The organism is Leucobacter faecis (genome assembly GCF_054456635.2).
The window spans coordinates 113218-227581 of sequence record NZ_JBTJEP020000002.1 but is presented as its reverse complement, the minus strand read 5'-3'; the positions used below and the strand labels follow the sequence as shown (position 1 = coordinate 227581).

Sequence of the window (114364 nt, the reverse complement as noted above, 5' to 3'; positions counted from 1 at the left end):
GCCGCCTGAGCCGTCGCCTGGGCCAGACGGGCCAGCGCAGGCGCTCAGGGCGCCTGCGCCTACGAGGGCGGCTCCCAGCGCGCCGCCGCGCAGTAGCTGACGTCGGCCGAGCTGTGCCTGGCGCATGCGGCTGACGATTTCGAGGACGATGGGGTCTTGCGAACGGGGCGACATGTTTCCTCCCTTGGAAACCACGAACTTCACTGTTGTCAATCATCATGACACATTCGCTGATCGAAGGGGGAGTAAATCGCACCGCGACGAGTGTCGCAGGGGTTGCTACGCGCCCACCACGCGGTCGCGCAGCTGGTGCACGAGGCCGGGGTCGGCAACAAACATGAACGGCTCACCCGGGGCCGTGCCATCTGGGGCGCCCAAGATTTGCAGACCAGCCTCGGTGGCAATGAGGGCGCCTGCGGCATAGTCCCACGGTTGCAAGCCGAGCTCGTAGTAGGCGTCGATTCGGCCGCAAGCGACCATGCACAGGTCGCCCGCAGCAGATCCCATGCGGCGAATATCGCGCACGGTGGGAATGAGGCGCGCAGCCATCTCAGCCTGGGTCTCGCGGCGCTCTACCGTGTATCCAAAGCCCGTCGCCACGAGCGAGGTGGCTAGGTCGGTGTTACCGGTGGGGGTGATGGGTGCGCCGTTCAAGCGTGCCCCACCGCCAGTGTAAGCCTCGAACATTTCGTCGCTGTTGGGGTTATATACGGCGCCAGCGATGGAGCGGCGTCCGTCGGCGTACGCGGTATCGTCGGGCACGGTCGCGGCGATGCTCACGGTGTAGTAGGGAATGTTGTACAGGTAGTTGACGGTGCCATCAATGGGATCGATGACCCAGGTGATGCCACTCGTGCCAGGGACCCCGGTACCCTCCTCGCCGAGTACGCCATCGTCGGGGCGGGCTGCGCGCAGCGCCTCGGTGATGAGTTGTTCAGCTTCTCGGTCTGCCTCGGTGGCAATATCGACCGCACTTGACTTGGCCGCCGCAACGCTCACACCGCGGTGGCGCAGTGCAACAATGCGGGCGCCCGCGACTCGTGCAACGTCTGAAGCGATTTGGGCAAGGGTAGCGGGGGAGTGTTGAGCCGAGGTCATGCATCGAGCCTAGCTCGCGAGTGTGTGAAAAGGTGCTCGCAGGTGCTAAGATAACAAGGTTGCCGTTTAACGGCCGCGGATTAAGAGAGCCCCAGCATTCAGCTGACGGCGCCGCGCAGCAATTGAAAGGGGTCCCTATGGCACTGGAATCAGCAGTCAAGAAGGCCATCATGGAAGAGTTCGCGACCAAGCCCGGTGACACCGGTTCCCCCGAGGTTCAGGTGGCAATGCTCACGCGTCGCATCAAGGACCTGACCGAGCACCTCAAGGATCACAAGCACGATCACCACTCGCGCCGTGGCCTGCTGCTGCTCGTGGGTCAGCGTCGCCGCCTGCTGTCGTACCTGCAGCGTCTCGACATTGCACGTTACCGTTCGCTCATCGAGCGCCTCGGCCTGCGTCGCTAAGTTTTTCGATCCTTCACGGATTGCTCAAGCGCCCGTCACCTTTCGGTGGCGGGCGCTTTTTGCTGCTGGATCCTGCGATTCGCAAGCTCACGCAGGATGACACGTGAGGCCACGGCAAGATGGCGGTGGAGGTGTGCGCGACGTTCCCCTGGTCATGCTGCGCGACGTTCCTCTGGTCATGCTGCGCGACGTTCCTCTGGTCATGCTGCGCGACGTTCCCCTGGTCATGCTGCGCGACGTTCCCCTGGTCATGCTGCGCGACGAAGGAGTCGCAGTATCCAAGCGCAGCCTGCCGGTAAACGAGTGATGGCCCCCTCGCAACTGCGAGGGGGCCATCACGATTCAGATCAGATTAGATCTTCGACGAAGCGTCCTTCAGAACGCTACGCAGGATGCCACCGATCTCAGCGAACTCCGACGGACCAATGGTCAGCGGGGGAGCAAGCTGGATGACGGGGTCTCCACGGTCGTCGGCGCGGCAGTACAGGCCGGCGTCCCACAGAGCGGGCGACAGGTAATCGCGCAGGAGTCGGTCTGACTCCTCCTCGTTGAACGTCTCCTTGGTCGCCTTGTCCTTGACAAGCTCGATGCCGAAGAAGTAGCCCTCGCCGCGCACGTCACCGACAACGTCGATGTCGAGCAGCTTCTCGAGCTCGGCGCGGAACAGCGGGCTGTTCTCGCGCACGCGGCCGTTGAGGTCCTCTTCCTCGAAAATGTCGAGGTTCGCGAGGGCCGCAGCAGCTGCCGCCGGGTGACCAGCGAAGGTGAAGCCGTGGTAGAAGGTGTTCTCGACCGAGTTGAAGGGCTCCGACACCTTGTCCGAGACGATCATGGCGCCGAGGGGCACGTAGCCCGAGGTGATGCCCTTCGCCGAGGTGATGATGTCGGGCTCGTAGCCGAGCGCCTTCGAAGCGAAGAAATCGCCCACGCGGCCGTATGCACAGATGACCTCGTCAGATACGAGCAGAACGTCGTACTTGTCGCAGATCTCGCGCACACGCTTGAAGTAACCGGGGGGAGGCGGGAAGCAGCCACCCGAGTTCTGTACGGGCTCGAGGAAGACAGCCGCAACGGTGTCTTCGCCCTCAAAGAGGATCGCCTCTTCGATGCGGTTAGCGGCCCACTGGCCGAACGCCTCGATGTCGTTTGAGGGTGCGCCCATCTCTTCTGCACGGTAGAAGTTCGTGTTGGGCACGCGGTGACCACCGGGGGTCAGCGGCTCGTAGAACTTCTTCATGTCAGGGATACCGGTGATCGCCAGAGCGCCCTGAGGGGTGCCGTGGTACGCGACCGAACGCGAGATCACCTTGTGCTTCATGGGCTTGCCCTGGATCTTCCAGTAGTGCTTGGCAAGCTTGAACGCCGACTCAACAGCCTCGCCACCACCAGTGGTGAAGAAGACCTTGTTCATCTGGCCGGGAGCGTAGGTCGAGAGGCGCTCCGACAGCTCAATTGCTGCGGGGTGCGCGTACGACCAGATCGGCATGAAGTCGAGCTGCTTCATCTGCTTGGCAGCTGCCTCGACGATGCGATCGCGGCCGTGGCCAGCGTTCACAACGAACAGGCCTGCGAGTCCGTCGATGTACTGCTTGCCAGCAGCGTCGTAGATGTGGTGGCCCTCGGCGCGCGTGATGACGGGGATGCCGTCGTTGAGCACCTTGCGGTTGGTGAAGTGCGGCCACATGTGCTTCTTGGCCGAAGCCTGAAGCGCGGGAGTGTCGACCGCGGCAGTCGGATCAAATGACATGGTTATCGTGTTCCCCAGTCGTATTTCTGTTTGGTGAGTTGGAGGTAAAGGAAGCTCTCTGTTGAAGAGACCCCTTCGATTCCGCGAATCTTCTCGTTGAGAAGCTCGATGAGTCCCTGGTCGTCTTCACACACAACCTCGGCGATGATGTCAAAGGACCCCGCGCTGAGCACGACATAACTGATCTCTGGCATCTCGGCGAGACGGTCTGCGACGATTCGGGTATCCCCTGAAACGCGAATGCCCAGCATGGCTTGTCTACTGAAGCCGAGCCGCATGGGATCGGTGACAGCGACAATCTGCATAACTCCGGCATCCGTGAGCTTTTGGACCCGTTGACGGACGGCGGCCTCGCTGAGGCCGACCGCCTTACCGATCTCTGCGTACGATCGACGCCCATCGCGCTGTAGCTGCTCGATGATGGCCTTCGATGTGTCATCGAGGGCTGCCGATGTGCGTTTGGTGCTCACGCTACTGATTCTTGCAGTGAAACACTAAAAAAGCAAAGGAATCCGAAGATTCACTATCTCTTTTAAGTAGATTTCATCGTTCCTGCCCTCCGGATCGGGTGGATCGTGCCGTATGTAACTGTTTCGTGAAGAATCATCGCCGCTCCGAGAATTGTTTTGCATCATGTCACGCGATGTGACATATTCAATTCACGAATCGGCAACGCTGCCGATCGCGCGAAATGCGGATTTCGCCTGTGAGAACCAAGGGAGATATCTCATGAACCGTCCGCTTCCCGAAGACCCGATTGTACGCAATATTGTGCAGATGATTCGCGGCGCTCAGATGAACCGACGGCAGCTGCTGCGCGGTGTGGCTGCTGCAGGCGCCGGTGTCGGCGCGCTGGGCCTCGCCTCGTGCGCCGGAGGCGGTGGCGCTGGCGGAGATGGCATCATCTGGGGTAACTGGACCTACTACCTCGACTACGACTCCGATACCGACACTAACCCCTCGCTTGTCGCTTTCACCGACGAGTCGGGGATCCCGGTTCAGTACATCGAAGACATTGATGACAACAACACGTTCTACGGCAAGATCAAAGATCAGTTGAAGCTTGGCCAGTTCACCGGGTATGACGTGATCACGTTCACCGACTGGATGAACGCGCGCATCATCGAGGCCAACCAGGTGCAGGAGTTTGACTACGCAAACCTGCCCAACGTGAAGAAGAACCTCGTCGATAGCCAGTGGGATGCGCTCGACGTTGACCCCGGCCGCAAGTTCTCGGTGCCGTGGCAGCTGCCTGCATCGGGCTGGGTGTGGAACACGAAGGAGGTGCCGAAGGGAATCAAGACCCTCGACGACTTCTTGCGCCCCGAGCTCAAAGGCAAGGTGGGTGTCCTCTCTGAGATGCGCGACACGATGGGCATGATTCTTGCGGGCCTCGGGTATGACCCCGCCGGTGAGTGGGGCGACAAGGAATTTGACGAGGCGCTCGCATGGCTCGACGACGGCATCAAGAGCGGTCAAATCAAAAACATTAAGGGCAACTCGTACACGCAAGACCTGCAGCGCGGTGACACGCTCGCAGCGATGGCCTGGACGGGTGACGTCATTATGCTCAACGCCGAGAACGACAACCAGTGGACCATGGAGGTGCCCGAGTCGGGCGGCATGATCGCGGCAGACTCGTTCACCGTGCCCAACGGTACGTCGAAGGAAAACAAGGCCAAGGTCGAAGAGATGATCGACTACTACTACGACCCTGTCGTGATGGCGCAGGTCGCTGACTACGCGACGTTTGTGCCTCCGGTGAAGGGCACGCAAGAGGCGATGCGCGAGCTGAACCCCGAGAATGCCGATAACCCGCTCATCTTCCCGAGCGACAAAGACTGGGAGCACCTGCTCACCTTCCGCACACTGTCACCCGAGGACGACAAGAAGTACTCGACCGAATTTCAGAACGTACTGGGGCTCTAAGCATGGCAAACCTCAACTCCTTCGCCGAGGCGGGAGCCGACCTCGAACTCGTCGGCATTCAAAAACGCTTCCCTGGCTTTACAGCCATCGAGCACGTCGATCTCACGATCCCAGCCGGATCTTTTTTCGCGCTGCTGGGTCCCTCAGGCTGCGGCAAAACTACGACCCTGCGGCTTGTCGCCGGGCTTGAGGATCCCACCGAGGGCCGGATCCTGCTCGGCGGCAAGGACGTTACTGAGCTGAAGCCGCACAAGCGGCCCGTCAACACGGTGTTTCAGTCGTACGCGCTGTTTCCGCACATGACGATTCTTGAGAACGTCGCGTTTGGGCTGCGGCGCCGCAAGATCGGATCACCCGTTGCAAAGGCGCACGAGGCACTCAAGCTCGTAGAGCTCGATCACGTCGCCGACCGTAAACCCGCACAGTTGTCGGGCGGGCAGCAGCAGCGCGTTGCCCTGGCACGCGCCGTTGTCAACAGGCCAGCGCTGCTGCTGCTTGATGAGCCGCTGGGCGCGCTCGATCTGAAGCTGCGCCGTCAGATGCAGCACGAGTTGAAGCAAATTCAGCAGGAGGTTGGGCTCACGTTCCTCCACGTCACCCACGACCAAGAAGAAGCCATGACTATGGCCGACACGGTCGCGGTGATGAATAAGGGACGCATCGAGCAGATGGGGGCGCCCGAAGAGTTGTACGAGCTACCCAAGACGGTGTTCGTCGCAAACTTCCTGGGGCAGTCCAACCTGTTCTCGGTAACGGTCGCGGGTGGCACAGATGCGGTGCTACACACCGACTTGAACGGCAACCGCATTTCGCTGCTGCGCTCGCGCAGTGAGCGCGATACGGGTGAGATTACCGTGGGTGTGCGGCCCGAGAAGCTGCGGCTGCACCGCGAAGCCCCGGTAGCAGAGGCGGGCGTCAACATAGTTGGCCCCGGCCGCATTACCGACGTGTCGTTCATTGGTGTGAGCACGCAGTACTCGGTAGAAGTGCCCGGTGCTGGCGACGTGCAAGTGTTCGCTCAAAATGTTGAGGCAGGCCCGGCCGCGCGCGAGGGCGACGAAGTCTGGCTGAGCTGGCTGGCCGAGCACACATTTGGACTTGCAGACGACCGCCTCGAGACGGGTGCGCTCACCGCAGACTTCTCGACGCGGGCGATCGCGACCCAAGCCGCGCTCGCCGAGTAAAGGAGCCTCAGATGGCAATGACAGCCTTCTCGGCGAACGCAAAAACGGTAGATCAGGCTCCCCGCAAGGGCGGGCGTATCGCGCTGGCGCTGCTCGCGCCGGGCATCGCCTACATGCTGCTGTTTTTCGTCGCGCCGTTTATTCAACTTATTCTGACGTCGCTGCAGGCGCCAGACGCGAGCGGTGGTATTGGGCAGTACGTCGCCGCCGCGCAGTTTTCGAACTACTGGGTCGCGATTCAGGAGTACTGGCCGCAGATTGTACGCTCGTTTGTCTACGCTCTCACGGCTACCATCATTGGACTGTTGATCAGCTACCCGCTCGCCTACCTCATTGGCGTAAAGGTGCGTTCGAAGCCGATGTTGCAGGGGATTTTGTTGATCCTCGTCGTGGCCCCGTTTTTTATCAGTTTCCTGCTGCGCACCCTGGCATGGAAGTCGCTCTTGCCGAGTGAGCTTGTCGGCACGCATTTCTCGGTCATTCTGGGTCTTGTCTACAACTTCATTCCCTTTATGGTGCTGCCGATGTTTGCGTCGTTGCAGGCGCTCGATCTGCGGCTCGTCGAGGCCGGCACCGACCTCTACGCATCACCGATGACCGTGTTTCGCAAGGTGACGCTGCCGCTGTCGCTTCCTGGTGTGGTTTCGGGCACGCTGCTGAGCTTCATCCCGATGGCTGGCGACTACGTCAGTGCGTCGCGCGAGTTCTTGGGTGGCACCGAAACGACGATGGTCGGTAACGTCATCGAATCGAACTTCCTGCAAACCCAGAACTACCCGATGGCGGCCTCGCTGTCGATCGTGCTGATGGCGATCATTCTCGTCATTGTCGCGACCTATGTGAAGAAGAGTGGGGCGGAGGATCTGCTGTGAAATCGTTTAGCCTCGGTAAGGCATTTGTGCCGGTGGTCAGCGCGATCACCCTGATCTTTCTACTCACCCCGATTGTGCACGTGATCGTGTTTTCGTTTAATAATGCGGGTCGCAGCAATATTTTGTGGAAGGGCTTCACCCTCGACAACTGGCGTAACCCGTGTGGCGCCCCTCAGGTGTGCACGGCATTTGGCAACAGTATTCTTGTCGGCGTCGTTGCCACGGTGGCCGCCACAGTGTTGGGCACGCTGATCGCCCTCGCGCTCGTGCGTTACCAGTTCAAATTCCGCTCGACCATCAGCCTGCTGCTGTTCACTCCGATGGCCACCCCAGAGGTAGTGCTCGGTGCCGGCCTGGCGTCACAGTTTCTGCTCGCCGGTGTCGAAAAAGGTATCGGCACGATCATCCTGGCCCACACGATGTTCTGTATTTCGTATGTTGTGGTTGCCGTGAAGGCGCGCGTGGCGAGCCTCAACCCGGCGATTGAAGAAGCGGGGCGCGACCTCTACGCCCCGCCCGGCCAGGTGTTCTGGCGCATCACGCTGCCCATGTTGATGCCCGGCATTATTGGCGCTGCGCTACTCAGCTTCGCCCTGTCGTTCGATGACTTCATCATTACGAACTTCAACTCGGGCACCTCAACGACGTTCCCCAAGTTCATCTACGTGTCAGCGCTTAAGGGCGTACCCGCGCAGGCGAACGTGCTCGCGTCGATCGTGTTTATTGGTGCGCTCGTGCTGGTAATTCTTGTGCAGGTGCTCAACATCAACAAACAAAAGCGGCTGGCACGCCAGTAGCAGCGCAGCTGCACCGCGGTAGCCGGTAACTTGCGGCGCATAAGAGGGGGCGGGAGCATTCCCGCCCCCTCTTGTGCGTGCGTTCTTCGGCCTGCGGCACTGATCCGGCACCCGAAATGAACATTGTTCGGTTATTGCGTGTCGCTTTGCGTAGGCCTGTGACATCGCGGCAAGATTGGGGGTTGACAGCGCGAGGGAGCGATGCGGCTCCCTGCGCGATCACGAGGATCGTGAAGGAGAATCGATGTCAAAAACGGCTGTAGCCGGGGTGGCAAAGGGCGCCACCCTCAAACGCAACCTGGGGCTCTGGGCGATCGTCGGCCTGGGGCTCGGATACATGACACCCACGGTCGTGTTCGACACGTTCGGCATGGTGGCGCGCGACACCAACAACGTCGTGCCCATGGCATATCTTGTTGCGCTCGTGGTGATGGTGTTCACTGCGATTAGCTACGGCAAGATGGCCGGTGCGATTCCGAGCGCGGGCTCCGCCTACACCTACGTACGCGAGTCCATGCACCCCAATGTTGGGTTTATGGTCGGCTGGACCGCGCTCATCGACTACATGCTGCTGCCAATGGTCAACTGCCTCATTATTCGCAGCTACCTCGAAGCGATCTTCCCGAACGTGCCCGGCTGGATCTGGGTGGTCGGCTACTGCCTGCTCACAACATCGGTGATCTACCTCACGATGCGCGGCACCTCAAACCTCAACGGTATTCTGCTCGTGTTCTCGCTCGTCGTGATGGTCGTCTTCATCGTCATGGTGTGGGCGCAGCTCGCGGGTGGTGAGGGCGTCGGTACCCTCGCATCGATGGATCCCTTCTTCCACGACGGCGTCACCGCGGGGGCGGTGCTCATGGGGGCGACGATCGTCTGCTTCTCGTTTATCGGATTCGACGCGGTCACGATGTACGTCGAAGAAGCCCGCAGCCCCAAACTGGTGCCGCGCGCCCTGCTGCTCACGGTTGTGCTGGGCGGCGCGATCTTCCTCATCGCTGGCTACTTTGCGCAGCTGCGCTTTCCCGCCTGGGAGGAGTTCGCCCCGGGCGGCGACATGCAGTTCATCGAAGACTCGACGCTGCCGCTCATGGGTGAGGCCGTCGGTGGCCCAGTGCTCATGGCGGTGCTCACCGCCGCGGGGTTTGCCGCGACGCTCGCTTCGGGCCTTGCCTCGCACGCTTCGGTTTCGCGCATGCTGCTCGTGATGGGTCGCAACAACGTACTGCCCAAGAAGGCGTTTGGGTTCATTAACCCCAAAACGCACACGCCCACGTTCAATATTGTGCTCACCGGTGTCGTCTGCATGCTCGCGATCGCGTTCACGCTCGAGATGATCGCGGCGTTCATCAACTACGGCGCGCTCATCGCGTTCTCGTTCGTCAACCTCTCGGTGATCGCCTGGTTTGCGATCAAGCAGGGTCGCCGCAAGACGCCCGGCGACATCTTCAAGTTCATCGTGATGCCCGTCATCGGCTTCGGCATGACCATCATCTTGTGGGTCAACCTGCACCTTGACGCCCTTATCGGCGGCGTGGCCTGGACCGTGATCGGGTTCTTCTACCTGCTCTACCTCACGAAGGGATTCAAGAAGAAGGTCGCCGCCTTCGACGAGGATCAGCCGGTCACCGGCTTCAATAAGATACCCGAGGGCATCGAATAGCCCACGCTGCTATGCCCACGGGGCGATCTCGCTCCGGATCCCCGATGCCACCCCGCCCGCTCACGGGCGGGGTTTGGTGTTCAAGCGATAGAATCAATGCATCATGCTCGATATCGATTTCAGTGCACGCATCCGCGCGATCCGCTCCACCTACGCCGACATTGCGGCGGTGACCGACCTGGCGAAGCTCGATCGAGAGATCGCCGAGCTCGAAGAGCAGGCGGTCGCGCCCGGCCTGTGGGACGATCCTGCCGCGGCGCAGAAGGTCACGAGTGGCCTGTCGCACCGCCAGGCGCGCGTCAAGAAGCTGCGCGGCGTGGAAAGTCGCATCGACGATCTTGAGGTGCTCGCAGAGCTTGCGCAAGAGATGGAAGACCCCGACTCTGAGCAAGAGGTGATGGCCGAGCTGGCGTCGCTTGAAGAAGCCATGCAAGACCTCGAAGTGCAGACGATGCTCGGCGGCGAGTACGACGAGCGCGCGGCGGTCGTCACCATTCGCTCGGGGGCGGGCGGCGATGACGCCACAGATTTTGCCGAAATGCTGCTGCGCATGTACCTGCGCTGGGCCGAGGACCACGACGTGCCGGCGAAGGTGCTGGACACCTCGTACGCCGAGGGCGCTGGCATCAAGTCTGCGACGTTCGAATTGAACGCGCCGTACGCGTTTGGCAAGCTCTCTGTTGAAGCGGGCACGCACCGCCTCGCGCGCATCAGTCCGTTCGGCTCCGCCGATAAGCGTCAGACCAGCTTCGCTGGCGTCGAAGTGATCCCGCTGCTCGAAGAGGCCACCGAGGTTGAGATTCCCGAGACCGACATTCGCGTCGACGTGTACCGCTCGAGCGGCCCCGGCGGCCAGTCAGTGAACACCACCGACTCGGCGGTGCGTATTACTCACATTCCCACGGGCATTGTGATCTCGATGCAGAACGAAAAGTCACAGATTCAGAACCGCGCGGCTGCGATGCGGCTGCTGCAAACTCGCCTGCTGCTGTTGCAGAAGGAGCAAGAGGCAGCGAAAAAGAAGGAGCTGGCTGGTTCGGTGACGGCAAGCTGGGGCGACCAGATTCGCTCATATTTCCTGTATGGCCAACAGCTCGTGAAGGACCTGCGCACGGGCTTTGAGTCCTCGCAGCCTGACGCCGTATTTGACGGCGAAATTGACGGGTTTATCGCGGCTGGTATTCGCTGGCGCTCGCTCGCAAAGAACGACTAAAGGCAGCGCGCCTGCGCTTAGTTGTCAGCCCGGGGGCATAGGGTCGACCTGTCATGATTCTCTTCGAAAACGTCACCAAGAAATACCGGGGCACCCAGAAACCCGCGCTCGACGGTATCGACCTCCGTGTCGACCGTGGCGAGTTCGTGTTCATCGTGGGCGCCTCCGGGTCGGGCAAATCAAGCTGCCTTCGGCTGATCCTGCGTGAAGATCAGCCGTCGAACGGCAAGATTCACGTGCTGGGGCAAGACCTCAGCAAGATTTCATCGCGTAAGGTGCCCTATTTTCGGCGCAACCTGGGCACGGTGTTTCAAGACTTCAGGTTGCTGCAGAACAAGACGGTCTACGACAACGTCGCGTTCACGCTGCAGGTGATCGGTAAGTCGCGCGGCTTTATTCAAGAGGCGGTGCCCGACACGCTCGAGATGGTCGGGCTCGCCAATAAGGCGAAGCGGTTTCCGCACGAGCTGTCGGGCGGCGAACAGCAACGCGTCGCGATTGCGCGCGCGATCGTCAACAAACCCGCCATCTTGCTGGCAGATGAGCCGACGGGCAACCTTGACCCGGCCACGAGCCTCGGCATTATGCAGCTGCTGCGCGCCATCAACGCTTCGGGTACGACCGTGGTGATGGCGACACACGAGGCCACGTTTGTGGACATTATGCAGCAGCGTGTGGTCGAGCTCTCGAACGGTATCGTCGTGCGTGACGAGGTTGGCGGCGGCTACGGTGAGACCGCCTCAATTCCCGTGACCGACCTGTCAGAGGAGGGTATGCAGGTGCTGCGCACCACCGAGGCTGTGGTGCGTGCGGCGCTCGCGCCTGAAGAAATGGCGCCCGCCGAAGTGGCGCCCGAGGCCGTCGCTGCCCCTGCCCCCGAGAGTGAAGACCTCGCTGCAGCGCAGGTCTATGCACATCAGGATCCGGATCACGAAGAGCCCGGGCCCGAGGCCATTGCAGCGTCGCCCGCTGCGTCAGAAGACTTGGTGCCCGGAGTGTCGACGACCGACGCGGCTGCGGCTGCGCAGCCGGTCGAAGCTTCGGTGTACCAGGAGCCTGCGCCGTTTGGCGATCCAGACGACGACATGGACGACGACTTCACCGACACGCGCGACGCGGGGCCGCAGGGTAAGCGAATTCCGAGCTTCCTCGACCCAGACCGGCCAATCGACGCGGTGCGCATGTCAGAAACGGGTAGTCTCGCCGAGCACCTTGGGCTGAAACACAGTAACGATGACCAGACAGATGTGGGGCCTGTGCGATGAGAATTGGGCTCGTACTCGGCGAGGTCGCAAGCGGCCTGCGCCGCAACCTTTCAGTGGTGATCTCTGTGATCCTGGTCACGTTTGTGTCGCTCACGTTTGTGGGTGCCGCGATCTTGATGCAGCTGCAGATTCAGCAGATGAAGACGTTCTGGTTTGACCGGGCGCAGGTCGCGGTTTACCTGTGCACGGACTACGACGAGAGCGCCACCTGTGCAGGTAAAGATGCGGGGGAGGAGGAGATCGACGCCGTCGAGGCGGCTCTGGCATCAGACACGCTCGCACCGTACGTTGACGACTACTTCTTCGTGACGCACGAGCAGGCGTTTGAGGAGTTCCAAGAGCAGTTCAAGGGCAACCCGATCCTCGACATCACGCGGCCCGAACAGCTCAACCAGACGTTCTGGGTGAAGCTCAAGGACCCGTCGCGCTCTGAGATTATTCAAGAGACGTTTGCGGGCATTCCCGGTGTGCAGAGCGTGTCTGACCAGCGCAGCCTGCTCGATCGCATCTTCTTGTTCCTCGGGGTCGCAAGCTACACCGCCATCGCGATTGCTGGGCTCATGCTCGTCGCCGCGATGCTGCTCATCTCAACGACGATCAGGCTCTCTGCCTACTCGCGCCGCCGCGAGATCGGCATTATGCGGCTGGTCGGCGCGTCGAACAGGTTCATTCAAACACCGTTCATTCTCGAGGGCATCATCGCCGCCCTCATCGGCGCGGTGCTTGCAGGGGCCGCGTCGGTCGCAATCGTCAAGTTCTTCGTACAGGGGTTCTTGGTAGCCGAGGTGCCGTTCACCAGTTACATCACGGTCGAGCAGGCGCTCGTTGTGCCGCCGATTCTGCTCGCCCTCGGCGCGCTCCTGTCGGCAATCGCCGCGAAGATTGCGATCGCAAGATACCTGCGCGTCTAGTGTGCCAGGCCGCGATAGGCTGGTGAGCTAGCGCCGGATCCCGGGGTGCGATGCATCGCACCCCCGGGATCCGGATCATGCGGCAGACGCCGCAACCAAGACCCGCGAGGAAGGACGTGACCGTGCCCAAGGAGACCGGTGAGAAGCTGATCGCTTCGAACAAGAAGGCTCGGCATGAGTACCACATCATCGACACCTATGAGGCGGGGATGGTGCTCACCGGTAGCGAGGTGAAGTCGCTGCGTATGGGGCGCGCGTCGCTCGTTGACGGCTACGTCTTTATTGATCGCGGTGAGGCGTGGCTCGACACCGCCTACATTCCCGAGTATTTAAACGGTTCGTGGACCAACCATGCGCCCAGGCGTAAGCGCAAGCTGTTGCTGCACAGGCAGCAGATTGACAAGCTCTACCAAAAGACGCGTGAGGGCGGCATGACGATCGTGCCTCTGCGACTGTACTTTTTGAACGGTCGAGTCAAAGTAGAGATTGCGCTTGCCAAGGGCAAGAAGGAGTACGACAAGCGGCAGGTGCTGCGCGAGCGGCAAGACACCCGTGAGGCTGAGCGAGCAATGCGCCAGCGTAACCGCACGGGGGAGTGACGCGCGATTTTATCGCCTGCCCGGCGTGTACGCATTCAAAAGTGTTAGCATGGAGACACCGGCCAGTGGCCGGCCCCACAACTCCATAGCGCGCAATGTGAATGCTCCTGGCTGTACCCGCTTTGCGGGGCAGATTTCGGGGCCGATCGGTTTCGACACGTCGATTTGAGACTGTGAGAAGCGGGTCGAGGACGCGAAGTTATCTCGTAAACGCCCTTCGCAAAACAATAGGTGCAACTTCTAAGCGCACCGACTTCGCTCTCGCTGCCTAAGCACGAGACCGAGTCCGTCAGGCCGGGTTCGCCTCCGCCCCGGTTTCTGGCGTCATTTAGGAGGCTTGCTGGCACGTCGCGTCTCAGGGCGTGCCGGGACTTTTTCTGAGGCTGGGCTCGTCGCACTAGCTGTTCGTGGCAAAGAGCGGAGCCGAGTAGAACGATTTCACGAACTACACCCGTAGAAGGCATGGAATCATCGAAGTGGACCGGGGTTCAATTCCCCGCGGCTCCACCGGAGTTCACACTGCGCGCTGTGGCGTTGCTTGTAGGCTGAAGCACTATGAAGCGCGTTGTCGTTGTGGTGTTAGAGGGCGCGAAGCCGCTCGACGTTGGGATCCCGGCGCAGGTGTTCGCCACCCGCGCGAGCATGCCGTACTCAGTCGAAGTGTGCGGGGTGCACCCGGGGCTTATTGCAGGCGGTGACGGCCTCTCGTACCATGTCGAGCACGGCCTTGAAGCGCTTGCAGATGCCGATCTCGTCTTTATACCGGGGTATCGTCGGCCCAACACGGAGCTTGCGCCGCCAGAGCTGTTGGCCGCATTGCGGGCCGCTCATGCGCGCGGGGCGCGCATTGCGGCTATCTCTACCGGCGCGTTTGCGCTCGCTGCTACGGGGCTGCTCAACGGGCGACGGGCGACGACTCACTGGCACTACTCGCACGCGCTGGCAGAGCAGTTTCCAGAAGTGCGGGTCGACGAGCGTGTGTTGTTTGTTGACGAGGGTTCGGTGCTCACGTCGGCGGGGGCTGCGTCAGGTATCGACCTGTGCTTGCATATCTTGCGCCAGGAGGCTGGCATGGCGGCGGCGAACCATGCGGCCAGGCGGCTCGTGGCCGCACCGTACCGCAGCGGTGGTCAGGCGCAGTATGTGCCGCAGAGCGTGCCAGAACCGCACGGGGAGCGGTTCACGCGCACCCGGCAGTGGGCGCTCGAGCGTCTGGGGGAGCCGCTGTCGATCGAGGCGCTCGCCGAGAACGCGGTGGTGTCGCCGCGCACATTTGCGCGGCGGTTCCGTGACGAAACGGGATACACACCCATGCAGTGGGTGATGCGGGCGCGGGTCGACCGTGCGCGCGAGCTCCTCGAAGAGACTGAACTCGGCGTTGATGCGATCTCGGCGATGGTGGGGCTCGGCACCGCGACGAATCTGCGGCGGTACTTTCGGCGGGTGCTGGGCACAACACCATCAGAGTACCGACGGGTATTTTCGCGCGAATCGGCTGCCGTTCACCGGGGAGATGCGGGCGTTTTGAGCTAATCAACCCGCATGTCGGGCGTGTTGGCAGTATTCGTTTGAACTGTGGCATTGCTGCCACTGTTCGCGGGGCATTCGATCGACGATGCTGGAGATAGTTAAAGATGTCTCGCGTTGAAAGGGAACAGTTTCATGACTGGTCGAGTGGCTATTAATGGGTTCGGGCGAATCGGGCGCGGTGTGCTGCGTGCAATGCTCGAGCAGGGGAGCGACCTCGAGGTTGTCGCGATTAACGACCTGACCGATCCGGCCACGCTGGCTCACCTGCTGGCGCGTGACAGCGTTTACGGCAAGCTGTCTGAGACTGTTTCGGTCGACGGTGACGAGCTGGTGGTCGGTGACCGGCGCATCAAGATCCTCGCTGAGCGCGACCCCGCAAAGCTGCCCTGGGGTGAGCTGGGCGTCGACGTCGTGCTCGAGTCGACGGGGTTCTTCACCTCGAAGGAGGGTGCACACAAGCACATCGAGGCGGGCGCCAAGAAGGTGCTGGTGTCGGCTCCTGCTGGCGGCGCAGACCTGACGGTTGTCGTCGGCGTCAACGATGACCTGTATGACGCGGCCGAGCACACCATCGTGTCAAACGCATCGTGCACGACGAATGCGCTTGCGCCGCTTGCAAAGGTGCTTGACGACCTCGCTGGTATCGAGCACGGCTTCATGACTACCGTGCACGCCTACACGGGTGACCAGCGTCTCGTCGACGCACCCCACGGTGATCTGCGCCGTGCCCGCGCGGCGGCGCTCAATGTGGTGCCGAGCTCGACCGGTGCTGCGAAGGCGATTGGGCTGGTGCTGCCCAGCCTCGACGGCAAGCTCTCGGGCGACGCGCTGCGGGTGCCGGTGCCGGTGGGGTCGATCGTGGAGCTCAACGCTACGGTCTCGCGCGAGGTGTCGCGTGACGAAGTACTCGCGGCCTACCGTGCCGCTGCTGATGGCCCGCTGGCGGGAGTGCTTGAGTACTCGGAGGAACCGCTCGTGTCGAGCGATATCGTCGGCAACACACACTCATCGATCTTCGACTCAGAGCTGACTCGCGCCGAGGGTAAGCACGTAAAGGTCGTCGCCTGGTACGACAACGAGTGGGGCTTCTCGAACCGTGCGGTGCAGGTGCTCACGCGCCTGGCTGCCTAGCTCGTCAGAAAGGGGCGTCTCGCGGTCTTCCGCGAGGCGCCCCTTTCGCGTCGCCGCCGTGCGGGTGCCCACTATGGGGAGCTCGCGTCAAATATGCGCGACTACTTCCGCTTATGAGTAGGACTTAAGCGGAACTAGTCGCGCATATTTTCGGGTATCGGGCCGTACTTCGATCGCCACGTTGGCTGACGTGGGGGTCAGTGCTTTAGGCCGCGGGCCGTCGCAGCCGAGCCGCGAGCGCGGCAATCGCACGCCAGCCGAGCAGAAACACGGCGAGCGTCCCTGTCGCGACCAACACGAACGGTAGTGCCGTTCCTGAGCCGGTGGCGAGACGCAGCAGCATGCCGATGGCGACGGTGCCGAGCCACACGGGTACACCCGTGCGCACGATCGCGAGCGGTCGGCGGAAGGCGAGAGTCATCAGCCACATGATGGCGAGGCCCGCCAGAAACGGCCAGGCCGTCTGCCCGAGCCCCAGCAGGCTCGCATCCCGTGCGTGCTCCGAGCGTCCGAGGGCTGCAAACAGTACAACCAGTGCGATGTCGCAAGCGGCAGCGAACGTGATGGTGAGAAGTGCGGGGCGCCCGGGGCGCGCAGCGGGTGTCTTGGCCATGGTGCTCCCTTTTTACGCGCGTGCGTTCTTGATCGTTGTGAGTACCGCCTCGTGCACCGCACCGTTTGTGGCGAGTGAGCTGCCGTTCCACGCGCTTTCGGCGCCGTTGATGTCGGTGAAGCGCCCGCCCGCTTCGCGTACGATCGGCACGAGCGCGCTCAGGTCGTACGGCTTCACGTCAAACTCGGCGACGATGTCCACCAGGCCCTCTGCGAGCAGCATGTATGACCACATGTCTCCGTACGCGCGATCGCGCCACACCGTGCGGCTGAGCGCGATGAGGGGTTCAAGGTATCCCTCCTCGTCCCACTGGGCGATGCTCTGAAAGCTGAGTGAGGCGTGCTCGAGATCTTTGACACCCGAGACGCGCAACCGGCGCGGCGCATCGCCCCGCTGCTGCCCCCAAGCGCCGCTGCCCAGCTCTGCCCACCAGCGCGCTTCAAACGCCGGCGCCGAGACCACTCCAACCGTCGGCACTTCGTCCACCTCAAGTGAGATGAGCGCCGCCCAGTTGGGTACGCCACGCAAAAAATTTGAGGTGCCATCGATCGGGTCGATGACCCACCGGCGCGAGCCCCGGTCGCTGCGTCCTGACTCTTCGCCAAAGAAGCTATCGTTCGGACGTTCCTCCTCGATCCGGCGCCGGATCGCGGCCTCGACTGCCTGATCTGCGTCGGTGACGAACGTGCGATCTGGTTTGGTTTCGATCGTAAGATCTGCGGCACGAAACCGGGGGAGGGCGATCGAGTCAGCGAGATCGGCGAGCTCGAGTGCAAATTTGAGATCTTCAGAGTGGGTGAAGTGCTGGGCAGTCATCGGCCATGCTTTCCATTAGCGAAGAGTGAAATAACTCGTGGATACGCGAAAGGCCCGACTGTAACAGTCGGGCCTTTCTCATTCTGTACACCCCCCGGGACTCGAACCCGGAACCCATTGATTAAGAGTCAATTGCTCTACCATTGAGCTAGAGGTGCTTACCGCTGCTGGGCTGTGTGAAACTCTGTGTTTCTCTCTGCCGCGGCAACAAGAATTACTTTAGCACGGCCCTGCGCGGGCTAAAAACTTGACGCATTCGCCCGGGCGTGGCGGGCGGTAACTTCGTTACGAGAACTGGCGTGAGCGGGGTTTGCGTACGAGGAAGCAGGCCGCGACAGCGACCGCCATGATCGAAGCAACCATCACTGCCAAGCGTGCGGTATCGGCGTCGCCGGGGTGTGTGAAGCTCAACTCCGTCACAAGCAGAGACACGGTGAACCCCACGCCGGCGAGCGCGCCCACCCCAATCAGCTCGCGCCACTTCACTGCCGCGTCTAGCTCGGCGCGAGTAAAGCGGGTGAGTAGCCACGTAGTAAGCGCAATGCCAACCGGTTTGCCGACCACGAGCCCAAGCATCACGCCCACGGCGATCGGGTCGAACGGAAAGTTCGATTCTCCGCCGACGGCAACGCCCGCGGCAAAGAATGCAAACAGGGGAACGGCGATGCCCGTCGAGAGCGGGCTGAATCGGTGCTCAAACGCTTGGGCAAGGTCGGTGTTGCGGCGGCCAGAGACAGGAACAATGAATGCCAGTACGACGCCGGCGATGGTGGCGTGAATGCCCGAAGCGTGAAACAGTGCCCAGACAACAATGCCGAGCGGCAACATGACGAGCCAGGGGATCCACGTGCTGCGCGCGAGGCGTGCCGGGAATCGGTGCGCGAAGAATGCGTACAGTGCGAGCGGTACGAGCGAGAGCGCGAGTGGCAGCAGGTTGATCTCGGCGGTGTAGAAGATGGCAATGATGGTGATTGCGATGAGATCGTCGACAACGGCGAGCGTGAGTAGAAACACGCGCAGTGCGGGCGGAATGCGCGGTGCAAGGAGCCCGAGTACGGCCACCGCAAAGGCGATATCGGTCGCGGTGGGAATGGCCCAGCCGTGTGCGCCGGGGCCACCCGAATTCACCGTTGTATAAATGAGCGCGGGTACGATCACGCCACCAAAGGCGGCCACGACGGGCACCACGGCTGTCGAGAACTTGCTCAGTGCACCAAATGCAAACTCACGCTTGAGTTCGAGGCCCACCATAAAGAAGAAGATTGCGAGCAAACCGTCTGCCGACCACTGGCCAAGCGACAGATTGAGGTGCAGCGCCTCGGGCCCCACTCGGGTGTCACGCAGAGCAAAGTAGCCGTCTGCCAGCGGGCTGTTTGCCGCCAAGAAGCCGATCAGCGCCGCGACCATGATGATCACACCGCCCACGAGTTCAGCGCGCAGCAGTCTGCTTACGCGGGCGGCTTCTCGTTTATTGACGAGCGCCAGAATGCGGCGTGTGCGGCCGCGATTGCTGGGAGCTGTGGGGGAGTGGTGGGGGTGTGACATAGGGCACCTTCGCGTTTTACGGGTTGCTGAGCGACTTCGTCGACCAGACTTCCCGACACACCAGTGAACAGCATAACGGGTATGTCGCGATAGATGCTTGGTGAAAAGTGAGTGCTATTCGCGTTCGAGTTCGCGATCTTGCTCTTGCATGGCGACGCTCGCGATCGCGAGCGTGAGGCCCGCGGCCCACGTTCCCCAGACAAGCAGCCGGCGCCAGTCGCGCGGCATGGCGGAGGTTCTCTTGGCGGCGCCAATTGCGCCGAGAGCGGCGCCGATGACGGCTGGGCTGGTCACAAACTTGCCGATCTGCACGGATCCTCCTGGGGGCTCGTCATCCATACGCGAAGATGCGCGTGCGATCAGCCTACCCGCTAGATCATGTCGGGCACTCGAACTGCGCGGTGTGCGATACCCTGGTCTCAAGGCCCGATTGTGGGCGTGGTTTTGTTATGGGCGTTCGAGAGCGCCCACCTGAACTTAAGGAGAGGCCAGAACATGGCGAAAGAGAACACCCAGGCGCTGTTCGAGGAGAGCTCGCGCGGCGCGGTGAGCGCGATCACAGCCGTGTTCTTCGTGCTGTCCTTCGTGCTGTCCATGGGCGGCATTGTGTTGATGAGCTACGGCTTCAACGTCACGCTTGGTTCAGTGACCGAGCTTGCGATGTTCGCGGGTGGCCTCGCCGCTACGACGATCGGCTTCGCGCTTCCCTTTACGGTGCTGCCCAAGATTGGCAAGTAACGCACTGAAGTAACAGCGCGTAACACGCGACACGATGCCGGGGCCCTTCTGGGGCTTCGGCATCAGTCATTTCTGCGGGCCTCGCCGGTACGTGATCGGGGCGGCATCGCTAAGGGCATAGACTGGCGACATGGCAGAGATTGACATGAAGCCGCGAAGTCGCGACGTCACAGATGGAATCGAAAAGGCTGCAGCGCGAGGCATGCTTCGCGCGGTAGGTATGGGCGACGAGGACTGGGATAAGCCGCAAATCGGTATTGCCAGCTCCTGGAACGAGATCACCCCGTGTAACCTCAGCCTCAACCGCCTCGCGCAGGGTGCCAAAGAAGGCGTGCACGCGGGCGGTGGCTATCCCATGCAGTTTGGCACCGTCTCGGTGTCTGACGGCATCTCGATGGGGCACGAGGGTATGCACTTCTCGCTCGTGTCGCGCGAGGTTATCGCCGATTCGGTCGAGACCGTCATGATGGCTGAGCGCCTCGACGGCTCGGTGCTGCTCGCCGGTTGCGACAAGTCGCTCCCCGGCATGCTGATGGCCGCGGCTCGCCTCGACCTCGCATCGGTATTTCTCTACGCCGGATCAATTGCGCCGGGCTGGGTGAAGCTTTCCGATGGTACCGAGAAGCAGGTCACTATTATCGACGCGTTTGAGGCCGTGGGTGCCTGCGTCGCCGGCACGCTCAGCGAAGAAGATCTGAAGCGGGTCGAGTGCGCAATTGCTCCCGGTGAGGGAGCGTGCGGTGGCATGTACACCGCGAACACCATGGCGTGCGTGGCCGAGGCACTCGGCATGAGCTTGCCCGGATCGGCGGCCCCGCCCAGCGCTGATCGCCGCCGCGACTACTACTCGCACCGCGCGGGTGAAGCCGTCGTGAACCTGCTGCGCAAGGGCATCACCTCGCGTGACATCCTCACAAAAAAGGCGTTTGAAAACGCGATCACCGTTGCGATGGTGCTTGGCGGTTCGACCAACGCAGTGCTGCACCTGCTGGCGATCGCACGCGAAGCCGAAGTTGAGCTCACGCTCGACGACTTCACGCGTATCGGCGCGGTCACGCCGCACCTCGCCGACATGAAGCCCTTCGGTCAGTATGTTGCCGAGGACTTTGACCGTGTGGGCGGCATGCCCGTGATCATGAAGGCGCTGCTTGACGCGGGCCTGTTGCACGGTGACGCGCTGACCGTGACCGGCAAGACCCTTGCCGAGAACATTGCCGAGCTTGATCCGGCACCGATCGATGGCAAGGTGATTCGCAAGCTGGACGACCCGCTGCACGCCAACGGCGGTCTCACTATTCTGAGCGGTTCGCTGGCGCCCGAAGGTGCTGTCGTGAAGACGGCAGGCTTCGACCTTGAGCAGTTTGAGGGGCCCGCGCGCGTGTTTGAGCGTGAACGCGCCGCGATGGACGCGCTCGAGGCGGGCGAAATTAACAAGGGCGATATCGTCGTCATTCGCTACGAAGGCCCCAAGGGTGGCCCAGGTATGCGCGAGATGCTGGCCATCACCGCGGCCATCAAGGGCGCGGGGCTCGGAAAAGATGTACTACTATTGACGGACGGACGATTCTCAGGCGGCACAACCGGCCTGTGCATCGGCCATATTGCACCGGAATCCGCTGATGGCGGTCCGATTGCACTGGTGCGTGACGGTGACCTGATTCGGGTTGACATCACCCAACGAACGCTCGACTTGCTGGTAGACCCCGCTGAGCTTGAGGCCCGCAAAGAAACTTGGGCCCCGCTTCCCCCGCGATACACGCGCGGCGTTCTCGCTAAGTACGCCAAGCTCGTGCATTCCGCGTCAGAGGGCGCCATTACGGGCTAGTCCTCTCGGTGTTGCGGACGCATGACACTCATGTGACCGCAACACTGTACGCGCGCAAGCCACTTCCAGACGAAAGAAAGCAATGACCTCGGATTCGAGTGCAACTCCACCCATACCCGACGCGCGCGGTGAACGCATGAACGGTGCTCAGGCTGTCGTACGCAGCCTCGAAGCTCTCGGCGTCACCGATGTCTTCGGTCTTCCTGGCGGCGCAGTGCTGCCGCTGTACGACGCGCTCATGGACGCAGCCAAGCTGCGCCACGTGCTCGTGCGTCACGAACAGGGCAGCGGCCACGCTGCCGAGGGTTTCGCGAGCTCCAGCAACCGTGTAGGCGTGTGCATCGCCACCTCGGGCCCCGGCGCCACGAACCTCGTCACCGCCATCGCCGATGCCTACATGGACTCGGTGCCGATGCTTGCGATCACCGGTCAGGTGTTCTCGCACCTCATGGGCACCGACGCCTTCCAAGAGGCCGACATCGTGGGCATCACGATGCCGATCACCAAGCATTCCTTCCTCGTAAAGAAGGCCGAAGACATTCCTGGCGCCATCGCGGCGGCCTACCACCTGGCCTCTTCAGGGCGCCCCGGCCCCGTGCTCGTGGACATCACGAAGGACGCGCAGGAGGGCATGCTCGACTTTGTGTGGGATCCCCGCGTGGATCTCGCGGGCTACCGCCCCATCACAAAGGCGAACAGCAAGCAGATTCAAGCCGCGGCAGAGCTCATTGCACAGGCCGAGCGGCCCGTGTTTTACGTGGGTGGCGGCGTTGTGCGCGCAGGGGCTGCAGACGAGCTGAAGCAGCTCGTTGAGCTCGTGGGTGCGCCTGTGGTGACCACGCTCATGGCGCGCGGTGTGTTCCCAGACTCACACCCGCAGCACATGGGTATGCCGGGCATGCACGGTACCGTTCCCGCAGTGCTGGCGCTGCAGGAGGCCGACCTGCTCATCACCCTCGGTGCACGGTTTGACGACCGTGTGACCGGCAAGGCGGCACTGTTCGCGCCCGATGCAAAGGTGATCCACGCCGACATCGACCCCGCCGAGATTGGCAAGATTCGTGCGGCCGACGTGCCGATCGTGGGCGACGCTGCAGAGGTGATTTCTGACCTTATCGCGGCTGTTACGACGGCGAAGGTGTCGCGCGAGTTCGCCGACACCTCAGCCTGGTGGGAGCGATTGAACGGGCTTCTCAAGACTTACCCGTTGGGGTATCAGGAGACGACCGACGGGCTGCTGTCACCCCAGTACGTGATTCAGCGCATCGGCGAGCTGACGGGCCCCGAGGGCATCTACGCCGCGGGTGTCGGGCAGCACCAAATGTGGGCGGCGCAGTTCATCAAGTATGAGCGCCCGCACGCCTGGCTCAACTCGGGCGGTGCTGGCACCATGGGGTACTCGGTGCCCGCTGCGATGGGTGCGAAGGTTGCTGAGCCGGATCGTCACGTGTGGGCGATCGACGGTGACGGCTGCTTCCAGATGACCAACCAGGAGCTCGCCACGTGTGTGGTGAATAATATTCCGATCAAGGTTGCGGTCATCAACAACTCGTCGCTTGGCATGGTGCGCCAGTGGCAGACTCTCATCTATGACGGTCGCTACTCAAACACCGAGCTCAACACCGGTCATGGCTCGCAGCGTGTGCCCGACTTTGTGAAGCTTGGCGAGGCCTACGGCTGCTTGGCGATTCGCGTGGAGCGCGAAGAGCAGGTCGACGAGGCAATCAAGTTGGCACTCGCAACGAACGACCGCCCCGTCGTGATCGATTTTGTGGTGAGCGCCGACGCCATGGTCTGGCCGATGGTGCGCCAGGGCACGTCGAACAGCGACATCCAGTACGCCCTCGAACACAGCCCCGAGTGGGAGGAAGAGTAAACCATGTCACGTCACGTACTCAGCCTCCTCGTAGAGGACAAGCCGGGCCTATTGACCCGTGTAGCCGGGCTATTTGCACGCCGCGGCTTCAACATCGAGTCCCTCGCTGTTGGCCCCACCGAAATGCACGGTCTGTCGCGCATCACGGTCGTGGTCGACGAAGACGAGACGCTACTTGAACAGGTCACGAAGCAGCTCAACAAGCTCGTCAACGTGATTAAAGTGGTCGAACTTGATGCCACGAGTTCGGTGCAGCGCGAACACGTTCTCATCAAGGTTCGTGCAGATAACCAGTCACGGTCACACGTGCTTGAAGCGGTCAACCTGTTTCGGGCGCGGGTCGTCGATGTGGTGCCCGATGCCCTCACGATCGAGGTCACGGGTGACACCGGCAAGATCGAGGCCTTTCTGAAAGTGCTCGAACAGTACGGCATCAAGGAGATCGCCCAGTCGGGTCTGATCGCCATGGGCCGTGGTTCGAAATCGATCACCGAGCGCGTCTTCAAAAACTGACAGCCGGCGAAGCCAGCTGTCATCCTGCGCTCGCGAAGCGAGTCGCAGGATCCACAAACCAATTCACTTTTCAAAACCCCCAACATAAGGAGAACCCCGTGGCAGAGATGTACTACGACGCCGACGCCGACCTGTCGATCATCCAGGGCAAGAAGGTAGCCGTCGTTGGCTACGGCTCGCAGGGTCACGCGCACGCAATGAACCTGCGCGACTCAGGCGTCGAGGTTGTTATCGCGCTCAAGGAAGGCTCGAAGTCGATCCAGAAGGCCGAAGAAGCTGGCTTCACCGTTAAGACGGTGGCTGACGCGGCCGAGTGGGCCGACCTCATCATGATCCTCGCCCCCGATCAGCACCAGCGTGCGATCTACAACGAGCAGATCAAGGACAAGCTGACCGCGGGCAAGACCCTCGCGTTTGCCCACGGCTTCAACATCCGTTTCGGTTACATCGAGGCTCCCGAGGGCGTCGACGTGATCCTCGTTGCTCCCAAGGCCCCCGGCCACACCGTGCGCCGCGAGTTCGAGGCTGGCCGTGGTATCCCCGACATCATTGCAGTCGAGGTTGACGCGACCGGCAACGCATGGAACATTGCACTGTCGTACGCGAAGGCGATCGGTGGCACCCGCGCCGGCGTCATCAAGACGACCTTCACCGAAGAGACCGAGACCGACCTGTTCGGCGAGCAGGCAGTGCTCTGCGGTGGCATGAGCCACCTCGTGCAGGCCGGCTTTGAGACGCTCACCGAGGCTGGCTACCAGCCCGAGATCGCCTACTTCGAGGTGCTGCACGAGCTCAAGCTCATCGTCGACCTGATGTGGGAGGGCGGCATCGCTAAGCAGCGCTGGTCGATCTCTGACACCGCTGAGTTCGGTGACTACGTCTCGGGCCCCCGCATCGTTGACGCGGGCGTCAAGGAGCGCATGAAGGAGGTCCTCACCGACATCCAGACCGGTGCGTTCGCGAAGCGTTTCATCGAGGACATGGACAACGGCGGTGTTGAGTTCCAGGCCATGCGCGCCAAGGAAGAGCAGCACCCCATCGAGAAGACCGGTGTTGAGCTGCGCAGCCTGTTTGCATGGCAGCAGACCGACGCCGACTACGTCGATGGTTCGGCTGCACGCTAAGCACTAGCGGGTACAAGGGCGCCTGGAAATCCAGGCGCCCTTTGCTGTCCCCGCGGTGCAGGGCTGGCTCTAACCAGCGCGCTTCGTGCGCGCTGTCGCCTGCGCGGTCCACGGGTCCTCGGGCCACGGATGTTTCGGGTACCTACCGCGCATCTCGCGCCGCACCTGTTGGTACGGCCCGCCCCAAAATGACCGCAGGTCATCGGTGACAGCAAGGGGCCGCCGCGCCGGTGACAGCAGATGAAACAAGACCGGCACGCGCCCATCAACAAGCCGAGGAGTCTCGGCCAGGCCAAACAGCTCTTGTAGCTTCACCGCGACCACGGGCCGGGCATCATCGAGGGCATACGTGATGCGCACGCGAGAGCCCGACGGCACCGCGAGGTGCTCGGGCGTGAGTTCATCGAGGCGCGCCGCTTCGGGCCACGGCAGTAGCCGGCGGAGCGCTTGCGCGAGATCGAGCCCCGCGAGCGCAGCGCCGGGGCGCAGCTTGGAAAGATCCGGCACGAGCCAGTCGTCGAGCCGCGTGAGCAGCGCGTCGCTGCTCACATCGGGCCAGGGCGCGCCGAGAACGCGGTGGAGCAGTGCGAGTCGCGCACGCAACATGTTCGCCCCCTCACCGAAGCTGAGCGTCTCGAGCCCCTCGGCGCGCAAGTGTGTGGTGTAGGCGGGCCCGATGTCGCTGGGCTCTGCGCGCACCGGGGCAGACGCGAGCACGATCGCGCCGAGCGAGCGCTCCTCACGCACCCGCAGCTTGCCGGCCTCGATCGTTGCGGCCCGCGAGGAAGTCAGGAGTCTGTGCGCCACGCGAGATGCGACCTCTTCGCTCAGGGGGGCCGCGAGGCGAATTACGGCGCCCGTGCCGTCGGCGGCGCGGCCCCCTGTCAGCTGCACCTCGTGTACGGCGAGCCACTCGTGTGCTGCGAGCTCGCTGCCCTCGGGCAGCGCGGCCCGCGTACCGCTCGCGAGCAGGTAACTGCGCGCGTGCTCACTCGTGCGGCGCGCAACCCACTCGGGGCGGCCGAGGGCGACGATGGTGCCTAGCGCCTCTCTTGCCGCTCCGGATCGGGCCGTGGTAGGAGCACCCGAGCCTTCGGTATGGGCCGCCGCGGCGTTCGATCCCCGGGTGCTCGAGCCGCCCGCGCGGGCAATGCGTTCGAGACGCTGTACCTCGCGCTTCCAGCGAGGCGCCCCCGGGTGCCGCCCGGCGCGCAGCGCGCGCAACAGCTGAGGCAGATCGGCGTGCGGATCACGGTGGTCGTCAGAAACCGCGGCCACTACCTCGGCCGCGAGTCGCGGGTCATGCACCGCCCGCGCTCCCTCGGTGAGGGCGCGGGCCGAACTTGCGCCGACCGGCAACAGCGCGACCGCGCGGCCCGCCGCTGTCGTGTACCCCGCGTCGTCGATCAGATCGAGCGCACGCAGTGTGCGCGCAGCTTGGCGTATGGCGGCCTCGGGCGGGGGTGTCAAAAGCGCAAGCCCCGCCGCCTCGGGCGTACCCCACGCCGCCAATAGGAGGGCCGCATCGGTGAGGTCTGCCGAGGCGATTTCGGGCTGGCCTGCCTGGCGCATGTGCGCATACTCGGCTTCAGAATACGCTCGCACGACGCGCCCGGGACCCTGGCGGGCGGCGCGGCCCGCACGCTGTTCGGCGCTTGCACGCGACGCGCTCACGGTTGTAAGCCCCGCCATGTCGCGCCCGCGATCGCGGCGCACCTCACGGGCGAGCCCCGCATCCACGACGAGGCGCACCCCGGGCACCGTCAGTGAGCTTTCGGCGAGCGACGTGCTGACGATGATGCGCGGTGGCTCTGCAGGGCCGCGGCCACGCACGGCCCGATCCTGCTCGCGCGCGGGCACCCGGCCGTGAAGCGGCAGGATCTCAGGGAAGGTTGCCCCTGATCCGGAGCTTGAACGTAGCAGCGCGACGAGATCGTCGACTTCACGTGCACCCGGCACGAACACGAGCGCGTCGCTGTGCGCGGGGTCGTGCGCATGGGCATCGCGCTGTGCCTTGAGCGTGACGTGGGCCAAGTGCGCGAGGTAGTCGCGCGTCACGCCGCGTTGATCGAGCCGTAAGCCAGCGAACGGTTCGTGGGTGACAGTGAGTGGATGCAGCACCGACGGCACCTGCACAACGGGGGCGCCGCCCAGCAGCTCAGACACGCTCGCAGCATCGAGCGTCGCAGACATTGCCACGACAATCAGATCATCACGTAGCGCGCGGGCTTCGGCTGCCATGCCGAGCAGCAGATCACCCTCGACCGTGCGCTCGTGCACCTCGTCGAGCACAATCGCTGCGACCCCCGGCAGCTCGGGGTTGTCAATGAGGCGCCGCAGCAGCACACCGGGAGTGACCACCTCGACCCGGGTGCTGGCGCTCACGTGACGCTCGCCTCTCATCGTGACGCCCACCAGTTCGCCGAGCGGGGTGCCCGATAGCTCGGCGAGCCGGTGGGCGGCGGCCCGAGCGGCGATGCGCCGCGGCTGCGTGAGAATCACGCGCGGTATGGGGCCCGTATCAGCGGAAGCTGCCTGCGCGATCAAATTCGCCACGAGCGGGGGTACAAAGGTCGTTTTGCCCGTGCCTGGCGGGGCGGTGACGACGAATGCGCGGGCCGCCGCGGCGCGTTCAAGCTCTTGTTGGGCGCGTGAGACGACGAGTCCGTGGCCGATGCGGGCGAGGTCAAAGGGAAGCGCAGTCACCCAGCTAGCTTACGAGGCAGGGCACATGGCGCGATGTGTCGCGGTGTGTGGCGCGGTGCGTGGCGCGGTGGGTGGCGCGGTGCGTGGCGCGGTGGGGAAGGCATGCCGGGCTCGGCAGACTCAAAGATGAGTTTAGCTAGTGTGGTGATCGTGCGAAATAAGAACGATGGCGGGGCGCGCGAGAGCCGCCTTGTGAGCGGGTGGACTGTCGAGGGTGCTCCCGAACAGGCGAGTTCCGGGCCGGGGGCACCCGAGCAAGGGGCGACGCCCGAGCCGCTAGTGGCGGCGTTTGCTGCAGCTGAGCAGCAAACCGACGAATCGGGTGCGGGCGGGAGCGAACCTACGGGGGAGCGCGCGCAAATGTCGAACGCGACGCTCGTGGTGCTGGGGGTATTTGGTGGCATCTACCTGATGTACACGTGGGTCTGGTTTAGCTGGGCCGAGTACTACGCGAGCGCAAACGACCTCGTCGCCGCGTCGAGCGGATCGCTCGGCGGTGTGCTGCAGCAGATCGTGTTCTGGATCGCGCCGCTCGCGCCGATCGGATGGTTTTTCACCGCGCTACTGATGAACCGGGGTGCTTCGACGCTGCGGCTCGCGCTGTGGATCGTGCTGGGTGCGGTGGTGCTGGTGCCGCTGCCCATGATTATGTGGGGTGCATAATATGACACGCCGAATCATTTCTTGGGCCGTGTGGGCAATCATCACCGGCCTGTATGTCTACATGGTGGTAGCTGCCGTGGGCAACATCGTGCTGCTGCCCCAGATGGTGGCGAGCATTGGGGTATCGATAACCGGGGCTGGCTGGTTCTGGATGATATTTGGTGTCGCTCTGCCGCCGCTCGCGTATGCGCTCGCCCTCGTATTCGCCCGGCGCAGTGGCACCGCGGTGCGCTTACTCGCGCTCGCGACCGGGTTGTGCGCGGCCGCCGCGATTCAGCTTGAAGTGCTGCTGCTGGTGCCACAGTCGAGCTTCTTCGGCTAGTTTTGGGGCCGAATGCGTCGCTGCGTGACGCCGCGCGTCATCGTGCTGCCGCGTGAGACCCTAGAATGGAACCCCGGCCCGTGTTTGCACAGGCTGGGTACCCAATGCCGCTGACCCGAAGGATTCGCTTGATGTCTGCGCCGGTCGTGCTGATCGCCGAACAACTTTCGCCCGCTACCATCGCCGCACTCGGCCCCGACTTCGAGGTGGTGCACGTCGACGGTACTGACCGCGACGCGCTGCGCTCGGCGTTGGCCACGGCAAACGCCGTGCTTGTGCGCTCGGCAACACTGATTGACGCCGAGGCGCTCAGCTGGGCACCCCAGCTGCAGGTCATCGCCCGCGCTGGCGTGGGCCTCGACAACGTCGACATCAAGGCTGCCACGCAGGCCGGTGTGATGGTCGTCAATGCCCCGACCTCGAACATCATCAGCGCTGCTGAGCTGACGGTCGCCCACATTCTGGGTCTCGCACGCCACCTGCCGCGTGCGCACTCGTCGCTGTCAGAGGGACTTTGGAAGCGGTCGTCGTTCACCGGCACCGAGCTCTACGAAAAGACCGTCGGCATCGTCGGCCTCGGCCGAATCGGCGCCCTCGTCGCCGAACGTCTGCGTGGTTTTGGTGTTGAACTCATCGCGTTCGACCCCTACGTCACCGCAGTGCGGGCACAGCAGCTGGGTGTCGAACTGGTTTCGCTTGACGAGCTCGTAAAGCGCGTCGACTTCCTCACGATCCACATGCCGCGCACGCCTGAGACGCTCGGCATGATCGGCGCAGACCAGATGCGCGCGATGAAGTCGACCGCGTACGTTGTCAACGTAGCTCGCGGCGGCCTCATCGATGAGGCGGCGCTCGCTGACGCCCTCAAGGCAGGCGAAATTGCCGGAGCCGCGCTCGACGTGTTCATGCAGGAGCCTCCGGCCGATACCTCACTCACGGGTCTGCCGAACGTCAACGTCACCCCGCACCTGGGCGCTTCGACCGCAGAAGCACAGGAGAAAGCCGGTGTGTCTGTCGCGAAGTCGGTGCGCCTGGCACTCGCGGGCGACCTCGTGCCCGACGCGGTGAACGTCGCGGGCGGCGTGATCGATGAGTATGTGCGCCCCGGCCTGCCCCTCACCGAGAAGCTTGGCCAGGTCTTCGCGGGCCTCGCGGGTGCACCGATCGCCTCCCTTGACATCGAGGTGCACGGTGAGCTCGCTGAGCGCAACGTTGAGGCCCTGCGCCTGGCAGCCCTCAAGGGCGTCTTCTCGAAGGTGGTGAGCGATCCCGTTTCGTACGTGAACGCGCCGCTGATCGCTGAGCAGCGCGGCGTCGAGGTGCGATTCTCGAAGGACGCGATCTCAGAGAGCTACCGAAACGTCATCACGCTGCGTGGGGCGCTGACCGACGGCACTGCGATTTCGGTGTCGGGCACGCTCACCGGCCCCAAGCAGGTTGAGAAGATCGTTGAGATCAACGGCTACGAAATCGAACTGCCGATCCCAGAGCACCTGGTCGTGTTCAGCTACACCGATCGCCCCGGCATCGTTGCGGTATACGGCGGCATTCTGGGCGAGGCGAGCGTCAACATCGCGGGCCTGCAGATCGCGCGCGACGATAAGAAGGGCACGGCGCTGTCGGTGCTCGCGGTCGACGCTCCGGTTGAAGAACACGTCATCACATCGCTGCGCGCAGCGATTGGCGCAGAACGGATCCACACGATCGACGTCGACGCTCAGTAGCTCGTCCTCGTCGTAAACGGCACCGTCTCCCCGCATTCACGGGGTGGCGGTGCCGTTTTTCGTGCACAGTGATAGCCTGGTCTAGTGGGCAAAAGCCCACGGTACGACATTCGAGCGCGCAGGCTGCGGGCTGGTCTTCGGTGGTAGTTCCCTCTGTGATGCACGCTCCCAGGGTGGCCTTCTACTGAACATCAGCAGTGCGGCACACGCTGTAACCTACGCCGCGCGCTCACCCGAACAAAGGAGATCCCGTGGAGGGTCCTGAAATCAAGTTCGCCGAGACCGTTCTCGACAACGGCCGCTTTGGCAAGCGTACGATCCGTTTCGAAGCCGGCCGTCTCGCGCAGCAGGCGCAGGGCGCGGTTGCCGCGTACATCGACGAAGAAACCATGCTGCTGTCGGCCACCAGCGCGTCGAAGAACCCGAAGGATCACTTCGACTTCTTCCCGCTGACCGTTGACGTCGAAGAGCGTTCATACGCCGCGGGCAAGATTCCCGGCTCGTTCTTCCGTCGCGAGGGTCGCCCCTCGACCGAGGCGATCCTCGTCTGCCGCCTCATCGACCGCCCGCTGCGCCCGTCGTTCGTTGACGGCCTGCGCAACGAGGTGCAGATCGTTGTGACCGTCATGTCGATCGCTCCCGGTGAGTTCTACGACGCGCTGGCGATCAACGCTGCAAGCGCCTCGACCCAGATCTCGGGTCTGCCCTTCTCAGGCCCCATTGCCGGCGTGCGCCTGGCACTGATTCCCGGCTCGGGCGACAACGCAGACCAGTGGGTCGCGTTCCCCAACGCCGAGCAGGTGGGCGAGGCAGTGTTCGACCTGATGGTCGCTGGCCGCGTCGTCACCAAGGCAGACGGCACCGAAGATGTCGCGATCATGATGGTCGAGGCTGAGGCAACTGAGGGTTCATGGAACCTCATCAAGGCTGGCGCTACCAAGCCCGACGAGGCGATCGTTGCCCAGGGTCTCGAGGCAGCTAAGCCTTTCTTGACCCAGCTCGTGAAGGCACAGGAGCAGCTCGCCGCACAGTCGGCAAAGGCCGTGCAGGAGTACCCCGTGTTCCTGCCCTACACCGACGAGGCATACGCCGCGGTGGCGGAGCTTGCTCAGGCAGAGCTCGAGAACATCTACCAGATCGCTGCAAAGCAGGAGCGTCAGGACGCCGATGACGCACTGAAGTTGCGCGTCAAGGAGGCTATCGCAGCCAAGGTCGCTGCAGGCGAGCTGGCCGCAGAGGTTGAAGCTCAGGTTTCGGGTGCGTACAAGGCGGTCACGAAGAAGGTCGTACGCGGCCGCATTCTCGCCGGTGGCAGCCGCATGGACGGCCGCGGCCTGCGCGACATCCGTGCGCTTGACGCAGAGGTTCAGGTCATTCCTCGCGTGCACGGTTCTGCGATCTTCCAGCGCGGCGAGACCCAGATCTTGGGCGTCTCGACGCTCAACATGCTCAAGATGGAGCAGCAGATCGACTCGCTGTCGCCCACGACCAGCAAGCGTTACATGCACCACTACAACTTCCCGCCCTACTCGACCGGTGAGACCGGCCGCGTAGGTAGCCCGAAGCGCCGCGAAATCGGCCACGGCTTCTTGGCAGAGCGCGCACTCGTGCCCGTGCTGCCGAGCCGCGAAGAGTTCCCCTACGCGATCCGTCAGGTGTCTGAGGCGCTGAGCTCGAACGGTTCGACCTCTATGGGCTCGGTCTGCGCATCGACCCTGTCGCTGCTCAACGCTGGTGTGCCGCTGCGCGCGGCCGTCGCGGGTATCGCTATGGGCCTCGTGTCTGACGAGGTCGACGGCGAGACCCGTTACGCCACCCTCACCGACATTCTCGGTGCAGAGGACGCGCTCGGCGACATGGACTTCAAGGTCGCTGGTACCTCGGAGTTCGTGACCGCGCTGCAGCTTGATACCAAGCTCGACGGCATCCCCTCTGACGTGCTCATCGGCGCGCTGGCGCAGGCCAAGGAGGCGCGCGACACGATCCTCGGCGTGCTGAACCAGGCGATCGACACCCCCGACGAGATGGCGCCCACCGCGCCCCGCGTCATCACGGTGAACATCCCCGTCGACAAGATCGGTGAGCTGATCGGCCCCAAGGGCAAGACGATCAACGGTATTCAGGACGCGACCGGCGCCGACATCTCGATCGACGACGATGGCACCGTATACATCGGTGCGGTTGATGGCCCGTCGGCTGAGGCTGCACGTGCGCAGGTCAACGCGATCGCTAACCCGCAGAACCCCGAGGTCGGCGAGCAGTATCTTGGCACCGTCGTGAAGAACGCCGCGTTTGGCGCCTTCGTGTCACTGCTGCCCGGCAAGGACGGCCTGCTGCACATCTCTGAGGTGCGCAAGCTCGTTGGCGGTAAGCGCATCGAGTCGGTCGACGAGGTGCTCTCGGTGGGCCAGAAGGTGCTCGTCAAGATCACCAAGGTCGACGACCGCGGCAAGCTCTCGCTCGAGCCCGTCATCGAGGAGCAGGCGGCAGACGCCGCTGACGAGGCTCCCGCGGCCGAGTAACCTCGCGCCGCGATCCGGCAGCTTGTGCCGGATCCGGATCATGTGTTCGCCCGCCGCACCCTTCGGGGTGCGGCGGGCGAACGTGATTGAGCGGTATGCTGCTCGCAACGACCGCGAGGAGTGTGCGATGCAGCTATACCGTGCGAGCGTGTGTGACACGCCAGTCAGCCCGTTTGCTGGGGGCGCGCTGCGCTCGGAGGAGGACGCGGGCCTACTTGTGCGCGATGGCGTGATCATCGATCGTGGGCCATTTGACGGCGTACGTGACAGGTGGCCGCGCGCCGAGGTGATCGAACTGCGCGGCGGGGTGTTGATTCCTGGACTCATCGACACCCACGTGCACTACCCGCAGGTGCGGGTGATTGGTGAGCTTGGACGGCCACTGCTCGACTGGCTCGATGCGTGCGCGCTGCCCGAAGAAACTCGGCTTCAAGACGTCGCTTACGCGCGCGAGATCGCGCACGAGTTTGTCGCGGGGCTGGTGCACGCGGGCACGACCACGGCGCTTGTGTTTGGCTCGCACTTCGCCGCCGCTACCGACGCGCTGTTTACTGAGGCGACGCGGGCGGGCCTGCGTATCACGGCGGGGCTCGTGACGAGCGACCGGGGGCTGCCCGGCGCGCTCCTGACAACGCCGGATCGAGCGCGCGCCGAAGCCGAGGCGCTCATCGCCCGCTGGCACGGTGTGGGCCGCACCCGCTACGCGGTGACACCGCGCTTCGCGCTGTCTGCCTCGGCGGAGCTGCTCGCCAGCGAGGGTGAGTTGCTCGCCGCCCACGAGGGACTCTTTTTCACGTCGCACCTCAACGAGAATGCCGCCGAGATCGACGTCGTCGCGGGGCTGTTTCCCGAGGCGCGAGACTACCTCGACGCGTACGACCGGGCTGGGCTGGTGGGGGAGCGCAGCGTGTTTGCGCACAACGTGCTCCCGAGCGAGGCCGAGCTGGCGCGCCTTGGCGGGGTGGGGGCCGCGGTTGCGCACTGCCCGACCTCGAACTCGTCGCTCGGCAGCGGCGTGTTTGCGTTTGGCAGGCACATCGACCACGGGGTGCGTGTGGCGCTCGGCACCGATGTGGGGGCGGGCACCGGGTTCTCACTTTTGAAGGAGGGGGCACAGGCGTACTTTATGCAGCGGCTTGCGCACGGCGGCGGGTTCGAGCTGTCTGCAGCGCACCTGCTGTATCTCGCGACGAAAGCCGGTGCCGAAGCGTTGGGGCTCACGGGAGACACCTCGGTACGGGTGGGCGAGCTTTCACAGGGGTGCAACTTCGACGCGGTGTGGGTGCGCCCCGAGGCGGGTTCGACGCTCGATGTCGGGCTGAAGCACGCCCCCGGGCCAGATGCGGCGATCGCACGAGTGTTCGCGCTCGGCACGCCCGCCGACATCGCGCGGGTGTGGATCCAGGGAGAGGAGACGCTGCGGCGATAGGCTGAAGTAATGCGCGAACCCATTCTTCTGCCCCTCGACCAGCCCGAACTCTCGGTTGACTTAAGCGGTGGCCTCGTACGCCGCACGGTGCACCCGAGCGGCTTGCGGGTGCTCACCGAACACATGCCCGGCGCCCGCAGTGCCACGATCGGGTTTTGGGTGGGGGTCGGCTCGCGTGACGAGCAGGCCGAGAACAATGAGGCCCCCGGTAGCCTCGGCTCCACGCACTTTCTCGAGCACCTGTTGTTCAAAGGCACGCCCACACGTGACGCGTTTGAGATTGCGACGAGCTTCGACCGCATTGGCGCCGAACACAACGCTCTGACCGCAAAGGAATACACCTGCTATTACGCGAAGGTGCGTGATGCAGACGTGACACGGGCCGTCACCGTGCTCACCGACATGGTCGCGAACTCGGTGATCGACGAGGGCGAGTTTGAGACCGAGCGCGGCGTGATTTTGGAAGAAATCGCGATGGCAGCCGACGACCTCGCAGACGTGGCGGGCGAGCGCCTGTTTGAGGCCGTGTTTGGCGAGCACACGCTCGGACGGCCCATCGGTGGCCACCCCGAGACGATTAAAGACGCTGTGCGCGACGACGTGATGCTGCACTACCGCGAGCGCTACGATCCGACCACTCTGGTCGTTACCGCTGCTGGTGCGGTTGACCACGACCAGCTTGTAGACCTGGTGCTCGAAGCGCTCAATGCGTCACCCGAGGAGCGGTGGCACACCGGTCGATCCGGCACGCCCGTGCGTCGTTCGCAGGCTGCGAGCAGCGTCACGCGCGGTGAGCGGCTGCACATCACCGAGCGGCCGAGCGAGCAGCTCAACCTCATGATCGGCGCCGAGGGACTGCAATCGAACGACCCGCGACGCTTCGCCTATGGGATCATGAACTCGGTGCTCGGCGGAGGCATGTCGAGCCGCCTGTTCCAAGAGATCCGTGAGAAGCGCGGTCTCGCTTACACCGCGTACTCGTTTGGTGCGAGCTACTCTGACGCCGGACTCTTTGGCATCTACGCGGGGTGCGCCCCCGAGCGTGCGCAGGAAGTGCTCGAACTCAGCCGCATCGAGCTGGGCCGCATGGCCGAGTCAGGCGTAACCGAAGAGGAGCTGGAACGCTCACTCGGTCAGATTGCGGGTTCATCGGCGCTCGCGCTCGAAGACTCTGATACGCGCATGGGGCGCCTCGGCCGCGCCGAAATTGGCGGCGGTGAGCTCTACGACCTTGACACCTCACTCGAGCGGTTCCACGCCGTCACCGCCGAAGATGTGCGTGCGATCGCCGCCGAGATCGCGTCGCGACCGCAGACCGTCGTCGCGGTCGGTGACGTGTCGCGGGCGGGTACCTTAGAAGCATGAGTGTTCGAGTAGCAGTTGCTGGCGCCACGGGGCGCCTGGGAACGTTAGTGTGCGAGGTCGTCGAAGCGACGCCCGGGTTTGAGCTTGTGGCGCGGCTGCGCAGCACGTCGGCCCCTGAAGACGGGGCGAACGCCGACCTGGTCGTCGATGTGAGCCACCCAGACGCGTCAGCTGGCATCGTGGAGCGTGCGCTCGAGCGTAGCCAGAAGGTGATCATCGGCACGAGCGGCTGGTCTGCCGACCGGCTCGCCGAGTTACGCACCCGGCTTGAGGCGACGCCCGAGGCCGGTGTCATTGTCGTGCCCAACTTCTCGCTGGGCTCGGTACTGGGCACGGCGCTCGCGCGCATCGCCGCCCCGCATTTTGATGCCGTTGAGATCATTGAGGCGCACCACCCGCACAAGGTTGATTCGCCCTCGGGTACTGCGGTGCGCACAGCCGAGCTGATGGCCGAGGCACGCGGCGGTAAGCCGACAGAGGCGCCGTTTGCCGAGCAGCCGGCGCGCGGGCAACTCGTCGCGGGAATTCCCGTGCACAGTCTGAGGCTCGCGGGCGTCGTAGCGAAGCAAGAAGTGCGGTTCGGTGGCCCCGGCGAAGTGCTTACGATCACACACGACACCCACTCGGGGGAGGCGTACCGCGCCGGTATTCACGCCGCGCTTCAGGCTGCCCCGGGCTGCACCGGTCTCACGGTCGGGCTTGACGCAGTGCTCGGACTCGGCGGCATCGCGTGATGAGCGCGCGGGCGCGGGCGATCGCGAGCGTCGCCCTCATGAGTGCGTTGCTTGCCCTCTACTTTGTGTTCACAGGGGTGCGAGCGGTAGCGCTGCTTGCCTCGGGCAGTATCGTGCCGGTGCTCATGGGGCTGGCGATGTTGATCCTGCCCCTCATTGGCGCGTGGGCGCTGTGGCGCGAGCTGCGCTTTGGGCAGCAAGCCACGGCCCTCGTCGACCGGCTTGCGGACTCGGGCGACCTGCCCGAGGAGCTGGCAGCGGCCCGCGAGGCGGGCACGCGGCCCGACCGAGACGCGCTCGACGCCTCGTTCGATCGCTACCGGGCTGCGGCCGAGGCGGCGCCGGATCAGTGGCAGTCGTGGGCGAGACTCGGGCTAATGTACGACGCCTGTGGCGACCGAAAGCGTGCTCGTGCAGCTATTCGACAATCGATATCGGTGGATTCTGGGAAAAATTGAGATGAATCACGCGCCGATTAGTATTTTGACGCCGAGATACATAGACTCGATCCCCGTACGAGAGTGGTTTTAGCGACGCGAGATTTTTCGCGCCAATAGTTCCCTCCACACTGGAGCATACGCGCGCAATAGGGCGCGCCAGAAAGCATGAAGTCACATGGCGAAATATGACCTAAATGCCCCGACACCGGAGACGCGAACGCTTGATTCGCACACCGGTATCAGCAAGAAGGGGCTCCCCTCGGGCACAGTGGGTGTGCTCGGGGCTCTTGTGATCGGTCTGTCGACCTGTGCCCCCGCATACACGCTCACCGCGGCCGTCGGCCCGGCCGCGAGCGAGGTGGGTTACCAGACTCCCGCGATCTTCCTCATGGGTTTCATCCCCATGCTGCTGGTCGCGATCGGCTACCGCGCGCTGAACTCGGCGATGCCGGACTCGGGCACCTCGTTCACCTGGGCATCGCGGGCGTTTGGCCCGTGGATCGGGTGGATGGCGGGTTGGGGGCTCATTGCCGCCACCGTGCTGGTGCTTTCGAACCTGGCAGGAATCGCGGTCGAGTTCTTGTTCCAGTCGATCAGTATTCTTGTGGGTGACCCGTCAATTGCTGAGCTCTCGGGTAACCGCTTTATCAACATTGCCGTGTGTCTCGTGTTCATGGCGATCGCGACGTTCATCTCCTACCGCGGCATGACTGAGACCAAGATCTTCCAGTACATCACCGTTGCGTTCCAGATGGCGATCCTGATCTGGTTTATCGTTGCCATGTTTGTGGGCGCAGCAGACCCCGCCAACAGCGAGGGTCGCATGCCAGAACTGTCGTGGTTTAACCCGCTTGAGGTGTCGAGCGTGAGCGCGTTTGCCGCCGGAATTGCTGTCTCGATCTTCGTGTACTGGGGCTGGGACACGGTGCTCACGATGGGCGAAGAGACCAAGCCTTCGAAGGGTCGACTGTCGACCGAGAGCAAGGCCGCAATGATTCTCGTGGGCATTCTCGTGGTCCTCTACGTGGGTACGGCGACAGCAACGGTCGCGTACGCAGGTCTGGGCGACGGGCCTACGGGACTCAACAACCCGAAGATTGCTGAGAACGTGTTTGCGGCGCTCGCGAACCCGGTGATGGGACCCGCAGCGATCTTGCTTTCGGTCGCGATCTTGGTGAGCGCGCTCGCATCGATCAACTCAACCGCGATTTCGCCCGCGCGCACCCTGCTCGCGATGTCGCACTATGGTGCGCTGCCGGCCGCGATCAAGAAGATTCACCCCAAGTACAAGTCGCCGCACGTAGCGCTGCTGCTGTCGGCTCTGGTCGCCTCGGCGTTCTACGCTGTGATGCGTTTCATCAGTGAAGACGTGCTGTGGGACACGATTACGGCGCTCGGCATGATGGTCTGCTTCTACTACGGCATCACCGCGCTTGCGAGCCCCTGGTACTTCCGCAAGACCGCCTTCAAGGAGGGCGTGGGGGGTGCATTCTCGAAGTTCATTCTGCCGGGCCTCGGCGGTGTGCTGCTGCTGGTTGTGTTCGTGCAGACGACGCTTGACAGCATGGACCCGGAGTTTGGTTCAGGCAGCAACATTGCCGGTGTCGGTCTCGTAGGGATCATCGGCGTGGTCGTGCTTGGGCTCGGTGTTGTGCTGATGTTTGTGCAGGCGCGGGTGGCGCCCGCGTTCTTCCGCGGTGATGTGCTGTCGAAGGCTGATGCCACGTCTGACACTTCTGCGATGGCGCTGTTCGACGACGGCCTAGGTTCGTAGGGTTCGTTTGTGAACGGGGGTGCAGCGCCATTTCGCGTGCTGCACCCCCGTTTTCGTCGTTATCCTGCGGGAGCTTGCTCCCTTCCGTCATCCTGCGGGAGCTTGCGACTCGCAGGATCCATGCGCTGGATGCGACTCGTTCCTCGCGCAGCATGACGGGGAGGGAGGCCGCGCAGCATGACGGGGAGGGAGGCCGCGCAGCATGACGGGGAGGGAGGCCGCGCAGCATGACGGGGAGGGAAGTCGCGCAGCATGACAGGGGGAAGGACACACAGGCACGAGGGGTAAACTCGCGGGGTGAGTACTCCCGAGATTCTGACCCCGTACGAAGACCTGCTGCGCGAGGTTCTCGAGCACGGCACCCCCAAGTCTGACCGCACCGGCACAGGCACACGAAGCCTCTTTGGGCGACAGATTCGGTTCGACCTCGCAGAGTCCTTTCCGCTCATCACGACGAAACGCGTGCACTTTAAGTCGGTCGCGGTCGAACTGCTGTGGTTCTTGCGCGGCGAGAGCAATGTCTCGTACCTGCGCGACAACGGCGTGACGATCTGGGACGAGTGGGCAGACGCGCAGGGCGACCTGGGCCCCGTATACGGGGTGCAGTGGCGTTCCTGGCCGACCCCCGCGGGTGAGCACATCGACCAGATCTCACAGGTGATCGAACAGATCCGCTCGAACCCCGATTCGCGCAGACTTATCGTGTCGGCCTGGAACGTCGCGGAGCTCGACCAGATGGCGCTCGCGCCCTGCCACGCGTTCTTCCAGTTTTACGTCGCTGACGGCAAACTCTCGTGCCAGCTATACCAGCGGTCGGCCGACATGTTTCTCGGTGTGCCCTTCAACATCGCCTCGTACGCGATGCTCACCCTCATGGTGGCGCAGCAGACCGGGCTCGAGCCTGGCGAGTTCGTGTGGACTGGCGGTGATTGCCACATCTACGACAATCACATTGAGCAGGTAGAGCGTCAGCTTGCCCGCGATGCGTTCCCGTACCCGAACCTGAAGATCACGCAGCGAGATTCGATCTTCGACTACGAGCTCGCGGACTTCGAGGTCGTCGGTTACGAACATCATCCCGGCATCAAAGCGCCGGTAGCGGTATAAGAGGGAGCGCGACAGGTGGCACGCACGAGGCTGGGTCTGATCTGGGCGGAGGCCCGCGGCGGTGTTATCGGTAAGGCCGGCACGATGCCCTGGCACCTTCCCGAAGACCTCGCACACTTCAAACGCACAACAATGGGTGCGCCCGTCATTATGGGACGCCGCACTTGGGAGTCGCTGCCAGGCTCCGTGCGCCCGCTGCCGGGGCGCCAAAACATCGTGGTCACGCGCAACAGCGCGTACGAAGCGCCCGGAGCCACTGTTGTGGCATCTGTCGAAGCGGGGCTGCGAGCCGCAGACGCGGCAAGCGACGGCGTCGCTGATCCGGTGATCTGGAACATCGGTGGAGCCGAGCTATTTGGTGCGTCCATCGCGGCGGCGACCGAGCTGGTCGTGACACGCATCGAGGCCGACATTGAGGGCGGCGATACCTATGCCCCCGCGATCGGCGAGGGCTGGCAGCTCGCCACGCGCGGCGAGCTCACCCGCTCGGTAACGGGCCTCGAGTTCCGGATCGAGCGCTGGCTGCGGTCCGGCTGAGCCCAGAATGGCATCGGGATCCGGAGCCTGGGCAGGAACACGCCGCGCGTACGGTAGCCTAGACGGGTGGCAACTCATGAGAACCCCTTCGGACAGGTACTGGTAGCGCTCGTTACGCCTTTTCAGGCTGACGGTGAGGTTGATTGGGCTGCCACCGAGAAGCATATAGACGAGTGCATTCGTAACGGTGCCGACGGCATCGTAGTGACGGGCACCACAGGAGAAACCAGCACGCTCACCGACCCCGAGAAGCTCAAGCTCGTCGAGGTCGCGAAGTCGGTTTCGGGTGGCCGCGCGAAGATCATCACGGGCGGTGGCTCAAACGAGACCGCACACGCGATTGAGCTCTACAAAGCGAGCGAGAAGGCTGGCGCAGACGGTGTCATGATCGTCACGCCCTACTACAACAAGCCGACCCAGGCGGGTCTACTGACGCACTTCCGCATGGTGGCAGACGCCACCGACCTGCCGGTCATCTTGTACGACATTCCGGGCCGCACCGGTGTGCCGATTGAGTACGAGACGATTCTGCGCCTCGCGAAGCACCCGAACATTCTGGCCGTCAAGGACGCGAAGGGTGATTTCAGCCAGGTCAGCCGTGTGCTCAACCAGACTGACCTCATGTACTTCTCGGGTGACGACGCGAACGTGCTGCCGCACCTCGCGATCGGAGCTACGGGCCTCATCGGTGTCACCGCGAACGTCGCTGCTGCACCCTACCGCGCGATCATCGACGCGGTGAACGCGGGCGATCTGCATACAGCACGCAAGGTGCACCAGCAGCTCGAACCGCTCGTGCGTGCGGTGATGACGCACGTTCCCGGCACTGTTGCCGCAAAATACATTCTTCACGGCCTCGGCCGTATTGGCAGCCCCCGGGTACGGCTGCCCCTCGTAGGGCCCGAAGAGTGGGAGGCCGCCCTCATTGAGGACGAGCTCGCGCTCATCAAGGACGTTCCGGGCGTCGACCTTTCAAACTTCAGGCCGGACCGCAATGCGGCTGCCGGCGGTGCCCTGCCCCAGATTGCAGGCACCACCCGCTAATAAACAGGAGGCCCCGTGCCCAACCCCCCTTACGCCCCTCCCGCTCTCGCGAAGGGCGCACTCCGCATCACTCCGCTGGGTGGTCTCGGAGAAGTAGGCCGCAACATGACGGTCTACGAGATCAACGGCAAGTTGCTGATCGTCGACTGTGGTGTGCTGTTTCCTGAGGAGCACCAGCCAGGCGTCGACCTCATTTTGCCTGACATCTCGAAGATTGAGCACCGGCTCAGCGACATTGTGGCGGTCGTGCTGACCCACGGCCACGAAGACCACATTGGTGCCGTGCCGTACCTGCTCAAGATGCGCGAAGATATTCCGCTCGTCGGTTCGAAGCTGACCCTCGCGTTTGTTGAGGCGAAGCTCAAGGAACACCGCATTCGCCCGAAGACTCACGTGGTGCGCGAAGACGAACACGCTAAGTACGGCCCGTTTGACCTTGAGTTCATCGCGGTGAACCACTCGATTCCCGACGCGCTTGCGGTCGCGATTCGTACCGAGGCTGGGCTGGTGATTGGCACTGGTGACTTCAAGATGGACCAGCTGCCGCTTGACGGCCGTATCACCGACCTGCGCGCGTTCGCGCGGCTCGGCGAAGAGGGCGTCGACCTCTTCATGACCGACTCCACGAACGCCGATGTGCCCGGGTTCACCTCTCCCGAGAAGAACATCGGACCCGTCATCGAACAGGTGATCTCGAAGACGCGCGGCAAGGTCGTAGTGGCGAGCTTCTCGAGCCACGTGCACCGCGTGCAGCAGGTGCTTGACGCAGCCTACGCGAACGGTCGCCGCGTCGTGCTGCTCGGCCGATCGATGGTGCGCAACATGAAGATTGCTGCCGATCTGGGGTACCTGACGGTGCCCGAGGGCGTTATCGTCGATCTGAAGAAGAGCGGCGACATTCCCGACCACCGCATCGTCTACATGTCGACCGGTTCACAGGGCGAGCCGATGGCGGTGCTCAGCCGCATGGTGAACCGCGAGCACCAGATCGAGGTCGGCGAAGACGACACCGTGATTCTTGCTTCGAGCCTGATCCCAGGTAACGAGACCAGCGTTTACCGCATCATCGACGGGCTCATCAAGCTCGGCGCAAACGTGGTGCACAAGGGCAACGCTAAGGTTCACGTTTCGGGCCACGCTTCGGCTGGCGAGCTGCTGTACTGCTACAACATTGTGCGCCCCAAGAACGTGATGCCGATTCACGGTGAACACCGCATGCTGGTCGCTAACGCAGCGCTCGCAATCGAAACCGGTGTGCCGCAGAACCGCACCGTGATCGCTGAAAATGGCACTGTTGTCGACCTAGTTGACGGCGTGGCACGTGAAGTGGGCCAGCTCGAGATCGATTACATCTACGTAGACGGCAAGAGCGTTGGTCGTGTCACTGACGACGATCTGCGTGACCGTCGCACGATGGCAGAAGAAGGCTTCATCTCGGTCGTGACCGTGGTTGAGACCACGCTCGGCCAGATCGTCTCGGGCCCCGAGATTCACGCCCGCGGCGTAGCAGAAGATGCCCGCGTGTACGACAAGATCAAGCCACAGATCGCTAAGGCCCTCGAAGACGCCATGAATGACGGTGTCACCGATCGCCGTGGCCTGCAGCAGGTCGTGCGTCGCACCGTTGGCCGGTGGGTCGGCACGAAGCTGCGCCGCAAGGCAATGATCGTTCCCGTCGTGGTGGTGGTGTAACGAGTGACCCGGATTCCCGGTACGGCCGGGGGCGTAAAGCCGAGCGACGTGATTGCTCGGCTTGCGACCCCGGCTGAGGTCGTTTCGTGGGATGCGCTTATCGCGCAGAACCCTGGCGGCGGCGAAGTATGGATGGGTGAGAGTTACCTTGCCCTGAAACGCGACGAGGGCCGATACCTCGATCGACGCGTGATCGTCGAACGACCGGGGCGGCCTCCCATCGCGGTCGGTGTGCTGGCGAAGCGTGTGCCGCTGCTCGGTGAGTGGTGGCACCTGCCGGCTGGTCCGGCTGGCGAAGACGTCGAATCGGTGATGGAGGCGGCTGAGGCGGTCGGCCGTCTTGCCCGTGCGCGGGGCGCATTCCTGGTAAAGATCGAGCCGCGGCTCGCGGTCGCGGCGTACCCGACTGCGGCAGGCGCGATCCGGAGCCGCGGTTTCATCGATACCGTACGCGTGATTCCGAATCCCTCCACCGTGCTCGTGAGCGTGGCCACTGACGCCGAACCCGGCACAGAACAGGCCGATAAGGAGCTGCTCGCGAGCCTCGGTAAGAAGGCACGCAACGCGATCAACCGGGCCGCTCGTGACGGCATCGTCGTGACCCGCGCAGCCGCGACCGATGAGGACTGCGCCGCGCTCTACCGGCTGCTGCAGGAGACCGCCGAGGGGCGGTTCGTGCTGCGCAGCGAACGGTACTACCGCGAATTCTGGCAGCGTTTTCAGCGCAGCGGTGACGGGCAAGTATTTCTTGCGCACCGTGATGGCGAGCTCGTAGCCGGCGCATTTGCGATGGGCCTCGGGCAGAAAACCACCTATAAAGACGGTGCGTCGGTGCGCGCAAAATCGGGCTACGGTGCATCGCATGCGCTGCAGTGGGAGGTGCTGCGCTGGGCGAACCAGCGGGGCGCATCGCTGCACGACCTGTGCGGCGCGCCACCCGCGAACCGCGCAGACGACAAAGCCCACCCGCTGCACGGTGTCGGCCAGTTTAAGCGGTCGTTTTCGGCCGAGATCACCGACTACCCCGGCGCATTTGACCTGCCGCTTAGGCCGCGGGCCTACGCGCTGTGGACGAAGCTCGGTGACCGCGTGATGCGCAGGCTGTCGCTCGCGCGCTGGAAGGATCCCTACTACTAATGGCCGCAGGAATCATGCGAGCGAGCGCGCTCATGGCCTCGGGCACGATGGTGTCACGCGTGCTCGGCCTCGCAAAGGCCATGCTGCTTGCATACGCGATCGGCTCGGTCGGCTCGGTGTCTGCCGACGCCTTCGCGAACGGCAACCTGCTCCCCAACACGATCTACATGATCTTGATGGGTGGCGTGTTGAACGCCGTGCTCGTGCCGCAGATCGTGAAGGCGGCGCACGGAAGCGACGGGGGCGCTGGCTACATCAACAAGGTGCTCACGCTCGTGACGGTGGCGCTGATCGGCGTCACAATGCTCGCGATGCTGGCGGCACCCTGGATCGTGCGCGTCACCGTGCAGGGCTGGTCAGACGACCAGTTAGCGCTCGCAACGGCTTTTGCGTACTGGTGCATTCCGCAGGTCATTTTCTACGGCGTTTACACGGTCATGGGGGAGGTGCTCAACGCGAAGAGCATCTTTGGGCCCTTCACGTGGGCGCCCGTGTTAAACAATGTGATTGCGATCGCTGGCATCGTCGTTTTCATCGTCATGTTTGGCGCCGACGGCACCGGCACCCGCACCGTGCTCGACTGGAGCGTGCTCTCGATCGGCGTGCTCGCGGGCAGTGCAACCATTGGCATCGTTGCGCAGGCGCTCATCTTGTTTATGTCGTGGAAGAAGGCTGGTATTCGGTACCGCCCCGACTTCCAGTGGAAGGGCGTGGGGCTCGGCCAAACGGCCAGGCTCGCGGGCTGGACCCTCGCGATGGTGCTCGTCATGCAGCTGGGCGGTATCGTCACGAACCGTATCGTGTCGATGGGCACAGGCGAAGGGCCCTCGACGAGCGCGATGCAAAACGTGTGGCTGATCTTCATGATGCCGCACTCAGTGATCGCGGTATCGCTCGCCACGGCCTACTTCACGCGGCTCGCCGAATGGGGCCAGACGGGGCGCATGCGTGAGTTCGTCGAAGATTTCTCGGCTTCGACCCGTCAGATCGCGCTCGTCATGATGTACGCGGCGGTGGCTATTTTCGCGGCTGCGCCGTTCATCTCGCGCATCATCAACTTTGGTGCGACTGACCTGCAGGTCGACCAGTTCGCGCTCGCGCTGCAGGCCTACTCCATTAGCCTCGCGGGCTACAGCTTTTTGTTTATTGTGCAGCGCGCCTTTTACGCGCTGTCAGATACGCGCACGCCATTCGTATTCACGAGCGTTCAGATGGGCGTCGTGATCGCACTGTCGCTCGTCTTACCGTTCGTCGTGCCTCCCGCCATGATCGGCGCGGGTTTCGCGCTCGTCTGGTCGATCGCGACGCTGCTCCAAGCGCTGCTCGCCACCTGGCTGCTGCGCCGCAAGATCGGGTCGATCGACGGCCGACGAGTCGCGCAGAGCCTCATCAAATTCGTGCTGGCCGCGATACCCGCTGTGCTCGTTGGGCTCGTTGCGACGTGGCTCTTGAACGCCTCTGTTGCCCACGTTGGTGCGCTCCTCGCCGTTGTCTTCGCCACGGTCGTTGCCCTGGTCGTCGGGGCTGCGTACGCGGTCGCATTGCGCGCGTTGCGCTCACCCGAACTCGCAGAACTCACGGGCTTTCTTGCCCGTAAACTCGGAAGGAATTCTTCGTGACTCTCACTGTGACCCCCTGCACGGATCGCGCCCACTGGGACGCGACCGTGAAACGCTTAGGCGGGCATCCGCTGCAGCTGTGGGGCTGGGGCGAGCTCAAGAGCGCGCACCGGTGGAGTGCCGAACGCGTGCTCGTCACCGACGCCGCAGGCGAGACCGTTGGCGCCTGCCAGCTCCTCACGCGCAAGCTGCCCGCGCCTCTGGGCGGTTTCGTGTACGCGCCTCGCGGCCCGGTGCTTGCCCGGGATTTGGGCGATCCGGATCGCCCAGCGCAGTCACCCGCGCCGGGGGCGGTAGCTGACGCCATTGCGCAGTATGTGCGTGGCTCGCGCCGCGCGGTTGCTGTCTCGATCGAGCCCGACGAAGACGATGGGGCGTTCGCGCTCACTGCGTCGTGGCGTGAGGCACAGACCCCCGTGCTGCCAGCGCGCACGCTCATTCTTGACCTGCGCAAGGACGAAGATGCGCTGATCGCCGACATGACGAAGAAGCACCGGCAGTACGTGCGCAAGTCGGGGCGCGAAGAGTCGCTCGAGATTCGCAAGGTCGAAACTCTCGCGCAGCTCGACGAGTGCCTCGAGGTGTATCACGCAACGAGCGAGCGCGCCGATTTCGGGCTGCATGAAGACTCGTATTACCGCGACGCATTCACGATGCTCGGCGACGACAGCCCGGTGTGGGCCGCGTACGTCGACGGTAAGGTTGTCGCCTTTTTGTTCATGGCGAAGAGCGATCGCACCGCGTTCGAACTCTACGGTGGTATGAACGAGGTGGGTCAGAAACTGCGCGCCAACTACGCGCTCAAGTGGCACGTGATTCGCGAGATGAAGCAGCTGGGCATCACCCGGTATGACTTTGGTGGGCTCATCAACGACGGTGTCACGACCTTTAAGAAGGGCTGGGCCTCGCACGAGAACCTGCTGGCGGGGTCGTGGGATCGCCCGGGGCCCGGGTACACGGCCTGGACGCGAGGCCTGCCGCTCGCCAAACGGGTGGTCCGAGCGCTTCGCCGCAGATAGCGCTTCAGGCAGTCGCTGGCTGCGCGAAAGAGGCGCGTGTTTACGCGGTTCTCGGAGCGTCAGCTAGCGAATGTCGGAGGTCGAACGTACCCTCGAATTATGGCCAATAAATCTTCGTCGCGCGCAAAATCGGGAAAGAGCACCCCGGGGTCGTCTCGCGCGCGTGCTGGCGGCGGCCAAGAGAAGACCCGCGTGCTTGCGCAGCCGGCCGATACCGAAAGCGGTTTTGTGCGGGCGTGGCAAGCTCTCGCGCACGGCGTGGGCGGCGCGGCGCGGGTGTTTCGGGCAGAACCGCTTGACCCGGCAGACCGCCGCGACGGGATCCCGTTGTTTCTCGTGTTGCTCGCTATCGCGGGCGCTGTCATCGAGTGGTTTCTTATTGCTAACCCCGTCGCGGTGCAACTGGATGCCTGGTCATTTGGGGGTCTTTTTGGGCGCGTAGCATTTGGATTTCCGATCATCATGATCGCGTTCGCGATGTGGCTGTTTAATAATCCGTCTAGCATTAACGACAACAGGCGCATTGCTATCGGACTGTTTCTCGCGATTATGAGTGTCTCGGGCATCACCCATATCTACGGTGGGCTACCGCAACCACAAGACGGAATGCCTGCGCTCGCTGAAGCAGGGGGACTGCTGGGGTGGATGGTGGGCACCCCGCTCTACGCGCTCACCATCTGGGTCGCCGTGCCGGTGCTCTCGATCGTGCTGTTGCTGTCTGTGCTGATCGTGACGAAGACGCCACCGAGCCGCATTGGGCGGCGCCTGAAAGAGGCGTACGCCTTTCTCTTTGGGGTGGTGGAGACCGAAGAACCAGCCCCCGGAACCGACGCGCCTGCGCAGCGGGGCAAACGCGGCAAAGACAAGCAGACTCCGCTATTCGATCTCGCAGACCACGAAGACGACGAACCAAAGCCTGAGGCGGGGGCGATGCCGTGGTGGCGCCGCAACTCGACGGGGCGCGAGGTTGACCCCGAATACGCGGGCAACCAGGCCGCACTCGACGCGGCGCTCGCTCCCGGCAGCGCCGAAGGGGCGTTCGAGAGCGCCTTCGCGACCGATGACGTTGAGACCGAGAGCGCTTCGGAAAGCGTTACGCCCGCACCCGACACCGCTGCCGCGGCACCGACCGATGTGTTCCCCGCCGACCTGTTCGATTCGCTTGATCACGCTGAGGCCGCGGTGGCGGCCGCCGACGCTTCTGGGGCCGCGCGTGCATCGGGGCTGGGTGATGACTCGTGGGATGACTTCGCGGGCTCAGTTGACCCTGAACCAGAGGCACCCGAACCACTTACCGCCACCACACCGTTTGTGGTCGCGCCGCCGCACGATCCGAACGCGGCCAGGGAATACCAGCTGCCCGACGAGATGACACTCGCCGCAGGGGCCGCGCCGCTCGCGCGCACCGAGGCCAACGACCAAATCACTGCCGCCATTGGGCGCGTGTTTGAAGAGTTCAAGGTTGATGCCCGAGTATCGGGTTTCTCGCGCGGCCCGACGGTGACGCAGTACGAAGTCGAGCTTGGCCCGGGCGTGAAGGTCGAGAAAGTGACGGCGCTGTCCAAGAACCTGTCGTATGCGGTGGCATCGAATGAGGTGCGCATCCTTTCGCCGATCCCCGGTAAGAGTGCGATTGGTATCGAGATTCCTAACAAGGACCGCGAGAACGTGGCCCTGGGCGACGTGCTGCGCTCGCACAGAGCCCAGCGCACGACCCACCCGATGGCTATCGGTGTGGGCAAAGACGTGAAGGGCGGGTTCGTGGTCGCGAACCTCGCGAAGATGCCGCACCTGCTCGTCGCGGGCGCAACCGGCTCGGGTAAATCGAGCTTCATTAACTCGATGATCACGAGCATTTTGATGCGGGCGACGCCCGAGCAGGTGCGCATGGTGCTCGTTGACCCCAAGCGCGTCGAACTCACGGTCTACCAGGGTGTACCGCACCTGATCACCCCCATCATCACGAACCCCAAGAAGGCGGCCGAAGCGCTGCAGTGGGTCGTGAAAGAGATGGACATGCGCTACGACGATCTCGCGAGCTTCGGGTTTCGTCACATTGATGACTTCAACGAGGCCGTACGCTCGGGTAGCATCGTGCTGCCCGAGGGGAGCGAGCGTAAGCTCAAGCCCTACCCCTACTTGTTGGTCGTGGTCGACGAGCTCGCCGACCTCATGCTGGTCGCTCCGCGAGATGTCGAAGATTCGATTCAGCGCATCACCCAGCTCGCGCGCGCAGCGGGCATCCACCTCGTGCTCGCCACCCAGCGCCCCTCGGTCAATGTGGTCACCGGTGTCATCAAATCGAACGTGCCCAGCAGGTATGCCTTCGCAGTGGCCTCTGGCACCGATTCGCGCGTGATCCTAGACGAAGTGGGCGCTGAACGGCTTATCGGCCAGGGCGATGGCTTGCTTCTCTTGAACGGTGAATCGAGTCCTGTGCGTGTGCAGGGCGCGTGGGTAGGCGAGGCAGAGATCGCCGAAGTCGTCTCCCACGTCAAAGCCCAGGCGCAGCCCGAGTACCGCGCCGACGTGGCACAGGTGGTCGAGAAGAAAGAGATCGACGCCGATATCGGTGACGACCTCGAAGTGCTCCTGGCGGCGGTCGACCTTGTAGTGAGCTCGCAGTTCGGTTCGACATCGATGCTGCAGCGCAAGCTGCGGGTCGGGTTTGCGAAGGCAGGTCGACTGATGGACCTGATGGAATCGCGCGAGATTGTCGGCCCCTCAGAGGGGTCGAAGGCGCGTGACGTGCTCGTGGCGCCCGAGCAGCTGCCAGAAGTACTCGCGCGCATTAAGGGTATGCCCGCCGCGCCCGCGGCTACGCCCGTACCGACGGCTCCCGCTGCGCAGTCAGTAACCTCGGCGCAAGTTGCCTCTGCCGTCGAGCCCGACAGCCGTTACGATGACCCCGTAGCCGCCTACCAGGCAGGTCTTGAAGAAGTCGACGGCACCGACACTAGCGGCGATGAAGACGCCTGGCAGCTGACTGGCCGCGATTAAGCGCTCGTAATTACTTGCTCCCCACGCACCGGCCCAACCGAAACGAGAACCGAGTGAACGACACCGCCGCGAAACCCAGCAACTGGAACGCCCCTAACATCATCACGGCTGCGCGCATCGTCGCAACACCATTTTTTCTCTGGCTATTACTCGCCCAAGGCGGACAAAATGAAGCGCTGCGGTGGGCAAGCGCGGCTTTCTTCGTGCTCGCGATCGCGACCGATGCGTGGGACGGTCACCTCGCGCGGTCTCGTGGACTCATCACCGATCTCGGCAAACTGCTTGATCCGATCGCCGATAAGTTTCTAACTGGGGCGGCGCTTGTTGGGCTCTCGATCATCGCCGAGTTGCCCTGGTGGATCACGATCGTCGTGCTCGTGCGCGAAGTGGGCATTACGGTGCACCGGCTGATCGTCGCGCACGACGTAGTCGTGGCGGCGGCGTGGATGGGCAAGCTGAAGACCGTGGCGCAGTCAGTCGCCATCACGCTCGCGCTCGCGCCGTTCGCGCAAATCTTGGGTGACTTCGCTCCGATCGCATACTGGGCTAACGTCGTGACGATGACCATTGCGGTCGCGCTCACAGTGCTCAGTGGTATTGATTACATCATCGCGTTCGCTCGCTCAAGCGGAGCCAAGCGTGGCTGAGACAGTACTCGCGCACACCATTGTTGCTCGTGCTCGTATGATTGGTGCGCGCATTGCGGTGGCCGAATCGCTCTCGGGCGGGCTGGTAACCGATGCGATCGTGAGCGTGCCCGGCGCTTCGAATGTCTTCTCAGGCGGCATTGTGGCCTACGACACCGAACTGAAACACACGCTGCTGGGGGTTGAAGCGGCACTGTTGCGTGAAGCGGGACCGGTTGACGAGCGTGTTGCGCAGCAGATGGCGCGAGGTGTGCGCAGCGCCTGCGCAGTGGACGGTAACCCTGCCCTCGTTGGGGTCGCGACGACGGGTGTCGCGGGCCCCGACGCAGACTGGGCGACTGGACAGCCGCCGGGCACAGTATGGATCGGGGTGAGCTCGCCAGCGAGCGAGCGAGCTGAGTTATTCATGTTCGAGGGCGATCGCGCTGCGATCCGGGAGGCGACAGTGGCGGCCGCGCTTGCGATGCTGAGCGAAGAGCTCGGTCGCCTTGCCAGTTGAAGCAACCTGCGATGGCCCTGTAATAATTGAGAACTTGAGTCGACTCCACTCAGGTTCAGCGAAGTTTCAGGAATAGAGGCGGTAGGCTCTCGGTTACCTCTAGTGGCGCAGAAAATACGCCGCTCGGTTGGGGGATTCTCGGCTGAAACAGGTATGGTTATTGCACTAACTGCTGTTGTGCAAGTGAGGGAGGGTTCACATGGTGCTGATGCGTCAAGAGATCGGCGACGTACTACGTGACTTCCGGTTGCAGAAGGGTCGTACCCTGCGACAGGTGGCCGGTGAAGCGAGTGTAGCGCTTGGTTACCTCAGTGAGGTGGAGCGCGGGCAGAAAGAGGCCTCGAGTGAAATTCTCGCGGCGGTCGCAGACGCGCTCGAAACTCCCCTCTCGGTCATTATGGGCGAAGTGAGTGAGCGCCTTGCTGTCGTTGAGGGCCTCTCGCTGCCCATGGCAGGGCGCGTGCCCGACACTGTGCCGGCTGATTTTGTGGCGGGCTTTGCGCCCGAGCTCGTTTCTTAACCAGAGCTAGTTCGAACGTGAGGATCAGCGAGTTTCGCCGGGCCTGCGCGGCCGAGTTTGGTGAAGACTATGCGGCAGTGCTGCTGCGGGATCACTGGTTGCGTGCGCTCGGGGCGACCGCCCAAGAAGCGCTGGCTGCCGGGGTAGATGCGAGGGTGGTCTGGGAGTCGCTCTGCGCCGACCTTGACGTACCCGAAACGCGCAGGCATGGCCGCGGGTTGAAGTCTGCGCCGAAGTAGGGCGATGTAGGTGCCCGGGATCGTTGATGTGCGACACGCCGAGCCGTCCTCGAAGATCCGTTCGATAGGTGGTAGCTTCGTCCACAGGGCGTCTAGCTAACGCGTTATGCACAGCTTCGGCTCGGGGGCTTCCCGATGTCGGTGGTTGGTCATAACGTGTGAGACATCGACACCTAATGCCTTGTCGGCCGCATGCGGCATCGACAGTCGGTAGGCAGCAACCACGCGGCGACGCCGCTCACGAGTGAGGACACATCATGGCAGCACCCAAAGATCGCGAGAAGGCTCTCGAAGCAGCTCTTGCTCAGATCGACAAGAACTTTGGCAAAGGCGCGATCATGCGCATGGGCAGCGCTGAGCGCGCGCCTGTAGAGGTTATTCCGACCGGTTCGGTAGCGCTCGACGTCGCGCTCGGAATAGGCGGGTTGCCGCGGGGCCGCATCATTGAGATCTACGGCCCTGAGTCGTCAGGCAAGACCACGCTCACGCTGCACGCAATTGCCAACGCGCAACGCGCGGGTGGTATCGCGGCGTTCATTGACGCCGAGCATGCCCTGGATCCCGAGTATGCCCAGAAGCTCGGCGTAGACATCGACGCGTTGCTCGTGGCTCAGCCCGACACGGGCGAGCAGGCGCTCGAGATCGCCGACATGCTCATTCGTTCGGGTTCGGTCGACCTTGTAGTGATTGACTCCGTCGCAGCGCTGGTGCCTAAGGCTGAGATCGATGGCGATATGGGCGACAGCCACGTGGGTCTGCAGGCCCGCCTCATGTCGCAAGCGCTGCGCAAGATCACCGGCAGCTTGAATGCAACAAAGACCACTTGTATCTTCATTAACCAGCTGCGTGAAAAGGTTGGCGTGTTCTTCGGTAGCCCCGAGACCACGTCGGGTGGTAAGGCGCTCAAGTTCTATGCCTCGGTGCGCCTCGATATTCGCCGCATTCAGACGCTTAAAGAAGGCACCGACGCGGTCGGTAACCGCACCCGCGTGAAGGTTGTTAAGAATAAGATGGCGCCGCCGTTCAAGCAGGCCGAGTTTGACATCCTGTACGGCAAAGGCATTTCTCGCGAGGGATCGCTCATCGACTATGGCGTCGAGCACAACTTCATTAAGAAGAGCGGCGCGTGGTTCACATATGAGGGCGACCAGCTCGGGCAGGGCATGGAGAACGCTCGCAGGTTCCTCATCAACAACCCCGAAATGGCGCTCGAAATTGAAGAGAAGATTCTCACGAAGCTCGGCGTGAACGGCCGATCTGAGGACGCAGCACCGACTGAGGCGAAAGCTGATACAAAGTCTGATGCAAAGGCTGCCGAGGCCAAGGCTGGCGATGCAAAAGCTGGCACGAAGGCCGACGTGAAGGCCCCTGCGGCTGCAAAGGCGGCACCGCAGCGGGCGAGCGCCTAGTCCCATGGCGGTTCGCTTTCTGCCGCCCCCCGAGGAGCGTGCGTCGACACCGCGAGAATCGACCGAGAACCTCGCAGAGGTGGTAGAGATGCGGTCGTGGCTTCGCGCGACCGATGCGGATGCCGCTGCGGAGGGCGACGCGCCAACCTCGGATTCAGGCGCGACTGAGACTGAATCCGAGGTGCGGTCCTTGGTAGACGAGTCGCCCCGGGTGGACGAGCCGTGTGTGTCCGCGGTACCAGCCGCGATCCCTGCTGGCGTTGAGGCTGAGTGCGCTGAAGAAGAGCCTGCAGATCGTGGGCCAGCGTACGATGACGCCGTACGTTTGCTGGCTCGTCGTGCCAAGTCGAGCGGTGAACTACGTGCTGATTTGCTGGCACTCGAGCACCCCTCCGACGAAGTCGCGCTGGTGATCGACGAGTTCATCGACAGCCACTACCTTGATGATCTCGGGCTGGCACGCGTGCAAGCAGAGAAGCTCCGCTCCTCTAAGGGTGCGAGCCGCGGCCAGATCACGCGTAAACTACGCGAGCGCAAACTTCCAGATGCGGTTATCGACGAGGTGATCGGCGAGCTCGACACTGACGAAGAGTACGCTTTGTTGTGTGAGGCAGCGGCGAAGCGCGCCGAGAAGTTGGGTGGTCTCGACCGCGCTACCGCTCAGCGTAGGCTCATCGGGTTTCTTGCTCGGCGTGGCTGGTCGGGTGAACCGGCGATGCGCGCGGTCAACGAAGCGCTCGACGGCGGTGGACTGGGCAAACGTGGGCGTAGTGGTAGTGGGGTGCGCTTCGAATAGCGCTCTCCGGGTGCTACACGCAATCCCGTGACCAGAACCTCAGCAGCCCGCCGGTAGACTGGTGCGCATGAGTTTTGCACCAACCGAAGCAGTCTTAGATCAGACCGCGATTGCGACGTCACCCGCCGCACTGCGACCCGATGGAAGCCCGCGCAGCTATTCGGTGCGCACGCTCGGCTGCCAGATGAATGTGCACGACTCCGAACGGCTTGCGGGCTCCCTCGAGGCGGCGGGCTATGTGGCCGCAGATCCGTCTGAGCGGGCAGACGTCGTCGTGATCAACACCTGCGCGGTGCGCGAGAACGCGGCCCAGAAGCTGTACGGCAACCTGGGCTACCTCGCGAGCGTGAAGCGCGAACACGAGGGCATGCAAATCGCTGTTGGCGGCTGCCTCGCGCAAAAAGATCAGGGCACCATCGTCGAGAAGGCGCCCTGGGTCGATGTGGTGTTTGGAACCCACAACATGGGGTCATTGCCGGTGCTCCTTGAGCGAGCCCGGCACAACGAAGAGGCGCAGGTCGAGATCCTTGAAGCGCTTGAGATCTTCCCCTCCACGCTTCCCACGAAGCGCGACTCAGCTTCGAGCGGTTGGGTGTCCATTTCGGTCGGCTGCAACAACACCTGCACGTTCTGCATCGTTCCCGCACTGCGTGGTAAGGAGAAAGACCGCCGCCCCGGCGACATTCTCGCAGAAGTGCAGGCCCTCGTCGACGACGGCGCCATTGAAGTCACGTTACTCGGGCAGAACGTCAACACGTACGGTGTCGAGTTCGGTGACAAGCTCGCATTTGGTAAGTTGCTGCGTGCCATGGGCGAAATTGACGGCCTTGAACGTGTGCGCTTCACAAGCCCTCACCCCGCCGCGTTTACCGATGACGTGATCGACGCAATGGCCGAAACGCACAACGTGATGCCGTCACTGCACATGCCACTGCAGTCCGGTTCAGATGCGGTACTCAAAGCGATGCGTAGGTCGTACCGTTCGAAGAAGTACCTGGGCATTCTCGATCGTGTACGCGAAAAGATGCCCGACGCTGCGATCACCACCGACATCATTGTCGGGTTTCCCGGCGAAACTGAAGAAGACTTTGAAGACACGATGCGGGTCGTTGAAGCCTCAAGGTTTCAGAGTGCATTCACCTTCCAGTACTCCATCCGCCCGGGCACACCCGCCGCTGAGATGGAGAACCAGCTGCCCAAGGAGGTCGTGCAGCGTCGATACGAACGCCTGCACGAGCTGCAGGAACAGATGTCACTGCGCGAAAACCACGCCCAGATCGGCCGCACCGTCGAGGTGCTGGTGTCGGCGGGCAGCGGCAAGAAAGACTCCGCGCAGAGCCGACTATCGGGCCGTGCCGAAGACAACCGGCTCGTGCACTTTTCGGTGCCCGAAGGGGCCGAAGAGCCGCGCCCAGGCGACGTTGTTACCGTGCAGGTGACGAGCGCGGCGCCGCACTTCTTGATCGCCGACGAGCCTGCCGGGTACAGGGTACGGCGCACGCGGGCTGGCGACGCGTGGGATCGCAGGCAGGCTGAGAGCTGCGGCGTGCCCACCCCTGCGGCCGGGGGAGCTCCTAAGGCGGTAAACCTGGGCCTCCCCACCATTCGCACGCGATGAGCGCGGTCGCGGCTCAGCCGCCGACTCTGTGGGCCGTGGTAGGTGCGACCGGCACCGGCAAGTCTGCGCTGTCGCTCGCGCTCGCCGAGCGGCTCGCGGCCGGTGGTCGCCCGGCCGAGATCGTGAACGCTGACGCGATGCAGTTCTACCGTGGCATGGACATCGGCACGGCGAAGCTGCCCGAAGCAGACCGGTGCGGGATCCCACACCACCTGTTTGACGTGCTTGATCCAACGAAAGAAGCAACGGTCGCGTGGTATCAGCCACGGGCACGCCGCGTGATCGACGAGATTCACGCGCGCGGCGCCGACGCCATTCTCGTGGGCGGATCCGGACTCTACGTATCGAGCGTGGTCTACGACTTCCAGTTTCCTCCCCGAGACGAAGCGATCAGGGCACAGCTTGAAGCCGAGGCGGCAGCGCACGGTACCGCCGCGCTGCTTGCGCGCCTCGCCGAGCTTTCGCCCGAGACGGCGGCCGCGGTAGACGCTCGTAACCCTAGGCGCGTCGTGCGGGCGCTCGAAGTCGCGCTACTTGGCGGCGATGCGCGCGTCACGTTGCCGAGCGAGCCAGAGCTGTGGCGGCCAGCCACCCGGCTCGTGAGCGTTGATTGTGAGCGAGCGGCGCTCGTAGCGCGCCTCGACGCGCGCGTGGAGCAGATGTGGGCGGCAGGTTTGATCGACGAGGTACGCGGGCTCATTCCTCGCGGCATTGAACGTGGCGTGACGGCGAGCCGCGCGATCGGCTACGCGCAGGCGCTCGGCCAGATTCAGGGGCGGCTTACCGAGGCTGACGCGATCGCCGAGACGCAGGCGCTCACGCGCAGATACGCGCGCAGGCAGGTGGCGTGGTTCAAACGCTATCCGGGCATCGAGCACGTGACGGGCCCAGACATTGATGCTGTGCTGGGGGAGTCGCCCGCAGCCTAGCGGGGCCTGCCCCATACACTGGAGCAATGACGACGCTGCGTTTCACCAAGGGCCATGGCACGGGCAACGACTTTGTGCTCTTCACCGACCCAGACGGCGCGGTCGAGCTGACCCGCGACCGCGTACGCGCGCTCTGCGACCGGCACACCGGGGTCGGCGCAGACGGAGTCATTCGCGCCGTGCGCAGCCGCGCGCTGCCCGAGGGCGCGTCCGTGCTCGAAGAAGAACCCGAAGCCGAGTGGTTCTTCGACGTGTGGGACGCCGATGGCACGCCGAGCCCCATGTGCGGCAACGGGATTCGCGTGTACGCCCACTACCTCATCTCTGAAGGTCTCGTGGCGCCCGAGCGCACCGACACGCTGCCCATCGGTACGAGGGCAGGTGTGCGTGACGTGCTTGCCGGGGCGTCGGGCTACACGGTCGACCTTGGCCGCTGGCGGCTCGCGGGGGAGCCCCTCGTGTCAGCTCGCGGGCTCTACGTGCCCAGGCCGGGGCTCGCGGTCGATCTCGGCGTGCGACACGTCGTCACCGCCCTCGCAAACGTGAGCGAGCTCGAAGCGGTTGACCTGACACAGTCACCCAAACTCGACACTGATGACACCGTTAACTTTGAGTTCGTGGTGCCCGACGAGCAGCTCGTGAAGAACGGGGTCGCACGCATCAAAATGCGTGTGCACGAGAGCGGCGCGGGCGAGACGCGCTCGTGCGGCACGGGCGCTGCCGCGGCAGCGCTCGCGTTTCGCCACTGGGGTGGCGATGACATGCCGCACCACTGGGCGATCGAGGTGCCCGGCGGCAGGCTCTCGGTGCGCATGTTTCCGACGCAGGAGGGCGAGCACGTCTCGCTCAGCGGCCCGGCCGAGCTCGTCTACGCGGGCGAGATCGAGCTGCCATCCAAGTAGCTACTCGCAGCCCACCCCATCACCGTCACGGTCGAGGTGCCGGCCGTAACCTGGCTGGCCCTCGTAGACGGGCGCTGCCCCGGCCTCGCGCGCCGCGGTGCAATTCTTGAAGTACGTGTCAGCGACGGGAGGCGCGGGCGCGGGTGCTGGTTCGGGCGCGGGCGCAGGCTGCTCAGCCGGGGCCGGATCCGGGGCTTGCGAAGCCAGGAGCTTGCCCTCCAGCGCTGCTGCGAGCGAGCTTTCGACCGCGGGCTCATCGGGGCAGGCCTGAAGCACGCGCTGCATGGCGTCGCGCTCGGCCGCCGTTACCCACAACCTGTATGCGGCCTTCACCGACACCTGCTTGGCCACGTACTCGCAGCGAAACGCGCGGTTGCTGGGCAGCCAGCTCGCGGCGTCGCTATCGCCCTTCGCGCTGTTCGCCGGGCCGTCGGCCGCGTACAGGTTAATCGGGTCGTTTGCGAGGGCGACGCGCGCGTCTTGGCTGAGCTGCTGTGCACCCTTCTGCCACGCATCTGAGAGTGCCACGACATGATCGATTTGCACGGCGCGTGACGTGTCTTGACCGCGCACAAAATCGATGGTCTGGCCGGTGTACTTGTCGGCGAGCGTGCCAGAGAGCACCTTGCAGCGCCCCGACAGCGTGATGCCGGTGAGGTCGCGCTGCAGTATGTCGTTGCGCGTGTCGCAGCCGTTGCGGTCGGCGTCAAACCACGGCGACCCAAACATGGCTTTGCGGTCGTACCCGGTCTTGGGCGAACGGCCCTTCACCGCGAGCGTGGCGAGCAGCTCGGCCGCGCTCCCCGCGGCGGGTGCTGTGTCGGTCTTGCTGCCGGCCCCCGCGGCGTCGCCATCAGTTGGGGGTGACGAAGGTGCTTTGACTTCGGGTGTCGTGTTCTGGGCAAGCGGTGCCTCTTCTACGACGCTCGCAGACGGGGCGTCTGTCACTGCGGGGGCTGCCTCCCCGCAGCCGGTGAGCAGAAGCCCGAGCGCCACGAAGAGGGCGGCCGCTGGGCGCACACGAGTTCGAGCGGCACCGCCCGGGGTGCCGCGCTGCACGGCGATCACGCCTGCGCGCCGTCTGTGGCGGTGCCCTCGGTGCCCTGCGCGAGCTGCGCGCCCTGCGCGGACGCCTCGGCGCGTAGCACGTGAAAGCCCTTCGAACGCGTGGCGCGCGTCACGGCGAGACCCGTGAACTCACCGGCGATCCAGCGCTGCAGCGAGTCAGCACCCAAGTGTTTGGCGACTACGAGCGATGCGACGCCGCCCGGCGCAAGCCGCGGCAGCCACTGCCGCAAGATGCTGTGCAGCACCTCCTTGCCCACGCGGATCGGCGGGTTTGAGTGGATCTGCGCGAACACCACGTCAGCTGGTACCTCATCGGGCGCACTCACGTGCACGTTCGTGAGCGCGAGACCCGCAGCGTTCGCCGCGGTCAGTTCGCGCGAGCGCTCGTTCACGTCGATCGCCCAGACCTCGCGCTCGGGGTGATTGAGCGCGGCCGCGAGGGCGATGGGCCCCCAGCCGCAACCGATGTCGAGGATCGCTCCGGGGGCTGCATTTTGATCCGGATCAATATCTGCGGTCGCAGCAGCTTCGGCCGCGAGGTGGGCGAGCAGAATTTGTGTGCCGCGGTCGACATGCTCGGGGCTAAAGACGCCGCCTGCGGTGGTCACGCGGCGGGGAGCGCCCGCGAGCTCCACCTCGATCTCTCGGGGTCGGTAGTCGCCAGACGGGGTTTCAGAGAAGTAGTGCTCGCTCACCTCCCCAGTATCTCAGCCCATTGATGGGTGGGGGCGCAGTGCGCGCCGTTGGCCCGCGCAGTTGGCCTGCACCGTTGGCATATGTAGCGCGATGCAGTCGACCTGCGCAGGCGTGCCGCGTAGACTGGGTGGTACATGACTAACGATAAGACTGTAGGCCACGAGCCGAACGAGCCCGCACGCGAGAACGACGCTTTTGACGCCGACTCACACGACGCGGGTGTCTTGAACGTCTCAGACGACGAGCTAGGCGATTTTGCTGCTTTTGCGCCAGGAGAGCAGGGCGATGACGCTCTTGCCCGCATCTTGCGCCGGGGTGATGGCTCGGCGAACGTGATTCGTGATCTGTCGAGCGCTCAGGCCCTCGGCAGCGACGACCATGACGCGCTGGCGAGCGCCGACGATCTGATCCGCATGGAACGTGAGGATCGTGCGTCGCTCAAGCGGGTCGTCGGGCTGTCGACCGAACTCGAAGACGTGACAGAGGTTGAGTACCGCCAGTTGCGGCTCGAGAATGTGGTGCTGATCGGCGTCTACTCTGGTAACGGCCGCGCCGGTCAAGAGGACGCCGAGAACTCGCTGCGCGAGCTCGCAGCGCTTGCCGAGACCGCAGGCGCCCGCGTGCTCGACGGGCTGCTGCAGCGGCGCGCGTTCCCCGACCCCGCCACCTACTTTGGTAAGGGCAAAGCACAAGAGCTCAAGGAGCTGGTCGCGGCGCTCGGCGCCGACACCGTCGTCGTTGACACCGAGCTGCGGCCCGGCCAGCGGCGTGCGCTTGAAGACGTGGTGAAGGTGAAAGTGATCGACCGCACGGCCGTGATTCTTGACATCTTCAGCCAGCACGCCAAGAGCCGCGAGGGCAAGGCACAGGTTGAACTGGCACAGCTGCAGTACCTGCTGCCGCGTCTGCGCGGCTGGGGTGAGTCGATGTCGCGCCAGGCAGGCGGCCAGGTCGGCTCTGACGGAGCTGGCATGGGGTCGCGTGGCCCAGGCGAGACGAAGATGGAGCTCGACCGGCGCAAGATTCACAACCGCATGGCGAAGCTGCGCAAGGAGATCGCGGGCATGGCACCCGCGCGTGAAGCAAAGCGAGCCAACCGCAAGCGCGGTGAGGTGCCGTCGGTCGCGATCGCGGGGTACACGAACGCTGGCAAGTCGAGTCTCGTGAATAAGCTGATCGACGCACAAGAGCTCGTGCAAAACGAGCTCTTCGCCACGCTTGACACCGCGATTCGTCACGCCGAAACGTCTGACGGTCGCAGCTTCACCTACGCCGACACGGTGGGGTTTGTGCGCAATCTGCCGCACCAGCTGGTGGAGGCGTTTCGTTCGACGTTCGAGGAGGTCGGTGAGGCCGACGTCATCTTGCACGTCGTTGACGGCGCCCACCCCGATCCCGCGGCGCAGCTGCGCACCGTGCGAGAAGTGATCGCTGAGGTGCACGCGCAGGCGATCCCCGAGATCGTGGTGTTTAACAAGTCTGACCTGATCGATGATTCGCAGCGGCTTGTGCTGCACGGGCTCGCCCCCGACGCCGTGTTCGTGTCTGCGCTCACGGGCGCAGGCCTTGACGAGCTGCGTGTGCGGGTCGATGCGGCGCTGCCCACGCCCGATCAAGAAGTCACCGTGGTGGTGCCCTACGATCGCGGGGGGCTTGTAGCTGAGATGCACGAGCGAAATCGGGTGGTCTCGACAGAGTATGTCGAGGAAGGCACCAGGGTGCACGCCTTCGTGTCGGGCGAGATGCTCGCGAAGCTCGCGCCATACCTTGCCTGAGCTGCTATAAAACTTTGTTTGTCAACCCATCCGAAGGGACAACTATGATCGGATCCACAAACAAGCCAGCGAAGCGGGGCAGGAGCCTCGCGATGGGGGTTACTGCGGCGCTTGCGGGCATGCTGCTTATCGCTGTACCAGCAGGCGCGGCGGGCGCGGTAGAAGGCTCGGAAGCAGCCGATGCCGTCACCGAAATTGAAACGCCTGCTTCACCCCCCCCGGCGGGTGGTGCGGACACTGAGCCCGCGGCAAATTCTAGCGCGGACGAAGCGCCAGAACAGACCGAAGCTGATGCACCGGTAGCGGAGGCAGCTGCTACGGACCGCAAGATTTCTGGCACTGTGAAGTTTCCGGCGGGTATGACTCTCGCCCAGAAGCGGTCGCTGAGGGTATATATCAACAAGGACGGGGCTACCTCCGCGGGAATTCGTTACATCTATGGGATGCCCGGGTTCTCCTACAATCCCACTGCGGCTGGGACAACCGCGACCTGGACCGTGTCAGGTCTGAATCGCATTAAGTACCACATCTGGGTCGACGTAGCGGCTACTGGTTACCAGAGCGCACCCCTGTACATGGGCCCGCCCAACGCAGCCACCGGCTACGACGGGCCTATTGATCTTACGAACCAGTCCTTCACTGCCCCGGTACAGGACATTAACGTCGGCAGCGTCTCAGTGACAGTGAGCGCTGAAATGTCAGTGAAGGGTGCTTACGACCTCACGCTTGTGAACCAGCAGACGGGAGCAGAGACCGATGTGCGAAACTCCGTGTTTTCTGGCGACACCGTAGGCAACGTGAACAATTCTCGGCATGATTTCAACGGAACGCCCGGAACCTACATTCTGCGTGCCAAACTCACGAACAACGGCGTGAAACTTTACTACGACGGCACCATATTTGGAACGCGCGACATCAGTGAAGCGACGCCGTTCAAGATCGAAAGGCACCAGCGCATTAAGCTGAAGCAATTTGATCTGCGTGAATTTATGGATGTTCCCGTTGACCACAAGTTCGCGGACGATATCGACTGGCTCGCCAGAGAAGGGATCACGACTGGCGTCAAGCAGGCTAACGGCACCCTGAAGTTCTTGCCGAAGGACACCGTCTCGCGTGAAGCCATGGTTGCGTTCCTGTTTAGGCTGGATCCGGAGTCAGGGTCATACAAGGTAAAAGGGAAGAGCCCGTTTACTGACGTGACGCCCAAGCACAAGTTCTACAAACAGATCATGTGGGCCTATGAGAACAAGGTGACAACCGGCACCAAACAGCTCGACGGCTCACGCAAGTTTCTGCCGGGCGATCGCATCACCCGGGAAGCCATGGCTGCGTTCATGTACCGTCAGTACAAAGCCGAGATCTCAACCAAGCCGGGCGCGAAGAAGCTCGTAGACGTTCCCAAGGGGCACAAGTTCTACAACGAGATCACCTGGATGTCGTCGAACGGCATTACAACCGGCGTGAAGCAGGCCAATGGATCGCTCGCCTTCGAACCGAAGGACCGTACATCGCGAGAGGCGACTGCCGCATTCTTGCATCGTGCAGAAATGAAGAAGTAGCCGCTACACCAGCCCGCGCGGTGACCGCGTAAATTCGGTCACCGACGCGGGCATCGCAATGCCCTCATTCAAATCGGGGGCGGGCAGCATCGTCGCGGCGAGTTCCTTGCGAGAGGAGGGCCGAGTCTCGGCAGAACGGCCGGGCAAGAGCCGATCGGTGAAGCGTGTGAGCAGCGCATCACGCTCTTCCTCGGGCACCTCAGCGAACCGACCAAACACCACGGCGCTGCGATACCACATAGACGACTCAAACATCGACCTCGCCACTACGAGCCCCGTTGTGCGCGTGATCGACACCGAAACCTCTTGTGACAATAGCGCGCGCATCCAGCGCGATCCGGTTGAGCCGTGAATCACGAGGTGGTCGTCGAACACGCCAAACGCGGTGGGCATCGCGACGGGCTGCCCCTCGACCACGACTGCGACATGCGCGAGCACGGTCTCGCGACAGAGGGCGTCGAACGCGGCACGGTCGGTTGTCATTTTCTCGGGCATACGGCGAGGTCGCATCGGGTGTGATGCGGGGGATGATGAGGCCATGGCAAAGTCTTTCGAGTCGAAGTGTGTAGATCACCCAGCCTGGCCGAACGCATCGCCTACTGGTATGCCAGAACCGTCGAAACATGACAGACCAATTATCGTTTCGGCGAGCAACTGCACCCCTTGCATAAGCTGCGGCACCGGGACCGCACCATACCCAAACACGATGCCGCACACGGGACTGGTGCTGCCATTCACGCCGGCCGAGGTGAACTCGGCGAGAGTCTCGACGAACACGCCCCGCATGCCCAGCCGGGCTCGCACTCGCTCGGCCGCGGCCGCAAACGGCAGCGGTATGACGAGGTGCAGGCCGCCTGACCCCCCGAGCGTGCGAATGCCGTGCCGTGCAAGCTCGGCTAGCACCAGTGCCCGACGGTGCTGGTACTCGCGCTTGTTTCGCGCAACCGAGCGCGCGAACGCACCGTCACCGATGAACTCTGCGAGTGCGTGTTGCGTGTGCGCCGAAACACTTGCCCCCATCGCCTCGCGCACGCTGAGCAGCGCGTCACGCAGGGCGCCTGCGGTGGGAAGCGCAATCATGCCGCACCGAAGTGAAGGCGACAGTATCTTGTTGAGGCTCGCAATATAGGTCACGACACCGTACGAATCGGCCGCCGCGAGCGCTGGCATCGCGGCGCCGTCATGCCGAAACTCGCTGTCGTAGTCGTCCTCGATGACGAGCACGCCATGAGCGTGCGCCCATTCCAACAGGCTGCGGCGTTCGCCCGCCGGCAGCCTCCCGCCCAGCGGAAACTGATGACTCGGGGTGAGCATCACGGCGTCGAACGGCGCCTGCTCGTAGAGCGCGGCGAGCTCAGCCTGCCGCACGCCATGCTCTGTGACAGCCAGCGGCACGAGCGAAGCGCCCGCGGCCGCAAGGGCGGCAGCACCCGCAAGGTAGCCAGGGCTCTCTACCACCACGCGCGGCGAACGGTCCAGTACACGCGCGAGCGCGAGCGCAACGATTACGAGCGCCTCAGACGTACCCGACGTAATGACCGTGTCATCGGCGTCGCAGGCGAGCCCGCGGTGCAAGCGCGTGTGCGTGGCGAACCTGGCCCGTAGCTGCTGCGTGCCACGGGGCTCAGGTGACGCCGCGGCCCACGGCATGCGGGCCGCGGCCGCCAGCGCGCGCGACCACGCCCGCGGCGGTTCGGCCGCGACGTACGGCAGCCCAGACCGCAGATCGATCGCGGCCGCTGCCAGCTGCGGCCTGTGATCCGGATCACCCGGCTGCGCCGCGTTGCCGAGCGCCGCACCGCCGCGTGCCGTGTTGCCGAGGTGCCGAGCAGCCTCCGTGACGCGGGTGCCCGAGCCCTGCACCGTCTCGACGAGATTGTCGCCGATGAGCCGCTCGTAGGCCCCGACCGCGACGGAGCGCGAGACGCCGAGGGCCGCTGCAAGCTTGCGCGTGGGCGGCAGTAGGTCACCCGGTGCGAGGGTGCCCGAGGCTATCGCGTCACGTACGCTGCGCGTGAGTTGCTCGGTGAGCGTGAGCGGCGAATGACGGTCGGGCACGAAGTGAGGCAGAACGTCCATCGAGCTCGCTTTTGTGTGGCGTGATCTTGCCAAGGTCGGGTGCAGTAAGTGTGCACGTTAGATTCACTACTAGAACTTCACTGTCCACAGAGAATAGTTTTGCCAGCCACCCGGAAAACCGAGTTCGGCGACGGCGCGACCTTTGAGCGAGCCAAATTCGTTCTCCACGAGGGATCTTACTTTGAGTCGCCAACTTGAGTTTGGTGAAGCGGTTTCTAGGAGTACCATGATCAAACAGAAGGCGCCGTAGATGCGCTCACTGTCCGTTTCAGGTAATGCCTCAAGGCCAGGGGAAGTGCGCATAAGGCCTGTGCCGACCGTCGGAAATCGTTTGTTCCATAAGCGGGCATGGTGCGCACTGGTATTTCTCACCTGTGTCAGTTGTTCGAGCCACCTGACCAGGGGGTGGTGTTTTAAAGCCTTTACTCGCTGGTTTTTAGAGAGCGTATCGAGACCGATTCGCACACCCAGCTTTTCCGCAATTTCCCATTGGTTGCGCGAATGTAGCCCTTGATAGAGGCGGGAGACGTCGGAAAAATCAAGTAATTCCATTAGCGCCCATATAGGTAGACGGCCACCGTAATGAGTGTCATGATGAGCGACAATGTCACTTCGGCCACGGGCGCGGGCAACACGCCTTGCGCCATGCTGAGCCACGCACTGTGTTGAAAGGTATGGCGAAAGGAACTCGCTTCAATATATGACATTGGATTGCTTGCGCCGAGGAGCTCGCACAGGTGTGAGCGAAGCATGATTTCAACGCGTTCTATGCCATCATGCACCAGCGTTCGTAGCTTTCGATCGAACTCGTACAGAGCAACGACATCTGCAAAGTCAGCTCCAGGAATGAAGTTCTCGTGCGTCGAGAACTTTGTATAAGGGACGCGATAGGGGTGCCAGTATGCACTCAGTCTGTAGTAGCCCACATTCGTGAGCCATTGAGACGCTAGGTCCTTATCGAGCTGCAATCCACGCTCGGCTAAGAGCGCGACTTGCTCGGAAATGCTGAGATATGGCTTCATCGATAAATCCGTTATAAAAAACGCCAGCCCACACCGAATAGTTCGGGCGGGCTGACTGTTGGTAGCGATTGTAGCAGATAGTCGGAGCATGCGTAACACTACGTGATGCGCCGTAATACTTCGTAGTTCATACAGTGACACAAACGAGCGGCCGGGGTGGCCGCGAGAATACCTTGGTCTCACCAGCGGCGCCCGAACAGGTGCGCTCTTCTCAAAGTCGAAGGAATCGCATGTCTGCAACCTCACCCCTGTCCAACGCCACGATCCTCGGGTACCCCCGCATCGGTCGGCGCCGTGAGCTCAAGCGCGCCGTCGAGTCGTTCTGGAAGGGCAACACGAGCGAAGCCGAGCTGCAGGCCACCGCCCGCGAACTGCGCGCCGTCACCCGTGAACGCCTCGCCGAGCTCGGCCTGCCCAAGACGGGCGGAGCGATCCCCGAGAGCTTCAGCTTCTACGACCAGGTACTCGACGCCACGCTCGCACTCGGTGCTATCCCCGGCCGGTTCGCGGGCGTCACCGGCAGCGACCTCGAGATCTACTTCGCGCTCGCACGCGGTGACGAGAAGCACCAGCCGCTCGAGATGACTAAGTGGTTCGACACGAACTACCACTACAGTGTGCCCGAGATCGATGAGGCGACGCCCTTCAAGGCAAACCCCGCCCAGCTTGTAGCCCAGGTCGTAGAGGCACGCGAAGCGGGCATCGACTCGCGCCCCGTCATCGTCGGCCCCGTCACCTACCTGCTGCTGGCCAAGGCCTCGGACGCAGCAAGCGCAGACTTTGCCCCCATCGATCGCCTCGATGAGGTTGTCGCGGTCTACGCCGAGCTGTTGCAGGCGCTCGCCGCAGCCGGCGCCACTTGGGTGCAGCTCGACGAGCCCGCGCTCGTGTCTGACTCTTTGTCGGTGCCGCGCGAGTTCGCCCTCGCCCTCGTCGAGCGTGCATACGCCACGCTCGGTGCGGCTACAGGCCGCCCGCAGATTCTCATCACCACCCCATACGGCGACGCTTCGGCTGCTCTGGCACGCCTGGGCAAGCTGCCGGTCGAGGCTGTGCAGACTGACCTCGTGCGCGGCACACTGCCCGCCGATGCTCTCGCCTCGGGCGAGCTGGCACAGGCGTTCGCGAACACCCAGCTGGTAGCGGGCGTCGTCGACGGCCGAAACATCTGGCGCACCGACCTGCGCCGTGCCTTCGCACAGGCAGCGCAGCTGCAGGCCGCCGGCATCAACACGGTCATCGGCACATCGAACAGCCTGCAGCACGTGCCACACGACGTCGCAGACGAGCAGCAGCTTGACGCTCAGCTGAAGAGCTGGCTGGCATTCGCAGATCAGAAGGTGCAGCAGGTAGCCACTCTCGCCGCGGGCCTCGAGAACGGTGCTGCAAGCATCGAAGCCGAGCTTGCCGACACCGAAGCGGCGCTCGCAGATCGCGCGCAGGCGGCGGGTGTGCGCGTGGACGCGATCCGGAGCCGCGTGAACGCGACAGGCACCGCAGATCGTGACCGCGTCACCGAGCAGCAGCGCCGTGACGCGCAGAAAGCCCTCGGGATTCCCGAGCTCGCGACCACCACGATCGGCTCGTTCCCGCAGACGACCGAGATTCGTAAGGCGCGCGCCGCGTTTGGCCGCGGCGAGATCGATCAGGCCGCCTACGACGGATTCTTGCGCGACGAGATCGAGCGCGTGATCCGGCTGCAGGAGGAGATTGGGCTTGACGTGCTCGTGCACGGCGAGGCAGAGCGCAACGACATGGTGCAGTACTTCGCTGAGCTGCTCGACGGCTTCGCGGTCACCGAGAACGGCTGGGTGCAGTCATACGGCACGCGCGCCACGCGCCCGTCGATCCTGTGGGGCGACGTGTCTAGGCCCGCGCCGATGACCGTCGCATGGTCGGCGTACGCCCAGTCGCTCACCCCGCGCCCCGTGAAGGGCATGCTGACGGGCCCGGTCACGATTCTCGCATGGTCGTTTGTGCGCGATGACCAGCCGCTCGCTGATACCGCCAACCAGGTGGCGCTCGCGCTGCGCGACGAGATCGACGACCTTGTCGAGGCTGGCATTCACATCGTGCAGGTCGACGAGCCGGCGCTGCGGGAGCTGCTGCCGCTCGACGCGAGCCGCCAGGCCGACTACCTCGACTGGTCGGTGGGCGCGTTCCGTCTCGCGACCGGAGGTGGAGCGGCTGAGGTGCAGATCCACACGCACCTGTGCTACTCAGAGTTCGGCGAGATCATTGGCGCCGTCGATGGTCTCGACGCCGACGTGACGAGCATCGAAGCGGCGCGCAGCCGCATGGATGTCGTCGAGCCGCTGGGTGACCACGGCTACTCACGGGGCATTGGCCCGGGCGTCTACGATATCCACTCACCCCGCGTTCCCAGCACTGAGGAGCAGGCCGAGCTGATTCGCATCGCCGCGGCCCGCATTCCGGGCGAGCAGCTGTGGGTCAACCCCGACTGCGGGCTCAAGACGCGCGGCTACGAAGAGACCATTGCGAGCCTCACGAACCTGGTGCGCGCGGCGCGCGAGGTGCGAGAGGCCGTGCCCTCGGGCGTCGCGTGAACACGCAGCATGTGAGCGCGCACGACGCGCGCACCGCGGCGGGGGAGCATGCCCCCGCCGCGTGGCCCGCGGGCGAACTGCCGACGGAGCCCGTGGGCTCGCTCCCGCGGCCCGCGCGGCTGCAGCGCACAGTGCTTGACGCGGAGCTCGGGCTCGTGTCGGCGAGCGAGCTAGCCGAAGCGCAAGACTGCGCGGTGCGCGAGACGATCGCGGGCCTTGAAGCGACCGGATCGCCCATCGTTACCGACGGCGAACAGCGCAGGCAGAGCTTTTCGAGTTACCCGCTCGGGCCCGATCCCGAGCGTAGCGCGCCGGGCGAAGACCCGGTGTTTGCCGTCTTCGCCGACGGCCATCACCGGGTCGTGCCGAGGCTCGCGCGCGCACCGTTTGAGTTTCGTGGGTGGGCCGCCGACGACGTCAAGGCTGCCCGCTCGCTCACCACGCTGCCGCTGAAGCAAGCGGTTGTTTCGCCGTCGATGCTGTCGCTCATGTGGACTGACGACCTGGCCGGTTCATACACGCGCGCCGAATTTCTCGACCATGTTGTGGCGGGCTGCGCAGAAGACATTCGCCGCTCGTTTGCGGCCGGGGCCGCGCGCGTCACGATCGACTTCACCGAGGGGCGGCTTGCTCTGCGCCGTGACCTGCGCGCGCCCTGGGCGGGGCCCGCCGCGCTCAGCGGGTTTATCGAGCTGATGAACCGCGTGCTCGATTTGGTGCCTGCGCCCCTGCGCCAGGCGGTCGGTGTGCACACCTGCCCCGGCAACGATCACGACAGCGCGCACAGCGCCGACGTCGACTATGCCGAACTGATTCCCGAGCTGTTTCAGATCGAAGCTGGCTACTTTCTGGTGCAGGCCGCGGGTGAGTCTGATCCGGATCGAGTGGCCCGGCTCGTAGGCCGTCAGCTGCGCGACCTTGCTGCGGCCGGCGGGCGCACGCCGCGGGTACTCTTTGGTGTCACCGACCCCACGAACCCGAAGCTCGAAACTGATCGCGAAATTGCCGAACAGCTCGTGCGTGCGGCCCGATTCGTGCCCCCTGCACAGTTGGGTTCAACCGACGACTGCGGGTTCTCGCCGTACTTGATTGACGAGAAGCCCCGACACGGTTCACCCGACTTTGCGCGTGACGTCGCCTTTGCCAAGATTGCCGCGCGTGTGCGGGGCACAACGATTGCGAGTGCCGAACTCGCTGGACGCCCCGAGGAGGTGCTCGTATGAGCTCATCTGATACTCGCGCATCGGGTGACCTGCTGCTCACCGGCAGCGCGCCGACCAAGCCACGGTTTTCGTTTGAGGTGTTTCCGGCTCGCAGTGGTGCCGCGGCGCTTGCGCTCGGAAACGCGGTGCAGCATTTGGCCGCGGCGGGGCCCGACTTCATCTCGGTGACGTACGGTGCGAACGGGTCGCACCGAGGTGCTTCACTCGACCTGGTGAAGTATCTGCGTGATCACACGAATGCCCTACCGCTCGCACACCTCACGACGGTGGGCGAGACGCGCGAGGCCATTCTTGAAGCGATTCACGGCATCATGGACGCTGGCGTGCACGACTTTCTCGCGCTGCGGGGAGACCCACCGCGCGGGTCTAGCGAGTCTGATGCGGCCGTGGCCGGTTCGCTCAGCTCGCTCGAGCTCGTTGAACTGGTGGCACAGGCGAGGGCCGAGCGCCCGCCGTTCACGAGTGTGGGGCGCACGTGCGTCGCGGCCTACCCCAACGGGCATGCGCTGTCGCGTTCTCGCGCCGAGGACGTTGACTGGCTCGTGGCGAAGCAGGAAGCAGGCGCACAGTTTGCGATCACGCAACTGTTCTTTTACGCCGACGAATACCTCGCGTTCGTGGCCGATGCCCAGCGCGCAGGGCTTACGATTCCGGTGTTGCCGGGCCTCATGCCGGTGGCGACAGCGGCACAGCTGCGCAAGGTCGCCGAGCTGGCGGGCCGCCCGGCGCCCTCAGAGCTGATGCGCGCAATCGAAGAAGCTGGCGGTTATGCACCAGAGCTCGGGGTTGAGCACACCATCGAGCTGTCTCGCGAGTTGCTTGACGGCGGGGCGCCCTCCCTGCATCTCTACACGTTCAACCGTCACGAGCGTGTGCTCGCGGTGCTGCGAGAGCTTGACCTGCTATCGCCCGCGCTGGTCTAGCGGGGGCCGAGGAGTGGTCGCGGGCTGCTAGATCGAGCGCAGCACCGCGACCACTTTGCCGAGGACCTCGGCGTGGTCACCCAGGATCGGCTCGAACGCGCTATTGCGGGGCAAAAGCCAAGTGTGGCCGTCGCGACGTCGAAACACTTTGACGGTCGCTTCGCCGTCGATCATGGCGGCTACGATATCGCCGCTGGTCGCTTCGCGTTGCTGACGAACGACAACGAAGTCTCCGTCACAAATCGCGGCGTCAACCATCGAATCGCCCACCACCTTGAGCATGAATACCGTGCCGTTGCCTACGAGCTGCCGGGGCAGCGGCATGATCTCTTCCACCTGCTGGTCAGCAGTGATCGGTACGCCGGCCGCAATCTGCCCGACGAGTGGCACGAAGGCAGTCTCTTCAGCTGACACGGGAGTGTCGACCGGGGGCTCGTCCACGGTGGGGCTCACGAGAATTTCGAGCGCGCGCGGGCGGTGGGGGTCCCGCCGAATGCAGCCCGCCAACTCGAGTCGGTTGAGCTGGTGGGTGACGCTCGAAAGTGACGAAAGCCCCACGGCGTCGCCGATCTCTCGCATGCTCGGTGGATACCCGCGCGTGGTTACCGAACTGACAATGTACTCGAGAATAACGCGCTGTTTCGCGGTCAGCCGGTCTAAGCGCTCTAACCGTTCTGCATTGGTGACCATGATGTCGACTCCTCGTTGCTGTGCTTCGCGGCAGGCGGGCTGTCGACGTCAGTGTCGGAGGTGCCTGCTTGAGTGCTCTCGTTGGTTCGAAAGCTTACCCGGCTTTGGTGCGACCCGCCAAACAAGTGTTCGAGAATTCCGTGCGCAAGTTTGGTGAAGATCGAACGAAGGGGTTGCGGTTTCGATATATCGAAGTTATATTCGAAAGCGATGTTCGCCCGTGTGGTGAACGCTCGATTGAAGGGAAATGACAATGAGTGCAGCAGTGACGCAGGTACCCATCATTCAGAGGGCACAAGCGGGCGCAGTCGCGCCCGCGGCGCGAGTGGCGCCCGTGCGTATTCGACTCACACGCCGGGGCCGCGTCGTCTTTGGCGGACTTGCAGCGTGTGCGGTGGCGGCATCGTTTGCCCTGGTGGCGACTCTTGGTGCACCGCAAGCTGTGGCGTCTGGGGAACCCAGTGGTGCTGAGTTTGGGTACATTGTGGCGGCGCCGGGAGCTTCGCTGTGGCAGCTGGCAACCGAGCTCGACCCGGCGATGGATCCCCGCGAGTTGGTGGCAGAGATCATTCAGCTCAACCAGCTACGCGGCGCCGACATCGCGGCGGGTCAGCCCATTGCGGTGCCGCTGCGCTATGGCGACAGCGGTTCGGTGATGGCCGCTGAGGAACTGGGGCTGTAGCCTGGCGTAGCATCTGGCGGGCAGCGCTGCTCGCCCTCTATAGACTGGCTGCGTGACCAGTTTGAGTGATCTTCCCCTCCGTGCCAATCTCGTGGGTAAGCGGCCCTATGGCGCTCCGCAAGACCCGGTTCCCGTGAGCTTGAATGTGAATGAGAACACGCACCCCATTCCCGACGAGGTTGTCGCAGACATCACCGCGGCGCTCGAAGTTGCCGTGCGCACGGCAAACCGGTACCCGGATCGCGAGTTCGACGGCCTGCGAGTAGCGCTAGCCGGCTACCTGGGGCATGGCCTCACAGCAGAGCAGCTGTGGGCCGCGAATGGTTCCAACGAGGTGCTGCAGCAGGTGCTGCAGGCCTTCGGTGGGCCCGGCCGCACCCTACTGAGCTTCACCCCAACCTATTCGATGTACCCGCTGCTGGCCGATGGCACTGACACTGGCTGGATCGCGGTGCCGCGGCCCGAGGGGTACCGACTGGCAGCCGATGATGTACGTGCGGCGCTCACCGAGCACCAGCCCAGCATCGCGATTCTGTGCGGCCCCAACAACCCGACAGGAACACCGCTCGACCGCGACGTGATTCTCGCCGCGTATGACGCGTTCGACGGGATACTGATTGTCGATGAGGCATACTTTGAGTTCGACGGCGAACGAGAGAGCGCCGTCACGCTCCTTGAGGGGCGCCCGCGGCTCTTGGTATCGCGCACGATGAGTAAGGCGTTTGCATTTGCGGGGGTGCGTCTTGGTTACCTAGCCGCAGACCCCGCCGTCATCGATGCCTTGCGCCTCGTGCGCCTGCCCTACCACCTGTCAGCCCTCACGCAGGCAGCGGCCACCACCGCGATCAAGCATGCGGCAACCATGCTGGCCACGGTTGCCGATATTCGCACTCAGCGCGACAGGCTCGGTTCGGCGCTGTCTGCGCTGGGCTACCGTGTGCATGAGTCGGGCGCCAACTTCTTGCTCGTCGGAGGTTTTGCCAACCCCGACGCGGTATTTGAGCAACTGCGTGCGCAGGGCATCCTGATCCGGAACCTGGGTATTGATGGACACCTGCGCATCACGGCCGGCACCGAGAGCGAGACGACCGCGGTGATCGACGCGATCACCGCGCTGACGCCTCAGAGCTAACGGGGCTCTCAGCGTCGCTGCACACACGCGGCGATAGGGTGCTGGGTATGCCTACAGCGCCCGAAGCCATGCCCCGCCACGTGCTCGAACGCCAGCTGCGCACGTCGCGGCTCGTTAATGTGATTCTTGCGGTGGTAGCCGCCCTCGCCCTCGTGTTTGGGGCGGTGCAATGGTCACAGAGTTCTGGCGCGGGCCAGGGCGCTGCAGCAACTCCGCAAGCGGGGGCGCAGACGGGTGAACAGGCCGAGGGTGAGTCGCAGGGTGCCCAGCTCGAGCGGCGAATCGACGGTGACCCGATGGCCATCGGTGACATCGACGCACCCGTCGTAATGACCGAGTGGGTCGACCTGCGCTGCCCCTACTGCGCCGTGTTTACGCGCGACACGCTGCCCGACGTGATCAAAGAGTACGTTGACGCGGGCAAGGTCCGCATCGAAATGAACGACGTCGCCTTCTTCGGTGAAGAATCCCTGCGAGCATCTGCCGCGGCACGCGCCGCGGCAGAACAGGGTCGCTACTTTGAATTCATCGACGCGATCTACCAGGCAGCGCCAGAGTCGGGGCACCCCGACCTTACGGCAGACGAACTGCTGGGGCACGCCAAGACGGCCAAGGTGCCAGACCTTGCACAGTTTAAGAAAGACATGGCCCGCGAAGATCTGCGAGCAGCGGTGTCAACCGACACCGAGCGTGCCAGCCAGCTCGGCGTGACGGGTGTGCCGTTCTTTGCCGTGGGTGGGCAGGGCGTGAGTGGTGCCCAACCCATCGAGACATTTCGCCAGTTTCTAGATGGGGCCGTCGGAGTAGCTCAGTGAACCTCACCCTCGCCGGTGCGTTCTTAGGAGGGGTGCTCACTCTGCTGAGCCCGTGCTCGGTGATGCTCCTACCCGCATTTTTTGCTTACGCGTTCACGAGCACGGGCGCGCTGCTCGCACGCACGGGGGTCTTTTTCTTGGGGCTTGCGACCGCGCTCGTGCCGCTGGGCCTCCTCGCAGGCACGGTCGGGGCCTGGGTGAGCACGAATCGATTTGAGCTTGTCAGTGTCGCGTCGATTGTGGTGATGGTGCTCGGGCTGGTGTTGCTGATTGGTGTGCCGATGCCCGGGGTGATGCGCCAGCGGGGGCCCGAGAGCGCCTCTGCCGTTGCGGTGTTTGCGCTCGGTGCGGTGTACGGGCTCGCCGGCGTGTGCGCGGGCCCGCTGCTGGGCGCTGCGCTGTCGTTTGCGGCGTTTGGGGGCAGCGCGGCGTTTGGGGGAGTCGTGCTGCTCGTCTTCGCGGCCGGCATGACGTTGCCGCTCTTCGTGCTCGCGCTCGTGTGGAACAGGGTGCCCGCCGTGCGGGGGCTCGTGCGGCCGCGTGAGCTGCGCATAGGTAAGTGGCGCAACGCGTGGACCAATGTGATTGGCGGCGCGCTGACCATTTTGATCGGTGCGCTGCTGTTTGTTACGCGCGGCACCACCACGCTCGGCGGGCTCGTCGGGGCCACCACCCAGGCAAAGCTCGAAGCCGACGTGCTGCGCGTAACCGAGGCCGTGCCGAACTGGGCCGTAGCGGTGGTGTTCATCCTTCTCGCGGGAACCTGGGCCGCGACTGTGGTGCTGCGCCGGGGTCAGACCGCTACTGCCGATCCGGCGGCCGAGCCAGCAACCCTGCCCGTGGCCGAGCGAGCAGGCGAAGCTGAGTAGACTGGGGAGTATGTCCGCAGCATCACGAACAGCGTCGCTCGAGCGTGTCACGAGCGAATCGCAGATTACCGTCTCAGTCAACCTTGATGGCACCGGCGAAGCCGATGTCGAAACCGGTGTTCCCTTCTTCGATCACATGCTCACCGCGTTCGCGCGGCACTCGCTCACCGATCTCACGGTGCGAGCAACGGGTGACGTGCACATCGATGTTCACCACACCGTCGAAGACACCGGCATCTTGCTGGGTCAGGCGCTGCTTGAAGCGCTCGGTGACAAAAGCGGCATCTCGCGCTATGGCGACGCACTCGTGCCGCTCGACGAAGCACTCGCACAGGCGGTCGTTGATATTTCAGGGCGCCCGTACCTCGTGCACTCGGGTGAGCCGGCCGGTTTCGAATTTCACCTGATCGGTGGGCACTACACGGGTTCGATGGTGCGGCACTTCTTCGAAGCACTCGTGCTCAACGCGCGCCTCACCGCGCACATCAAGCTCATTGAGGGCCGTGACCCGCACCACATCGCAGAGGCTGAGTTCAAAGCTTTTGCGCGCGCCTTCCGCGTCGCAAAAGCGAAAGATCCCCTCGTGAAGGGGATTCCGTCCACGAAGGGTGCTCTGTGACACGCAAGCGCGTGGTCGTACTCGACTACGGCTCAGGCAACGTGCACTCCGCGGTGAAGGCACTCGCGGCCGCTGGGGCAGACGTGACACTCTCGCGTGACCCGAAGCTGGTGGCAGAAGCAGATGGCCTGCTTGTGCCGGGAGTGGGCGCCTTTGGCGCGGTCATGCAGCAGCTGCGCGCAGTGCGCGGCGACGAAATGATTGAACGCAGGCTCGCGGGGGGCCGACCGGTGCTTGGCATCTGTGTCGGGCACCAGGTGATGTTCGCGCGTGGCATCGAGCGTGGCGAAGACACCGAGGGCCTCGATCAATGGCCCGAGACCGTGCACGAGCTGCGCGCAGACGTGCTGCCCCACATGGGATGGAACACGGTCGAAGCGCCCGAAGACTCGGTGCTCTTTCACGGCATTCGTCATGAACGGTTCTATTTCGTACACAGCTGCGCCGCGACCGAGTGGTCGATCGAGGGGCGCGGTGAATCGACCAGGCCGCGCGTGACCTGGGGTGAACACGGCGAACGATTTGTCGCCGCCGTCGAAAATGGACCCCTCAGCACCACCCAGTTTCACCCCGAAAAGTCGGGGGAGGCCGGCATCCAGCTGCTGCGCAACTGGATTGCCACGCTATAACTCTTGCGCCGTGGCGCGCACCACACACGACACACCACTCACGAGGAGACATTCGAGATGACCGAGTTTGCCAATAGCCCCGGGCTCCAGCTGCTTCCCGCCATCGACATGGTTGACGGCAAGGCGGTGCGCCTCACACAGGGCGAGGCCGGCACCGAGACGAACTACGGCAGCCCCGTTGACGCGGCGATGGACTGGATCGACCAGGGCGCCGAGTGGATTCACCTCGTCGACCTCGATGCGGCATTTGGGCGCGGCTCTAACGTGTCAGTGGCGAAGAAGATCATGCGGCGCGCGGGCAGAGTGAAGATCGAGTTCTCGGGTGGTATTCGCGACGACGCCAGCCTCGAAGCAGCCCTCGAGATGGGCGCGAGCCGCGTAAACCTCGGCACGGCAGCGCTCGAGAACCCCGAGTGGACCCGCGCTGTCATCGCCCGCCACGGCGAGAAGATCGCCGTGGGGCTCGATGTGCGCGGCGAAGTCGTTGCTACGCGCGGCTGGACCCAGGAGGCAGGCAACATCTGGGACGTGCTCGAGCGCCTCGAAGACGCTGGTTGCCCCCGCTACGTGGTCACCGACGTCACCAAAGACGGCACCATGCGCGGCCCTAACGTCGAACTTTTGGGTGAAGTGTGTAAGCGCACCGACCGCCCCGTTGTCGCATCGGGTGGCATCTCGAGCCTGGACGACCTCGTCGCGCTGCGCGAGCTTGTGCCGCACGGCGTTGAAGGCGCGATTATCGGCAAGGCGCTCTACGATGGCGCGTTCACGCTGCCCGCGGCGCTCGACGTCGCTTCGAAGTAGAAAGCCGCAGTAAACATGGCGATTAAACGACTTCCCTCCACCGGTGACGCCCCGAGGTCGACGGGGGTGCCCGAAAGTCTTGTGCCGGGCGGCGCTGCTGACTCCGCCGGGTTTCCGTGGGAGGGAAGAACGTTTGATCATCACGAAACCGCATTCGAGGGTGATGACGGAGCGGCTCCTGCCCACCTCACCGAAGCCGTGACCGCACTACGCAAGGCGGCCGCAGAGGCCGCCGCAGCTACGACTGCAGAAACACACTGGGAGGCGGTGGGCAGGCTCGCGGGCGCCCACGCCGACGTGATCGCGGCGCTGGGCACCGCGCGCGTGCTCGTGCCGATGCTCGCAGAAGCGGGCGACATTGGCGTGACTCCAGAGGGCAAAACGGTCGAGAAGTCGCAGGAGCTCTCAATCGTTGCGGTCGCGGCCCCCGACGGCCGCACCGTGCTGCCCATCTTCAGCTCGGTCGTGGCGATGACCGCCTGGAACGACACCGCGAGGCCCATCCCGGTGCCGGGGCCGCAGGCCGCGGTCGCCGCCGCGCAGGAGGAGCACGACCTTCTCATCCTCGATGCCGGCAGCCCAGGGCTCACGTACGGTGTGCGCCGGCCCGCGATCGCGGCCCTCGCGCTTGCCGAACGCTACGTACCGGCCTGGGCCGACGCTGAAGTCTCGGCCGCTTTCGAAGCCTCGGCTGCCGACGAGCCCGATGTCGCGCGGGTGTGGATCGCCCCGGCAGATCTCGCCGGCACGCTCGCCGCCCCCGAGGTCGATGTTAGGATCCGGATCTCTCGCGAACTCGCCCGCCCAGAGCTTGAGGCGCTTTTGGGTCGCCTCGGGGCGCGGTGGGCGGCGCAAGAGGTGATTGCCGAGCGCGTCGATTCGCTGCGCGTGCAGCCGATCCTCGCGCAGGCGCCGCGCGCTTAGCGGCACGTAGAAGGTGCTACGCTCACGGGGTACTAAATACCGGGTTACCCGGTGAAGGAGCTTTCACGTGGCGCAAACATCTACGACTCCGCGCGCACCGCAGCGCGCGGAGTGGACCGGCCAACTCGGATTCATCGTTTCGGCGATCGGTTCGGCCGTTGGTCTCGGTAACATTTGGCGATTCCCGGGGGTCGCCTACGAGAACGGCGGTGGTGCCTTTCTCATTCCATACATCGTTGCTTTGCTCACCGCGGGCATTCCGATTCTGTTTCTCGACTACGCCATTGGACACCGATTCCGAGGCTCGGCGCCGCTCGCGCTGAGGCGACTTGCCGGTAAATTTGGCGAGGGGATCGGCTGGTTCCAGGTGATGATCTGCGTGTTCATCGCGATCTACTACACCGCCGTGCTGGCCTGGGCGTCGAGCTACTTCGTATTCTCGTTTGACCTGAAGTGGGGCGACGACGCGGCCGGGTTCTTTACGGGCGACTACCTGCAGTTGGCCGAGTCACCGTTCACCATGACCTTCGTGCCGGCGGTGCTGATTCCGCTCGTCATCATGTGGCTCGTCGCACTCGTCGTGCTGGGGGCGGGCGTGGTCAAGGGCGTGCAACGCCTCAACATGATCGCGATTCCGCTCTTGATCGTGGGCTTCATCATTCTCGTTGTGCGTGCACTGTTTCTCCCCGGTGCGGTCGACGGGCTGAACGCCCTGTTCACGCCCGACTTCGCTGCGCTCGCTGACCCCGCCGTGTGGGTCGCCGCCTACAGCCAGATCTTCTTCTCGCTGTCGGTCGCGTTTGGCATCATGATGACGTACGCCTCGTACCGCAAGCGCCGTTCAAACCTCACGGCCCCCGGCCTCGTGGTCGCATTTGCGAACTCGTCGTTCGAGATTCTCGCGGGCATTGGCGTGTTCGCGACGCTCGGCTTCTTCGCGTTTCAGCAGGGCGTGAGCGTCGGCGAACTCGACGGTATGGCCGGTGTGGGGCTCGCATTTATGACGTTCCCCGCTATCGCGAGCGAGATGCCGGGTGGTCAAATGTTTGGTGCCCTGTTCTTCGGCGCGCTCGTGCTGGCGGGCCTCACCTCGCTGATCTCCATCATGGAGGTGATCCTCGCGGGTGTCATGGACAAGTTCAACCTCACCCGTAAGCAGGCGACCTTCGGTATCGGCGGCGTGCTCGCCGTGATCTCGGTGATCCTGTTTGGCACCACCTCGGGCCTCACCGCCCTCGACACAATCGATAAGTGGGCGAACGAGGTCGGCATCGTCGGCTCGGCCGTCGTTATGACGATCACCGTGCTGTGGATTCGCCGCGCCGGCACCGAACTGTCGGGGCACCTGAGCGTGCTGTCGACGTTCAAGGTCGGCCGCGTGTGGCTGTTCTTCGTCTCGGTGGTAGGCCCGATCGTGCTCGGCTACATGCTGATCGCGACGATCGTGGGGCTCATCAACGAACCCTACAGCGGCTACGACTCGGGCTACCTGATCATCGTCGGCTGGGGCTCGGTCGCGGTGATGATCATCGCTTCGGCGCTGCTCACGATGAGCCCGTGGCGCTACAACCCCGACCGCTTTGCGCCCTGGCCGCACGTGCCCGGCGAACGCGCACTGGGCGGGCCCGCGACGAACTCCAAAACCGAAGGCGGCGCACGATGACTCCCATTGCAACCCTGTTTCTTGTGATCGCCCTCGTCGTGATTTGGGGCGGCCTCATCGCGAGCGCGATCTTCCTGTCGCGGCAAACCGAGGTCGCCGAATACCCCGCGGGCGGTGACGACGCACCGGGAGAGCAGGTCGAGTAGGCTCGTTCCATGAGCCTCACTGACGACGACCGCCCGTACACGCAGCGCACCGAGGTGCGCCGAGTCGGCAGGAGCGGGCTGCACCTGCCGCTCCTGTCGCTCGGCCTGTGGCAGAACTTCGGTGATGATCGCGCGCGTGACACGCAGCGCGAGATCATCACCGGCGCGTTCGACCGCGGCATCTACCACTTCGACCTCGCCAACAACTACGGCCCCCCGTACGGCGCGGCCGAGCGCAACTTCGGGCAGATTCTCGCGAGCGATCTCGCCGCTCACCGCGACGAGATCTTGATCTCGACGAAGGCCGGCTGGGATATGTGGCCGGGGCATCACGGCGCCGGCGCGAGCCGCAAGCACCTCATCACGAGCCTTGATCGTTCGCTCGAACGGCTCGGGGTCGAGTGCGTCGATGTGTTTTACACGCACCGGCCGGATCCCCGGGTGCCGCTCGAAGAGACGGCCCGGGCCCTGGACCACATCGTGCGCACGGGCCGTGCACACTACATTGGTATGTCGTCTTACGGCGCTGAGGCGAGCCGCACGCTTTCGCAGCTGATGCGTGAACTGGGCACGCCCATCACGATCCACCAGCCGTCGTACAACATGCTGAACCGGTGGATCGAGACCGAGGGGCTGCTCGACGTCGCCGCAGACGAGGGCTTTGGCATCATTGGGTTCACCGCGCTCGCGCAGGGCATGCTTACGAACAAGTACCTGGGCGGGATTCCCGAGGGCGCGCGCGGTGCTGGCCCGAGCTCGTTTAGCAACGAGGCGCTGACCGACGAACTTCGGGATCGCCTGCGCGCGCTCGCTGAGGTGGGCGAAAGCCGTGGTCAGTCGCTCGCGCAGCTGGCGCTCGTTTGGGCGCTGCGCGACGAGCGAGTTTCGAGCCTCGTCGTGGGGGCTAGTCGTGTGTCGCAGCTCGACGAGAACTGGCGGTCCCTGGCTAGGCTCGAGCTCACCGCCGACGAAGTTGCCGAGATTGAGCGGATCCTCGACGGAGTAGACGTCAACGTCGACCTGTGGCGCGACGCGCGCCAGGGCGGCGACGTGCCCGTCATGCTCTAGCAGCGCGCGCGACTGCGCCCCCGTCATTCTGCGCGACGAAGGAGTCGCAGAATCCAGACGTATGGATCCTGCGAGTCGCAAGCTCCCGCAGGATGACGGGTGGGGTGTTGCGCTGCGCCCCCGTCATTCTGCGGGGCCTTCTACCCCGTCATTCCGCGGGGCCTTCTACCACGTCATTCTGCGGCGGCCTTCTACCCCGTCATTCTGCGGGGCCTTCTACCCCGTCATTCTGCGGCGGCGAAGCCGATCGCAGAATCCACCCTCACAAAAAGTTGAGCAGCAGCACATAGCAGGCGGTGCCCGCCGCGATGCTTACGAGCGCGCGGCGTTTCGCCAGTAGGTGCACGAGGATCGTGACGGCGGTAGCTACCAGCACGGGCCACACCCGGCCCTGCTGTGAGGCGAGCTGATCGCGCAGCACGACAATTGCAAGAATCACGAGGATCCCCGCGGGCATCCACCGCCCGAGCGCCTGCACAAACTTCGACTTGCGCAGGGGTTTGAGAGCCGCGAAGGGCAGGGCCCGCAGCGCCAGCGTGATGGCTCCCGCGACGACGACGCCCGCAATCAGGTAGCCGGTGCTAGGCACGATCGCCTCCTCCGTCGGTGTCGGTCGTTGAAGCGTCGCCGAATGGAGCGGCACGCTTGCCCAGCAGGTATCGCACGCCGAGCAGGCCCGAGTAAATGATTAGTGCGACCAGCAGCTCACTGCCGCTTGCGATCAGCATCGCAGCGGCGACCGCTACGCAGGCGAGCAGGGCCGACGGCAGCTCGCGGCGACCCCTGATCGCGTCCATCGACATGACGACGAAAAGCGCCACGAGTGCGAACTCGAAACCCTCGATGGGGGCAGGCAGTGCGCCCGCGATGACGACGCCGACGAGGCCACCGAGCACCCAGTAGAACTGCATGGCGAGCTGCCCGGTGAGCATGCGGGCCGAGCTGAGGCGATCCGGATCCATGAGCACGTAGGTGGCGTACGCCTCGTCGATCATCGCGTATACCGAGTAAGCACGGGGCAGCCCCGGGCGCACGCGGCCAATGGGAAACGAGAACGCATAAAACACGTGGCGAAAGTTCACGGCGAACACCGTGGCGGCGATCGTGACGAGCGGGGTGGCGGCCGCGAGCATGCTCACGAGCAGCAGCTCCACTGATCCGGCGAAGATGCCGATCGACAGAGCGGGCGCGAGCCACCAGGGGAGGCCCGCCTGGATGACCAAGATCCCGAGTGCTATGCCGAGCGGAAAGATGCCGAGGCCGACCCCCAGGGAATCCCGGAGGCCGGCCGCGGTGCCCGCTCGCCGGGGCGGGTTAGTTGACAGGGCCCGTGTACTTCTCGCCGGGGCCCTGGCCGATCGCGTCGGGAATGGGCGACGCCTCGCGGAAGGCAAGCTGCACGGAGCGCAGACCGTCACGCAGGCTGCGCGCGTGCATGTCGCTGATCTCGGGCGCTGCCGCGGTGATGAGGCCCGCCAGCGCGTTGATGAGCTTGCGTGCCTCGTCTAGGTCGGTCTGGTTCTCGGGGTCGTCTGCGAGGCCCACCTTGACGGCGGCGGCGCTCAGCAGGTGAACGCAAGCGGTGGTGATGACCTCAACAGCCGCGACATCAGCGATGTCTCGCGTGGCCTGAGTCACGTTCTCGTCGTGCTCGGGGAGGTCTGTAATCTGCTCGCTCATGCTGTCCTGACTGTTGAATCTGATTCTGTGCTAAGATTTATTCGGTTCTCGGCTCGCGCCGAGATATCGGAAGAGGAGATACTCCCACCCGGCACCACAACTAGGTTACCGGGTAGTTGACACCCCGCCTTACGGCAGCTTTCAGGGTGTGGGAACGTGCATGCGCGACCCCGAATCCTCCTCCGATGCTTCATGACGAAGTCCCCATCATCGAGAGTAGAGGAGCCGGCGATCAGCGATCCCCGTACGAATGACAGAATCCGCGTCCCCGAGGTGCGACTGGTTGGTCCCAGTGGCGAGCAGGTCGGTGTCGTGCCGATTGATACTGCGCTACGCCTAGCGGCCGACGCCGATCTCGATCTCGTCGAGGTTGCCCCGAACTCTAAGCCTCCCGTGGCAAAGATCATGGACTTCGGCAAGTACAAGTACGAGGCGGCCCAGAAGCAGAAGGAAGCTCGTCGTAACCAGGCGAACACCGTACTTAAAGAGGTGCGCTTCCGTCTGAAGATCGACAAGCACGACTACGAAACGAAGACGAAGCGTGCAATCGGCTTCCTCGAGCAGGGCGACAAGGTTAAGGCCATGATCCTGTTCCGTGGCCGTGAGCAGTCGCGTCCCGAGATGGGCGTGCGTCTGCTGCAGCAGTTCGCCGAGGCAGTTGTCGAGTTTGGTGCGGTGGAGTCAAACCCCCGCATCGACGGCCGCAACATGGTGATGGTGATTGCGCCGCACAAGAACAAGTCCGAGGCAAAGGCAGAGCAGAACGCCCGCCGCGCCGAAGAGAAGGCCAGCCGCAAGGCTGAGAAGCCCGCGGACGACTAAAGCTTCGGTGTCTTAGACGCCGTACAAAGACGCGGCCCTCGGGCGCGCACACAATCAAGGAGAAATTGATGCCTAAGCAGAAGACCCACTCGGGTGCTAAGAAGCGCTTCAAGCTGACCGGATCGGGCAAGCTCAAGAAGCAGCGCGCCGGCCTGCGCCACAACCTCGAGGTTAAGTCCTCACGCCGCAAGCGCCGCCTCGGAGATGACCAGATCCTCTCCAAGGGTGACGCCAAGCAGGCAATGAAGCTCCTCGGCCACTAAGCCACGAGCGCATAGCTTTCATCTGAGAATTTTTGTAAGGAAGAACTGAAATGGCAAGAGTAAAGCGGGCCGTCAACGCCCACAAGAAGCGTCGCGTAATCCTTGAGCGCGCCGAGGGCTACCGCGGGCAGCGTTCACGCCTGTACCGCAAGGCGAAGGAACAGCTCGTTCACTCGTACGAGTACGCCTTCAACGACCGCCGCAAGAAGAAGGGCGACTTCCGTCGCCTGTGGATCCAGCGCATCAACGCTGGTGCACGTGCGAACGGCCTGACCTACAACCGCTTCATCCAGGGTCTCGCGATCGCTGGCGTTGAGGTTGACCGCCGCATGCTCTCAGAGCTGGCGACCAACGAGCCCAAGGCATTCGCCACGCTCGTCGAGGTTGCGAAGAATGCCCTCCCCGCCGACACCTCGGCTCCGAAGGCTGCGTAACTCGCTCTTTGCATGAAACCCCCGCTCTCTTTTGAGGGCGGGGGTTTTCTGTGCTCGGGGTTCTGTGCTCGGGGTTCTGTGCTCGGGGGGCGGTGCCGGCGTTATGCGAGGTGGCATAGGCTAGTTGGGTGAACGACGCGATTCTCTCGAACCCCAAGGCCACCCGTGTGAAGCGTGCGGCGGCTCTCTCTCGCAAGAAGGAACGGCTTGCTCAAGGACGGTTCGTTGTTGAGGGACCGCAGGCGGTGCGGGAGCTCCTCGCGCACTCGCCAGAGCGCGCTGACGTGGTGTACGCCACGCTGGGTGCAGAATCGTGGCAGCACGAGATTGATGCGCTCGCCTCAGACGCCGGTGTTGTCCTTGAACGCGTGACCGATGAGGTGCTCGCGACCATGTGTGAGACGGTGCACCCGCAGGGCGTGGTGGCCGTCGCGCGCACCTGGGAATCGTCGCTTGACGATGTCTTTGCGGGGGCGCGGCTCGTCGCGGTGATGCACGAGGTGCGCGATCCGGGTAACGCCGGTGCTGTGCTGCGGGCGGCTGACGCCGCGGGCGCAGACGCCGTCGTGTTCGCGGGGGAGTCAATTGACCCGTTTCACCCGAAGGTCGTGCGCTCGACGACGGGGTCACTGTTTCACCTGCCCGTCGCTGTGGCACCGACGCTGGCCGATGTGCTCGCGGCGGCGGGGCGTGCGGGCGTAACCCCGATTGCGGCCGATGTGCGCGGCGGCGACCTGCTCGAGGCTCGGGCCGAAGGGGTGCTGGCGGGGCCCGTGGCCTGGGTGTTTGGCAATGAGGCGCGCGGCCTCACCGCGGCCGATCGCGAATCGATCGGCCGCGCGCTGAAGCTGCCCATCTACGGCAAAGCCGAGTCCCTCAACCTCGCGACCGCCGCGAGCGTGCTGCTCTACGAGACTGCGTTTGCGCAGCGAGCATAGAGCAAAACGCGAAGCGTTTTGTCGCGAGCTGCGGTGCCGCACACGGCGGCAGGCGAGCATAGAGCAAAACGCGAAGCGTTTTGCCGCGAGCTGCGACGCTGCCCCTGTCTCGTCATTCTGCGCGACGCAGGAGTCGCTGAATCCAGTTTTCGAAAAGCCTGGATCCTGCAACTCGCTGCGCTCGTGCAGGACGACGGGATTAGGGCCTACGCGAGCAGTGACGCCCCCAGCATCTCGCCCGGCTCAAACCCCGGGAGGATCGCAAACACGGCAGACCCCGTGTGAGTGACCCACTCGTTGAGCAGGTCGAGTTCGTCGAGCCTCTCTTGAATGGGCACAAACTGCCGCAGTGGGTCGCGCTGAAAGCAGGCAAACAGCAGCCCGGCCTCGTCGCCCGTGTCGTAGTTCACGGCGCGCCGGTAGATGCGCTCGGCGGGGTCGGTCGAGTGCGCCCGGCGCGCGTGCGCGTAGCTCGGAATCACGGGCAGCCCAGACGCCGTCTTCGCGTCGAAATCGATGGGCGTGTGCTCGGTGCCGCCGGTAAGGGGCGCCCCGTCTGACAGCGTGCGGCCGATCGTCTGCTCGCGCCCGGGGCGGTCGACCATGTCCCACGTGTCGAGCTCCATGCGGATCCGCCGCAGCACGAGCGCCGAACCACCCGCAAGCCACCCTCCCGCATCAGGTAACCAGACGAGCGACGCAAAGTCGTCGTCGGTGGGGGCCGGGTTCACGGTGCCGTCGACCTGCCCCATAAGGTTGCGCATTGTGGCGCCCGGCTTCTCTGCACCGCGCGCCTGCCGAAACCCCTGCTGCACCCACGCCCGCGTCGCGAACGACGAGAGGTCTCGGTCGAGCATGCGGCACGCGTGCGCGACCGCGAGCGGGTCGTCGGCCTGCACGAGCAGCACTAAATCACCGCCGTCGTACCCGTTGCCCAGCTGATCGAGCGAGAACGCCGGCAGCGGAGCGAGCCACTCGGGCCTGCGCATCTGGTCGACGCGGTCGACGAGCGCGGGCCCCACGCCCACGGTGATCGTGAGGCGAGCAGGCCGCTCGGCGAGCTCGGGCTCCGAGTCCGCCATGGGGGCCACACCTTGCGTGAGCGCCTCGATGTCTCCGGTCACAACCCGAAACATGCGCTCGAGCGCTGCCCGGTCGGTCTCGGGTCGCAGCGTGTACGCGACGTAGCGGGTGTGTGCCGTGTGATCGGTGACGACCCCGGCCTGGTGCGGGCCGTGACAGGCCAGGTACTCACCGCCGAAACCTGCTTCGGCGGCAGCGGGCGCGGCATGATCCGGATCGGTGGCGAACGCTCGCGCGCCGAGCGATGCCGCGAGCGTCGCGCCGACACCGAGGGCGGCGCCGGTCGCGCCCCCCGTGAGGAGGGCGCGCCGGCTCAGCCGCGCGGGCTGAGTGTTTGAAGCGACGTCAGTGTTCTGCGTGCGCATCTTCGGTGTCGCCCTCGTAGTTCTCCTCTGCCCCCGCGTAGCTCTTTGCGAGCACGGTGACCTCGACGGTAGAACCGTCGTCGAAGGTGAGCGTGACGGGCACCTCGTCGCCGGGCAAGAGAGCCGCGGCGAGCTCCATCAGCATGATGTGGTTGCCGCCGGGCACAAGCTCGAAGGTGCCGCCTGCGGGCACAGTGAAACCGCCGTCAACCTCGCGCATCGTGGCACTTGCCCCCGAAGTGACCGACTCATGCAGTTCGACCACGTCTGCCACGGAGCTTGTGGCGGATACGAGCGTTACGTCGGTGTCGGTGGGGTTGTGGAGTGTGCCAAACACGCCGCTCATGCCGTCTGCGGCCTTCGCCCAGCCAGCATCGAGGGTCAGCCCGGTGGCGGCGCTGCCTGTCGTGTGTTTGCTCTGCCGCTCGGTCTGCCGCTGGGTCTGCTGCTGGGCCGCCGCACCGGTCGCGGCGCCATCGCTGGCCGAACATCCAGTGAGGGCGAGCGCCGCGACAAACGCAGCCGAAGTGAGCGTGAGTGAAAGGTTGCCGCGCATTACAGGGCACCCCCGTTGGTGTTGGTGCCCGTGTTTGTGTCGGTACCAGCGTCGGTGCCAGCGGTGTCGCCAGCGGCCGTGTGAGTCCCACCGAAGGCAGCGGCGCGCTCGCGGCGGCGCACTGTCAGCATCACGACGACCGCGACAACCGCGACGGCAGCGGCGCCCACGCCGATCAGCGCACCGACGGGTGCGCCGCTTGCTACGCCTGCGGCCTCGCCCGCCGCACCGTCGCCTGCGGTGTCTGCAGCGCTGGCGGTGTCCGTGGTACCAGCTGGGGCCGTCTCGGGCGCGCCTTCGCCGAGCGTGGCCGAGCCGTCAGCTTCAACAGTCAGGGTGAAGACGCCGTCGATGGGGTGGCCGTCACTCGATACAACGCGCCAAGCGCCCGCGTAATCGCCCGCTTCGAGTCCCTGCTTGATGGGCTGTGTGACGTCGGGGCCGTCGATCTCGGGCTCGCCGCCGCGGGCGTCAGCGCCGCCGGGGCCAGTGAGCACAAACTCGGTGCCCACCTCGATGACGCTGTTGCTAAACGAGAGGCGCACGGCCTCGGCCGTGCCGTCGGCGTTCTCTACCACTTCTGAGCCGACGAGCTGGTCGTGCGCGAGGGCGGGGCTTGCGGGGCCAAACGCCATGGCGCCGAGCGCGATCGCGGCGGTCGCAAGCGCCCCGCCCATGAGCGCGAATAGGCGGCGCGGTGGGCGTGCAGCATGCGACGCGGCGGCAGCCGGCAGCGCTGTTACGGGAGTGGTGGGTACGACTGAGTACTGCTGAGACAAGGGGGTCTCCAAATTTCTCCGGCCGTCTGACATGCAGGGGCCGGGTAGCGCGCCAGGGCACACTGCCACGTGGCGCTAAGAATATTAAAAGTTAAGAGAAGGGCGCGTCATCGAACGCGGGCGGCCCGCGGTGCGAGATCACGGCGAAGAATACCGGCTGCGGCAGCTCCAGCACCCCGGGGGTGCACACTGCGCGGGCCGTGCGCGGGACTGTTACCGCAGCGGGGTGGCTCAGCGGTAGCGCACGCCCCACGAGCCGGGCGAGGGCGCGTGCGGCCCGCTCGCCGCGGTGCATCAGCGCAATGGTGATGAGCGCGCCGAGCGCGTGACCCACCCACATCGCGGTGTCGGCGGCGCCAGCCGCCGCGAGATCCGGCACGAAGTTTTGCATCTGAGCGAGGTGCGCCGCGTGCAGTGGGGCGGGCGGGCGCAGGGTGCCAGGTGTGCCGGGCGTTAGGAGGCCCAAGCCCGCAAAACACCAGTGGTAGACGAACTGGGCGGCCGTCACGGCGAGCGTGAGGCGCCAGAGGCCGAGCCGTCTGTGCGCGAGCGCCGTGCTCAGCGGCAGAGCGAGAATCGCCGTCGCGACGACCGAGAAGAGCGTGACTTCGCCGCCCGCGAGCGCGTGCGAGGCAGCGGCGGTGAGTGTCGCGGCACCAGCAACCGCGGCGCCGCGCACCGTGCGCTCGCCGCGACTCATGGGGGCAGCGGCCAGGCGCCGTGCCGTCATGCTCTGCATGCGCCCAGTCTATCGGCGCCGCGCTCGGGCAGCTGCGAAGTGTCGGGTAGCCTCGGGGATACCGGTGAAGGAGACCTGCTATGCCCGCAATTGATTTGAACGCCGACCTCGGCGAAGCGACCGGCCGCGACGGGATCGCAGCCGACGCCGCCATTCTTGCGCAGGTGACAAGCGCTAACGTCGCCTGCGGGTTTCACGCGGGTGACCCGGCGGGTATTCTCCGCACCTGCCGCATCGCCGCAGAGAACAGGGTCTCGATCGGTGCACACCCGGGGTACCGCGATGCGGCTGGCTTTGGCCGCCGCTTCATCGACTACGACCCCGGCGTGCTCGAAGCCGAGACGATCTATCAGGTGGGCGCGGTGCGTGCGCTCGCGGCAACGGTCGGCGCCGAAGTGCGCTACATCAAACCGCACGGCGCGCTCTACAACGCGCTCGCACAGCACGAGGCGCAGGCGCTCGCGGTCGTGCGCGCCGCCGTCGCGACGGGGCTGCCGCTCATGGTGCAGGCGTCTTCGCGCACCGTGCAGCTCGCGGCCGACGCGGGCGTGCGCGCGATCGGCGAGGGCTTCGCCGACCGCGGCTACCGGCCCGACGGCACGCTCGTGCCCCGCTCAGAACCGGGCGCACTGCTGGGGCGCGACGAGGCGATCGCGCAGGCGCTCCGGATCGCCCAGACGGGCACCGTGATCGCCGTAGGCGGTGTCGAGATCGAGGTGCCAGCCGAGAGCATTTGCTTGCACGGCGACAGCCCCGGCGCGGTGCTGCTTGCGGCCGAGATACGCGCGGAGCTTGAACGCGCGGGTGTGACGGTGCGGGCCTGTGTGTGACATGAAACACGAGCGCTTCAAGGCGCGGCTCATGGGGGATCGGGCCGTGCTGATCGAGTGCGCTGGTGTGACGGGCGCTTCCGCTGGTGCTGCTGGTGCTGGTGCTGCTGCGGTTGCCGAGGTTGCCGAGGTCGCTGCTCTCGTCGCGCGGTTGCACGGGGTCACCGAAGTCGTGCCCGCTGCCCGCACTGTTCTGGTCGTCTGCAAGGACTGGCGCGCTACGAGGGGCGTGCTCGCGTGGGCTGAGCGCGGGGGCGTGGGGCCTGGCACTGATGCCGCAGCGAGTAGCTCAGCGCACGGCACAGCAAGCGAGGCCGTGCACGGCGCAGCACACAGCACCGGGCACAGCATCGGGCACCGTGCCGCGCACGTCACGATCGATGTCGTCTACGACGGCGAAGACCTGGCTCTCGCTGCAGCACTTGTCGGTGTGAGTGGCGAAGCGCTCGCCGCCGCGCACACGAACGTCTCGTGGCGGGCAGCGTTTGGTGGCTTTGCGCCGGGGTTCATGTACCTCACCGCCGATAACTGGCCGTACCGGTTGCCCCGGCTTGATGCGCCGCGTGCACGGGTTGAAGCTGGCGCGGTGGCGCTCGCAGGGGAGTTCTCGGCGGTCTATCCTGCCGCCTCACCCGGTGGGTGGCAGCTCATCGGTCGCACTGCTGCGCCGATGTGGGAGCTTGAACGCGCGGAGCCCGCGCTCGTGCGACCGGGCGACACCGTCGAGTTTCGTGCGGTGCGCGAACTGGTGCGGGCGCGCGCTAGCGGCACCAGTGGCGGTGGCGGTGCTGAGCGTACTGCTGACGCCACTATGGGCGTGGCGGCCGACCTCTTCGTAGTCAGCGGTGTAGCAAGCGACGACTCAGGCCCCGCTGCGGCCCCCGCCGCCGCGACGTTTACTGTCGTGCGCCCCGGCACCCAAACCTTGATCCAAGACGGCGGCCGACCGGGGTACCGTGCGGTCGGAGTGACCGAGTCAGGAGCCATGGACCGCGCGGCGCTCGCCCGTGCCAACGAAGCAGTCGAGAACCCTGCGGGTGCGGCCGGCCTCGAAATTCTCGTGGGCGGGCTCGAACTGCGGGTGGAACGCCCGGTAACGGTAGCCATCGCGGGGACCGCCGTGAGCTTGGAGGTTCACGAAGCGGGGGAGCGCCGCACCGTTCTCGCGGGCACTCCGGTCGCTGTGCACCCCGGGCAGCGGCTTACCCTGGCGCACGTTGGCCCTGGCATGCGCGATTACCTCGCGGTGCGCGGCGGGGTGCTCGGGGTAGTCACACCGGAAGGTGGCGTCGAGCCTGCAGAGGGCACAGAGACAGTGGACACACAGGCAGACGGCACAGAGACAAACGGCGCGCAGCGGCAGGGGTGGCTCGGCAGCCAGGCCACCGACACACTCTCGGGCATCGGGCCCGCGCCGCTCGCTCAGGGCACCCAGTTTGGCGTTGGTGAGGTGGTCGAGAGACCCCTCGATGGCCCCCGGCCGGCCAAAGCGGTCGATGTAGTTGAACAGTCTGAGGGTCGCGAGCACACGGGGTCCCCTGGGCAAGCCGAGCTCCCAGCGAGGTCAGGGCAGCCTGACCAGCCAGCGGTGCCCGTTCTGCGCGTGCTCGCCGGGCCGCGCGACGACTGGTTTGATGAGGAATCGCTGCGCACGCTCACCGAGGCAACATGGACGGTGAGTGCACAGTCCAACCGGGTCGGGGCCCGCCTCTCCGGGCCTGTGCTCGAGCGACGAGCCGCACAAACTGACGACGCGGCACCCGCTGAGCTGCCGAGTGAAGGCATGGTGCGCGGCGCGCTACAGGTGCCGCCGGGCGGTGAACCCGTGCTGTTTCTGGCTGATCACCCAGTCACCGGCGGTTACCCGGTCATTGCCGTAGTGATCGACGACGACCTCGACCGGGCAGGCCAGCTCGCGCCCGGGGCCCCCGTGCGATTCGCGATCGTGAGCGCTGACGCCGCCTCTGAGACGGGAACATGGCCCGCCGCCCAAGTTGCCAAAGTCGCGCAGCCGCACCCTGCGCGGGTCACCTGCACGTTCGAGATCGACGGCAGACGCCACAGCGTGACGATGCCCGGCGCGCTCGCCGCCGCGATTGACCTGGCGTTTGCCGCTGACCCTGCTGATGCCGCAGACCTCGCTCATGCCGACGCAGCCCACGAGTTCATCGCGGGAATCGTGCGGGCGATCCGGAACAGCGGGTAACCAGCGCAGCGCGGCAGGCGACAAAGCACAGCAGGCCACAGAGCCCAGCCGCACCGACTAAGATGGGATCTCGTGTCAGAGAGCGAATCGAATAGGCCAGCGGAGTCGAATCCGATCACCCAAGAAGCGGCAGATGCCGCGGTCGCAGGTGCCCGCGCAGCGTTTGCGGCGGCGGGCAGCGTTGCCGAGCTGAAGGCTGCCCGCGCGCAGCACTCGGGCGAGGGCTCAGCCATCGCGCAGCTGAACGCGCTCATGCGTCAGGTGCCCAAATCAGAGAAGGCCGCGACCGGCAAGATCATGGGCCAGGCCCGTGGCCGCGTCGAGGGCGCGTACAAGGCTCGCGAGGCCGAGGTTGCTGCCGCCGAGGCCGCAGCGCGTCTCGTGGCAGAGACCGTCGACGTGACGGCAGCGCCCACGCGCCGCCGCACCGGCAACCGTCACCCGCTTGCGCAGCTGCAAGACGAGGCCGCCGACGTGTTTATTGGCATGGGCTGGGAGATCGCAGAGGGCCCCGAACTCGAGCACGAGTGGTTTAACTTTGACGCCCTGGGCTTTGACCCCGACCACCCGGCGCGCGCGATGCAAGACACGTTCTTCGTGGAGCCCGCAGACCGCCACCTGCTGATGCGCACGCACACCTCGCCCGTGCAGATCCGGTCGCTGCTCGGCCGCGAGCTGCCCGTGTACGTGGTGGCTCCGGGCCGCACGTTCCGCACCGACGAGCTCGACGCGACCCACACGCCCGTGTTCAGCCAGATCGAGGGCATCGCGATCGATCGCGGCTTGACTATGGCGCACCTGCGCGGCACGCTCGAGCACTTCGCACGCCAAATGTTTGGCGAAGAGGCAAAGATTCGCCTGCGCCCCAATTTCTTCCCGTTCACCGAGCCGTCGGCCGAGATGGACGTGTGGCAGCCGAACGCCAAGGGCGGCGCGCGCTGGGTCGAGTGGGGTGGCTGCGGCATGGTCGATCCCAAGGTGCTCGCCGCCGCGGGCATCGACCCCGAGGAATACCAGGGTTTTGCGTTTGGCATGGGCATTGAGCGCACGCTCCAGTTCCGCCACGACATCAACGATATGAGAGACATGGTTGAGGGCGATGTACGCTTCAACCGTCAGTTCGGAGGACTGGTCTAATGCGCGTTTCACTCAGCTGGCTGGGCGAATTCGTCACGCTCCCCGAGGGCACGACCCCCGAAGAGGTGCACGCCGATCTCGTGCGCGTGGGCTTCGAAGAGGAGTCGATTCGGCGCTTTGACGTGACCGGCCCCGTCGTCGTCGGCGAGGTGCTCTCTGCAGAGCCCGAAGAGCACTCGAACGGCAAGACGATCAACTGGTGCCAGGTGCGCGTTGCTGCCCCCGGCGCTCTCGCAGCCGATGGCGGCGAAGACGTGCGCGGTATCGTGTGCGGCGCCCACAACTTTGGCCCCGGCGACAAGGTCGTGGTCTCGCTGCCCGGCGCCGTGCTGCCTGGCGGCTTCGAGATCTCGGCACGCAAGACCTACGGTCACGTGTCCGACGGCATGATTGCCTCGGCCCGCGAGCTCTCGCTCGGCGACGAGCACGACGGCATCATCGTGCTCGGCACGCTCGGCCTCGACCCCGAGGTGGGCACCGACGCGAAGGCGCTGCTGGGTCTTTCTGACACGGCCGTCGAGATCAATGTGACTCCGGATCGCGGCTACGCGTTCTCGGTGCGCGGTGTGGCCCGCGAGTACTCGCATGCAACCGGCGCAGCGTTTGCGGACCCGGCGGCGGCCGTAACGGTCGCCCCCGCCTCGGGGTTCTCGGTTTCGCTGGCCGACGAGGCGCCCATTCGTGGTCGCGTCGGCGCAACGGGCTTCGTCACCCGCGTCGTGCGCGGCATCGATGCGACCCGCCCCACGCCCGCGTGGATGGTGGCCCGCCTACAGCTCGCTGGTGTGCGTGCGCTGTCGCTGCCCGTCGACATTTCGAACTACGTGATGCTCGAGCTCGGTCAGCCGCTGCACGCCTACGACCTCGCGAAGGTCACCGGCGGCATCACCGTGCGCCGCGCGGCTGCGGGCGAAACGCTCGTGACACTTGACGAGCAGGAGCGCACGCTGCACGCCGAGGACCTCGTGATCGCCGACGAGTCGGGCGTGATCGGCCTCGCCGGTGTCATGGGCGGCCAGTCCACCAAGACCGACGATACGACAGTTGATGTGCTCGTCGAAGCCGCGACGTTCGACCCCGTATCGATCGCACGTTCCTCGCGCCGCCACAAGCTGCCGAGCGAAGCTTCGAAGCGCTTTGAGCGCGGCGTCGACCCGCGCGTTGCGGCCGCTGCCGCGCAGCGCATGGTCGACCTGCTCGTGTCGCTTGCAGGGGGCACAGTAGATACGCTGGGCGGCGAGATTGTGGCTCCCTGGGAGCCCGTCACGGTGTCGCTGCCGCTTGAGCGCGTCAACGGTCTGATGGGCGCGGACTACACCGACGAAGAATCGCGTGCAGCGCTCGAGACCATCGGCTGCACGGTTGCTGCTGGAGCTGCCGAGCGTGAGCTCATCGTCACGGCGCCGAGCTGGCGTTCGGACCTTGCGCGCCCCGCCGACCTGATCGAAGAGATCGCCCGCATCGTCGGCTACGACCGGATTCCGTCGGTGCTGCCCGTCGCTCCCGCCGGGCGAGGGCTTACGCGTGAGCAGCGCCTGCGCCGCCGCGCAGCCAACACGATCACCGCCGCCGGTCTCGACGAGGTGCAGAGCTACCCGTTCGTGTCGCGCGCCCAGCTCGATGCATTTGGTGCGGGCGCCGAGAACACTGCAGACGCTGGTTCTGACGGGCCCGCTGCGGTCGACGCGATCCGGCTCGCAAACCCGCTCGATGGGCAGACGCCGTTCTTGCGTCGTTCGCTGCTGCCGGGTCTCGTGACTGCGGCTCAGCGCAGCGTGTCGCGTGGTATCACCGACCTTGCGATCGTCGAGTTCGGTTCGGTGTTTGAGCCGATGACGGGTGACGCTGTGCTCGGCACCGATGAGGTGCCGCCGCTTGGCGAGCGTCCGTCTGACGAGACGCTCGCAGCGCTTGACGCGTCGATTCCTGTGCAGCCGCGCCGTGCTGCCGGGCTGTTGCTGGGCGACGTCGTTGCCAAGCAGCCGGGCGAGGCCGCGCGCGAGTACGACTGGGCAGACGCGCTTGACGCCGCCCGCGAGGTCGCGCAGGCGGTTTCGGCGGAGCTCGTAGTGACGCAGGGGGCGCATCGCGCGTTCCACCCGGGCCGCACCGCCGAACTGTCGGTGCGCGTGCATGTCGACGCCGACGGCGAAGACGGTGGGCTCGAGGTCGTCGGCGTTGCTGGCGAGCTGCTGCCCGAGCTCGTCGCGGGGCACCACCTGCCAGGCCGTGCGGTCGCGTTTGAACTTGACCTTGAGCGCGTGATCGAGCTTGCCCCGCGCGTGCCCGAGACCGCTCAGCTGTCGACATACCCGGCCGCAACGCAGGATCTCACGCTCGTTGTTGCGGCCGATGTGCCCGCGGGTGACGTGCTCGCCGTAGTCACGGCGGGTGCGGGTGAGCTGCTCGAGTCGGCGCACGTGGTCGACGATTACCGTGGCCAGGGCGTCGAGGAGGGACAGAAGGCGCTGACCTTCGCGCTGCTCTTCCGCGCGACCGACCGCACGCTGAAGGCTGAAGAAGCGAGCGAGGCAAAGCTCGCGGGCGTGGCCGCGGCCGAGCTCGCTTTTGGCGCGCACCTGCGCGACTAAACGCTGCTTTTAAAGACCCGGGCGCTTCTCGCCTCTGTGTATGCAGGGGAGGGGGGAGCGCCCGGGTCTTTTTTGTTGGCGGTGGACTTTCGTCCCGTTTATTTCTGTGCGTCAATTCATGCCCGTTAAGTAGTGCAGCCCCGTCGTCTGCTGTCATACCGCGTGAGCGCGCCCCCTATGGTCATTCTGCGCGAGCTTCTGAGCCTTTGCAGCACCACTTGTCATGCTGCGCGAGGAACGAGTCGCAGCATCCACTGCCGCATGAGGTCGAGTCGTCCACAGCCCCCTGTTTCGACCAAAAATTGGCGTAATCACGCCAAATCTGTGGATAACTTCACTCGAATAAATCTACGATCCGTGAGACAATAGGGTATGGAAGCCAAACCCTCACCACAGCACGAAGAGCCCCTTGCGGGCCTCTTCGCTGAGGCTGCGAGCGAGGGTGCTGATGCGGGCTCGAACGCCCCGGCCGCGGCCGGTGTTTCAGGCATGAGCGCTGCTGCGGGGGTGACTGATGAGTCGGCAGTGCCCCCTGTGGCGGATGCTGTAGGGGGCGCCGTCGTGGGTGCTGCTGGCGGGTTGGGGATGCAGGCGAAGTGTGACGAGATCGTGCAGCTTATGGCGCACGTGCAGTCCTTGTTTCCGGCCGACTGCCCTGGTGCTGACGCGCGTACGGTCGTGAACGCGCTCACCGACGAGGGGGCGAGTGATTTCGCGAAGATCGTGGCTCAGGTGATGCGCAAGTGTTCTGAGCTGGAGGTACTCAGTGCCGGGGCGGTGGGAAGCCGGTCGGTGAAGCGTGCCGGGCAGCCCGGGGTGGCGCAGGCGAGTGGTTTCAAAACGGGTGTTGAGATGATGCAGCACCTCATGGGGAGTTCGTGGGGTGAAGCGTCTCGCAAGGTGCGGGTGGGCCAGAGCATGCTCGCCGGTGAGACCGCCGAACGCGAAGCGCGCGAGCAGCGTGAAGCACTCGCGGCGCGGTTTGGTGCCTGCACGAGTGACACGGGTGACGGTGACGGCGCCGATGGCACAGCCGACGGCAGTGGCGGTGACGATGGTGATCTGGCCGGTGTTGACGCCGCGGCTTCTGCCGCAGCGGCGGCTGAGGCTGCTGCGGCGGAGGCCATGCTGGTGTTGGCGGTGCCGTGGCACACGGTGCTCGACCGGGCCGTGTCGCGTGACCGGCTCACCGACCCGCAAAACGATGCGATCAGGCAGGGCCTCGGTGCGCCGCCGTGTGCTCCCGCACGAGACGCACAAACCGTAGATACTACTGCAGGCGCTGCGACTGGCACCGCAACGCCTGGTGCCGCGGCAAACAGCAATACCCAGGTAATGCCGGCGTGTGCGTTCCACACGGCAGCCTACGCGGCCCTCCACACTCCCCAGTATCAGCAGGACCCTGCAACGCTCTCCGCCACCGGAGACGCCACTAACACCGCCCCCACCACGGCCGCGGATTCCGCGGCGATCGCTGGAGCCGCTACCGCTATTGGCGGCGCCGCTACCGCTATTGACACAGAGGCAGAGGCGGGGGCTGACGCAGACGCAGCCGCAGAAGGTGAAGCAGACGCGTGCGGGGACCGGTGTGAAGCAGCCCTGCTGGTGCTGTGGTGGCAGGCCGGGCTCGACCTCATAGAGGCGGCCCAGCATACCCGGGTGGAAGAGCTGCGCCGCCGCGCGCGCGCGATTCGTGATCTCCTCGACCCCGAGGGGGCGACGCTGCGGCGTAACGAGCGGTATGAGGCGCGCTCATTTAGGTGGTGGACGGACCCGAATGGGCAGTTCCATGCCCGCCTCACCTGTGATGATGATGCGGGGGCGTGGATTCAGACGATTTTTGCGAGCGCGCTGCGCCCCCGACGGGGCGGTCCCCGCTTCATCGACCCCGACGAGCAGGCCGCGGGCGAAGCGCTCGCGCAAGACGAGCGCACCCACCATCAGATCTCGCACGACCTGCTCATCGACCTGCTCCAGTCAGGCGCGGTCGCCGACCAGCAGACCGTGTTCGGTACGAGGCAGGTGGGCGTGCGGGTGGTGCAGGTCGTGAACCGTGAAGCATACCTCGCCGAACAGGCCGAAGCCCGCGCCGCCGAGGCAGCCGCGAAAGCCACCAAGGCCGGGAAGAAGACCGCCCGGCAAGCAGCCCGCGGCACCACCCCCGAGGTGGCAGACGCACAGATACCGATCCAGCAGGCACCGCAGGCCACCCCAGCAGCAGCTGGCAGCCCGGGCGCGCACGGCGTGGCTCCCGCGGGAGCCGCTGCAACGGGCGCCACGACCACAACACTAGCGGCTCCGGCTGACCCGGTTGGCGTGGTCGCCTGGTACGAAGACGGGCTCACCATCACTTCTGACGCGGTCGTCGCCAAGCAGCGCTGCAACGCCGGCGTCGTGTACGTCACCGTCGATGAAGACTACAACCCTCTCGACGTGGGGCGCGAACAGCGGCTCTACAACGGGGCGCAACGCATCGCCCTCGCCACCCGTGATGGCGGGTGTCGCTGGCCGGGCTGTGACCGGCCCTCTTCGTACTGTGAAGCACACCATATTGACCACTGGCATTCCGACCAGGGCCGCACCGATATTGACCGCGGCGTCTCTCTTTGCTCAGCCCACCATTTGCAGCTCCATAACTACGGATGGAAGATCACCCGCGACGGGCGCGGCCCCTTCATGCTCCATCCACCACCGGGCACCGAGGGGACAGCTCCGCCCATCATTCTCGAAAACCCACTCCCGCCAGCCACCCGGGCATCCCAAGCCACACCGGGTGTGACAGGGCGACCTGACCTCGCCGCCGCAGCAGACACTACAGAGGAAATACGGGCAAGGGCAGCGGGAATCGGCGCAGCCGCGGCTCGAGCGGCAGCACCCACCTTCGAGCTCACCCAGACCGAGCTCGCGACGCCACTCCCCATCACCTACGGAATGCAACTCGGCGCCGCGAGAGCACGGCGCTTCAAACCAGCAGACCAGCGGGCCTACGCACAAGCCAACGGTTTCGCATAAACCCGAACGGGCTGGCGATCTAAACGAGGCATGTTGAATGTCTCCCTCGCCACCTTCAGCTGGCCCTCTCGTGGGCGTAGGGTGAGAGCATGAGGATCGCCATTGCGGGTGGGACCGGCGTTGTAGGACGCCACGTTGATCAGATCGCGCGTGAGCGCGGGCACGACACAGTCATCTTGACGCGGTCTCGAGGGGTTGACCTGGTGAGCGGTGAGGGTCTCAACCTTGCCGCGGTCGACACCGTGATCGACACCTCAGGGCCAGCGGCCGGCGCACGCGGTGGCCCGATCGAGTTCTTCGAGCGAGCCACGACCAACCTGCTCAACGCAGAAGAAGACGCGGGCGTCGGTCACCATATCGCGCTGTCGATAGTGGGCGCAGCGAATATCAATGCTGGCTACTACGCAGGCAAGCGTGCGCAAGAAGACCTCGTCGCAGTGAGCATGACCCCGTGGACAATTCTGCGCGCCACCCAATTTTTTGAGTTTGCCGAGCAGGTCGCCAGGCCGTTCGGGCCGTGGGTCATCGCGCCCAAAGTGAGGTCGCAGCCCATCGCTGCGTCTGCGGTGGCTGCTGAACTCGTGCGACTGGCTGAACTCTCGGCACAGCAGGAGTCAGTCGAAGCTCACGGCGTACACGAGATCGCGGGGCCCGAAGAACGCTCGATCGCGCAGCTCTTGCGTGAACTGCTGGGTGTGCGCAGTGACCTTCGCCGTGTGTTGGAGGTCCCGCTGCTCGGCCGGTTCGGCAAAGGTCTGCGCGACGGCTCAGTTCTGCCCAACGCGGCAGCGAAACTTGACGAAGAGACATTTGAAGACTGGCTCGAAACTCACATGAACCACCAGTGAGGTTACTCGCGAGGCGGTGAAACGCTGAACATCCAGGCGACACCGAAGCGGTCCTGCAGCATACCGAACGTGTCGCCCCACGGTGCCTGCGCGAGCGGTTCACGAATCAGTGCGCCTTCAGAAAGGCCGTCCCAGATTGCCTGGACACGCCCCATCTGGTCCCCTGAGACACACACGGAATGCCCGCCAATAGAGGCATCGGGAGATGCCGCCATCGAATCTGGGTAGTCGGCCGCCATGATCGTGAGGCCGTCATCCGTTTCGAGTTGGCCGTGCATCACTTTCTCCCCTTCGCTGGGGTCGCCCATCATCTCTGGGATCGAGTCGTAGCGTGTGATCTCTAACCTGCCACCGAGCACGCGGTGATAGTGCTCGAGCGCGGCCCGAGCTGCACCGTGAAAGTTGAGGTAGGGGTTCAAACGAATGGACATGTCATCTCCCTGAAGCTTAAGAACAAAGGCACCGATGAATGTCATTGATTCTGCGCCTGAAAGCGCGCTTTGACAAGTGCCAAGATGACCGTTTCGCGGTTGATGTGAAGCGAGTAGTCTTGGCCGCGAGCGGAGACGCCGCCTCCGCACAATCCCGAACGGGTGGTGGAGGAATCATGCAGAAGATCGTCCCAAACATTTGGAATACGCGCCACGCCGAAGAAGCTGGCGCGTTCTACGCCGCCGCCTTTGCGGGGGCCTCATACGAGGTCGAGTCACGCTATCCCGAAACCGGATTGCTCGACTTTCAACGAGACTTCGCGGGGTGTGCGCTGACCGTTGGTGTCGACATCCCCGACCCCGCAGGTGAGAAGTTTCACCTTTCTCTCATCAACGCGGGCGACGAATTTTCTCCGAACCCATCGATCTCGTTCATGTTGAACTTTGATCCAGTTCTATTCGGCGGGGCGGGCCCGGCAGAGGATCGCCTCGAATCAACCTGGAGCGCACTGGGCGCGGAGGGCAAAGTCCTTATGCCTCTCGACGAGTACCCGTTTAGTCCACGCTACGGCTGGGTAGAAGATCGCTACGGTGTGAGCTGGCAACTCGCGCTCGGTGATGGGACAGGAGAGGCACGGCCTCACGTCGTGCCCGTGCTCATGTTTGGCGGCGAAGCTCAGAACCGCGCCTCCGAAGCCCTTGCGTTCTACTCTTCGGTGTTTGAAGATGCAGAGCCCGGCGCAACATTCCCATACGGTGCCGCGACAGGGCCAGCAACGGCAGACGCCCTCATGTATGCAGAGCTGCGCATCGGCGACCAGTGGTTCGCGCTCATGGACTCGGGCGTAGCGCAGGAGTTTTCGTTCACCTGCGGTGTTTCACTCGAGGTGCAGTGCGCAGACCAGGCAGAGATCGATCGGCTTTGGGGCAGGTTGTCGGACGTACCCGAGGCCGAACAGTGCGGCTGGCTTGCAGACAAGTTTGGCGTCAGCTGGCAGATCATCCCAGCAAATATGGGCGAGCTCATGTCGCACGAGGGGGCGTTTGAACGCATGCTCGAGATGAAAAAGCTCGTGATTGCTGAGCTGTGATGAAGCAACAAAGGCCATAAAGCGTATACACAATCGCTCCACTGAGTCGCGCTATTGCACCGAAGTGGCCTCTATGTATACACTGAGGGTGTTGAAGGGAGCCCCCAGTGCGAGCCAGCGATCGAGCGTATGCCACACTTCTGGAAGAAATCCAGGGTGGCCTGCACGCCCCAGGGGCGGTGATCGCTGAGGTTGAACAGGCAGAACGCCTGGGCGTGAGTCGCACGCCCATGCGCGAGGCGATCTCGCGGCTCGTGGCAGACGGCCTCGTCAAGCAGCAGTCAGCCCGTGTGCTTGTCGTCGCAGGGTTTGACGCGAGCGATATTCGTGACCTGTTTGAGGCCCGGCGGGCGCTCGAAGAGACCGCCGCTCGCGCCGCGGCGCGCAAGGGCAAGCCAGAAGTGTTTGCGAAGCTCGCGGCAGACTTCGAAACAGCTCAGCCCGCGAGCGGCGGCGCCAACACCGACGCTTATTATGCCCTCATCGCCCGCTTTGACACCGAGCTCGATGCGGCCGCTGGCAATGCTTACCTGGCCCAGGCGCTGCGTACCGTGCGCACGCACCTGGTGCGCGCCCGCAGCCTCGCCCGCGATAACACAGCGCGGCTGCGCACGTCTGTGCGCGAGCACGCCCTCATCGCCTCAGCCATCGCCTCAGGCGATCAAGAGCTCGCAGCGCACGCCACCCATGTCCACCTGCACAACGCCCTCGAGGCGATTCTGCAGTCCATCAATAACCCCACCCCGGAAGGAACACAATGACTGTTTCACACCACGTTCGCGTCTACAAGAGTGAAGAGCACCTGGCCAAGGAAGACCAGCTCGCCTGGAAGATCGCCGAGGTCGCTGCGGACCCGGTTGCCGTCGACGAAGACGTCGCCGAGATGATCATCAACCGCATCATCGATAACGCCTCGGTAGCCGCGGCATCACTCACGCGCGGCCCGATCGTCGCCTCGCGCGCCCAGGCTCTTTCGCACCCAGTTTCACGCGGGGGATCCGGATCGAGCATCTTCGGCATCGACGGAACGCAGGACGCGAGCCGCACGAGCCCCGAGTGGGCGGCGTGGACGAACGGTGTGGCCGTGCGTGAACTGGACTATCACGACACCTTCCTGGCAGCCGAGTACTCACACCCGGGCGACAATATTCCGCCGATCCTGGCGGTTGCGCAGCACGCGGGTAGCGACGGCCTTGCCCTGATGCGCGGCATCGCGACCGGGTATGAAATCCAGATGGACCTGGTGCGTTCGATCTGCCTGCACAAGCACAAGATTGATCACATTGCGCATATTGGGCCGTCGGCCGCGGCGGGCATCGGCACGATGCTTGGTCTTGACGCCGAGACGATTTACCAGGCGGTTAGCCAGGGGCTGCACACCACCACCACCACACGTCAGAGCCGTAAGGGCGAGATCTCCACGTGGAAGGCGCACGCCCCCGCGTTCGCCGGCAAGATGGCGGTTGAAGCTGTTGACCGTGCAATGCGCGGTCAAACCTCGCCGAGCCCCATTTACGAGGGCGAAGACAGTGTGATCGCGTGGCTGCTCGACGGACCTGAGGCCTCGTACAGTGTGCCGCTGCCCGCGGCGGGGGAGTCTAAGCGTGCGATCCTCGACTCGTATACGAAGGAGCACTCGGCCGAGTACCAGGCGCAAGCACTGATCGACCTGGCACGCAAGCTGAACGGCGCGCACCCTGAGCTGGTTGACCCCGCTAATGTGCAGAGCATCGTTATTCACACGAGCCACCACACGCACAACGTGATCGGATCGGGCGCAAACGACCCGCAGAAGTACGACCCGCAGTCCACGCGCGAAACCCTCGATCACTCGATCCCGTACATCTTCGCGGTGGCGCTGCAAGACGGTGGCTGGCACCACGTCGACTCGTACACGCCAGAACGTGCCGGTCGCGCCGATACGGTCGAGCTGTGGCACAAGATTACGACGGCGGAGGACAAGGAATGGACGCGCCGCTACCACTCCGAAGACCCGGCCGAGAAGGCATTTGGCGGTCGTGTTGAGATCACCCTCACCGACGGCAGCATCATCACCGACGAGATTGCGGTGGCAGACGCGCACCCGCTGGGCGCCCGGCCGTTTGTGCGCGCAAACTACATTGCCAAGTTCAGGCTGCTGGCAGAGCCCGTGCTCGAGCCCGCCGAGATCGAGCGGTTCCTGGAGCTCGTGCAGCGCTTGCCCGAGCTCACGGCGGCAGAGGTGCGCGAGCTCAACATCGTCGCTAAGCCCGGCGTAATCGACCTGGCCGCTGGCCCGAAGGGGCTCTTCTAATGCTCTACGCACAAACCACAGCCGAGGCGAAGCGCCGTAACTTTCGAGAACGGCTTGCCAGCGGCGAGCTGCTGCGCTTTCCGGGGGCATTTAACCCGCTGTCGGCCAGGCTCATCGCGCAAAAGGGATTCGACGGTGTCTACATCTCGGGGGCGGTGCTGTCTGCCGATCTGGGGCTGCCCGACATTGGACTCACGACCCTCAGTGAAGTGGCGGGGCGCGGCAAGCAGATCGCCCGCATGACCGATCTGCCCGCCATTATTGACGCCGACACCGGTTTTGGTGAGCCGATGAACGTCGCCCGCACAATTCAGGAGCTCGAAGACGCCGGGCTTGCGGGCGCGCACATTGAAGACCAGATCAACCCTAAGCGCTGCGGTCACCTGGACGGCAAATCGGTCGTTGACGAGGCGACCGCGCTCAAGCGCATTCGTGCGGCGGTCGATGCTCGCCGCGACCCCAACTTTCTGATCATGGCGCGCACTGACATGCGCGCCACCGCGCCGGGGGAGGAAGGGCTGAAGCTCGCGATTGACCGAGCGAAAGCGCTCGTCGATGCCGGCGCCGACTCGATCTTTCCCGAGGCAATGCGTACACTCGCAGAGTTTGAGGCGATGCGTAACGCGCTCGACGTGCCAATCCTCGCGAACATGACCGAGTTTGGTAAGAGTGAACTGTTCTCGTCACAGCAGCTCGCAGACGTGGGCGTGAACATCGTGATTTGGCCCGTGTCGATGCTGCGCATCGCTATGGGGGCGACCGGTCGGGCGCTTGATGAGCTGAACGCTGAGGGCCACCTGCGGGCCAAACTCGGCGAGATGCAACACCGCGCCGACCTGTACGACCTGATCGATTACGAGTCGTACAACAGCTTTGATACCAGCGTGTTTAACTTCGAGGTACAGCGCTAAGCTCGCCTTAGTCGCCGCCAATGCAAAGGAGCAATCATGGCCGAGACAACAATTGAGATTAAAAAGGGACTCGCCGGGGTCGTCGTTGACTACACCGCGATCTCGAAGGTGAACCCCGAGACGAATAGCCTGCTCTATCGGGGATACCCGGTACAAGAGCTGGCGGCGAGCCAGTCGTTTGAGGCTGTCGCCTACCTGCTGTGGCACGGCGAGCTGCCCACGCCCGCTCAGCTCAAAGAGTTCGAGCAGCAGGAGCGCGCACTGCGCTCGCTCGACGCACGCACGCACGCGCTACTCGATACGATGCCGGTCACCGCGCATCCGATGGATATCGTGCGTACCGCTGTCAGCCAGCTGGGCACGTTCGATGAGACCCTCGACCGGCCGGGTGGGTGGACAGACGCCACGCTCGACCTGGGCCGGGCAATCTACCTGTTCGCGCAGCTGCCCACCATTGTGGCGGCGGTGCAGCGGCGCAGGCGCGGGCTCGCTCCGATTGAACCGCGCGACGACCTCGACTACTCGGCCAACTTCTTGTGGATGACATTTGGGGAACTGCCCTCGCAGGCAGCCATCGACGTGTTTCGCGTGTCGATGGTGCTGTACGCCGAGCACTCGTTTAACGCGTCGACGTTCACGGCGCGCGTCATCGCGTCGACCACTTCTGACCTGTACTCGGCGGTCGTGGGAGGCATTGGGGCGTTGAAGGGGCCGCTGCACGGCGGTGCCAATGAGGCGGTCATGCACATTATGACCGAGATCGGCTCGGCCGACCGGGTCGAGCCCTGGCTTGAGGAGGCGCTTGCCCACAAGCGCAAGATCATGGGGTTCGGTCATCGTGTCTACAAACACGGCGACTCGCGTGTGCCGACCATGAAGGCGGCACTCGACGTGCTGCTCGAAGAGTCTGGCCGTACGGATCTAGCTGAGCTCTACGACAAGCTCGAGCGCGAGTTCGTTGAGCGCAAAGGTATCTACCCCAACCTCGACTACCCGTCGGGGCCAGCGTACCACCTGCTCGGGTTTGACACCGAGATCTTCACGCCGCTGTTCATCGCGTCGCGTGTCACAGGGTGGACAGCGCACATTATGGAGCAGGCTGCCGCGAACGCTCTGATTCGCCCGCTGTCGGCATACAACGGCGTTGAAGAGCGCCACGTACCGGCCACGTAGCGTTGGCACGGTAGCGTGGAGTAGCGTAACCAGCAGTCAGAGAGGACCCGCCATGACCGAGTACCAGTGCATTGTGACCGAGACGAAGGGCCGCGTAGCGACCATCACGCTGCGCCGCCCCGAAGCGCTCAACGCGCTCAGCGGCGAGCTCGTGCGTGAACTCATCGAGGCCGCACTCGCGTTCGACGCTGACCCCGGTATCGGCGCGATCGTGCTCACCGGATCAGAGCGCGCCTTCGCGGCGGGGGCCGATATCAAGGAGATGGCCGAGCTCGGCTACTCAGAGATGTACCTCGGCGGGCCGTTTCCGGCCTGGGGCGGGTTTGAACGGCTGCGCACCCCCGTGATCGCGGCGGTGGCGGGGTTTGCGCTGGGCGGTGGCTGCGAACTCGCGATGATGTGCGACATCATTTTGGCGGCTGACACGGCGAAGTTCGGGCAGCCCGAGATTAATCTCGGAGTGCTGCCCGGCTTCGGCGGCTCGCAGCGGTTGCCGCGCGCGATCGGCAAGTATAAGGCGGCCGAAATGGTGCTCACCGGGCGCATGATGGGGGCAGAAGAAGCCGAGCGCTCGGGTCTTGTGTCACGCGTGGTGCCCGCGGCCGACCTGCTCGAAGAGGCGGCCAAGGTCGCCGAAACGATCGCGTCAAAGTCGCTGCCGGCGGTGTACGCCGCAAAGGACGCGCTGCAGGCGGCACAAGAAATGCCCCTGAGTGAGGGGCTGCGGTTCGAACGCCAAGCGTTCGCGGCCGCGTTCGCAACCGTTGACCAGAAGGAGGGCATGCGCGCCTTCGCCGAGAAGCGCACGCCCAACTTCACGCACCGGTAGGTCTAGGTCCAGTTAGCCGATCTGCAGCTCGCCCATCGCGTCCCAGCCTGTTCCTTCAATCTGGCGCGAAATGATCTGCGGTGTTGACACGAGGTGCGGGCGCATCGACTCAAGGCCCTTGGCGAAGTGGTCGCTCTGCACGTGCGGGCCCGCCCCCTCGTCGGTGAACGCTTCAACGAGCACGTACTCGTTTGCGTCTTCGACGCTGCGTGACCAGTCGAACCAGAGATTGCCGGGTTCGGCGCGCGTCGCCTCGGTGAACTCGCGCACAATCTCGGGCCAGGCCTCGGCGCTCTCGGGCTTCACGGCAAACTTAACGGTGATGAAATACATGGTTCTAGTCCCTTCAAAAAACGTGACAATACGTGAATAAGAGCTTGCGCCAATATGATGGATTCGTCATCCTGCGCGACGGAGGAGTCGCAGGATCCACGTACTAGATTCTGCGACTGCGCGCAGAATGACGACCGTCTATGGACGCGACCTCTAAGTCGTGAGTTCAAGCCTAGCCGCGCGAAGGTGCCACAATAGAAGGGTTGCGTGCGCGGGCTGACTCAGGGCCCGCCAGAAAGGTGCGTCGATGACTTACAGCGTTGCAGTTGCCGGAGCCTCGGGCTATGCGGGAGGCGAGCTGCTGCGACTGCTCGCTGCGCACCCTGAGTTTGAGATCACGACGGTGACGGGGCACTCGAGCGCGGGCCGCCCGCTCATCGAGTCGCAGCCGCACCTTCGGTCGCTCGCGCACCTCACGCTGCAGGCGACCACGCCTGAGGTTCTTGATGGTCACGACATCGTGTTCTTCGCGCTGCCCCACGGCGCGTCGGGCGCGCTCACCGAGCAGCTTACGAACGTGCGCCTCGCTGTCGACTGCGGCGCCGATCACCGGCTCGAATCGGCCGCTGACTGGGCCGAATTTTACGGCGGTGAACACCACGGTGCCTGGACGTACGGGGTTCCTGAGCTCCTTCGATCCGGATCAAAACAGCGCGACCGGCTTGCGGACGCCACCCACATTGCGGCGCCGGGTTGTAACGCCTCGACTGTGGCACTGTCGCTCGCGCCGGGCATCGCGGCGGGCGTGATCGAGCCCGAAGATATTGTGAGCGTGCTCGCCGTCGGCCCGTCGGGCGCGGGCAAAGCCGCAAAGACCCACCTGCTGGGCGCCGAACTCATGGGCACCGCGAACCCCTACGCCGTGGGCGGCACGCACCGCCACATCCCCGAGATCAAGCAGGGGCTGCGCGGCGCGGGCGCCAAGAGCGAGCCGACGATCAGCTTCACTCCTGTGCTCGTACCCATGAGCCGCGGTATTCTCGCGACCTCGACCGCGAAGCTCGTGCCCGGCACGAGCGCCGCCGACGTGCGCGCCGCATGGGAGAGTGCGTACGCCGACGAACCGTTCGTACACGTGCTGCCCGAGGGGATCTTTCCGCGCACCGCCGACACCGTGGGCGCCAACACCTGCCTCATGGGGCTCGCGGTCGACGAAGCCGCGGGTCGCGTCGTCGTCGTCGCCGCGCTCGATAACCTCGCCAAGGGCACCGCGGGCGCCGCGATTCAGTCGGCGAACATCGCGCTCGGCCTGCCCGAAACGACCGGGCTCAGCGTCAACGGCGTCGCGCCGTAAACGCCCCCAACCTCCCAGACCGCATCGACATACGCAGACTCAAGAAAGAAGCATCGTGACCGTCACCACACCGCAGGGCTTCCGTTCGGCAGGCATCGCCGTAGGACTCAAGAGCACGGGTAAGCCAGACCTGGCGCTCGTCGTCAACGACGGGCCCGCGCCCGCAAGCGCCGTGGTTTTCACCACGAACCGAGCGCAGGCGAACCCCATTCTGTGGAGCCGCAAGGTCGCGCGCGACGGGGCGGCCCGCGCCATCGTGCTCAACTCGGGGGGCGCGAACTGCTTCACCGGTGACTTTGGCTACGAGACCACCCGTCTCACCGCCGAAGCCGTTGCGGCGGCAGTCGAGGGGATCGACGGCCTCGACGCAGGCAGCGTGCTCGTGTGCTCGACCGGCCTCATCGGCACCGGCGACCAGACCTTTCGCGACAAGATCGTAAACAACGTGCCCGCGCTCGCGGCAGCGCTCGCGGCAGACGACCAGACCGCCCCCGCCGCGATTCTCACGACCGACTCGGTCGAAAAGACCGCCGTGCACGAAGGGGCAGGTTGGACGATCGGCGCGATGGCGAAGGGTGCGGGCATGCTCGCCCCCGGGCTCGCCACGATGCTCGTTGTCATCACCACCGATGCGGTGCTGAGCGACGAAGCACTTGACCGGGCGCTGCGTGGCGCGACAGGGGCGAGCTTCGACCGGCTCGACTCAGACGGCTGCATGTCGACGAACGACCAGGTGACACTGTTGGCCAGCGGTGCGTCGGGTGTGACCCCCGACGAGGCCGAGTTTGCCGCTGCCCTCGCGGGGGTGTGTGACAGCCTCGCCGCGCAGCTGCAGGCCGACGCCGAGGGCGCGAGCCACGACATTGATATCGAAGTACTCGGGGCCGCGTCGGTCGCCGACGCCGTCGAGGTGGGCCGCTCGGTGGCGCGCAACAACCTGTTCAAGGCCGCGATCTTCGGCAATGATCCCAACTGGGGTCGCGTGCTCGCCGCGATCGGCACCACCGAGGCGGCCTTCGACCCGTACCAGGTAGACGTGTCGTTCAACGGGGTGCGCCTGTGCCACGCGGGTGCTCCTGACCGGCCCGTGACCGATTGCGACCTGAAGCCGCGCCGCACACACGTCGAGATTAACCTGTTCGCGGGCGACGCGACCGCAACGATTCGCACGAACGACCTCACGCACGACTACGTGCACGAGAACAGCGCGTACTCGAGCTAGATATGACGACGACGACGCATACCCTCGATCACGCCGAGGCCAAGGCCAAAGCGCGGGTGCTCATCGAGTCGCTGCCGTGGCTCAAGAAGTTTCGTGACCGCATTATGGTCATCAAATTTGGCGGCAACGCCATGGTCGACGAGGCGCTTTTGAAGGCCTTCGCCGAAGACGTGGTGTACCTACGGCACACGGGTATTCGCCCCGTCATTGTGCACGGCGGCGGCCCGCAGATCAACGCGATGCTCGCCAGGCTCGGCATCGAGAGCGAGTTTAAGGGCGGCTACCGCGTCACGACCCCCGAGGCGATGGACGTGGTGCGCATGGTCCTTACGGGCAAAGTGAACCCCGAGCTGATCGACGAGATCAACGCCCATGGCCCACTCGCCGCGGGCACGACGGGCGAAGACGCCGGCCTCTTTATCGGCCGCCGCCGCGACCCCATCGAGGTTGACGGCGAAATGGTCGATCTGGGGCTCGTGGGTGACGTGGTTGACGTGCGCGTCGAACCCGTGCTCGCCTTGCTCGACGCGGGGCTGATTCCCGTCGTCTCGTCGATCGCCCCCGACCGCGACCGCCCTGGCGACTCCCTCAACGTGAACGCCGACGCGGCGGCGGGGGCGCTCGCAGCCGCGCTGGGGGCCGAGAAGCTCGTGATTCTCACCGACGTGGCGGGGCTCTACGCCAACTGGCCCGACCGTGACTCGCTCGTGTCATCGCTCACCACGGCAGAGCTTGAGAATATGCTGCCGAGCCTTGAGTCAGGCATGATCCCCAAGATGCGCGCCTGCCTCGACGCGGTGCGCGGGGGCGTCTCGAAAGCGGCCATCATTGACGGTCGCGAGCCACACTCGGTGCTGCTCGAGATCTTCACCGAGCACGGCATCGGCACCGAAGTAACGCCGTAACCCGTCTCACCCGTTATCTCATCTGAGCGCCTTCTACAAGGGTTGCGAGGCTACGTCGTTGGGGCGTAGCCTCGCAGACAGAGGCAACGCTGCTCGCCACGCGAGGGGAGCACGTAACCAAGCGGCGTCGCTTTGAAGGGGCGAAGCTCCAGCCTTGGCCCCGGATCAGCAGATCAGATGACGGGAGAGCACAATGAGTTTTCAAGGCTTTACTTCGCATCAAGCGCGCCGCCCCCATCGAAGGCGACGAGCGTTACAGGCAATGGCCGGTGTCGCCGCGGCGGCGCTCCTCATCACCGGCTGTTCATCGGGCGGCGGTGATGCCGGCGGCAGCGACACTCCCGCGGGCGGTGACTCGCTGTCGGGCGAAACGCTCGAGGTGGCTGCCGCCTGGTCGGGCGATGAAGAGAAGAACTTCAAGGCGGTGCTCAAAGAATTCGAGCACGAGACGGGCGCGAAGGTCAACTACACGAGCTTCGGCGACAACGGCCCCACCTACATCAGCGGCCAACTCGAGGGCGGCTCACCACCCAACGTGGCGATCGTGGGACAGCCCGCCCTCATGCAATCGCTCGCCAAAGAGGGCAGCATCGTACCGGTGGGCGACAGCGTCGCAGACGCAGTCAAGAAGAACTACTCGCAGTCGTGGATCGACCTGGGCACGGTCGACAGCAAGCTTTTCGGCGTGTGGTTCAAGGCGGCCAACAAATCGACCGTGTGGTACAACGCAGACATCTACGATGAGGCCGGTGCCGAAGCGCCCAAGGACTGGGACGGCTTTCTCGACCAGCTGCAGCTCATCACCGACGCGGGCTACTACGGCGTCTCGGTGGGCGCCGACGTCGGCTGGCCGCTCACCGACTGGTTCGAGAACGTCTACCTGCGCTCGGCGGGCACCGAGAAGTACGACCAGCTCACCAACCACGAGATCCCCTGGACCGATGACTCGGTGAAGGACGCGTTGAAGGTGCTTGCCAGCCTGTGGGGCACCGACCTCGTGCAGCCGGGCGGCGACCAGCGTGACTTTCCGACGAGCGTGACTGAAGTGTTTGGCGCAGACCCCAAGGCCGGCACCGTGTTCGAGGGTGACTTCGTCGCCGGCAACATTACGGCAGACGGCAACTCGGTCGTGGGCAAGAACGCACTGTTCTACGATTTCCCGGCCGTCGACGGCTCTGAACCGGCCGTCGTGGGCGGCGGTGACGTCGCCGTGCAGTTCGACGACGGCAAGGCGACCACGGCGCTGATGGAGTTTCTCGCGTCGCCCGCGTCTGCCGAGGTGTGGGTGCCGCTTGGCGGCCTTACCTCGCCCAACAACGCCGTCGACACGTCGCTGTATCCCGATGCCACGGCGAAGCAGATCGCCGAGGCGCTCACCGGCGCCAAGGACTTCAGGTTTGACATGTCTGACCTGACTCCGAGCGCGTTTGGTGGCACCCCAGGCCAGGGCTTCTGGCAAGAAATGATCAAGTTCTACCAGGATCCGGCAGACGTCGACGGCACCGCCGAGCGCCTCGAAGCTGCAGCCAAGGCCGCCTACTAGGCCCGCCATGAGCCGCACCCAGACCGTTCCCATCTCGGTGCGTGGCCGCGCGCGCAGTGTGCGCGGCCACGGCCGGTGGGGGCGGTGGCTACTGATCGCCTCGTTCCTCGGGCCTGCGCTCGTGTTTCTCGGGGCGTTCGTCGCCTACCCGATCATCTACACCGTGATCCGTTCCTTCTATGACAAGAGCGGCGCCAGCTTCGCCGGGTGGAACAACTATGTGACCATGTTCACGAACGACTCGACGTTCACCGCCATTCGTAACAACCTGATGTGGGTGTTGATCGTGCCGGTGACGGTCACGATCATCGGGCTGCTGCTCGCAGTGCTCGTCGAGAAGCTCGGCTGGAAGACCGCGTTTCGGCTCATCGTCTTCATGCCGATGGCGATCTCGATGCTCGCAGCCGGCGTCATCTTTCGCGGCATGTTTCAAGAGAGCCCCAAGCTCGGCGTCGTGAACGCCGCCATCGTGGGCGTGCAAAGCGCGTTCAGCGAGCAATCGAGCTTTCCCGGCGCCAAAGCGCGCCAGGGCCAGGGGCTCGACGCCGACGGCGGCATTATCTTTGCGTCCGATCCGGTGGCGGCGGGCGGTCAACTGAACTTTCCGCTCACCGGCATCAGGCAAAGCGAAGTGCCGGATCAGGCCACCGACGCACGGCCCGCGGCCGAGCCCAGCGATAGGCAGGTCACGGGCACCGTGTTTCTTGATGTGGTGCGCGGCGGCGGGGGCACCGATGGCGCGCTCGAAGCGGGCAAGAAGGGGCTGCCCGGGGTGCGCGTCGACGCCGTCGCGACAGACGGTTCGATTCGGGGCTACGCCACGACCGGGGCGGGCGGGGAATACGTTATCGACGGGCTCGAGCCGGGGGAGAGTTACCGGGTCGCGCTGCCCGCCGCAAACTTTGGTGCTGGGCCGCAGGGAGTGTCGTGGCTCAGCTCGACGTTCATCAACGTGGTCGTGATCCTGTCGTACGTGTGGATCTGGGCCGGGTTTGCGATGGTGATGATCGCGTCTGGGCTGTCGGCGATGGATAGGTCGCTGCAAGAGGCGGCCCGCACCGACGGGGCGAACGAGTGGCAGGTCTTCTCGCGCATCACCGCACCGCTCTTGTCGCCCGTGCTGGTCGTGGTGCTCGTCACGCTGATCATCAATGTGCTCAAGATCTTCGACCTCGTGTACGTGATTCCGCCGGGAGCGTCAAAGCCCGCGGCCAACGTGATCGCGGTTGAGATGTGGACGGTCTCGTTTGGCGGCGGCGCAAACCAGGGGCTCGGCTCCGCGCTCGCGATTCTGCTGCTCATTCTCGTGCTGCCCTCCATGATCATTAATGTGCGCCGGTTTAAGGAGGAACGATCACGATGACTCATCGCGCGGTGTCAGACCCTCCCGTGAAGCGAAACCCCGTGAAGCGAGACCCTGTCAAGCAGAGCGTCGCTGCTCGTGTTGCTGGGCGCCTCAGCCGCGGCGTGGTGAATCTGGTGATGGTGGTCCTTGCCGTGTTTTGGTTGGTGCCGACACTGGGGCTGCTGTTGACTTCGTTTCGCAGTGGCGCAGACAACGCCGCGAGCGGCTGGTGGACGGTGCTCACCAAGCCCGCCGAGCTGACGCTACAGAACTACGCCAACCTGTTGCATAATCCCACGATCACGGGCTCATTTTGGAACACGATCGTGATCGCGGTGCCCGCCACCCTGCTGGTGGTGCTCATCGGCTCGCTCGCAGCGTACGCGTTCGCGTGGCTGCATTTTCCCGGCCGCGACTGGCTGTTCATCGCGGTGATCGTGCTGCTCGCGGTGCCCGTGCAGGTCGCTCTGATTCCGCTGGCGCGACTGTTTGGCACGCTCGGAATCTTTGGCAGCGTGCTCGGCGTCGTGCTGTTTCACACCGCGTTTGGGTTGCCGTTTGCGATTTTCTTGCTGCGCAACTTCTTTACTCAGGTACCCGACGAACTACTCGAAGCGGCGCGCATTGACGGCGCCCCCGAGTGGATCATCTTTGGGCGTATCATGCTGCCGCTCGCGCTGCCCGCAATCGCCTCGCTCGCAATTTTCCAGTTTCTGTGGACCTGGAACGACATGCTCGTCGCCCTGATCTTCACGAACTCCGAGTCACAGCCGCTCACCGTGGCGATTCAGTCTCAGCTGCGCCAGTTCGGTGCCAACATCGATGTGCTCTCGGCAGGGGCGTTTCTGTCGATGGTGGTGCCGCTCATCGTGTTCTTCGCTTTTCAACGCTACTTCGTAAATGCCATGCTCGCGGGCTCACAAAAATAGCCCATGAAAGGACCATCTGTGATTGACGGTTTTGACGCTCACCTCTTCGACCTTGACGGGGTGATCACGCCCACGGTTGTGCTGCACCGGCGCGCCTGGCGCGAAACGTTTAATGAGCTGTTTGACGTCTTAGGGCTCGCGCCCTACCGCGACGAAGAATACTTTGCCTACCTTGACGGATTACCCCGCTTTGCGGGGGTGGCGACGCTGCTCGCTGCGCGCGGTATTAGCTTGCCAGACGGTGAGACAGGCGATGTGGGCCTTACGAGCGTCACGGGGGTGGGCAACCTCAAGAACGCGCGTTTCGGTGAGGTGCTCGAGCGCGATGGTATTGAGGCATACCCAGGTTCGCTGCTGCTCATGCATCAGCTTGCCAGGCAGGGCAAGCCGCTCGGTATCGTGTCGAGCTCGCGTAACGCCGAACAGGTGCTCAGGGCAGCGGGAGTGCACGAGCGCTTCGACGCCATCGTCGACGGTGAGCGGGCGGCACTCGAGGGACTGCCGGGTAAACCCGCGCCCGACACGTTTGTGCGCGGCGCCGAGCTCTTAGGCATGCTGCCCGCCCGCACGGTCGTGTACGAAGACGCAGAATCGGGGGTGACGGCGGCACGCGAAGGCGGCTTTGGGTTTGTCGTTGGCGTCGATCGCGGCGCGGGCCGCGCCGCCCTCGAACAGGCGGGCGCCCACCTCGTAGTGGCAGATCTTGAGGAGCTGATCAAATGAACGCAGAGCCGCTCAGTGGTCCCATCAATGAGCTGCGGCGCGATTTCGGTGACGATCCGTGGCGGCTCGTGCTGCAGGGCATTGATCCGGATCTTGCTGGGCAAGATGAGACCCTGCTCTCGCTCGGCAATGGGTACCTGGGCCTGCGAGGCAATCACGAGGAGGGGCTGCCGCTGGGCAGCCACGGCACCTTTATTAACGGGTTTCATGAGACCTGGCGCATTCAGCACGCCGAAAATGCCTACGGGTTTGCCGAGCAGGGCCAGACGATCGTGAACGTGCCCGACGCGAAGACGATGCGCATCTATGTCGATGAT

At 64.4% G+C, this 114364-nt stretch carries 109 protein-coding genes, 1 tRNA gene and 1 other RNA gene (2 of these 111 running past the window's edge); 85 read left to right on the top strand and 26 right to left on the bottom strand.

The features are described 5' to 3' along the window. Positions 1 to 174, bottom strand: the 5' portion of a protein-coding gene (locus ACXR2T_RS02775; RefSeq protein WP_458838193.1) for an ABC transporter substrate-binding protein. Its footprint begins 1026 nt before the window's first position; 174 of the gene's 1200 nt are visible here — the first part of the coding sequence; the start codon lies at positions 172 to 174; its stop codon lies beyond the left edge, outside the window. Between the two features lie 105 nt (positions 175 to 279). Further along, positions 280 to 1098 carry an inositol monophosphatase family protein gene (locus tag ACXR2T_RS02770; protein ID WP_458838194.1) on the bottom strand — a complete coding sequence of 273 codons (819 nt, stop codon included), beginning with the start codon at positions 1096 to 1098 and terminating at the stop codon, positions 280 to 282. Positions 1099 to 1235: 137 nt separating this feature from the next. Here ACXR2T_RS02770 and rpsO point away from each other — a divergent pair, with 137 nt between their 5' ends. Further along, positions 1236 to 1505 (top strand): 30S ribosomal protein S15, encoded by a 270-nt coding sequence (gene rpsO / locus ACXR2T_RS02765; RefSeq protein WP_458814169.1) that lies wholly within the window; start codon positions 1236 to 1238, stop codon positions 1503 to 1505. A 133-nt stretch (positions 1506 to 1638) separates the two neighbouring features. Continuing rightward, entirely contained in the window at positions 1639 to 1812 is a 174-nt protein-coding gene (locus tag ACXR2T_RS02760) for a hypothetical protein (protein WP_458838195.1), read from the top strand. Between the two features lie 45 nt (positions 1813 to 1857). Here the strand turns inward: ACXR2T_RS02760 and ACXR2T_RS02755 are convergent, their stop codons facing one another. Continuing rightward, a complete protein-coding gene (locus tag ACXR2T_RS02755) occupies positions 1858 to 3252 on the bottom strand; it encodes an aspartate aminotransferase family protein (RefSeq protein ID WP_458838196.1) in 1395 nt (464 codons plus the stop codon). Between the two features lie 2 nt (positions 3253 to 3254). Continuing rightward, on the bottom strand, positions 3255 to 3722 hold the full coding sequence (locus tag ACXR2T_RS02750; protein WP_458814175.1) for an Lrp/AsnC family transcriptional regulator: 468 nt from the start codon (positions 3720 to 3722) through the stop codon (positions 3255 to 3257). A 259-nt stretch (positions 3723 to 3981) separates the two neighbouring features. Here ACXR2T_RS02750 and ACXR2T_RS02745 point away from each other — a divergent pair, with 259 nt between their 5' ends. From ACXR2T_RS02745 to gap, 12 genes are all read left to right on the top strand, one after another. Next, the gene (locus ACXR2T_RS02745) at positions 3982 to 5181 is read left to right on the top strand and encodes an ABC transporter substrate-binding protein (protein WP_458838197.1); all 1200 of its coding nucleotides are present in this window, start codon (positions 3982 to 3984) and stop codon (positions 5179 to 5181) included. Positions 5182 to 5183: 2 nt separating this feature from the next. Next, positions 5184 to 6365 carry an ABC transporter ATP-binding protein gene (locus ACXR2T_RS02740; RefSeq protein ID WP_458814179.1) on the top strand — a complete coding sequence of 394 codons (1182 nt, stop codon included), beginning with the start codon at positions 5184 to 5186 and terminating at the stop codon, positions 6363 to 6365. An 11-nt stretch (positions 6366 to 6376) separates the two neighbouring features. Next, positions 6377 to 7237, top strand: coding sequence for an ABC transporter permease (locus ACXR2T_RS02735; RefSeq protein WP_458814181.1), 861 nt, complete (start codon positions 6377 to 6379; stop codon positions 7235 to 7237). Beyond that, entirely contained in the window at positions 7234 to 8034 is an 801-nt protein-coding gene (locus ACXR2T_RS02730) for an ABC transporter permease (RefSeq protein ID WP_458838198.1), read from the top strand. The genes ACXR2T_RS02735 and ACXR2T_RS02730 overlap by 4 nt, the downstream gene beginning before the upstream one ends. Before the next feature lie 244 nt (positions 8035 to 8278). Beyond that, positions 8279 to 9697: an APC family permease gene (locus tag ACXR2T_RS02725; protein ID WP_458838199.1), complete on the top strand. Its 1419-nt coding sequence runs from the start codon at positions 8279 to 8281 to the stop codon at positions 9695 to 9697. A gap of 103 nt (positions 9698 to 9800) precedes the next feature. Then, positions 9801 to 10910: a peptide chain release factor 2 gene (gene prfB / locus ACXR2T_RS02720; protein ID WP_458838200.1), complete on the top strand. Its 1110-nt coding sequence runs from the start codon at positions 9801 to 9803 to the stop codon at positions 10908 to 10910. Positions 10911 to 10963: 53 nt separating this feature from the next. Beyond that, a complete protein-coding gene (ftsE, locus tag ACXR2T_RS02715; RefSeq protein ID WP_458838201.1) occupies positions 10964 to 12175 on the top strand; it encodes a cell division ATP-binding protein FtsE in 1212 nt (403 codons plus the stop codon). Continuing rightward, positions 12172 to 13086 carry a permease-like cell division protein FtsX gene (ftsX, locus tag ACXR2T_RS02710; protein ID WP_458814191.1) on the top strand — a complete coding sequence of 305 codons (915 nt, stop codon included), beginning with the start codon at positions 12172 to 12174 and terminating at the stop codon, positions 13084 to 13086. Before ftsE ends, ftsX begins: the two co-directional genes overlap by 4 nt. Before the next feature lie 122 nt (positions 13087 to 13208). Further along, positions 13209 to 13685, top strand: coding sequence for an SsrA-binding protein SmpB (gene smpB, locus ACXR2T_RS02705; protein ID WP_458814349.1), 477 nt, complete (start codon positions 13209 to 13211; stop codon positions 13683 to 13685). Positions 13686 to 13823: 138 nt separating this feature from the next. Continuing rightward, positions 13824 to 14195, top strand: a transfer-messenger RNA (tmRNA) gene (gene ssrA, locus ACXR2T_RS02700). Positions 14196 to 14240: 45 nt separating this feature from the next. Beyond that, positions 14241 to 15218 (top strand): GlxA family transcriptional regulator, encoded by a 978-nt coding sequence (locus ACXR2T_RS02695; RefSeq protein WP_458838202.1) that lies wholly within the window; start codon positions 14241 to 14243, stop codon positions 15216 to 15218. A 129-nt stretch (positions 15219 to 15347) separates the two neighbouring features. Next, on the top strand, positions 15348 to 16346 hold the full coding sequence (gap, locus tag ACXR2T_RS02690) for a type I glyceraldehyde-3-phosphate dehydrogenase (RefSeq protein WP_458814195.1): 999 nt from the start codon (positions 15348 to 15350) through the stop codon (positions 16344 to 16346). A 205-nt stretch (positions 16347 to 16551) separates the two neighbouring features. Here the strand turns inward: gap and ACXR2T_RS02685 are convergent, their stop codons facing one another. From ACXR2T_RS02685 to ACXR2T_RS02665, 5 genes are all read right to left on the bottom strand, one after another. Continuing rightward, entirely contained in the window at positions 16552 to 16959 is a 408-nt protein-coding gene (locus tag ACXR2T_RS02685; protein ID WP_458814197.1) for a DUF3054 domain-containing protein, read from the bottom strand. A gap of 12 nt (positions 16960 to 16971) precedes the next feature. Then, positions 16972 to 17775 carry an inositol monophosphatase family protein gene (locus tag ACXR2T_RS02680; protein WP_458838203.1) on the bottom strand — a complete coding sequence of 268 codons (804 nt, stop codon included), beginning with the start codon at positions 17773 to 17775 and terminating at the stop codon, positions 16972 to 16974. 86 nt (positions 17776 to 17861) lie between these two features. Continuing rightward, positions 17862 to 17933 (bottom strand) — tRNA-Lys (locus ACXR2T_RS02675). Positions 17934 to 18060: 127 nt separating this feature from the next. Then, entirely contained in the window at positions 18061 to 19320 is a 1260-nt protein-coding gene (gene nhaA, locus ACXR2T_RS02670; RefSeq protein ID WP_458814209.1) for a Na+/H+ antiporter NhaA, read from the bottom strand. A 114-nt stretch (positions 19321 to 19434) separates the two neighbouring features. After that, positions 19435 to 19659 (bottom strand): hypothetical protein, encoded by a 225-nt coding sequence (locus ACXR2T_RS02665; protein ID WP_458814211.1) that lies wholly within the window; start codon positions 19657 to 19659, stop codon positions 19435 to 19437. Between the two features lie 156 nt (positions 19660 to 19815). Here ACXR2T_RS02665 and ACXR2T_RS02660 point away from each other — a divergent pair, with 156 nt between their 5' ends. From ACXR2T_RS02660 to ilvC, 5 genes are all read left to right on the top strand, one after another. Then, the gene (locus tag ACXR2T_RS02660; RefSeq protein ID WP_458814213.1) at positions 19816 to 20058 is read left to right on the top strand and encodes a hypothetical protein; all 243 of its coding nucleotides are present in this window, start codon (positions 19816 to 19818) and stop codon (positions 20056 to 20058) included. 130 nt (positions 20059 to 20188) lie between these two features. Then, complete coding sequence (gene ilvD, locus ACXR2T_RS02655; RefSeq protein WP_458814215.1) at positions 20189 to 21883, top strand: dihydroxy-acid dehydratase; 1695 nt, start codon at positions 20189 to 20191, stop codon at positions 21881 to 21883. An 82-nt stretch (positions 21884 to 21965) separates the two neighbouring features. Then, on the top strand, positions 21966 to 23759 hold the full coding sequence (locus ACXR2T_RS02650) for an acetolactate synthase large subunit (protein WP_458814217.1): 1794 nt from the start codon (positions 21966 to 21968) through the stop codon (positions 23757 to 23759). A 3-nt stretch (positions 23760 to 23762) separates the two neighbouring features. Then, the gene (gene ilvN, locus ACXR2T_RS02645) at positions 23763 to 24272 is read left to right on the top strand and encodes an acetolactate synthase small subunit (protein ID WP_458814219.1); all 510 of its coding nucleotides are present in this window, start codon (positions 23763 to 23765) and stop codon (positions 24270 to 24272) included. A gap of 107 nt (positions 24273 to 24379) precedes the next feature. Then, a complete protein-coding gene (gene ilvC / locus ACXR2T_RS02640; protein WP_458814351.1) occupies positions 24380 to 25396 on the top strand; it encodes a ketol-acid reductoisomerase in 1017 nt (338 codons plus the stop codon). A 69-nt stretch (positions 25397 to 25465) separates the two neighbouring features. Here the strand turns inward: ilvC and hrpB are convergent, their stop codons facing one another. Further along, the gene (hrpB, locus tag ACXR2T_RS02635; protein ID WP_458838205.1) at positions 25466 to 28102 is read right to left on the bottom strand and encodes an ATP-dependent helicase HrpB; all 2637 of its coding nucleotides are present in this window, start codon (positions 28100 to 28102) and stop codon (positions 25466 to 25468) included. A 126-nt stretch (positions 28103 to 28228) separates the two neighbouring features. On the opposite strand from hrpB, the gene ACXR2T_RS02630 reads away from it, so the two are divergent. The 26 genes from ACXR2T_RS02630 (at position 28229) to dapF (ending at position 57789) form a co-directional block, all read left to right on the top strand. Beyond that, a complete protein-coding gene (locus tag ACXR2T_RS02630; RefSeq protein ID WP_458838206.1) occupies positions 28229 to 28765 on the top strand; it encodes a hypothetical protein in 537 nt (178 codons plus the stop codon). A gap of 1 nt (position 28766) precedes the next feature. Beyond that, complete coding sequence (locus ACXR2T_RS02625; RefSeq protein ID WP_458814225.1) at positions 28767 to 29087, top strand: hypothetical protein; 321 nt, start codon at positions 28767 to 28769, stop codon at positions 29085 to 29087. 131 nt (positions 29088 to 29218) lie between these two features. Next, complete coding sequence (gene serA, locus ACXR2T_RS02620) at positions 29219 to 30811, top strand: phosphoglycerate dehydrogenase (RefSeq protein WP_458838207.1); 1593 nt, start codon at positions 29219 to 29221, stop codon at positions 30809 to 30811. 251 nt (positions 30812 to 31062) lie between these two features. Then, complete coding sequence (locus tag ACXR2T_RS02615; protein ID WP_458838208.1) at positions 31063 to 33333, top strand: polyribonucleotide nucleotidyltransferase; 2271 nt, start codon at positions 31063 to 31065, stop codon at positions 33331 to 33333. Positions 33334 to 33460: 127 nt separating this feature from the next. Further along, the gene (guaD, locus tag ACXR2T_RS02610) at positions 33461 to 34762 is read left to right on the top strand and encodes a guanine deaminase (RefSeq protein WP_458838209.1); all 1302 of its coding nucleotides are present in this window, start codon (positions 33461 to 33463) and stop codon (positions 34760 to 34762) included. A gap of 9 nt (positions 34763 to 34771) precedes the next feature. Further along, positions 34772 to 36127, top strand: a complete 1356-nt coding sequence (locus ACXR2T_RS02605) for a M16 family metallopeptidase (RefSeq protein WP_458838210.1) — start codon at positions 34772 to 34774, stop codon at positions 36125 to 36127. Continuing rightward, positions 36124 to 36861 carry a 4-hydroxy-tetrahydrodipicolinate reductase gene (gene dapB, locus ACXR2T_RS02600; protein ID WP_458838211.1) on the top strand — a complete coding sequence of 246 codons (738 nt, stop codon included), beginning with the start codon at positions 36124 to 36126 and terminating at the stop codon, positions 36859 to 36861. The genes ACXR2T_RS02605 and dapB overlap by 4 nt, the downstream gene beginning before the upstream one ends. Next, positions 36861 to 37319: a hypothetical protein gene (locus ACXR2T_RS02595; RefSeq protein ID WP_458838212.1), complete on the top strand. Its 459-nt coding sequence runs from the start codon at positions 36861 to 36863 to the stop codon at positions 37317 to 37319. Before dapB ends, ACXR2T_RS02595 begins: the two co-directional genes overlap by 1 nt. A gap of 157 nt (positions 37320 to 37476) precedes the next feature. Beyond that, positions 37477 to 39075, top strand: a complete 1599-nt coding sequence (locus ACXR2T_RS02590; RefSeq protein ID WP_458838213.1) for an APC family permease — start codon at positions 37477 to 37479, stop codon at positions 39073 to 39075. A 297-nt stretch (positions 39076 to 39372) separates the two neighbouring features. Further along, positions 39373 to 40182, top strand: a complete 810-nt coding sequence (locus tag ACXR2T_RS02585) for a thymidylate synthase (RefSeq protein WP_458838214.1) — start codon at positions 39373 to 39375, stop codon at positions 40180 to 40182. A 15-nt stretch (positions 40183 to 40197) separates the two neighbouring features. Next, positions 40198 to 40719 carry a dihydrofolate reductase gene (locus ACXR2T_RS02580; RefSeq protein ID WP_458838215.1) on the top strand — a complete coding sequence of 174 codons (522 nt, stop codon included), beginning with the start codon at positions 40198 to 40200 and terminating at the stop codon, positions 40717 to 40719. Positions 40720 to 40785: 66 nt separating this feature from the next. Continuing rightward, positions 40786 to 41763 (top strand): 4-hydroxy-tetrahydrodipicolinate synthase, encoded by a 978-nt coding sequence (gene dapA, locus ACXR2T_RS02575; RefSeq protein ID WP_458814244.1) that lies wholly within the window; start codon positions 40786 to 40788, stop codon positions 41761 to 41763. Positions 41764 to 41778: 15 nt separating this feature from the next. Further along, positions 41779 to 43455: a ribonuclease J gene (locus ACXR2T_RS02570; RefSeq protein WP_458814246.1), complete on the top strand. Its 1677-nt coding sequence runs from the start codon at positions 41779 to 41781 to the stop codon at positions 43453 to 43455. A gap of 3 nt (positions 43456 to 43458) precedes the next feature. Further along, positions 43459 to 44592, top strand: coding sequence for a lipid II:glycine glycyltransferase FemX (locus tag ACXR2T_RS02565; RefSeq protein WP_458814248.1), 1134 nt, complete (start codon positions 43459 to 43461; stop codon positions 44590 to 44592). Continuing rightward, positions 44592 to 46211: a murein biosynthesis integral membrane protein MurJ gene (murJ, locus tag ACXR2T_RS02560; protein WP_458838216.1), complete on the top strand. Its 1620-nt coding sequence runs from the start codon at positions 44592 to 44594 to the stop codon at positions 46209 to 46211. The genes ACXR2T_RS02565 and murJ overlap by 1 nt, the downstream gene beginning before the upstream one ends. Beyond that, the gene (locus ACXR2T_RS02555; protein ID WP_458838217.1) at positions 46208 to 47230 is read left to right on the top strand and encodes a lipid II:glycine glycyltransferase FemX; all 1023 of its coding nucleotides are present in this window, start codon (positions 46208 to 46210) and stop codon (positions 47228 to 47230) included. Before murJ ends, ACXR2T_RS02555 begins: the two co-directional genes overlap by 4 nt. 99 nt (positions 47231 to 47329) lie before the next feature. Next, entirely contained in the window at positions 47330 to 50230 is a 2901-nt protein-coding gene (locus tag ACXR2T_RS02550) for an FtsK/SpoIIIE family DNA translocase (protein ID WP_458838218.1), read from the top strand. 53 nt (positions 50231 to 50283) lie between these two features. Further along, the gene (pgsA, locus tag ACXR2T_RS02545; protein ID WP_458814256.1) at positions 50284 to 50877 is read left to right on the top strand and encodes a CDP-diacylglycerol--glycerol-3-phosphate 3-phosphatidyltransferase; all 594 of its coding nucleotides are present in this window, start codon (positions 50284 to 50286) and stop codon (positions 50875 to 50877) included. Continuing rightward, positions 50870 to 51376, top strand: coding sequence for a CinA family protein (locus ACXR2T_RS02540; protein ID WP_458838219.1), 507 nt, complete (start codon positions 50870 to 50872; stop codon positions 51374 to 51376). Before pgsA ends, ACXR2T_RS02540 begins: the two co-directional genes overlap by 8 nt. 199 nt (positions 51377 to 51575) lie before the next feature. After that, positions 51576 to 51896: a helix-turn-helix domain-containing protein gene (locus ACXR2T_RS02535; RefSeq protein WP_458814260.1), complete on the top strand. Its 321-nt coding sequence runs from the start codon at positions 51576 to 51578 to the stop codon at positions 51894 to 51896. Positions 51897 to 51913: 17 nt separating this feature from the next. Next, positions 51914 to 52135 carry a DUF3046 domain-containing protein gene (locus tag ACXR2T_RS02530; protein WP_458838220.1) on the top strand — a complete coding sequence of 74 codons (222 nt, stop codon included), beginning with the start codon at positions 51914 to 51916 and terminating at the stop codon, positions 52133 to 52135. 257 nt (positions 52136 to 52392) lie between these two features. Next, positions 52393 to 53544 carry a recombinase RecA gene (recA, locus tag ACXR2T_RS02525; RefSeq protein WP_458838221.1) on the top strand — a complete coding sequence of 384 codons (1152 nt, stop codon included), beginning with the start codon at positions 52393 to 52395 and terminating at the stop codon, positions 53542 to 53544. A 4-nt stretch (positions 53545 to 53548) separates the two neighbouring features. Then, positions 53549 to 54340 carry a regulatory protein RecX gene (locus ACXR2T_RS02520; protein ID WP_458838222.1) on the top strand — a complete coding sequence of 264 codons (792 nt, stop codon included), beginning with the start codon at positions 53549 to 53551 and terminating at the stop codon, positions 54338 to 54340. 67 nt (positions 54341 to 54407) lie between these two features. Beyond that, on the top strand, positions 54408 to 55958 hold the full coding sequence (gene miaB / locus ACXR2T_RS02515; protein WP_458814268.1) for a tRNA (N6-isopentenyl adenosine(37)-C2)-methylthiotransferase MiaB: 1551 nt from the start codon (positions 54408 to 54410) through the stop codon (positions 55956 to 55958). Beyond that, positions 55955 to 56887, top strand: a complete 933-nt coding sequence (gene miaA, locus ACXR2T_RS02510; RefSeq protein ID WP_458838223.1) for a tRNA (adenosine(37)-N6)-dimethylallyltransferase MiaA — start codon at positions 55955 to 55957, stop codon at positions 56885 to 56887. The genes miaB and miaA overlap by 4 nt, the downstream gene beginning before the upstream one ends. A gap of 26 nt (positions 56888 to 56913) precedes the next feature. Beyond that, a complete protein-coding gene (gene dapF, locus ACXR2T_RS02505) occupies positions 56914 to 57789 on the top strand; it encodes a diaminopimelate epimerase (protein WP_458838224.1) in 876 nt (291 codons plus the stop codon). On the opposite strand, the gene ACXR2T_RS02500 is transcribed toward dapF, so the two are convergent. Beyond that, positions 57790 to 58857, bottom strand: a complete 1068-nt coding sequence (locus ACXR2T_RS02500) for a GmrSD restriction endonuclease domain-containing protein (RefSeq protein WP_458838225.1) — start codon at positions 58855 to 58857, stop codon at positions 57790 to 57792. Then, positions 58854 to 59552, bottom strand: coding sequence for a class I SAM-dependent methyltransferase (locus ACXR2T_RS02495; protein WP_458838226.1), 699 nt, complete (start codon positions 59550 to 59552; stop codon positions 58854 to 58856). Before ACXR2T_RS02495 ends, ACXR2T_RS02500 begins: the two co-directional genes overlap by 4 nt. 135 nt (positions 59553 to 59687) lie before the next feature. Here ACXR2T_RS02495 and hflX point away from each other — a divergent pair, with 135 nt between their 5' ends. Both hflX and ACXR2T_RS02485 read left to right on the top strand, forming a co-directional pair. Further along, the gene (hflX, locus tag ACXR2T_RS02490) at positions 59688 to 61328 is read left to right on the top strand and encodes a GTPase HflX (RefSeq protein ID WP_458838227.1); all 1641 of its coding nucleotides are present in this window, start codon (positions 59688 to 59690) and stop codon (positions 61326 to 61328) included. Between the two features lie 92 nt (positions 61329 to 61420). Continuing rightward, complete coding sequence (locus ACXR2T_RS02485) at positions 61421 to 62887, top strand: S-layer homology domain-containing protein (RefSeq protein ID WP_458838228.1); 1467 nt, start codon at positions 61421 to 61423, stop codon at positions 62885 to 62887. A gap of 3 nt (positions 62888 to 62890) precedes the next feature. Here the strand turns inward: ACXR2T_RS02485 and ACXR2T_RS02480 are convergent, their stop codons facing one another. From ACXR2T_RS02480 to ACXR2T_RS02465, 4 genes are all read right to left on the bottom strand, one after another. Beyond that, on the bottom strand, positions 62891 to 63427 hold the full coding sequence (locus ACXR2T_RS02480) for a pyridoxamine 5'-phosphate oxidase family protein (RefSeq protein ID WP_489945476.1): 537 nt from the start codon (positions 63425 to 63427) through the stop codon (positions 62891 to 62893). A gap of 30 nt (positions 63428 to 63457) precedes the next feature. Beyond that, complete coding sequence (gene pdxR / locus ACXR2T_RS02475) at positions 63458 to 64966, bottom strand: MocR-like pyridoxine biosynthesis transcription factor PdxR (protein ID WP_458838230.1); 1509 nt, start codon at positions 64964 to 64966, stop codon at positions 63458 to 63460. 69 nt (positions 64967 to 65035) lie between these two features. After that, positions 65036 to 65623, bottom strand: coding sequence for an Abi family protein (locus ACXR2T_RS02470; protein WP_458838231.1), 588 nt, complete (start codon positions 65621 to 65623; stop codon positions 65036 to 65038). Beyond that, entirely contained in the window at positions 65518 to 65988 is a 471-nt protein-coding gene (locus ACXR2T_RS02465; protein ID WP_458838232.1) for an Abi family protein, read from the bottom strand. Before ACXR2T_RS02465 ends, ACXR2T_RS02470 begins: the two co-directional genes overlap by 106 nt. Positions 65989 to 66218: 230 nt before the next feature. On the opposite strand from ACXR2T_RS02465, the gene metE reads away from it, so the two are divergent. Genes metE through ACXR2T_RS02450 form a run of 3 tightly spaced genes read left to right on the top strand, consistent with a single transcriptional unit; the run spans position 66219 to position 70701 of the window. Then, entirely contained in the window at positions 66219 to 68555 is a 2337-nt protein-coding gene (gene metE / locus ACXR2T_RS02460; RefSeq protein WP_458838233.1) for a 5-methyltetrahydropteroyltriglutamate--homocysteine S-methyltransferase, read from the top strand. Beyond that, positions 68552 to 69778: a uroporphyrinogen decarboxylase/cobalamine-independent methonine synthase family protein gene (locus ACXR2T_RS02455; protein ID WP_489945475.1), complete on the top strand. Its 1227-nt coding sequence runs from the start codon at positions 68552 to 68554 to the stop codon at positions 69776 to 69778. The genes metE and ACXR2T_RS02455 overlap by 4 nt, the downstream gene beginning before the upstream one ends. Next, positions 69775 to 70701: a methylenetetrahydrofolate reductase gene (locus ACXR2T_RS02450; protein WP_458838235.1), complete on the top strand. Its 927-nt coding sequence runs from the start codon at positions 69775 to 69777 to the stop codon at positions 70699 to 70701. The genes ACXR2T_RS02455 and ACXR2T_RS02450 overlap by 4 nt, the downstream gene beginning before the upstream one ends. Before the next feature lie 27 nt (positions 70702 to 70728). Here ACXR2T_RS02450 and lexA read toward each other — a convergent pair whose 3' ends face one another. Continuing rightward, positions 70729 to 71391: a transcriptional repressor LexA gene (gene lexA, locus ACXR2T_RS02445; RefSeq protein ID WP_458814292.1), complete on the bottom strand. Its 663-nt coding sequence runs from the start codon at positions 71389 to 71391 to the stop codon at positions 70729 to 70731. A 253-nt stretch (positions 71392 to 71644) separates the two neighbouring features. Here lexA and ACXR2T_RS02440 point away from each other — a divergent pair, with 253 nt between their 5' ends. The 11 genes from ACXR2T_RS02440 to ACXR2T_RS02390 all read left to right on the top strand — a co-directional run bounded on the left by ACXR2T_RS02440 (position 71645) and on the right by ACXR2T_RS02390 (position 80742). Next, entirely contained in the window at positions 71645 to 72073 is a 429-nt protein-coding gene (locus tag ACXR2T_RS02440) for a hypothetical protein (protein ID WP_458838236.1), read from the top strand. Positions 72074 to 72125: 52 nt separating this feature from the next. Continuing rightward, the gene (locus ACXR2T_RS02435; protein WP_458838237.1) at positions 72126 to 73205 is read left to right on the top strand and encodes a histidinol-phosphate transaminase; all 1080 of its coding nucleotides are present in this window, start codon (positions 72126 to 72128) and stop codon (positions 73203 to 73205) included. 47 nt (positions 73206 to 73252) lie between these two features. Further along, entirely contained in the window at positions 73253 to 74020 is a 768-nt protein-coding gene (locus tag ACXR2T_RS02430) for a DsbA family protein (RefSeq protein ID WP_458838238.1), read from the top strand. Next, positions 74017 to 74889, top strand: a complete 873-nt coding sequence (locus tag ACXR2T_RS02425; RefSeq protein WP_458838239.1) for a cytochrome c biogenesis CcdA family protein — start codon at positions 74017 to 74019, stop codon at positions 74887 to 74889. The genes ACXR2T_RS02430 and ACXR2T_RS02425 overlap by 4 nt, the downstream gene beginning before the upstream one ends. 10 nt (positions 74890 to 74899) lie before the next feature. Beyond that, entirely contained in the window at positions 74900 to 75508 is a 609-nt protein-coding gene (gene hisB, locus ACXR2T_RS02420) for an imidazoleglycerol-phosphate dehydratase HisB (RefSeq protein WP_458814302.1), read from the top strand. After that, positions 75505 to 76137, top strand: a complete 633-nt coding sequence (hisH, locus tag ACXR2T_RS02415; protein WP_458838240.1) for an imidazole glycerol phosphate synthase subunit HisH — start codon at positions 75505 to 75507, stop codon at positions 76135 to 76137. Before hisB ends, hisH begins: the two co-directional genes overlap by 4 nt. A 57-nt stretch (positions 76138 to 76194) precedes the next feature. Then, positions 76195 to 76941, top strand: a complete 747-nt coding sequence (gene priA, locus ACXR2T_RS02410) for a bifunctional 1-(5-phosphoribosyl)-5-((5-phosphoribosylamino)methylideneamino)imidazole-4-carboxamide isomerase/phosphoribosylanthranilate isomerase PriA (RefSeq protein ID WP_458814306.1) — start codon at positions 76195 to 76197, stop codon at positions 76939 to 76941. A gap of 15 nt (positions 76942 to 76956) precedes the next feature. After that, positions 76957 to 77865: an SseB family protein gene (locus tag ACXR2T_RS02405; RefSeq protein ID WP_458838241.1), complete on the top strand. Its 909-nt coding sequence runs from the start codon at positions 76957 to 76959 to the stop codon at positions 77863 to 77865. A gap of 67 nt (positions 77866 to 77932) precedes the next feature. After that, on the top strand, positions 77933 to 79528 hold the full coding sequence (locus tag ACXR2T_RS02400; RefSeq protein WP_458838242.1) for a sodium-dependent transporter: 1596 nt from the start codon (positions 77933 to 77935) through the stop codon (positions 79526 to 79528). Then, positions 79525 to 79674, top strand: a complete 150-nt coding sequence (locus tag ACXR2T_RS02395; RefSeq protein WP_458838243.1) for a MetS family NSS transporter small subunit — start codon at positions 79525 to 79527, stop codon at positions 79672 to 79674. The genes ACXR2T_RS02400 and ACXR2T_RS02395 overlap by 4 nt, the downstream gene beginning before the upstream one ends. Positions 79675 to 79683: 9 nt before the next feature. Beyond that, a complete protein-coding gene (locus tag ACXR2T_RS02390) occupies positions 79684 to 80742 on the top strand; it encodes an aldo/keto reductase (protein WP_458838244.1) in 1059 nt (352 codons plus the stop codon). A 262-nt stretch (positions 80743 to 81004) separates the two neighbouring features. Here the strand turns inward: ACXR2T_RS02390 and ACXR2T_RS02385 are convergent, their stop codons facing one another. Genes ACXR2T_RS02385 through ACXR2T_RS02375 form a run of 3 tightly spaced genes read right to left on the bottom strand, consistent with a single transcriptional unit; the run spans position 81005 to position 82422 of the window. Next, on the bottom strand, positions 81005 to 81331 hold the full coding sequence (locus ACXR2T_RS02385; protein ID WP_458838245.1) for a branched-chain amino acid transporter permease: 327 nt from the start codon (positions 81329 to 81331) through the stop codon (positions 81005 to 81007). After that, on the bottom strand, positions 81324 to 82160 hold the full coding sequence (locus ACXR2T_RS02380) for an AzlC family ABC transporter permease (RefSeq protein ID WP_458838246.1): 837 nt from the start codon (positions 82158 to 82160) through the stop codon (positions 81324 to 81326). The genes ACXR2T_RS02385 and ACXR2T_RS02380 overlap by 8 nt, the downstream gene beginning before the upstream one ends. Further along, positions 82057 to 82422, bottom strand: coding sequence for a DUF1844 domain-containing protein (locus ACXR2T_RS02375; RefSeq protein WP_458838247.1), 366 nt, complete (start codon positions 82420 to 82422; stop codon positions 82057 to 82059). The genes ACXR2T_RS02380 and ACXR2T_RS02375 overlap by 104 nt, the downstream gene beginning before the upstream one ends. A gap of 192 nt (positions 82423 to 82614) precedes the next feature. Here ACXR2T_RS02375 and infC point away from each other — a divergent pair, with 192 nt between their 5' ends. From infC to ACXR2T_RS02355, 4 genes are all read left to right on the top strand, one after another. Further along, complete coding sequence (infC, locus tag ACXR2T_RS02370) at positions 82615 to 83244, top strand: translation initiation factor IF-3 (protein ID WP_458814317.1); 630 nt, start codon at positions 82615 to 82617, stop codon at positions 83242 to 83244. Positions 83245 to 83312: 68 nt separating this feature from the next. Continuing rightward, positions 83313 to 83507, top strand: a complete 195-nt coding sequence (gene rpmI / locus ACXR2T_RS02365; protein ID WP_458814319.1) for a 50S ribosomal protein L35 — start codon at positions 83313 to 83315, stop codon at positions 83505 to 83507. Between the two features lie 50 nt (positions 83508 to 83557). After that, positions 83558 to 83941 (top strand): 50S ribosomal protein L20, encoded by a 384-nt coding sequence (gene rplT, locus ACXR2T_RS02360; protein WP_458838248.1) that lies wholly within the window; start codon positions 83558 to 83560, stop codon positions 83939 to 83941. A gap of 128 nt (positions 83942 to 84069) precedes the next feature. After that, on the top strand, positions 84070 to 84879 hold the full coding sequence (locus ACXR2T_RS02355; protein ID WP_458838249.1) for a TrmH family RNA methyltransferase: 810 nt from the start codon (positions 84070 to 84072) through the stop codon (positions 84877 to 84879). 206 nt (positions 84880 to 85085) lie between these two features. Here ACXR2T_RS02355 and ACXR2T_RS02350 read toward each other — a convergent pair whose 3' ends face one another. The 4 genes from ACXR2T_RS02350 to ACXR2T_RS02335 all read right to left on the bottom strand — a co-directional run bounded on the left by ACXR2T_RS02350 (position 85086) and on the right by ACXR2T_RS02335 (position 88401). After that, the gene (locus ACXR2T_RS02350; RefSeq protein ID WP_458838250.1) at positions 85086 to 86327 is read right to left on the bottom strand and encodes a Dyp-type peroxidase; all 1242 of its coding nucleotides are present in this window, start codon (positions 86325 to 86327) and stop codon (positions 85086 to 85088) included. Continuing rightward, a complete protein-coding gene (locus ACXR2T_RS02345; protein WP_458838251.1) occupies positions 86308 to 86883 on the bottom strand; it encodes a copper chaperone PCu(A)C in 576 nt (191 codons plus the stop codon). Before ACXR2T_RS02345 ends, ACXR2T_RS02350 begins: the two co-directional genes overlap by 20 nt. Then, the gene (locus ACXR2T_RS02340) at positions 86883 to 87662 is read right to left on the bottom strand and encodes a copper resistance CopC family protein (RefSeq protein WP_458838252.1); all 780 of its coding nucleotides are present in this window, start codon (positions 87660 to 87662) and stop codon (positions 86883 to 86885) included. The genes ACXR2T_RS02345 and ACXR2T_RS02340 overlap by 1 nt, the downstream gene beginning before the upstream one ends. Before the next feature lie 91 nt (positions 87663 to 87753). Beyond that, entirely contained in the window at positions 87754 to 88401 is a 648-nt protein-coding gene (locus ACXR2T_RS02335; RefSeq protein WP_458838253.1) for a hypothetical protein, read from the bottom strand. Between the two features lie 80 nt (positions 88402 to 88481). Here ACXR2T_RS02335 and ACXR2T_RS02330 point away from each other — a divergent pair, with 80 nt between their 5' ends. From ACXR2T_RS02330 to ACXR2T_RS02305, 6 genes are all read left to right on the top strand, one after another. Next, on the top strand, positions 88482 to 89231 hold the full coding sequence (locus ACXR2T_RS02330) for a LamB/YcsF family protein (RefSeq protein ID WP_458838254.1): 750 nt from the start codon (positions 88482 to 88484) through the stop codon (positions 89229 to 89231). Position 89232: 1 nt separating this feature from the next. Further along, positions 89233 to 91437, top strand: a complete 2205-nt coding sequence (locus ACXR2T_RS02325; protein ID WP_489945474.1) for a 5-oxoprolinase subunit B/C family protein — start codon at positions 89233 to 89235, stop codon at positions 91435 to 91437. Between the two features lie 72 nt (positions 91438 to 91509). Then, entirely contained in the window at positions 91510 to 92574 is a 1065-nt protein-coding gene (gene pheS, locus ACXR2T_RS02320; RefSeq protein ID WP_458838256.1) for a phenylalanine--tRNA ligase subunit alpha, read from the top strand. Continuing rightward, on the top strand, positions 92574 to 95165 hold the full coding sequence (gene pheT / locus ACXR2T_RS02315; RefSeq protein ID WP_458838257.1) for a phenylalanine--tRNA ligase subunit beta: 2592 nt from the start codon (positions 92574 to 92576) through the stop codon (positions 95163 to 95165). The genes pheS and pheT overlap by 1 nt, the downstream gene beginning before the upstream one ends. Before the next feature lie 372 nt (positions 95166 to 95537). Further along, positions 95538 to 98177, top strand: coding sequence for an HNH endonuclease signature motif containing protein (locus tag ACXR2T_RS02310; protein ID WP_489945473.1), 2640 nt, complete (start codon positions 95538 to 95540; stop codon positions 98175 to 98177). Positions 98178 to 98266: 89 nt separating this feature from the next. Next, positions 98267 to 99025: an SDR family oxidoreductase gene (locus ACXR2T_RS02305; protein ID WP_458838259.1), complete on the top strand. Its 759-nt coding sequence runs from the start codon at positions 98267 to 98269 to the stop codon at positions 99023 to 99025. A gap of 2 nt (positions 99026 to 99027) precedes the next feature. Here ACXR2T_RS02305 and ACXR2T_RS02300 read toward each other — a convergent pair whose 3' ends face one another. Continuing rightward, entirely contained in the window at positions 99028 to 99456 is a 429-nt protein-coding gene (locus ACXR2T_RS02300; protein ID WP_458838260.1) for a VOC family protein, read from the bottom strand. Between the two features lie 176 nt (positions 99457 to 99632). On the opposite strand from ACXR2T_RS02300, the gene ACXR2T_RS02295 reads away from it, so the two are divergent. The 6 genes from ACXR2T_RS02295 to ACXR2T_RS02270 all read left to right on the top strand — a co-directional run bounded on the left by ACXR2T_RS02295 (position 99633) and on the right by ACXR2T_RS02270 (position 105753). Continuing rightward, complete coding sequence (locus tag ACXR2T_RS02295) at positions 99633 to 100547, top strand: VOC family protein (RefSeq protein WP_458838261.1); 915 nt, start codon at positions 99633 to 99635, stop codon at positions 100545 to 100547. Positions 100548 to 100654: 107 nt separating this feature from the next. After that, on the top strand, positions 100655 to 101308 hold the full coding sequence (locus ACXR2T_RS02290) for a GntR family transcriptional regulator (RefSeq protein ID WP_458814919.1): 654 nt from the start codon (positions 100655 to 100657) through the stop codon (positions 101306 to 101308). Continuing rightward, positions 101305 to 102840 (top strand): MmgE/PrpD family protein, encoded by a 1536-nt coding sequence (locus tag ACXR2T_RS02285; RefSeq protein ID WP_458838262.1) that lies wholly within the window; start codon positions 101305 to 101307, stop codon positions 102838 to 102840. Before ACXR2T_RS02290 ends, ACXR2T_RS02285 begins: the two co-directional genes overlap by 4 nt. Continuing rightward, entirely contained in the window at positions 102840 to 103751 is a 912-nt protein-coding gene (gene prpB / locus ACXR2T_RS02280; protein ID WP_458838263.1) for a methylisocitrate lyase, read from the top strand. The genes ACXR2T_RS02285 and prpB overlap by 1 nt, the downstream gene beginning before the upstream one ends. A gap of 36 nt (positions 103752 to 103787) precedes the next feature. Continuing rightward, positions 103788 to 104924, top strand: a complete 1137-nt coding sequence (locus ACXR2T_RS02275; protein ID WP_458838264.1) for a bifunctional 2-methylcitrate synthase/citrate synthase — start codon at positions 103788 to 103790, stop codon at positions 104922 to 104924. Positions 104925 to 104976: 52 nt separating this feature from the next. Then, entirely contained in the window at positions 104977 to 105753 is a 777-nt protein-coding gene (locus ACXR2T_RS02270) for an enoyl-CoA hydratase (protein WP_458838265.1), read from the top strand. A 12-nt stretch (positions 105754 to 105765) separates the two neighbouring features. Here ACXR2T_RS02270 and ACXR2T_RS02265 read toward each other — a convergent pair whose 3' ends face one another. Continuing rightward, complete coding sequence (locus ACXR2T_RS02265) at positions 105766 to 106086, bottom strand: putative quinol monooxygenase (protein ID WP_458814909.1); 321 nt, start codon at positions 106084 to 106086, stop codon at positions 105766 to 105768. Between the two features lie 247 nt (positions 106087 to 106333). Here ACXR2T_RS02265 and argC point away from each other — a divergent pair, with 247 nt between their 5' ends. From argC to ACXR2T_RS02225, 8 genes are all read left to right on the top strand, one after another. Next, positions 106334 to 107380: an N-acetyl-gamma-glutamyl-phosphate reductase gene (gene argC / locus ACXR2T_RS02260; protein WP_458838266.1), complete on the top strand. Its 1047-nt coding sequence runs from the start codon at positions 106334 to 106336 to the stop codon at positions 107378 to 107380. Positions 107381 to 107435: 55 nt separating this feature from the next. Then, complete coding sequence (gene argJ / locus ACXR2T_RS02255; RefSeq protein WP_458838267.1) at positions 107436 to 108602, top strand: bifunctional glutamate N-acetyltransferase/amino-acid acetyltransferase ArgJ; 1167 nt, start codon at positions 107436 to 107438, stop codon at positions 108600 to 108602. A gap of 2 nt (positions 108603 to 108604) precedes the next feature. Next, positions 108605 to 109507: an acetylglutamate kinase gene (argB, locus tag ACXR2T_RS02250; protein ID WP_458838268.1), complete on the top strand. Its 903-nt coding sequence runs from the start codon at positions 108605 to 108607 to the stop codon at positions 109505 to 109507. A gap of 262 nt (positions 109508 to 109769) precedes the next feature. Next, on the top strand, positions 109770 to 111050 hold the full coding sequence (locus ACXR2T_RS02245; protein ID WP_458838269.1) for an ABC transporter substrate-binding protein: 1281 nt from the start codon (positions 109770 to 109772) through the stop codon (positions 111048 to 111050). Positions 111051 to 111057: 7 nt separating this feature from the next. Continuing rightward, the gene (locus tag ACXR2T_RS02240) at positions 111058 to 112413 is read left to right on the top strand and encodes an ABC transporter permease (protein WP_458838270.1); all 1356 of its coding nucleotides are present in this window, start codon (positions 111058 to 111060) and stop codon (positions 112411 to 112413) included. Then, the gene (locus ACXR2T_RS02235) at positions 112410 to 113324 is read left to right on the top strand and encodes a carbohydrate ABC transporter permease (protein WP_458838271.1); all 915 of its coding nucleotides are present in this window, start codon (positions 112410 to 112412) and stop codon (positions 113322 to 113324) included. The genes ACXR2T_RS02240 and ACXR2T_RS02235 overlap by 4 nt, the downstream gene beginning before the upstream one ends. A 3-nt stretch (positions 113325 to 113327) precedes the next feature. Next, positions 113328 to 114047, top strand: a complete 720-nt coding sequence (locus ACXR2T_RS02230; protein ID WP_458838272.1) for an HAD family hydrolase — start codon at positions 113328 to 113330, stop codon at positions 114045 to 114047. After that, positions 114044 to 114364, top strand: partial view of a glycoside hydrolase family 65 protein gene (locus tag ACXR2T_RS02225; protein WP_458838273.1) — the beginning only. 2220 nt of this gene lie beyond the right edge of the window; only the first 321 of its 2541 coding nucleotides appear in the window; it begins with the start codon at positions 114044 to 114046; its stop codon lies beyond the right edge, outside the window. The genes ACXR2T_RS02230 and ACXR2T_RS02225 overlap by 4 nt, the downstream gene beginning before the upstream one ends.

Excerpts from the sequence above, each read along its gene's own strand:
- ACXR2T_RS02680 (WP_458838203.1), bottom strand. The coding sequence starts at position 17,775 with ATGACTGCCCAGCACTTCACCCACTCTGAAGATCTCAAATTTGCACTC.
- ACXR2T_RS02550 (WP_458838218.1), top strand. The coding sequence starts at position 47,330 with ATGGCCAATAAATCTTCGTCGCGCGCAAAATCGGGAAAGAGCACCCCG.
- ACXR2T_RS02300 (WP_458838260.1), bottom strand. The coding sequence starts at position 99,456 with ATGTCCATTCGTTTGAACCCCTACCTCAACTTTCACGGTGCAGCTCGG.
- ACXR2T_RS02485 (WP_458838228.1), top strand. The coding sequence starts at position 61,421 with ATGGGGGTTACTGCGGCGCTTGCGGGCATGCTGCTTATCGCTGTACCA.
- recA (WP_458838221.1), top strand. The coding sequence starts at position 52,393 with ATGGCAGCACCCAAAGATCGCGAGAAGGCTCTCGAAGCAGCTCTTGCT.
- serA (WP_458838207.1), top strand. The coding sequence starts at position 29,219 with ATGTCTGCGCCGGTCGTGCTGATCGCCGAACAACTTTCGCCCGCTACC.
- ACXR2T_RS02450 (WP_458838235.1), top strand. The coding sequence starts at position 69,775 with ATGAGCTCATCTGATACTCGCGCATCGGGTGACCTGCTGCTCACCGGC.
- ACXR2T_RS02440 (WP_458838236.1), top strand. The coding sequence starts at position 71,645 with ATGAGTGCAGCAGTGACGCAGGTACCCATCATTCAGAGGGCACAAGCG.
- ACXR2T_RS02480 (WP_489945476.1), bottom strand. The coding sequence starts at position 63,427 with ATGGCCTCATCATCCCCCGCATCACACCCGATGCGACCTCGCCGTATG.
- miaB (WP_458814268.1), top strand. The coding sequence starts at position 54,408 with ATGAGTTTTGCACCAACCGAAGCAGTCTTAGATCAGACCGCGATTGCG.
- ACXR2T_RS02275 (WP_458838264.1), top strand. The coding sequence starts at position 103,788 with ATGGCCGAGACAACAATTGAGATTAAAAAGGGACTCGCCGGGGTCGTC.
- ACXR2T_RS02770 (WP_458838194.1), bottom strand. The coding sequence starts at position 1,098 with ATGACCTCGGCTCAACACTCCCCCGCTACCCTTGCCCAAATCGCTTCA.
- rpmI (WP_458814319.1), top strand. The coding sequence starts at position 83,313 with ATGCCTAAGCAGAAGACCCACTCGGGTGCTAAGAAGCGCTTCAAGCTG.
- ACXR2T_RS02305 (WP_458838259.1), top strand. The coding sequence starts at position 98,267 with ATGAGGATCGCCATTGCGGGTGGGACCGGCGTTGTAGGACGCCACGTT.
- ACXR2T_RS02630 (WP_458838206.1), top strand. The coding sequence starts at position 28,229 with ATGAGTTTAGCTAGTGTGGTGATCGTGCGAAATAAGAACGATGGCGGG.
- ACXR2T_RS02535 (WP_458814260.1), top strand. The coding sequence starts at position 51,576 with ATGGTGCTGATGCGTCAAGAGATCGGCGACGTACTACGTGACTTCCGG.
- ACXR2T_RS02345 (WP_458838251.1), bottom strand. The coding sequence starts at position 86,883 with ATGCGCGGCAACCTTTCACTCACGCTCACTTCGGCTGCGTTTGTCGCG.
- ACXR2T_RS02395 (WP_458838243.1), top strand. The coding sequence starts at position 79,525 with ATGACTCCCATTGCAACCCTGTTTCTTGTGATCGCCCTCGTCGTGATT.
- gap (WP_458814195.1), top strand. The coding sequence starts at position 15,348 with ATGACTGGTCGAGTGGCTATTAATGGGTTCGGGCGAATCGGGCGCGGT.
- ACXR2T_RS02650 (WP_458814217.1), top strand. The coding sequence starts at position 21,966 with ATGACCTCGGATTCGAGTGCAACTCCACCCATACCCGACGCGCGCGGT.
- ACXR2T_RS02310 (WP_489945473.1), top strand. The coding sequence starts at position 95,538 with ATGGAAGCCAAACCCTCACCACAGCACGAAGAGCCCCTTGCGGGCCTC.
- ACXR2T_RS02695 (WP_458838202.1), top strand. The coding sequence starts at position 14,241 with ATGAAGCGCGTTGTCGTTGTGGTGTTAGAGGGCGCGAAGCCGCTCGAC.
- prpB (WP_458838263.1), top strand. The coding sequence starts at position 102,840 with ATGCTCTACGCACAAACCACAGCCGAGGCGAAGCGCCGTAACTTTCGA.
- ACXR2T_RS02335 (WP_458838253.1), bottom strand. The coding sequence starts at position 88,401 with ATGCAGAGCATGACGGCACGGCGCCTGGCCGCTGCCCCCATGAGTCGC.
- ACXR2T_RS02725 (WP_458838199.1), top strand. The coding sequence starts at position 8,279 with ATGTCAAAAACGGCTGTAGCCGGGGTGGCAAAGGGCGCCACCCTCAAA.
- ilvN (WP_458814219.1), top strand. The coding sequence starts at position 23,763 with ATGTCACGTCACGTACTCAGCCTCCTCGTAGAGGACAAGCCGGGCCTA.
- ACXR2T_RS02430 (WP_458838238.1), top strand. The coding sequence starts at position 73,253 with ATGCCTACAGCGCCCGAAGCCATGCCCCGCCACGTGCTCGAACGCCAG.
- murJ (WP_458838216.1), top strand. The coding sequence starts at position 44,592 with ATGGCCGCAGGAATCATGCGAGCGAGCGCGCTCATGGCCTCGGGCACG.
- ACXR2T_RS02660 (WP_458814213.1), top strand. The coding sequence starts at position 19,816 with ATGGCGAAAGAGAACACCCAGGCGCTGTTCGAGGAGAGCTCGCGCGGC.
- dapB (WP_458838211.1), top strand. The coding sequence starts at position 36,124 with ATGAGTGTTCGAGTAGCAGTTGCTGGCGCCACGGGGCGCCTGGGAACG.
- ACXR2T_RS02405 (WP_458838241.1), top strand. The coding sequence starts at position 76,957 with ATGGCGATTAAACGACTTCCCTCCACCGGTGACGCCCCGAGGTCGACG.
- ACXR2T_RS02350 (WP_458838250.1), bottom strand. The coding sequence starts at position 86,327 with ATGCGCACGCAGAACACTGACGTCGCTTCAAACACTCAGCCCGCGCGG.
- ACXR2T_RS02595 (WP_458838212.1), top strand. The coding sequence starts at position 36,861 with ATGAGCGCGCGGGCGCGGGCGATCGCGAGCGTCGCCCTCATGAGTGCG.
- ACXR2T_RS02270 (WP_458838265.1), top strand. The coding sequence starts at position 104,977 with ATGACCGAGTACCAGTGCATTGTGACCGAGACGAAGGGCCGCGTAGCG.
- ACXR2T_RS02625 (WP_458814225.1), top strand. The coding sequence starts at position 28,767 with ATGACACGCCGAATCATTTCTTGGGCCGTGTGGGCAATCATCACCGGC.
- infC (WP_458814317.1), top strand. The coding sequence starts at position 82,615 with ATGACGAAGTCCCCATCATCGAGAGTAGAGGAGCCGGCGATCAGCGAT.
- ACXR2T_RS02265 (WP_458814909.1), bottom strand. The coding sequence starts at position 106,086 with ATGTATTTCATCACCGTTAAGTTTGCCGTGAAGCCCGAGAGCGCCGAG.
- ACXR2T_RS02520 (WP_458838222.1), top strand. The coding sequence starts at position 53,549 with ATGGCGGTTCGCTTTCTGCCGCCCCCCGAGGAGCGTGCGTCGACACCG.
- prfB (WP_458838200.1), top strand. The coding sequence starts at position 9,801 with ATGCTCGATATCGATTTCAGTGCACGCATCCGCGCGATCCGCTCCACC.
- metE (WP_458838233.1), top strand. The coding sequence starts at position 66,219 with ATGTCTGCAACCTCACCCCTGTCCAACGCCACGATCCTCGGGTACCCC.
- dapF (WP_458838224.1), top strand. The coding sequence starts at position 56,914 with ATGACGACGCTGCGTTTCACCAAGGGCCATGGCACGGGCAACGACTTT.
- priA (WP_458814306.1), top strand. The coding sequence starts at position 76,195 with ATGACCGAGTTTGCCAATAGCCCCGGGCTCCAGCTGCTTCCCGCCATC.
- ACXR2T_RS02735 (WP_458814181.1), top strand. The coding sequence starts at position 6,377 with ATGGCAATGACAGCCTTCTCGGCGAACGCAAAAACGGTAGATCAGGCT.
- ACXR2T_RS02605 (WP_458838210.1), top strand. The coding sequence starts at position 34,772 with ATGCGCGAACCCATTCTTCTGCCCCTCGACCAGCCCGAACTCTCGGTT.
- guaD (WP_458838209.1), top strand. The coding sequence starts at position 33,461 with ATGCAGCTATACCGTGCGAGCGTGTGTGACACGCCAGTCAGCCCGTTT.
- ACXR2T_RS02755 (WP_458838196.1), bottom strand. The coding sequence starts at position 3,252 with ATGTCATTTGATCCGACTGCCGCGGTCGACACTCCCGCGCTTCAGGCT.
- rpsO (WP_458814169.1), top strand. The coding sequence starts at position 1,236 with ATGGCACTGGAATCAGCAGTCAAGAAGGCCATCATGGAAGAGTTCGCG.
- pheT (WP_458838257.1), top strand. The coding sequence starts at position 92,574 with ATGCGCGTTTCACTCAGCTGGCTGGGCGAATTCGTCACGCTCCCCGAG.
- ilvC (WP_458814351.1), top strand. The coding sequence starts at position 24,380 with ATGTACTACGACGCCGACGCCGACCTGTCGATCATCCAGGGCAAGAAG.
- argB (WP_458838268.1), top strand. The coding sequence starts at position 108,605 with ATGACGACGACGACGCATACCCTCGATCACGCCGAGGCCAAGGCCAAA.
- ACXR2T_RS02590 (WP_458838213.1), top strand. The coding sequence starts at position 37,477 with ATGGCGAAATATGACCTAAATGCCCCGACACCGGAGACGCGAACGCTT.
- ilvD (WP_458814215.1), top strand. The coding sequence starts at position 20,189 with ATGGCAGAGATTGACATGAAGCCGCGAAGTCGCGACGTCACAGATGGA.
- ACXR2T_RS02230 (WP_458838272.1), top strand. The coding sequence starts at position 113,328 with ATGAAAGGACCATCTGTGATTGACGGTTTTGACGCTCACCTCTTCGAC.
- ACXR2T_RS02245 (WP_458838269.1), top strand. The coding sequence starts at position 109,770 with ATGGCCGGTGTCGCCGCGGCGGCGCTCCTCATCACCGGCTGTTCATCG.
- argC (WP_458838266.1), top strand. The coding sequence starts at position 106,334 with ATGACTTACAGCGTTGCAGTTGCCGGAGCCTCGGGCTATGCGGGAGGC.
- pdxR (WP_458838230.1), bottom strand. The coding sequence starts at position 64,966 with ATGGACGTTCTGCCTCACTTCGTGCCCGACCGTCATTCGCCGCTCACG.
- ACXR2T_RS02330 (WP_458838254.1), top strand. The coding sequence starts at position 88,482 with ATGCCCGCAATTGATTTGAACGCCGACCTCGGCGAAGCGACCGGCCGC.
- nhaA (WP_458814209.1), bottom strand. The coding sequence starts at position 19,320 with ATGTCACACCCCCACCACTCCCCCACAGCTCCCAGCAATCGCGGCCGC.
- ACXR2T_RS02465 (WP_458838232.1), bottom strand. The coding sequence starts at position 65,988 with ATGAAGCCATATCTCAGCATTTCCGAGCAAGTCGCGCTCTTAGCCGAG.
- ACXR2T_RS02745 (WP_458838197.1), top strand. The coding sequence starts at position 3,982 with ATGAACCGTCCGCTTCCCGAAGACCCGATTGTACGCAATATTGTGCAG.
- ACXR2T_RS02325 (WP_489945474.1), top strand. The coding sequence starts at position 89,233 with ATGAAACACGAGCGCTTCAAGGCGCGGCTCATGGGGGATCGGGCCGTG.
- hflX (WP_458838227.1), top strand. The coding sequence starts at position 59,688 with ATGACTAACGATAAGACTGTAGGCCACGAGCCGAACGAGCCCGCACGC.
- ACXR2T_RS02240 (WP_458838270.1), top strand. The coding sequence starts at position 111,058 with ATGAGCCGCACCCAGACCGTTCCCATCTCGGTGCGTGGCCGCGCGCGC.
- hisB (WP_458814302.1), top strand. The coding sequence starts at position 74,900 with ATGTCCGCAGCATCACGAACAGCGTCGCTCGAGCGTGTCACGAGCGAA.
- ACXR2T_RS02285 (WP_458838262.1), top strand. The coding sequence starts at position 101,305 with ATGACTGTTTCACACCACGTTCGCGTCTACAAGAGTGAAGAGCACCTG.
- ACXR2T_RS02235 (WP_458838271.1), top strand. The coding sequence starts at position 112,410 with ATGACTCATCGCGCGGTGTCAGACCCTCCCGTGAAGCGAAACCCCGTG.
- ftsE (WP_458838201.1), top strand. The coding sequence starts at position 10,964 with ATGATTCTCTTCGAAAACGTCACCAAGAAATACCGGGGCACCCAGAAA.
- rplT (WP_458838248.1), top strand. The coding sequence starts at position 83,558 with ATGGCAAGAGTAAAGCGGGCCGTCAACGCCCACAAGAAGCGTCGCGTA.
- ftsX (WP_458814191.1), top strand. The coding sequence starts at position 12,172 with ATGAGAATTGGGCTCGTACTCGGCGAGGTCGCAAGCGGCCTGCGCCGC.
- miaA (WP_458838223.1), top strand. The coding sequence starts at position 55,955 with ATGAGCGCGGTCGCGGCTCAGCCGCCGACTCTGTGGGCCGTGGTAGGT.
- ACXR2T_RS02665 (WP_458814211.1), bottom strand. The coding sequence starts at position 19,659 with ATGGATGACGAGCCCCCAGGAGGATCCGTGCAGATCGGCAAGTTTGTG.
- ACXR2T_RS02740 (WP_458814179.1), top strand. The coding sequence starts at position 5,184 with ATGGCAAACCTCAACTCCTTCGCCGAGGCGGGAGCCGACCTCGAACTC.
- ACXR2T_RS02390 (WP_458838244.1), top strand. The coding sequence starts at position 79,684 with ATGAGCCTCACTGACGACGACCGCCCGTACACGCAGCGCACCGAGGTG.
- ACXR2T_RS02685 (WP_458814197.1), bottom strand. The coding sequence starts at position 16,959 with ATGGCCAAGACACCCGCTGCGCGCCCCGGGCGCCCCGCACTTCTCACC.
- ACXR2T_RS02375 (WP_458838247.1), bottom strand. The coding sequence starts at position 82,422 with ATGAGCGAGCAGATTACAGACCTCCCCGAGCACGACGAGAACGTGACT.
- ACXR2T_RS02295 (WP_458838261.1), top strand. The coding sequence starts at position 99,633 with ATGCAGAAGATCGTCCCAAACATTTGGAATACGCGCCACGCCGAAGAA.
- lexA (WP_458814292.1), bottom strand. The coding sequence starts at position 71,391 with ATGGTCACCAATGCAGAACGGTTAGAGCGCTTAGACCGGCTGACCGCG.